The sequence below is a fragment of the Saccharicrinis sp. 156 genome (assembly GCF_050589685.1).
Taxonomy (GTDB): domain Bacteria; phylum Bacteroidota; class Bacteroidia; order Bacteroidales; family Marinilabiliaceae; genus Saccharicrinis.
In genome coordinates, this window is sequence record NZ_JBNGOS010000014.1 from 1 (window position 1) to 115343 (window position 115343).

Sequence of the window (115343 nt, forward strand, 5' to 3'; positions counted from 1 at the left end):
AACAAACGCATCCAGAAATAATTAATTTAATTTTTAATGGCTAAAGTTAACGGCTATGGAAAGTAATCGGGACAAGTGATGCCTCGTTTGGGTAATGCCTTGTTTTATTGTACTTGCCATGCGCATGACGAACCTCCAATACATAATCCGGGTTAAAGTGATGGTTGGGGCTACTTCCTGTGATATTAAATTGGAATCTATTTTTATGGTGAAATCGTTGTTAAAGGGTCACGAAAATTGTACTGGTCGACACAATCATAATGTATTGTTGTCGCCGTTTGGTGTATTATATCAAACGGAAATTGAAAAACAACGCTTAAGGATAATAAACTGCACGGTTAAAAGAAGAACAAAGTTTTATTTATTTTTATAGAGTTACTAAATTTGGTGTGCGCAGAATAAATGTAAAATTTACAAATATATTCATGAAGAAGTTACTTCCTATTTGTTAATCATCTAAGCAGGAAATAATTTTTCACTTTATAAATAACGGAAAAATGACTAAGATTTTTTATGTGTTAATAACATGCCTGTTGGTTTTATCGTCATGTGATAATGAACTTAAGGAACATGTTAATTCAGAAAAGGACTATATGATTATACCAAAGCCAGAATTGGTAAAGGTTTTAAATGGTCGATTTAAAATCAACCATAAAACCCAAGTGTACGGTGGGGAAGTTTTGGCAGCCGAAGGTAATTACCTTGCAAAAATGCTTAGTGAAGCAAGTGGGGAAAGTATTTCGTTTGCAAACCAGGGTAATATTCAGTTAAAGCTGGATGCATCAATGTCTGGTGAAGAAGAGTATGTTTTATCGGTTCAATACAATAAAATTGAGATCTTGGCTAAAACAGCAAAAGGCATTTTCTACGGAATTCAGACCTTACGACAATTACTGCCCTCCCAAATAGAAGCGAAAACATCAGTTCAAGAATTAACTATTCCTGCTACTTTAATAAAGGATGCCCCGAGATTTTCGTATAGAGGGATGCACCTGGATGTATGTCGTCACTTTTATTCCGTAGAATTTATAAAGCGGTATTTAGATGTATTGGCATTGCACAAAATGAATACCTTTCATTGGCACCTGACAGAGGATCAAGGATGGCGTATTGAAATTAAAAAATATCCAAAATTAACGGAAATAGGAGCGTGGAGAAATGGTACAATTGTAGGTAATTATCCGGGAACTGAAAACGATAACAAGAAATACGGTGGCTTTTATACTCAGGAGGAGATTAAAGAGGTAATAGCATATGCTGCCCAAAAACATATCACTGTTATTCCTGAAATAGAACTTCCCGGTCATAGTAGTGCTGCTATTGCAGCGTATACCAATTTAAGCTGCTTTCCGAAAGAGCAAAGTATCGTTCCCAATAGCCTTATTTCAGAGGGTTCTAAAAAGGCACAGAAAAATGGTAATCCTAAAGTTGTACAGGAATCGTGGGGTGTTTATGATGATGTTTATTGTGCAGGGAAAGAAGAAACCTTTGCTTTTTTAGAAGACGTACTGGCCGAAGTGATGGATTTATTTCCTTCGAAATACGTACATATTGGAGGGGATGAATGTCCTAAAGGGAATTGGGAAAGATGTCCGCATTGCCAAAAAAGAATGGCAGCACATGACTTAAAAGATGAGCATGAATTGCAAAGCTACTTTATTACACGAATAGAGAAGTTTGTAAACAGCAAGGGGAAACAGATTATTGGTTGGGACGAGATATTGGAAGGTGGACTGGCACCCAATGCCACCGTAATGTCTTGGAGAGGAAACGCAGGAGGAATTGCTGCCGCAAAATCCGGACATGATGTGATTATGAGTCCAAATTCTCATTGTTACTTCGACCACTACCAATCGGAAGACAAGGAGAAAGAACCGATTGCCATTGGAGGATTCTTACCTGTGGAAAAAGTATATGCTTTTGACCCTGTTCCGGATGAATTAAATACGGAAGAACAGAAGTATATTTTGGGTGGTCAGGCTAATTTATGGACAGAGTATATAGGCACCGAAGAATATGCCGAATATATGCTATTGCCCAGATTAACCGCATTGTCGGAAGCGGTATGGACAAAAAAAGAATTAAAAGAATGGGAAGATTTTACATCCCGATTAAATCATTTTAAAAACAGGTACGATGCCATGGGGCTCAACTATGCAACACATGTGTTTGATGATCATAAATAACGGAAGCGTTATTTAACTCCTATTCCATATCAATCTTATGAAAAAATATATTTTACTGTTACTGGTGGTGTGCTTAGGTTTTAAGGCCCAAGCAAAAGATTACCCCAAAAGAGAGATGCGTGCTGTGTGGATAGCTTCCGTGGCTAATATTGATTGGCCCTCCAAGTCTGGTCTTTCGGTTGAAATGCAAAAAGATGAAATGATTGAACTACTGGATCTGGCCAAAGCATATAAGATGAATACGGTGGTGTTTCAAATTCGTCCGGCTTCAGATGCGTTTTATCCATCTGCATTAGAACCTTGGTCGCAATGGTTAATCGGAGAGCAAGGTCAAGCACCTGAGCCGTTTTACGACCCCCTTCAATTTACCATCGAGGAGTGCAAGATGCGAGGATTAGATATACAGGTATGGCTAAACCCTTACAGAGCTGTGTTTGATACAGCGCGAAGCTCTATTTCGGAAAATCATCCTACCCGGTTGCATCCGGAGTGGTTCGTGTCATATGGAAAAAAGAGCTACTTCAATCCTGGATTGCCGGAAACACGTAATCATGTGGCTTCTGTTGTTGCCGATATTGTCAGGAGGTATGCCGTGGACGGTATCCATTTCGACGACTATTTTTACCCTTACCGAATTGCAGGAAAAGATTTTCAGGACCAGGAGGCGTTTGAAATGTATCCAAGAGGATTTGAACCCGGCGATAAAGAAGATTGGCGCAGGGACAATGTTGATTTAATCATTAAGCAATTGCACGATACCATTGAAAAGATAAATCCACATATCGAGTTTGGAATCTCGCCTTTCGGTGTTTGGCGAAACCAGTCAAAAGATCCCAGAGGTTCTGCTACAAGTGCTGGTCAAACCAATTACGACGATTTATACGCTGATGTATTAAAGTGGGATAAGGAAGGGTGGATTGACTATGTAACTCCCCAAATTTATTGGCATATTGGAAAAGAGGTGGCAGATTATGCCATAATAGCCGATTGGTGGAGCAAGAATGCCTTTGGTTGTCGTTTATACACCGGCCAGGGATTATATAGGATAGATAAAAAATCAAAAGATAAAGCCTGGCATTCCTCAAAAGAAATAATCAGGCAAATTAAACTGAACAGATCGATTCCTAATATTGACGGGAGTATGTTTTTTAGTGCTAAATACCTAAAAAGAAATCCGTTAAATTTAAAGGAGAAGATGGCTAAGCATATGTATAGATATGAAGCGCTGCCTCCGGTAAACATGCGGGTGGAGCAGATTCCGGCCCAAGCACCTAAAAATGCAAGAATCGAAGTAGTGGGCAATACGATAAATCTGAACTGGGAGTCAGGTGAAAACAATGATTATTTTGTTATCTATAAATTTAAAAAGGGAAAGCCAGCAAATACGGAAAGCAGCGAAAACATTGTAAGGATTACTGGAGCAAATAGTGTGAATGGAACGGTTAACAAATTTACAGATCCGGATAGATACTACTACGTGGTAACCGGAATCAGTAAAACAAACATGGAATCAACCTGTATATTTTTTAAATAGTTATCGCGAAAAATACTGAGATTGGATAGTTGCTTTTTCCAATATTAATATATCATTCATAAAATGTTAGCAATGTAACGCTGACTTGTTCTGCCTGTAAAGAGTGTTATTTTTATTTTGCTTTTTAATGGCTTGGAAGATGTGAAGGGGATTTTACCTCATTTAATTAAGTGTGCGTCTTATGCTAGAATTAACTACATTATTAAAAGCCATGCCAATTATCCTTTTGGTCGTTATCATGTTTATGATATCCAATAGAGAAAACAAAAATAAAATTAAACGGACGCAAGCTAAAATATGGTTGAAAACAGGCGACCTTAGTAAGTTGAAAGGGTGGATCAGCGAAGTAAAAAAAAAGAATTCCCCCTCATCCAGCGCATGGCAGATGGCAGATTCTATGGAACAAGAGGCCCTACGTATGGAACAAGACTTTAGCTTAATGGAAGATGTGGTGATGAGTCAGTTGAAAGAAAAAATAAGGAACTATAATCAGACAGATAAAATTAGTTGGGAAAGGAGTGGTTTGTTGCAATATAAAGTAATCGATGGAGAAAAACGGTATATTAAAAATGGATTGAGCAATATGAATATATCGTTACTCATAGGAAACAAAGCCCTTGCCGCCTTAACAAAAAACAATTTAAAACAAGATAAAGGTGTTGCTAATTAGCAAATCTTTAACCGTTGTAGCAAGCGCCAAGCATGTTTGAGTGAACAACGGCACACAAACATTTCAGCGACAAACATTCCAAATACGTATCGTTCATAATTCGTTTTAATATCTTACCATAGTCAAATATACTGCCCGTTGGTTCCTTTTTATTTACCCATTAATTTTTACCTTTGTAACTTTATTTTTGTGCAAGAATTATAGTTTTAATTTAAATTGTTGATACAGTGCCGGATACAAGATATATTTTTGTAACAGGAGGGGTAGCCTCGTCGCTAGGTAAAGGAATTATTTCAGCTTCGTTGGCCAAGCTGTTACAATCGAGAGGATATAAAGTTACTATTCAAAAGTTAGATCCATATTTGAACGTGGATCCGGGAACGTTGAATCCGTACGAGCACGGAGAGTGTTATGTAACAGAGGATGGTGCGGAAACCGATTTGGATTTGGGGCACTACGAACGTTTTTTGAATGTGCCTACTTCTCAGGCCAATAATGTAACTACGGGAAGAATATATCAAAACGTTATTAATAAAGAGCGTAAAGGGGACTATTTAGGTAAAACGGTTCAGATTATTCCTCATATTACCGATGAAATAAAACGCAACATTAAGCTTTTGGGCACCAAGCACAAATTTGATGTGGTGATAACCGAAATTGGCGGTACCGTAGGTGATATTGAATCATTACCCTATGTTGAAGCCGTTCGTCAGTTAAAATGGGAATTAGGAAACAGGGCCCTGGTTATTCATTTGACTTTGGTTCCTTACCTGAACGCTTCCGGTGAGTTAAAGACCAAGCCTACGCAACACTCCGTGAAAACATTGCTTGAGGCCGGGGTTCAACCGGATGTCTTGGTGTTACGCACCGAACACGACTTAGGAGCCGATATCCGCAAAAAAGTAGCCTTGTTCTGTAACGTAAACCCACGCGCGGTTATTCAATCTATTGATGTATCCACTATTTACGAAGTGCCTGTTAAAATGCAGGAAGAAGGGTTGGACGAAATTTGCCTGGAAAAACTGGAATTGCCCGTCAACAAAAAACCTGACTTAAAAAAATGGAAAAATTATTTGGCCAAGATGAAAGGGGCCGAAAAAAAGGTAACGATTGGATTGGTAGGGAAATATGTTGAGTTGGCCGATGCCTATAAATCAATTATTGAAGCTTTAATTCACGCATGTACTTATAATGACAGAAAAGCGGAGATTAAACTGATTCACTCCGAAAGTATCAACGAAGAAAACGTGGCGGAGAAGTTAGCAGGTCTGGATGCTGTTTTGGTAGCACCAGGGTTCGGGAACCGCGGAATTGAAGGAAAGCTGGAAACCGTAAAATATACGCGTGAAAACAACATAGTGTTTTTGGGTATCTGCCTGGGAATGCAATGTGCAGTTATAGAATATGCACGTAATGTGATTAAACTGGATAAGGCGAACTCTACGGAAATGGACCACCTTTCTCCATACCCGGTAATTGATTTGATGGAAGATCAAAAGAATGTGACCGACATGGGGGGTACTATGCGATTGGGTGCATACGAGTGTGCCCTAAAAGAAGGTAGCAAAGCTTATGAGGCTTACGGTTTAAAGACGACACATGAAAGACATAGGCACAGATATGAGTTTAACAGCGATTATCTGGCACAATTTGAAGAAAACGGTATGATAGCCAGTGGATACAACCCTGAAACCGGATTGGCAGAAATTGTTGAGGTGCCAGGATTGAAGTGGTTTGTTGGTGTTCAGTTTCACCCGGAATATAGTAGTACCGTGTTAAAACCGCATCCTATATTTATGTCGTTCGTACAAGCTGCCATCAGTAAATAAGAACTACTAAAAATTTAAATCAAGAAACAAAGTAAAAATGGATAAGAATTCCGTTACGGGCATGATTCTGATAGCCGCTATATTAGGGCTGTTTTGGTGGATCAATAAACCCAGTGAAGAAGAAATAGAAGCACAAAAAAGATATCAGGATTCGATAGCGAAAGTTGAGGCTTCTGCCACAAAAGAAGCCGCTAGAGAGCAAAGTAATGTGGTGGTTGAAACAAAGGTAGAATCAACAACCGTTGCCGATAGTTCAGCCCAAAAACAATTGGCCGATAAATTTGGTCTTTTCGCAAGCGCTGTTGAAGGGGAGAATAAGTTTTATACCTTGGAAAATGAACGGATTAAAGTTAAGTTTTCCAGCCGGGGCGCAAAAGTATATTCGGTAGAGCTTAAGGAATATACCAATTTCGAAGAAAAACCTTTGGTGCTTTTTGATGGAGATGTAAACCAATTTGGATTTAACTTCTTTCATAACAACCGTATTCTTAACACGAATAACCTCTACTTCAGTATAGATGAAGCAGCAAGTAACGATTCTATCCTAAAGTTTAAACTAAACTTGGGCGATGATCAGTTTATGTCTTTTGATTACAAGCTGACTGCCAAGGCTTATTTGTTAGATTTTAACATCATTCAGAATAATATCGAAGATATCATCCAGGCTAACCGCGGTGGCTTTGACCTGGATTGGAAAATGGATGTGATAGCCCAGGAAAAAGGACGTAAATTCGAAATTCAATACTCCGGCGTATATTTTAAATACGATCAAGATGTGGTGGACGACATCTCAGGTAAGTCGGGTGATGAAGATTTTAGAACACCGGTAAAATGGATGGCTTTCAAAGATCAGTTCTTTTCATCAATCTTGATTGCCAAAGATAAATTTGCCGGGGGTAGGGTGGATGTGAATGTATATGCGGAGGAAGATAATTCACCTATATTGAGCACCAATACCGCATCCTTGGTTATACCCCACAAAGGTGGAAGACTAAACGAGAAGTCGTTCCAGTTTTACTTTGGGCCTAACAAATATAAAACGTTGAAAAAATTTAAAGACCTTGATCTTCAGGAGATTGTTCCTTTAGGATGGGGTATTTTTGGTTGGATCAACAAATACGCTATTATTCCAATATTTAACTGGTTAGAAGGAGGTATTGCAAGTTACGGTTTAATCATCTTGTTATTAACTTTAATTATTAAGCTGGTATTGTTCCCGTTGACCTACAAATCCTATATGTCAACGGCTAAAATGCGGGTGCTAAAGCCGCAGATCGACCAGATTAATGAGAAGATCCCTGCGGATAAAGCAATGGAGCGTCAAAAGGCTACTATGGCCTTGTATAGCAAAGCCGGGGTGAGTCCGTTAGGTGGGTGTTTGCCCATGTTGTTGCAGATGCCGATCCTGTTTGCCATGTTCCGTTTCTTCCCGGCTTCAATCGAGTTAAGACACGAAAGCTTTTTATGGGCATCTGACTTGTCGAGCTACGATTCCATTTGGGACTTGCCGTTTACCATCCCGTTTTATGGCGACCATGTTAGTTTGTTCTGTTTGTTGATGTCGATCACCAACATTGTTTATACCAAGATGAACCAGGAAATGACGCAATCAACCAGTCAGATGCCGGGAATGAAAGGTATGATGTATATGATGCCGGTGATGTTTTTGGTGTTCTTTAATAACTATGCTTCCGGTTTAAGTTATTATTACTTCGTGTCCACTTTGATTACAATATTACAAACTATTTTGATTAGAAGGTTTGTAGACGAAGAAGCCATTTTGGCCAAGTTAAATGCTAACCAAAAGAAACCTAAAAAGAAGTCCGGGTTCCAGGCCAGATTGGAAGAAATGCAGAAACAACAGCATTTACAGCAGCAAAAAAAGAAAAAAAGAAAATAGCCTTTATTGATAAGGTGGTAAGTTACAAGTTGGAAGTGATCCTGTTATCGCTTCCAACTTTTTTTATCCTTTTCTTAAGTTTTCGGCAACTTCAAATTCCAAATGTTATCCAGGTTTAATGTATCCTGTATATTCGGGATGATTTCCTTTATAGGGTCCAGTATGGAGTTCTCGATCAAGTGATCCGGCGGAACAATAATCTTCAAGGATAAAGGTTTTATTTCTATGATGGCTTTCTTTCCCAACAAAACAGGTTCGCCATCGACGTGCGCTTTAAGCTCGCTGGGGTGTTCTATCTCAATCCTTTTCGCTCTCACCACCTCGTCGTTGTCGTTTTTGTTGATGGATTTGTCCAGGAGGCTGAAAATCATGGCGGGAGCATCAAACATTGGGAAGTCTCGAATGATGCTTACATCTATCAATCCATCATCGATTTGAGCGTTGGGGGCAATATGTATATTGTTGCCGTACTGTGATGAGTTGGCAAAACTAATCAGAAATGCTTTCCTGTTATAAACTTTTCCGTCGATCTTCAGCTGGTAGGTGTCCGACTGGTAGCCGGCAAATTCAGTGGTAATAAGTTGCAGATAGCCTAACGGGCCCCTTAACTTTTTCCCTTCAAAATTATGGCTGATATGTGCGTCAAAACCAATTCCGGCCACATTTACGGAGCAATACTGGTTGACCTTCATGGTATCTATTTTTTTCTCGTGAAAATAATTCAGACTTTGAATGGCCTTGTTAATGCGCATGGGTATCTGCATAAAACGTGCTAATCCGTTACCCGAACCGGTTGGGACTATAGCCAAAGCCGTATCGGTGCCCACCAGCTTTGAGGCCACTTCGTTCACGGTTCCGTCACCTCCCACAGCTACAACTGCGTCGTATTGACCAACTGCTTTCCCGGCAAGTTCGCGGGCATGAGCTCTGAATTCGGTATAGTCTATGTCCACGGAGAGTTTGTTGCAATCCAGTTCCGACTCGATATATCGCTCAATTGTCCTTTGTTTTCCAACTCCCGATACCGGATTAATAAGAAAAAGAATCCTTTTTGTCATTTTTACGTATGGTATTTAGCTATACAAAATTACAAAACAATGCCGAATTACCGGATTGTCTTTAATTAATATCAAAAAAGAATTAGATTTAGGAACGAAAAACGGATATTTCCTATGGAAACACTATTGCAGCTAGACAGTAACTTGCTATTATTATTGAATTATTACCATACTGAATTTTGGGACCTCGTGTTTTGGTTAACTTCGAGTACGCTTGTTTGGGTTCCCTTTTATGTTATGGTTATTTATGCCATGGTCAAAGGGCAACAGTGGCAAAGTTGGACCACTATTCTAGCTGTTATTATTTTGGTTGTACTTTGTGATAGAATCTCCACGGACATATTCAAGTATGGTTTTGAACGATTAAGGCCAACACACAATGCTGACTTGAAGGACCTGGTAAAAACCGTGTTTGGTTACCGGGGAGGGAAGTTTGGTTTTGTATCGTCACATGCCACCAACACCATGGGTATTGCTGTATTTACTTCACTCTTGTTCAGGAACAGGCTTTATTCATTATTTATTCTCGTATGGTCCGTGTTCGTTGGTTATTCCAGAATCTATCTAGGGGTCCACTTCCCGGGAGATGTTCTGGGAGGATTTGTGTTGGGGGCTTCACTCGGTTATGTAGTATATAAAATTTACGGGGCACTTTTGCCTAAGTTTGTTCGCTTAACTTTTTTCAATAACAAAGGTTTAGCCCGTGGTATAGCCGAGCAGTTTAAACACCCTCAAGTGATGCAGGTCTTATTCACAGGAATATTAACTTTTATTCTGGTGCTTATTGCAGCTAAGGTAATGTTGCATTGACGGAATGATATACCGTGTAGGCACCGAGGTACAATCGGTGGTTAATCCTGTTTTACCATTACTTTTTTACATTAAAAATATTAAGAATAATATTGTATTCTTCAGGTATGTATATTTAAATAATCGCTTACAAAAAAAGTGTACGAATAATATACTTTTTTTGTGCCAGGACAAACCGCCTAAAATCAAGGCTTCTTACAAAATTCTCGCTTCAAGCCTTTTACTTTAAAGTTAAATGTGTTTTAATTTTAAAATTTAATGTCTATATTTAAAGAACTTCGAATTTAAAATGATATGGCTTATGAGCACTACAATCACTTTCAATCAGCTAAGAAAGCTTAAAGACAGTTTGCCAAACGGCAGCATGAGAACAATCGCAGAAGAATTAGACTTAAATGTAGAGACCGTTCGGAATTATTTTGGAGGAAAAAATTACGATAGGGGCAGAAGCGTTGGTATTCATATTGAACCAGGGCCTGATGGAGGAGTTGTAGAACTAGATGACACAACAATATTAGAATTCGCAAAAGACATCTTGGAAGGAAAAAAAGATGTCCACGCTATTAATTAATAGGTGAAACCAAGATAATCAAAAAAAGGTGCTGAATAAGCACCTTTTTTTATGGGTATTTATACCACATAACCCATACTAAACTCAAAATATGAAGGTGTTGTGGGCAAGTCCCAACGCAGGAAAGCTTCATTTTGGCATTTCCCAGTTTATATAATTGATTATTTCACCTTTTCGCCTCGGTTCCTCATTGTTTCGTCTCTTTTTAAAGAGTACTTCAATATATAGAACCCAGCCACACCGGCAACTATGGATCCCAGGAAGATTCCGATTTTAGCTTGATTCAAGATCTCAGCCGAATTGGTATAGGCTAAACTGGCAATAAATATCGACATGGTAAATCCGATACCTCCCAGGAGACCTAAACCGGCAAACGACAACCAGGAAGATCCCTTGGGCTTAATCGAAAACCCTAGTCGCACGGCCAACCACGAAAAGAAGGTAATACCAATCACTTTACCAAAAACCAGACTGATAGCGATGGCGAAAGAAACCATGGTTAAAACTTCTGCCCCATCATGCCCGGCGCTCAAGACTACCCCTGCATTGGCCAGGGCAAATACCGGAAGCACAAACACGCTGATAAAACCATGGAACTGGTGTTCGATATACTGCAATGGGCTTCTTACTTTTTGAACCGCATATTCAATTTCGTCTACAGCATGCAGTTGTTCGTCGGTTAATACAATTTCGTGTTCGTTTTTGGCGATACTGCCAAAATGTTCGAGCCCATGATTTACCCGGGGTAAGAATTTATCGATATGTACCTTGGGTCTGGCCGGGATAGTAAATGCAATAAGCACACCAGCAATGGTAGCATGTAATCCGGAACCCGGTCCTTCAACACCCGACACAATGAACAAATACCAAATAATAAAACCTAAGAATGTATATAAGCGTAAATCCTGAATGTTGCGCAAGTTGGCAATGGCCAAAATACCTAATAGAACAGCTGCTATTATCAAATAAGTCCATTGAAGTTCACCTCCATAAAACAAAGCAATCACCAAAACGGCGCCCAAATCATCCACGATGGCCAATGCGGTTAAAAATACCTTTAAACCAAGCGGAACACGCTTCCCTAGCATACCCAGGATACCTAAGGAAAAAGCAATGTCGGTAGCCATCGGAATCCCCCAGCCGTTGTTTGCCTCTCCTTCCAGTCCGAAGGCGAAGAAAAAGATAATAGGAACAACCATACCGCCAACAGCGGCAAAGATAGGTAAGGATGCTTGCTTAAAAGAACTTAACTCCCCGGCCAGGAATTCCCGTTTTATCTCCAATCCTACCACAAAAAAGAAAATAGCCATTAGTCCGTCATTAATCCAGTGGTGCCAGCTCATTTTTAAATGAAACTTGTTGACATCAATGGTCAGCACATCGTGCCAGGTGTGTTCGTAAATTTCATGATCTACATTGGCCCAAACAACGGCTGCAAATGTGGCTATCATTAAAAGTGCGCTTCCTCCTGTAATACCTTTGAAGAATCGCTGAAAGTAAGTCAAGTCTTTTTGATTTTCAGTCTTTGTCATCTTATAATAATTGTTAGTCTAATGTTTTCTGATTTAAATACTTGTTGGCTAACTCTAATTTTTCCGGTGTGCCAATGTCAAACCAGTATTCATCCCAATCTTTCCATCCAAAGATGGCGTTTTCTGCAGAAAGATCAAGATATCCATTGGTTATGGAAAACTTGCGTATGTTGCCCAATTGGGGTATTAATGTTGGGTTAATAATGTGGATTCCGGAAAAAGCCAATGATTCGTAAGCGTTTTGTTTGCGGGTGATGCGTCGTGCACCAGTGGAAATGTTTTCCCATCCGGAGAGTCTATGGTCTTTATCGAATAAAAAGTACCTGGTTGTAGGCCTTTTTTTTACCATCAAAGTGGCTATGCCACCATTGTTTTGGTGATAGGCCACCATCTTGTTGAGATCCGCACCGGTTAACACATCAGCATTGTATAGAACAATGTTTTTATCGGGAACGAATAATGGAGCTGCTTTGAGCAATCCGCCACCGGTTTCCAATAGTTCCGCACTCTCGTCGGATATAAAAAGCTCAGTATTGGGATAGTTTAATGTAGATATGAAATCTTTAACCGCACCTGAATAATGATGTACATTGATAATTATGCGCGTTACACCAATACCAACCAGCTTTTCAATGGCATGCTGTAACATGGGTTTCCCCGCTACCTCAACCAATGCTTTGGGCTTGTTTTTAGTGATGTGTGACAGGCGTGTTCCCAGGCCTGCGGCAAAAATAAGTGCGTTCATCAATTATCTTTTGTACTCGTGTTAATTTTTACAATAATAAGAAATTTAATGATATAGCGTATATTGAAAAGGGGACGGGACGTTAATTTAATAGAAAAAAATGCCAATGACAAGCTAGAATTTACAGTGATTGTATTGAACCGATACATATTGTAGAAAACAATTAATGCCGTAACCTTTTTCGATCACCTAACGATAGTTTTTGCGAGGGAATTTTAGTTTTTAATCGGTTTACAAAGCTTTTTTTCCTTGTTTGCAGTCAGGTCACACTTCTTGCATTTATACTTATGTTTCTTTTGTTTTTCGGAATCCAAATCTTTTTTATTTGAATCCTTACATTTTTTGCTTCCCATGACTTTACCCTTTTTTGATTTCCTGTTCTATATGTCTAAGCTTAACAGTTACAGGATAATTTTCCCGAATATATTTGGCCATTCTTTCAGCACTATATACCGATCGATGCTGACCTCCTGTACAACCAAAATTTACCATCAAATGTTTAAAGTTTCTGGAAATATATTTCTCAACCGATTTTGATATCAAGGGAAATACGCTTCCCAGGAATTCTTCCATCTCAGGCTCATTTTCAAAAAACTTAATAACGGATTCGTCTTTCCCGGTTACGTGCTGGTATGCTGCATATCTTCCCGGGTTATGGATGGCCCGGCAATCAAATACAAAACCCCCTCCGTTACCACTCATATCGTAGGGGATTCCTCTTTTGTACGAAAAACTATTGATTGTAACCGTCAGTGCATTGATTCTTAATAGTTTTTCGTTATGGGTCAATGCATCCAGTACCGTGTTGAGTTCCGGCATATTTATGGGCAAAGGATGGTTGGTCAACAGATAGGTAATGTTTTTAAGTGCAAACGGAATACTTTTTAAAAAATGTTCCTTTTTCTCGTAAAACCCTCTAAATCCATAGGCTCCCATAGCTTGCATAATCCGGATGTACACATAACCTAAAAAGTGATTCTTAAAAGATGCTTCATCTACTTCCTTGTGTTTTTTTAATGTCTGGATATAATGGTTGTATAACATTTCGCGCAAGTCGACAGGAATATCGGCTTTGCCGTCATACAAAAGAGATGCTAAGTCGTATTGCAGCGCACCTTTACGACCTCCCTGATAATCAATAAACCAGGGTTCGCCACTTTTTACCATGATATTACGGGACTGAAAATCGCGGTATAAAAAATAGTGATGTTCTGCTTCCAGTAAGAAATCCATCAGACACTGGAAGTCTTCCTCTAATTTTTGCTCGTCGAACGGCACCTGGGCCAGCTTCAAAAAGTAATATTTAAAGTAGTGTAAATCCCATTGCATCGACTGCCGGTCAAAGGCTTTTCGAGGGTAACACAATTCAAAATCCAGTCCTTCGGTTCCTTTGAGCTGAAACAAGACCAGTTCTTCAATGGTCTTTTTATATATTTCTATGAGCGCTTCCGAGAATTCGTCCTCGGTTCTGTTTCTCTGCAGAAAATCAAACAAGGTGGTATCGCCCAGGTCTTCCAACAGGTACACATTATTTTCTGCATCGTTTTCAAATATTTTTGGAACATTTAATCCTTTGGCATGAAAGTGTTCCGAGAATCCGACAAAAGCAATGTTTTCCTTTTTATCGGAGTTGTAAGCGCCTAATGCGGATTTACCACCACCTTTAAAACGAACATACTCCCGGTACGATCCCGATACGGGTAGCATATTCATAGATTCCACTTGCTCACCGGTGTTGCGCGTGAACATTTTCATTAAAAGCTGCAATTTATCTTGTTCCATTGATGATGGTGTTTATGGTCTGTTTATTCTGTGTTCAAAGCTAATGAAAAAAGTCCACAGTTCTTTTACAACAGGCTATGGCCACTGGGAATGGCCTTTAACCCGTAATATGCATCAGAAATCCTGTTACGCAATTCAACTACTTCAAAACAAGGGGTTTCACTGCTTTGCTGCGACTCAACAGGGCTGTGCTCCCGAAAGTAATCGGGACAAGTTATGCCTCGTTTCAGTAACGCTTTGTTGTATGTATTTTAAATGCCCATTACGTATCTCTAATACATCATCAGGGTTAATACCAGTGGTATATCAAAATGATGGATAAAGCATCCGGTTTATAATACCATTTTGACCTTGAAGTAAGCCTTATTATGTGTCGGTATAATTACAGATTACTGTTGATACCGAATCAAAGAGTGATTTTTATCAATGATATTTATTTTTCGGAATTGCTTTTTATGCGCCAAGGTATTCAGGATCTTTTAATGACTAGAACATAATCAAAGAATAGTCAAAAAAATAAAAATATTTACATATTTTTACAATTGTAAGAAAATTTTAATACTTTTGAGATCACATTTTCTAGTTGTTCACTTTTAAAGATCATTCATTATGAGCATTATTTATGTTGTTGCAGTAACTTTAGCAATCGTAATTGTACATAGGGAGAGAATTAAATTGATTAAACAATTGAACGCACTTTAAAATAGGTGATTGCTGGGTTACTAAAATAATTCAGTAAGTTATTAGGTAACCAAAAAGAATTTGAAAAACAAAGGCATCCTGACCGATTGACAGGATGCTTTTGTTTTTGGCAATATTTCTAATCGATGTTTTTTTTAATCTACCGTGGTATATAATCCCACTTTCTGGGAGGTTTACAGGTAAATGTACTACGTTGTGACTTTTGTCAGCAAGGTCTCTGAATGTATGGGTGTTAGAGTTTGGTTTTGTGGAGATGAATTCCTAACAATCGGACCGCAACTGAATTTAAAATATCATACCTGGCTGTAATATGATACACCCCATGATAAATGGTTCATGCGCCTTCCGGTTCCGATTCCATTTCAAAGCAAGTTGATTCAGCAGTAACGATTCGGGATGGTCATCTCTTCATCCACTAAAAAAAGACTGCCCTTTCGGGCAGCCTTCCCTTCAAAATATAAAAAAACGCATCAGCGATTACGAAACCTCATTTTTTGTTACCAGCTAATATAGGCTATTTGTTAAACTACTCCTGCTCAACTATGGTTTTTCCTTTTCTTAGGTCAACGATTACCCTGGCAGCTTTGTAAGTATTATAAACCTTTAGGTTTTTGTTTTGAATAAGAAGCATTAGCTTATCGATTTTATCCGTAAGCAGGTTGGTGCAATCTTTTATCAGTTTGTCCAGTTCGGTGGTGGCTTGCGAGCGGGTTACTATGGCAGCACGGGGGGCACTGACGATATTGACAAAATCATCAATTTCCTTTTTAAGCGCAGTTATGTCCTCAGGCCCTTTCCCGTAGTCGGTTAAGTTACCGTTTAGTTTTTCAGCTTCCCGGTAGATGTTGAGGCAGGCAGCTTGAAGCATCTCGTCGGGCATTTTTTCGAGTTGAGAAGGTGTTACGGCACACTTGGCTTGTAAATCCGGCATGCTGTTAATCTGTGCATATACAAAAAGCGCAGCAGCCATTTCAACGGTGGCCTCAATCAATTCCGCTTCCTCTTTTACTTTTAAAGCGCTGTTGCTATTTGAAAGCCCCTGTTGGATTTGATAGACCTCTTGTATTTTTCCGGAAGTTGCATAGAATAGGTTTACTTGTTCCCCAAGTGCCGGAATGGAGTTTATTTCTGTGTTAAAGGTGTTGAACACCTTGTCGACAGCCTTGAACATAGCTACTTTGTTACGTTGTCTGGCATTCATGGTAAATATAATTTAGTTAATGAATAAAAGGCTATTTAATGGTTTCTTAATTTAATATTAAGATTAGCAATAAGATATTCAAATTATTCGTTCGTTTATTCATGTATGTGATGAAAGTCTGGTTATAGATGATAAGACTTTGGATTGTGTTGATAAATGGGATTAGTGGAACTGGAGTATGATGTTTTAGTATTTTTAAATTTAACGGTATATGATTTTAGAAAATAATTCTTGAACTAGTTCGTAGGGTGCCATACATAATTTCGGAGTTATTGATTGTTAAACAACTCCCGGTATTATACAGGTCTCTTTTCGTGAAATCCATATGGGTTCGGGCGGTTGACTGTTGTCTTTTCGTCGCTGCTACCTGCCGATTCTTGACTGTAAGATGTCATTTCTTGACTGTAAGATGCCATTTCTTTACTGTCAGAGTTCATTTCTAAAGCGTCAGATTGAATTTCGCAACAGTCACCTATCTTTTCTTGTTTGTCACCTTTTTATTCTTTACTTACAGGGATCATTACCCTAATGTAGGCTTCCGCTTCTTGGGTGTTAATGTCCATTTCCACGCCGTCAGATAATGTTTCGGGACTGTTATTGGATTGCCGACCATGTTATGGAGATGGCGCATCCATGTGCCAGTAGTATAAGGATTGATACTTGTATTTTTATTGGGTTGATCATGGCCCGGATTTATAATTTAAACTGACCGAACCAAAGTACCCGCCTCATTGTTCAGCTACTACCACATAAAATTATGACATATGCAACTAGGTACATTTTCTATCAGTCTTGCCGTAAAGGATATTCATGCATCCAAGGCATTTTACGAAAAACTTGGTTTTGCCGTTTTTGGAGGCGATATCAACCAAAACTGGTTGATCATGCAAAACGGGAGTGCAACGGTTGGGCTTTTCCAGGGCATGTTCGATCAAAACATACTGACCTTCAATCCGGGATGGGACAAAAACGCGCAAGAGGTCAACCCTTTTACCGATGTGCGCGAAATTCAAAAACAACTCAAAGACAAGGGGATTGAATTTCAATCGGAAGCCGATGAAACAACAACAGGGCCGGCAAGTTTTGTAATACTGGATCCAGATGGAAACCCCATTTTGGTGGATCAGCATCGTTAATTGTATGGTTTACCCGCCATATGCATTAGAAATCGCGTTACGCAATTAAACTACTTCGAAACAAGGCATTTCACAAAGTTTCTTCAACTCACCGGAGTGGTGCCCCCGAAAGTAATCGGAACAGGTTATGCCTCGTTTCAGCAACCGCTTGTTTCATGGTATTTTAAATCCACGTTACGTACCTTTAATACATATCCGGGTTTAAACAAAATGGTCCTAGTGCACGAATAACACAAACCTTAGGATTAGCCTCGGTTTCTTATCCCTAATCTAAATTATATCTGAACAGATGAAAAAAATTGTATTTGTAGTCATATTTCTGATTTCGTTTTCGCTGAAAGCACAACAAAGGGGCAGAAACTCTGATCCCACTAAGTCCATCAAAGGCATTGTAAAGGAGGTACTGAACATTATATCAGGAGAGGAAGGTAAAGAAAGAAATTGGGACGCGTTCAGGAACTTGTTTTTACCCACTGCACGTATGACGGTTGTATATCACGATGAAGACCATCCTATCCCGATAGAAACGGTTAGCGTGGACGAATTTATAGCACACCTATCTGACGAATATTACAAAAAGGGGTTTACTGAATATGAATTGGGAAAAGCGGTGGATGAATATAACGGCATAGCGCATGTGTTTCAAAGTTTTTATGCCAAAGATTCGGAATCAAAAGAAGAACGTGGGATTAACAGTTACCAGCTTGTATACCATAGCGAGAGGTGGTGGATAGCAAACCTGGTTTGGACAGGAGACTCTAACGGTGTTAAAATTCCTAAAAAGTATTTGAGAAAACGGTGAACTTAATAAAACTTAGTCTGTTATAGAAATATAAGGAACAGATTAAACATATCCCTGTACACTATTGAACATTCAGTTAACTTTAATCAATGATAGTATGAGAATTTTTATTGAATTTTGGAAGGCCAAAGATGCATGGTACGATTTATCAAAGCGTAAGCGTGAGGACTTTGTGGTACAAATTGGGCCCGCAATGGCCGATTTAATTTCGGAAGGGGTAATTGTGGATGCGTGGGGCACAAATGATGATTCCTCACCTTACAAAGCGGATTACGATTTCTTTGCGATCACTAAATTCCCGTCAGGTGATCTGTTGGAGAAGTTTCAGGAAATTGTGGAAACTTCCGGGTGGTACAATTACTTTGAACAGATTAATGTATCAGGGCAGGACTTGGGCACTGAGACGGTCATTGGTCGGATGATTGATTTGAAGAAGGAACAAGTTATGATTGAAAAAAACATATAACTTTCTTTAAAGATAGCGTGTTAATATTGCCGACTAACGAGGACAAGCCAAAAACCAAACAGGTTTTTGGCTTGTCCTCGTTAAGGTAGATGATTTTGATGGGATATGACAAAATGCCCGAAAAATAAAGCACGGGACAGAATTCACTCCCCGGCTTAACAAAACCCGGGAGCGGAACGGTTTGCCCTCAGGAATCCGGAAGGATAGGATTTGTTAATTTCATTGTGATTTCTTATCGGATTTAAAGGTTTTGACTTGAATAATTGCTACATTATACATGGTTTAAGGATTCGATAACAAAACCTTTGCATTAAATGGGCAATCATAAAAATAAAATAGGAATAATTTCCTTGCTAATCTCCATCTTTGGGTTGATAACCGTACAATTACTTCTCTCATTTGAATATTTGGTGAATCCCTACTGGCATATTTTATTGTCCGGTTTTGAGGCGGCAACCATCGGTGGTTTTGCCGATTGGTTTGCGGTAAGCGCACTGTTCCATGAAATACCGATCCCGGTGGTTAAAAAACACACCAATATAATTGTTCGTAATCGTATGAAACTAACCGAAGGTGTGGTAGACCTGGTTACCAACAAATGGCTGGCACCGGACATTATCAGGGAAAAAATTGCCGAATTCTCCATTGTTAAAAATGTCATTGAGGCTTTGCACCTACCTCAGAATAAAAGACGGGTGGTCGGTTTTTTAAAGGATACTTTTGGTAGACTAACCGAAGAGCTGGACACCCCTGAGGTGGCCGGGTTTATCCAATCTGTCTTAAGGGAGCAAATAAAAGATCTGAATGTATCCGCTCCACTTGGTAACTGGATTAAAAGATCGATCAGGGAAGGCGAACACGAGCAGTTATGGATGATGGTTCTTGATTCGGCGCAAAAAACCATTTACGATAATTCTACCCGCTTAGCCTTGCTTCACCTGGTAGAGAGGCAATTGGACGAATACAAGAGCGAAGGCTTGTTTAAAGGTATTTTTTTGGGTATTGCGGGTGGCCTGGGAGTTATGGACAGTGAGGTAATAACCGATAAAATTCTGATTTCGATGAACGAGTTCATCGAAGAGGCCAAGAATGATCCCCGGCATCAAATACGTGTTAAAGTTGAAGATAACATCTTGCATTTCTCGAACAAACTGATCTCAGGCGACCAGGAAGCCACACAAATGGTCGACGGCTGGAAAGAGAAACTGATTCATAATGCCGATGCGAAACATATGATTCAAAGTCTTTTGTCCAATTTAAGGCAGTCTCTAAGTCAGCAATTAAATGAAAAGGAATCTGTAATTTCAGGTTTTATTGAAAATAATGTGGATAAGCTGCTGCTAGAACTGGAAGGAGACAAAAACAGCCAGGATAAAATAGATAGATGGTTACGCTTAAACATCAGTGAACTGATTAGTAAATACCATCACGAAATAGGCGAGATGGTGCGTCTGAGTTTGTCAAAGCTGGATGATACCGAGTTGGTTGGCCAGATAGAAGAAAAAGTGGGGAACGATCTTCAGTTTATCAGGTTAAACGGCGCTGTAGTTGGCGGTTTGGTAGGGGTGTTCATTGCATCCATGAGGTTAATTTTGAATATTATTTAAAATTAGTAAGCACAAAATATACGCTAATCGCTTTCGCTTTGGTCTGGATGAATGCTTGATAAAGTGGAATTAAAGTCGCGAAGATTTCGTGATTTTAATCAAGTTTTGCAAATTCCTTATTACATTTATGGCCTTTTTAAAAATCAAACATTACTTATCGTGACAAAATTATCATACGAAAGCGGTGCTTCAGATAAACCGTTATTGGGCGTTACTATCGCAGAAAAGCTAAAAGAAACAGTTGAAAGATTTCCGGAATGCGAAGCGTTGTCAGTGCCCTATCAAAATTACAGGGCTACCTATAAAGAGTTTTGGCAAGATGTGGAAGAAGTAGCCAAAGGTATTTTGAGCTATGGTGTTAAAAAAGGTGACCGGGTAGGTATTTGGTCGGCAAACCGATTTGAGTGGGTGTTGGTTCAATTTGCTACTGCCCGCATTGGGGCAGTTATGGTAAATATCAACCCGGCTTATAAAGCGTCTGAACTGAAGTATGCCCTGAAACAGTCCGGGGTTAGTCTGTTGATCATGTCCAAAGGGTTCAGAAAGACCAATTATATTGAAATCCTGAATGAAGTACGTGCCGAATGTATCTACCTGAAACATATCGTGGTTATTGACCATGATTGGCAAACTATGTTGGGGGCGGGTAAAAAAATCACAACTGAAGAGTTGAACTCTATTGAAGATGAACTTCAGTTCGATGATCCCATCAATATTCAATATACTTCGGGTACAACGGGATTCCCCAAGGGAGCTACCTTATCGCATCATAATATTTTGAACAATGGTTATTTTATTGGTGAGCGATTAAAATACACAGAAACGGACAAAGTCTGTATTCCGGTTCCTCTCTATCACTGTTTCGGTATGGTACTGGCCAATCTGGCCTGTATTACACATGGATCATGTATGGTGTTGACAGGTGAAGCATTTGATGCCGAGGTGGTAATGCAAACGGTTCAGGACGAAAAATGTACCTCGCTGTACGGGGTTCCGTTGATGTTTATTGCCGAGTTGAACCACCCACGATTCAAGGAATTTGACTTTTCGATGTTGCGTACAGGAATCATGGCCGGGGCATCATGTCCTGAATCCACCATGAGGGCCGTCCGCGAACAAATGAACATGAAGGAGGTAGGGATCTGTTACGGTATGACCGAAACATCGCCGGTAAGCACGCAAACCTTCGTCGACGACAATGAGTACAGAAGGTGTGCTACTGTTGGTAAGGTACATCCCCATATAGAGTTAAAAATCATAGACCCGGAAACAGGGAAAATTGCACCAAGGGGAACGCGGGGAGAATTATGTACACGCGGCTATTCGGTGATGTTAAAATATTGGAACAATCCGGAAGCAACTGCCTCCGTTATTGATGAAGGACGCTGGATGCATACGGGTGACCTTGCCGAAATGGATGAAGATGGATATGTGAAAATTGTTGGTCGTATCAAGGATATGATCATTAGGGGAGGGGAAAATATTTCACCATTCGAGGTTGAAGAGTTCTTGCATAATCATGATGCCATTAAAGAGGTTCAGGTGATCGGTGTTCCTGACTTTAAATATGGCGAAGAGGTGATGGCCTGGGTGATTTTAAAAAACGGTACTCAAATAGCAGAAGAAGAATTAAAAGCCTATTGCAAAGGTCAGATTGCTACTTTTAAAATTCCTAAATATTGGAAGTTTGTAAACGAGTTCCCAACCACGGTAACCGGCAAAGTCCGAAAAGTGGAAATGCGCGAGATATCTGCCGAAGAGTTGGGTTTGTCGCATCGATAGAAAGCGTTTGGCTTTAACTCAGTGATATTTAATTATCTTTACATCCATACATTGGGGCAAGTAAAGCTATACAAAAACAGATAAATATCTGAGATTTCTGTTTGGATCGTTATCGGTTTACTATTATGGTGTATTCATTATTTCATTGTGAGGTTTGTAAATAAATTGGGCATGTAATGCTGAGTTTTCGAATATTGTTAGGTATAAATATAGTATTTTTATTCACGGGCATTCTGAGCGATGGATTATTCGCTCAAGGTGCCTGTTCTATTGTTGGTGAATTGGTAAATTCAGAGACAAATCAACCAGTACCTTATTGCGCCATACAGATAGAGGACGGTATTTCGGGGAGCATGAGTAACGAAAGTGGTATGTTTAAAATTACAGCCCCTTGTGCGAAACATGTTAAATTAGTATTCAGTAGTCTCTCGTTTGAGGAATTGGATACCATTATTTTTGTTAATCGGGAGGAAAGGATATTTATTAAACTTAAACCCACAAGTCTTTCGTTGCCCGATATAAAAGTCATTGCAAACGTAAACTCTGATTTGTATTCTTCTTATAAAATCAAGCAAACCGCCATTCAGCATATTCAGCCATCGGGTTTAAGTGACCTACTGCAACTACTTCCCGGTAACTTAATTGAAGAGCCAGATTTATCACAACCCAATTACATTAGCATAAGGCAAGTAGATTCGGATAATAATACAGCTATCGGAACAAGTATAGTTATTGATGGTATTCCAATTTCGGATGATGGGAATATGCAGCAACCTTACGGTACCGATATTAGTATTTCCCAAAACACTTCAACTGCTAACGGTTTAGACTTGAGGCAGTTTAGTACCGATGAAATAGAGAGTGTTGAAGTGATTACAGGTATACCTTCGGCGAAGTATGGAGACCTTACCTCCGGAGTAGTCGTAATACAACGTAAAGAAGGAGTAAGTCCGTTGGAAGTTAGGGCAAAAACGGATATAAATAATAAACTACTGGCCATTGGAAAAGGGATCGCATTACCTAAAAAAGGGGGCGTGTTAAATATAGGTTTTGATTATTTGAATTATGTATCCGATCCCAGGAATTCATTAAATAATTATCAAAGAATAACCTCGTCCTTGCGACATAAAAGGAAATTTATTATTGATAATAAAACACTTACCACAAAAATAGGTGTGAGTTTAATAAATACATTGGACAAAGAAAAAGAGGATCCGGAAATTAATTCCGGGGTAAATGATTTGTTTAATAGTGACTATAAGAAGATAAGCGCCAGCTTACAGGCAGCATATTATGCCAACAGCAAATGGCTGGATAAGTTGGCTTTTAATTTTTCTGCCTCACAAACGCAGGATAAAATTGTCAGAGATAAATTTATTGCCTTAAATGGTCCCACTCCCCAACCAATTTCCACCACAGAAGGAGTTTCAAAAGGGATTTATTTGCCAAGCCAGTACCAAGCCGATTTGCAAATTGAGGGTAAACCGGTGGATGTATTTGTTAATATTGAATTTAGTAAGAAATTATATACAAAAGGAATGTCCCATTTGCTCAACCTCGGGGGGAGTTATACTTCGGTTAAAAACAATGGGAAAGGGGAAACTTACGATTCTTCACGGCCACCGTTCGTCGGAACATTAACCGGTAGGCCCAGAGATTTTAGATCTATTCCGGCTCTCCAAAAAATGTTTTATTATGCCGAGGATAAAATAATGTTAGCATTAGGAAATTGGGAGTTTACTAACCAAATAGGTGTTCGGAGCAATCAACTCATTAATTTAAGCGAAGACTATTCCATAAAAGGAAAAATTTATATAGATCCGCGTTTAAATTTAAACATTAAATTACCTGAGATCAAATGGATAAATAATGGTTTGAACATATGGGTAGGTGCAGGATACGGAAATCACACAAAACTTCCGATGAGTTATCTGATGTACACCTATCCTGTTTATATTGATATTATAGAGTTAAACTATTTTTCGCAAAATCCCGATTTGAGGACACTTTACACTCGTACCTATATTATGGATAGAACAAACTATGCATTAAAACCTTCCCGAAACAAAAAGAAAGAATTGTCATTAAGGATTGAATGGAACAATTTTAAACTAAAGTCAACTGTTTTTCATGAGCGTAGCACAAGCGGTTATTCAAGCAATGATAATTATTATGCACTAATTTATAATAAGTATGATGCATCTTCTGTTTCCTCTGAGGGGCTGACAGAACCACCTGGTTTAAATGAATTTACTTTTGAAAAAGATACTGGGTTTTATTATATTGACATTGACAATAATGCGGCGTTAGTGGATAAAAAAGGTGTAGAATATAGTATTGAGTTCCCAAAGATAAATCCTTTAAAAACAAATATAAGTATTAACGGAGCCTGGTTTAAAACGGAGTATGGCACATCAGAATTGGTGCAGTCCCGTCCTTCGGTTATCTTGAATAATGAAGAATACCCATATGTAGGGGTTTATAATATCGGAGGATTGAAAAAGGGACAATTTAATAGTAATGTGAGATTTGATACGCATATACCCTTGTTAAGGTTGATTTACACGATTAATGCACAGTTAATCTGGTATTCAGATTATGAAAGGACCTATAGGTTGGAACATCCGGTATTTTATTTTGATAAAAAGGGCCAGCAATATCCATATCTCGAAGGAGATGAACAGGATTATGTTTTAAGGCATCTTAATAGAAGTTACTCAAGCATATTTTATCAAAAACAAACCATTCCCTTTTCAATGGATTTGCATATGAAGATGACTAAAGAAATAGGTGATAGGATTAAAATTGCGTTTTATGTAAATCGATTTTTGGGTTATTATACGCCATATACATCCAATAATGGTAAATACTATCAAAGAAGTACTAATTCCGCATTCGGACCCCAAAGCCCTTATTTTGGAGCAGAAATTAAATATAAAATAAAATAAAATAAAATTATGAATAAGTTGAGATGTGTAGGTTTTGTACTGATGTCGGTTTTATTATTCTTTTCTTGTAAGGACCAAGAAACGCCTGTTACTATGCTAAGCGTTGAGGTTTCTTTCCCAGACGAATTAGGTGGTGTAAATAAGGATGGAGTATCGTTGAGTCTAATAAATCAAAACTCAGGTAAAGTTTATGATGGATTAACAGGTACAGAGGGAGAATGGGAGATTGAAATACCCGAAGGCGTATATAATGTTTCTGCTTTCGCAGAAAAAGAATACACAACCATTGCTGGTAGCGAATCATTTACAACTACAGCAAACCTGGTAGGTACACAAGAGAATTTAAGTATAGTCGGAAAATCTCAATCGCTCTCTCTAGAATTGTCTGTGAGTATTAATAGCAACACATGGGTTTTTAAGGAATTATATTTTACCGGTTCGCGAACGCCGGAGGACAAGTCTTATCGAAGCGACAAATATTTTTCTATAGTCAACAATTCCGATGAAGTGTTATATGCCGATGGAATATCGCTCAGTGAGTCACATGTGCTTACTTCTTCGGATGTTTATGATTGGGAATCAATTGTTAGCAGGGATGAAGCATTTGTGGTAAACCATATCTACACTATTCCGGGAGATGGAACCACATACCCCGTGCAACCAGGCGAAACCATTATATTGGCTGATTTAGGAATTGATCACACGACAGAAAATCCTAATTCATTTGATTTGACGATGGCCGATTTTGAATGGTGGGATGATCATAGTTTAGATTCGGATGTGCCTGAAGTGGAAAATTTGATTAAGAGTTACTCTTCTTCTAAAACCATTTGGACACCGCATAACAGAGGTTTAAAATCGTATATTATTTTTAAACAGGAGGGTGCAATGGACGATTTTTTAACCAATAATGTCATTGAAGGCCAAACAGCTATCGGTAAACCTTTGATTCGTTATAAAGTTCCCAACGATGTAATTATAGATGCGGTTGAAATGAGTACGCCTAGTAGCTTTAGTTTAAAGGTCATTTCTCCGGCACTTGATGCAAGTTATACGCATTGCGGCGATGAGGGAGACGAACGCTATGGCAAATGCGTGCGCAGAAAGGTGGCCAGGGAAGTAAACGGAAGAAAAGTATATATGGATACAAACAATTCCGCAGTGGATTTTGAAACTACAGTAACTCCTATGCCGGGTTTATAACATGCCTAAAAATATTGCTTATATCATTCGCGCTATTCTTGGAATAGTCTGTATTTCTATACAGGGTCAGCAGGTAAAGGATTTGGCTTATGTTTCGTTTTGGAACAAGGCAATGGATTCAACACAGTTCGCTAACCCCGCCTTAATGGATGGATTGCATCAAGTAAACGTTAAAACCATGGGGGGCAGCTATTACTATAATGAGGATGGAAAATTATATAACGTACAAAAAGGAAATAAAACAAATAAATATCGCTTGGCAATACATAGTTACACTAAAAAGGAAAGCTTTACATTTTATAGTGAGGTATATTATCAAAACGGATCAAAAGATAATGTAACTTGGAACAATATTAATTATTCCGGGAGAATTGGGCCTTATCTAATTGCCGATTCTACAGGAGGAACAAGTTATCATGAAGAATATTTTTTTAAAGGAGGGATCGAACGGAAGTATGATATTTTCTCGTGGGGCATTGAAGGATCCTACCTGGCTAGAATACATTATAGGAAAAATGATCCCCGACCTAAAACCAATACCTCAATTATAAGTATTAAACCTGGCGTTTCGTTCCGTGTAAAAAAGTACAGGTTGGGACTTCATGTGGGAGTTGACCGTTATGAGCAAAATTTGAACATGCGAATTTACGGCGGTGATAACGAAAAAGATTATTTCTATTTTCTGGAAGGACTCGGGTTTTACGATAATGTCTTTTCCGGCACAAACGCCTACCTTGAAACGGATTATTCCTCAAATGCGATTGAGGCCGGTGTCCAATTCGTTCCGGTTAAAAAGGAAGGACTTTTTTATACTCTTAAGTGGCTCAATAGTAATACGGAACAGTATTTTGCGCATACGTACCCCAGTATTTATAAGCAACATTTTTTAATCGGGAAGTTAGGTTGGACAAAACAATATGAGAATTTGTTTTTGCAGTTTGATGGATTGGCCCATTTTACCAATGGAGTTGGAACGGAACGTGTATATGAAAGCATCATAGTTAATGAAGAAACGGATACAAGCGATAAGCGCCTTCTGACGGAGAGTGATAACTATTCGCTCAATAGGCTAAACCTGCACTTATCTGCTTTTTTATCTTCAAATATAAGTGATCAGATCATGGTATTTGGACGAGCGCACATCGAAAAACAAAAGTTTAAAGAGGAATACCTAAGCAGTAGCGAAATGCGTTGGCAAAGGACCGGCTGGAAAGTTCAACCTTCGATTCAAGTTTTGTTTGGACATTCGTATCTGGAGTGCTCTTTGGGATATGCCTCGTATTTATTTGGTAATAAAGAAATTATAGGTATACCGGACGGACAGGGGAATTCCGATATAAGACAATCGACCATAAAAGAATCACTAATATTACCCAATTGGAAATATAAAACAGCCGATTATTCAAACTATTTTATATCGATAAAGTATACAACTAATATTGCAGAAAAGAAAGCGTTAAATTTATCCGCAGAATATTCTAATCAAAATTCAGACCTTATTCAGTTTAATAGTTGTCAGCTTAATGTGGGCATTAATTTCTAAACTATGAACAACATTATCGAATGCAATAACCTGACGCATTTTTATGGTTCGCGCTGTATATACGAAAACCTTAATTTTAACGTTCCGGAGGGAAGAATCGTAGGATTACTAGGGAAAAATGGAACGGGTAAAACAACTACCATCAACATATTAAACGGATATCTAAAACCCCGGAGCGGGGAATGTTTGATGTTTGGTGAGAATTCTTCCAGGCTGTCTCCAGGAACCAAGCAAAAGGTGGGGTTGTTGATTGAAGGGCATGTTCAATATTCTTTTATGACCATTAGGGAAATTGAGAAGTTCTACTCTGCCTTTTATCCTAAGTGGAAAAAAGACAGATATTATGAATTGATGAACCTACTTACCATCAATGTAAAACAAAAGCTTTCGCAGATGTCGTGTGGACAAAGATCGCAAGTGGCACTGGGGCTTATCCTGGCGCAAGACCCGGAACTGCTGATTTTGGACGATTTCTCCATGGGACTCGATCCAGGGTATCGTATGTTATTTGTTGATTACCTTAGCGAATATGCCCGTTCCGAAAATAAAACAGTTTTTGTTACCTCGCATATTATCCAGGATATGGAGCGGCTGATTGACGATTGTTTAATCATGGACTATGGAAAAATTATTCTGCAAATGCCTGTGCGCGAACTGTTGTCAAAGTTTCGTCGCTTTCGTTTTGCTTGCGATAAACCCTTTATGTTAAACGGGTTTCCCGAATTGTTACATCCTGTTACCATAAAAGGCAGAACTGAAGTTTATACCATGCTTGGGCAGAACGAACTTAGAAAAATAACGGAGGAACGTAATTTAAATATAAAAGAAATAAAAGAAGAATGGCTTACTTTGGAGGAAGCCTTTATCGGCCTAACCGGAAAATATTAAACTATGGAAAAAGCACTGCTATATAAGGAATGGAAGAAAACCGAGCTTTTCGTTTGGGGCATTTTTGGGGTTGGAATTATTTTATTGACTTATACCTTCTTGAAACTGGGACGTTCCTTTCGGTTTGTCGGAATGGAACACCTGATAGATGTGATAGTTAATCGTAAGCAGTTTGCGTATACCGATATGAAATATTATCCGCTGGCGGCAGGATTGTGTCTAGGTCTTGCGCAGTATATACCTGAAATGATTCAAAAGCGTATTAAACTTACATTGCATTTGCCGCTGAACGAAAATCGAATCATAGCCTTAATGTATAGTTATGGATTGGGGGTGTTGTTGTTCATTTTTACGGTTGATAACATAGGAATAATCGTTTTTACACGAATAAACTTTCCCTTAGAAATAATGGTCAATTATATTGTAACGTCTATACCATGGTATATTGCAGGGTTGGTTGCTTATTCATTTGTGGCCATGATTTGTTTGGAACCTACCTGGTCCAGAAGGGTTTTTAATGTGCTGATAGGAGCAGGCACCGTGAAGTTGAGTTTTATTTCAAGCTTACCGGCTGCACAAGAACCTGTTATTGGGTTGCTCCTGGTATTAACAGTGATTGTAATTCCGTTTGGTTTTTTGTCGGTTTACCGCTTTAAGCAGGGCAAACATAATTAATGTATCGGGAGATTTAGGAATGAAAATAATAAAATATACGATTATAATTCTGTCCACTCTGCTTTTGGCATGGATAATACCGGGGATCTATCATCTGATGACAGACAAAAGTATGGATCTTCCGTTTGCATGTTATAGTTCTGTTGAGAAAGCCTTTTGCACTATTGATGTTAGAGGGAAGCATAATACTGTCCGTAAGAATGTCAATACAGGTATGATATATACACAATCGGAGTTCGATAGTATTTTACCCATGTTTTATATCAAGCAACTTCTATCCGACACAAGGTTTCCCGAAAGTATTAACGGGAAGGCAGTTAATGGAAAAGAGGCAAGAAAGAAAATATTTTATTTAAGCTATAATCCAACGGAAAAAAGAAGCCCTGGTATTCCTCTTTATTCTTTGCTGGAGTCTTCTTCTGGAAGGGTAAAGTTGAAGATGCCTGGAGATGTATTCCGTATAAATAGTAAAATCGAGTTTATTGACCCTGAAACCAATATGGTGATCCGCAAAAAAAGCGATTTATTTATGAAAGCTTTTGTGCATAGTGATTTTGTATTTCCGGCCAGAGAAGTGTATGGGAGCAGTTTTACCCGAAAAGCCTATGATGAAGGTTATTTAATTCTGGATAATATAGGCCAGGTCTTTCATTTAAAAATGGTACGTGGCAAACCGATGCTCAAGAATATAGGATTGCCCAAAGATATGAAGGTGGCATATATAGTGAGAATGGAACCTGAAGATAAAAGTTTTTACGCCTTTATGTTCGACGATCAAAACAGAATGTACCTTATCACCACGGATGGTTATAGGATTCAGGAGCTTAAAACCCCAAAATTCGATTTAGATACGGATCGTTTAACGGTTATGGCTAATCCTTTGTTTTGGACAGTGAGTGTAATTTCATCGTTGGGCAAGGAGTCCTATGCTTTAGAAGCTCAAAGTAAGCAGCTGGTTGACAGCATTTCTCTGATGCTTCCACCTTCGACGGATTATGTTTTATCATATGGTTTACCGTTCGAAATATCTTTTACGTCCCCGAATTCGAAGTATGTAAGTCCTATTATACATTTCGCAAAAGTTGGGGTTCTCGTCACAAATGTGCTTTTTACAATTCTTTATTGCTTCTTGATGTATTATCGGCAAAAACCTTATGGAATTTATTCATTGATTTGGATCATGTTGACCGGTTTTTTCGGTTTTATTCCCGCTTTAATTATAACAGATTAGGATAGGATTTGCGGCATTTGCCGTTGGTATCTTCGGTTATATTTCAAAAGATAGTTTCTGTGTTAACTCAATACCTGCTGGACTTACTTCTGCTATATATGGAAATATCTCAACACCATGTTCATATGCCTCTTTTAAGGCCAAAGCATAGTCGGGATCTATTTCCTTTGCCGCTCCGAAGGAGTCGATATCTTGTCTTTGAATCACATAAAACATAATAGCTCTTATCCCGGCCTTTTTTACTTCGATCAGTGTCTTCAGGTGCTTTTGTCCTCTGGTAGTTACCGCATCCGGAAACAGGGCTTTGTTACCAACCTTCATGGTCACGTTCTTGACTTCGATAAAACATTTTTCCGTTTCATTTTCGGCATAAACATCAAAACGGCTATCTCCGAACTGAACTTCCCTTTTTACGTTTGAATATTGGTCGATACCGGTAATTGTATGGTCTCTGATGGCTTCAAAAACAAGTTGGTTTGGGATACTTGTATTGATGCCAATCCAATGGTTGTTGATAAAAATCATTTCCCAGGTAAATTTGGTTTTTCGTTTAGGATCTGCGGCGCGGGAAAGATAAACGGGAGCTCCTTCCTCAATGCATGTCTTCATGCTTCCCGAATTGGTGCAATGCGCCACTACCACCGACCCATCTTCCAATTGTACATCCGTTAAAAATCGCTTGTATCTCTTTATCAATTTGCCAGGGACCAGTTTTGTTTCGAATTTCATGGTTGATGATTTTGTTCAGGAGCAAATATACTATTGTTCTCTTAGCGTTACTCATCTGTTTATGGCGACCGTTCGAAAAACTTTGCAAAATACATTTTGGCCAAATACCATTTCTAATATTTTTTAAGATGGTATGATATTGTTGTCAAAATAAATTAATATATTTTTGCGGTCAAAAATTATGGATTGTAGAGTAGGATGTGCGGCCTGTTGCATAGCTCCTTCAATATCATCGCCTTTGCCTAAAATGCCAGACGGGAAACCAGCGGGAGTGGCTTGTGCGCATTTAACTCATGATTTCAAATGCGAATTGTTTGGCAAAAAGGAACGACCTGATGTTTGCGGTGGATTCAAAGCGGAGCCTGAGTTTTGTGGTAATCATAGGGGCGAGGCCATTAAAATTTTAAGTGAACTAGAATAATTTAAGTGTAAAGTAACGAAAAATGAGTAAGGGAGATTTTGAAAGGCCTCTATACTTGATCCTTACATCTTAATACTTATTTGAACATGAATGCTATCGGAAACTTCTTCTACCAGGTTTATAAGTGGATTATTTTTATCCCTGTATTTGCGATTGCAAGTATTGTTTTTTCGATTGGGGCCGGTTTGCTTGCGGTACTTATTTCACCCGGGGCAGGAAGCTTAAGTGGTGTGATGTGGGCTAAAACTGTTGCGTTTTTTACACCGATGCGTGTAAAAGTGGAGGGTAAAGAAAATATTAAGAAGGAACAGTCGTATGTAATTGTAGCTAACCATCAGAGTGCCTATGATATTTTTGCGCTTTACGGGTTTCTGGGTATCGATTTCCGATGGGTGATGAAAAAAGAACTTCGCCATGCTTTCTTTATAGGGCCGGCCAGTGCTAAAGTGGGGCATATTTTCATCGACCGGTCTTCACCCAAAGCTGCCTTCGAGTCCATAAAGGAAGCCAAAAATAAACTGGTAAACGGAACTTCGGTGGTTATTTTTCCTGAAGGAACCCGGAGCGGGAGTAACAGCGTTAGGCCTTTTAAAACCGGAGCCTTTAAAATGGCCGAAGCACTTGAGCTACCTATTCTTCCGGTAACGATAAAAGATACCCATAAAGTATACGGAGGGGGGACTTTTAATGTACTGCCCGGGAAAGTGAATCTTACTATAAATCCCTGCATAGACACTTCAAAATACAAAGGTGATATTCGGGCTTTAATGGATGTTACCAAAGAGGTGTTAATTGGGCCTATCAAAGAGTTTAATTAGCAATTCTATTATTTACATCTGTTTTCAAATAAGGACAAGATATTAAATTGTGGTAAAGCAACGTATACCAGGTTGCAAAACACTATCAACGTGCAGGCAAAGCAATAAGGATACTCCTATATATCAAACAACGAAGTTAACAATTTGCGTTTCGTAAATTATACCAATAAAAAATATGATATTTCAAGAGCTGTATGGCAAAGGATGAACAACTGAATTAATACTTGAAATAACATCGTAAACTGTCAGTGTTTTCATGTTAATGCGACCAATTATTTTTAAAACAACATACTATGAAAGCTTTTACCTTTTTTACTGTTTTGTTAATAGTGCTTTCAATAGCACCGGTTGTAGGTCAGTCTGCTGCCACTTATGATGTTACCTTTACAAGTGTTTGGAACGAAACGCACCATACCAGTGTGCCTGGAAACGCACATTGGTCGAAGCTGGTGGGGGCCACACACAAATCAGCCAACACCTTTGTGGGAATAGGAAGTGTAGCGTCGCCAGGGCTAAAAGGCGTGGCCGAACTAGGGAATAATACTGTATTTAATGGTGAAGTAAATACTGCCATATCAAGTGGCGAGGCGGATCAATATATCGACGGGCCTAATTTAGAGAGCGCAACCGGAGATATGATGATTTCCATGTTAGAGGTAAGTGAGGATTTTCCTTTGCTGACCTTGGTTTCCATGATTGCACCAAGTCCGGACTGGTTTATAGCATTGAACAGCTTTAACTTGTTGGACGCTGAGGGAGCGTGGAAAGAATCAGTTACCATGGACATATTTGCCTACGATGCAGGTACTGACAGCGGAACAGATTACACTTCTGGCGATATGGTTACGAATCCTTTTCAGAATATATTAATGATTAATGGGCCGCCTATCAATGGAAATAAAATGGGGACTATTACTGTTACTTTATTGACTTCAACAGAGGTAGTCGGTACTGATGTGCTTGAAAATATCAGAATCTTTCCAAATCCCGTTACTCACGGTAAGGTTTCTATTAGCGGAGGATTGAAATCCTTTAAGAAGGTTGATATTTTCGATTCTTTGGGATCGCAGGTTAAATCGATAGTTGGAAATCAACAACAGTCTCTTTGGGATTTAAACGTTGAAGGTTTATCGGAAGGAATCTATATTTTAAGACTGACAACCAATGCTAATAAAACGGTTACGCGTAAATTGATTATCAAGTAGCACCCATTTAGTGGTATTTGATACGATGAGGAGTTTAAAAATCCGCATCCGCTTTTATTTTAATTTTTTCGTTGGTTACAGGGTGGCTAAACTCCAGGTATTCCGCATGTAAATATAACCGGTTGCTTTTTATACCATATAAATCGTCCCCAACAATAGGCATATTTAATCCTTGGGGATGTGCCGCATGAACCCTGAGTTGGTGTGTTCGGCCAGTGATAGGAAAAAAATGAACTTTTGTTTTTCCATCCTTCCTTTCGATTACCTTGAATTTGGTGATGGCACGTTTGCCATATTCGTAACAGACTAATTGTCGGGGACGGTCGTCTAAATCGACCCGTAAAGGCAGTTTGATAAGACCTTGATCTTGTTCTATAATTCCATCTAACAACGCAACATATCTTTTCTGAACGGTTCTGTCCAAGAATTGTTTTTGCAATATTTTATGCGCTTCCTTGTTTTTGGCCACTAAAATCAATCCCGAAGTTGACATATCTAAACGGTGAACCAATAATGGCCCTGTTGCTTCAGGATATTTTTGCTGTATTCTATAAAAAACGGAGTCTCCCGTTTCTTTGCCTGGCACCGATAAAAACTCGGCCGGTTTGTTAACGACCAATACATCCTTATCCTCAAAAACAATTTCCAGTTCATCCTCATGGATGGTTGGTGATTGTATGGGATTTTCGTCCATAGGTATCCCTTTAAGCATATGCCCCAAAATCGGTTCACATTTTCCTCGGCACGAAGGATAAAAGTTTTTGTGTTTCCTGATTTCTGATTTGGGACTCTGACCCCACCAGAATTCGGCCATCGCTATGGGCTTTAGTTTATGCTGAAAAGCAAATTGAAACAACTTTGGAGCAGCGCAGTCCCCGGCACCAGCCGGAGGAACATTTAGCGAAGTATTGGCAAATATTTCACTAACACCCATTGTTTCGCCATCTTTGTTTAGAAATTGGTACTGGTCAAACAGTTTTTGCTGCAGGGCAGCCGAACGTTCCTTTCTTTCTTCTTTAAGAGAATCAATTTTGTCGGTAAATATTCGAAGCTTATTTTGGTTTTGGGTAATTCTTTCCTGCCATTGTTTTTTGAGTTGCTTGTAATCGTACTGTTGTTTTAGGCTTTCTTGTTTCAGCTCTTCCGCCAGCTTATCAAATTCTGTTTGGCTCAGCTCATGTTTTCCAATGTTTCTTCGGTCCTTACGGGCATTTTTGGCATTTTTCATGAATTGCCGGAATTCTTGCAATTCTTTTTCGGATTTTTCTATTTCGTTGATGTTAATTTTTTCGCACTCGAGGTATGCAGCATCATTTTCCAGTGCTTCAATTTTATGATTGATCTTACTTATTTGATCTTCCTCAATCTTAAAAAAACCATCCTTATCCAGTAAGTCATATATCGGAGGTACAAAACCCGGGAGATGGTTTGTTTCAGCCAGCTTACCGCTAAACGCAGATAGAAAACCTAGTTGTCCATCTTTTTTTTGAACCACCAAAACACCAAACATTTTACCGATATTGCTTCCCTCAACAAAATGATCCAGGCCAAAATCGTGATGCCATTTTTTTTGGGTGAGGAGGAGGTGTTGTAGTTGATTGGCTGCCTTAACACACAATGCGTGCGGTTCATAGTAAAATGGATACGTGAATTTATCTGGTAATTTTATGTGACTTATATCTTCGATAAATTTAGTGAAACAGCTACCTGTGGTATATTCTTTTTGCATTCGTTACGGGTAAAATATTGGCAAAAATACAAAGGAATAGGATCAATTCGCTAATTTATCGTAAAAAGTTAGATAGACTCCATCGCATTGCTTTTGCATATATCAAATAAATAACATACCTTAAAAATGAACTAGAGGAATTTTATTTTTACTTAACTATAAAAATTATTGGGAGATGAAAAAGGTCATATATGGACATAGGGTTGATATTGCAATTTACAAAGATCTTTTGGTAGATGCAGGAATTGAGTGTTTAGTTAAAAACGAATTTGAAGAGGCTGCGAGTGCAGGTTTTGGTTCCGGTTTGCCGGGCAATGCCGATTTATTTGTGGATGAGGCCGATTTTGAGAAAGCGGAGGGAATTATAAATTCGTATAAAGAAACCAATCCATAGGTGCGTTAATGAAGAAAATAGTTCTGTTGATCGGTGCATCTTATGGTCTGCTATCGGTTGTTTTAGGTGCATTTGGGGCACATGCCTTAAAAAAAGTATTGGGTATAGAAGCCTTAAAAAGTTTTGAAACCGGTGTCAAATATCAAATGTACCACGCCGTGGTGCTGTTACTGGTCGGTTTTTATTTTTCGTTTTCTACTAAAATGGAAAACATGATGGCGTGGTCCTTTATAATGGGTACTTTCTTGTTTTCGGTGAGCATTTATTTTTTAGCCATGAGTAAGGCTTGGAATGTTTCATTGAGCTGGTTGGGCCCCGTTACTCCATTGGGCGGGCTGTTGCTGATTGTGGGCTGGGCTCTTTTACTGGTTAATATTTACAACAAGTTTTAAGTCAATGACCAATGGCTAATTTTCTGCAGGCGGTCGACTAATCTTTTTGCTCCTTCTCCATCTCCTTCAGTTCTTTTTTGAGTTCTTTTTTCCTTTGTGTCATTTCCTTTTTTAGCTCTTCCATTTCCTTTTTGAGCTGTTCTTTTTCTCTTACAATATCTTCTCTTTCCCGGCGTAATTCCTCTCCTTCAATTTCCCGTTCGGCAGCTTTCAGTTCCATTTCTATCTCTGCTTCAATCAAGGAGTCTAGGTTCATGTTTTTGATTTGTCGACCTGCCAACTCAATGGCTACATTGGCCGCTTCCAACGAGGTTTCAACAATCGCTTCAATATCCATATTTTTCAGCACTTCAGCTGCTATTTTCAAACCCGATTCTGCAGCTTCCAATGATAGCTCGGTGATGGCTTCGACATCTTCCATATCTTGTATTTCCTTCATGGTCTTTTTGTTTTCCTTTATAGCCTGTCTTATTTCTTCCCTGGCTACTTTGAGGCCTGCTCGTATTTCTTTTTGGATAGAATCGGAATTTATTTCGCTGATGGCTGCATCAATTTCTATTCGCGCATCCTTGAGCTCAGCCTGAATATGTTCGAAGTTGATTTCTTGTAATGCGAGATTAATTTCTTGCATTATCTCGGAGGAAAGTGATTGATCTTTTTCCGAAAGTGCTATCTCGATGGCTCGTTCTATTTCCTCCGACAACTCTTCTTTTTCCCTGGCCAATTCCACGTTTTTTTCAACTTCTTGCAAAATACTATCTTTTAGTGCTTTTGCTTTTTGGGGAGGCAATGGTGTTGCAGGTGGATTGGGTGTAACCGCTTCCTTTACGGCTTCTTTATTTTGGTTTACAGGATAAATACTCTCGTTATACTGATTCCCAACTGAAAACGAAACCAACAGTATACTGCTGATGATAATACAGGCCGCTATAAGACCTTCTGAAATATTTGTTTTCATAACTCTTCGCTTTTGAATACGTTTAATTCTTTCTAACAAACTTCCTTTTTTCTTACTGAAGGCCATTGAAAGATTCTCTTGCTGATAACTGAAAATATGAGCTTGGGTAAGCGCTTTGGCATAGGTAACCTGGTCGCCCGTAATAATAATGGCGATATCGTCGCATGCATGCTCCCTCTCTGCTCTTATATGTTTCGAAATAGCCCAGACGGCGGGATGATAAAAGAATAAGATCTCAATGACCGATTGAATAATGTTGAACAAGTAATCGTTACGTACGATATGAGCCAGTTCATGTGCAATAATGGCTTCTATTTCTTTATCGGTTAAACCGGAGAATGCCCTAACCGGAAATAGAATGATAGGTTTTAAAAATCCAAGTGTAAGTGGAGTAGTGGTATGAGGCGATTTATACGCTTCGACCTCTCTTGAAATATTTAAAATAGTAGCAAATCCTTTTAATTTTTCCATCCATTTTTCTTCAAAAGGAAGGAGTTGAAGGGTTCGTAACCGCCTGTTATAGGCCAATCCTCCAAGCAGCCTGACCGTGAATAGTCCTATTCCAATAAGCCAAATGCTTAAGAATAAGGGAAAGTTTCGCTGGAACCAGGCTCTTACCTTCACTAATTTAATGTTGTAGTTTGAGGTCATTACAGATGCTGTTGTTTCCTGACCCATGTTTTGATTTGCATTTTTAAAATAATTTGGGTTGCTTAATAACTCGCTTTTAAGCATTTGCTTTTCCTGCGCATAACTGTAAGCGTGTACAAACGTAGAGACTGACCAGCCCAAAAATATAACCAATGCGGTAAACGAGATAAAATATCTTACCTGGGCACTGTGTCTGTTTAATAAGGCCAATAGAATAAGTAAACCGATTAAAATAATAAATCCTTGCCACAACGCATGAATAATTGTCCATCCAAGGGCTTCAGTTATGGCTGGTGAAAATATGCTTTGCATTGAATTCATGACAAATCAGGTTAAGTTGAAATGAGTAAAGTGTAAGTTCGTGTTTTTTTAGGCGAACGAAATGAATTATTTATCGTTCTATTTCAAAGATGATTTATTTTCCATTTGTTCAATAATTTGTTTTATCTCATCCAATTCTTCTTTCGAAGTCTTTTTATTACCCAATAACTGCATTACCAATGAACTGGCAGACCCTCCAAACGCGGAATCCACAAAACGATCCAGCAAACGTCCTCTGGTTTCTTCCTTTTCGTAATTGCTAAAGTACAGGTGGCTTTTTCCATTGGGTTCCCTTCTCAACAGTCCTTTTGCAGTCATTTTTTGCATGATCTTTAATGTGGTGGTATAACCAACATCTTTAGTTTTGCATATTAACTTGTGAATCTCCTTTACGGTTAATGGTTCTGTCTTCCATAGGATATTTAAAACTTCCAATTCCGCTGCTGTAGGTGCTATCTTTTCCATCTTCTTTATTTGTTACGACTCTTGTCGTACAAATATATACGACATTTGTCGTAATTGCAAATTTTCTTTTGATTTCTTGTTTGTTGCATTCGGAACATATTCGACCGATTGGACGGTTTTTGGGGTTGTAAGTATTGTATTAATATATCAGGAAGGTAATTGAAAGGTGTTGGTAATTAAAAAGTTTAGAGGATATTTTTTTTTCGATTAAAAACAGTTTCACGTAAATTCATAAGGCCATCTTAAGGTATTATGTTGTTATTGTTGTAATTTTGTAGTGCTAAATTAATGATTATGATGATACTGTTACATAATATATTATCAGCCAAAAGAAGTCTGTTCAAGTGGATGTCCACTTCTTTTCTGTTATGTTTTTACATCACCTCGGTTATTGCAAATTCGGACCCACAGGATGCTAATACTTTGGGAAAGGATAAAACCTTGGATGTGGTTACCTGGAATCTGCAATGGTTTGGAGCTCCTTATAAATCAAGTAATGCGAGAACCTTTGAGGAACAGTTAACTTATGTTAGTGACAAGATTTTAGCCATGAATGCGGATGTGTATGCCCTTCAGGAAGTGGTTTCCGACAAAGTAAACGGATATTTCTTAACCGAGCTGATCGAACAATTAAACACCGAATCATCGGAAAACAAATATTGGGGCATTGTTTCCGACAGGTACAGCTTTTCGTGGAATACGCCCTCTAATGATTTTCCTTCGCAATGTGTGTGTTATATTTTTAATACAAACACAGTGGGAGTGATAAATAGGTTCGCCATGTTTGGTGATGTTTATCAGGATAATTCTACGCAATCCATTGAAGGGTACGATGGAACTGCAAGCACGTTTTGGAGTAGTGGTAGGTTACCCTATTTTATGGAAGCCATTGTTTCCGTGGATGGCAAGAGTGAGGTGGTCAATTTTATTAATATTCATGCTAAAGCCTATTCGGAAGATTGGAAAAGGAGAGAGGATGATGGCGATTACTTATATAATGCCTTGATCAGCCATTATGGTGATGATAATTTGATTATGCTGGGTGATTATAATGATGAAACCAGTTCAACGAACAGTCCATACAACATATGGTACGCAAACGATAATCTTCATTTTCTCGATGTTGCCGGAGATGGGATAGATCATATCAGTGTATCCAACGAATTATATCCTGAATTTAATAGTTTACTAAATAATGAATATTCGGAAGAAGTTACCATATCCGATCATGATCCGGTGATGATAAGACTTTTGTTGGATTCTGAAAAAGAACTACAATCAGTAACTTTAAGTTCAGTGGCAGAACAGCAGTATGGTAATAAAATTCAGTTGTCAGGCGCTTCAAGTTCAGGTTTACCCGTGGAATATGTGGTGATTTCCGATAATGCTGCCATTGATGGCGATATGCTGGAAGTAACAGGTTATGGAACAATCGTTGTTCAGGCGGTTCAGAAAGGAGATGCGCAATATGCACCTGCTTTTTCAGATGCCGTTTATATAAGTGTGACTAAGGAGGATCAAACGATAACATTCGATCCAATTACAACCAAAACAATTGGTGATGATCCATTTTACATTAGTGCCACGGCAACATCAGGGTTGTCGGTAAGTTTCGAAGTGGTATCGGGAGGTGTAACTTTAAGTGGTAAAAAAGTGACTTTGGAAGAGGTTGGCGAAGTAGTTATTAAAGCGATGCAAGAAGGTAATGACCAATATAATGCAGCACCCGAAGTAACGCAAACCTTTATGGTGGAAGAAGAAAACGGGATAGAGGAAGAGTATGCCCGTCAGGTTGGTATTTTCCCAAACCCAACTACAGGACAAATTACAATATCGGCCCCTGACGTAACGGATAAAACAATCCGCTTTTTTGATTTATCAGGAAAAAAGGTGACGGAATTTAATTTTTTTGGTAACGAAAAGAAGTTTGATTTGAGTGCTTTACCCAATGGATTGTTCTTTGTTCAAATAACATCCGGAAGTATTACGATCACTAAAAAAATACAGGTACGTCACTAAAATTTGGCTAAAAAGAAGCGTATAAAGCTTCCGGAAAATATAAGCCGAAATGGAGAAAAAGGCGCCGATTCGGCATTTTTTCGTTACTTGCCTAATGTTTTTTCAAAAAAAATGGCATTTATCGCAAACGGTTGAAATAAGATGATCCAGTTGTAAGTGTATGTATTGTAGTAGTGTAGCGGTTTTGAGAGCAGTCGGATATTGTTACCTTTGAATAAATAAAATCAAAAAAAAACCGATGACTACAAGAAATCTACTTATTGGGCTAGCTATCTTATTATTGAGTAGTTGTGCGCAAAAACAACAACAAGTGCAAGAAGCTCCTTTTGTATGGGAGAATGCCAACGTTTACTTTTTATTGACTGACCGCTTCAATAATGGAGACACAACCAATGATGTCAATTTTGAAAGAGATGAAGAAACAGGCGTTTTGCGAGGTTTTATGGGCGGTGATTTTAGAGGGATTATCAATAAAATAAATGAAGGGTATTTCAACGATTTGGGGGTGAACGCCCTTTGGTTTTCTCCTATTGCCGAACAAGTCCATGGCAGTGTTGACGAGGGTACCGGAAATACTTATGGTTATCATGGTTACTGGGCCAAGGACTGGACCCGTATAGATCCTAACTGGGGTACCGAAGAGGATTTTGCCGAGTTGGTGGATGTGGCCCATAAAAGAGGAATAAGGATAGTGATGGACGTGGTGATCAACCATACCGGACCTGTGACAGACAAAGATCCTGTGTATGGAGATAGCTGGGTTCGAACCAAACCACAATGTAAGTACAAAACTTATGAATCTACCGTAACATGTACTTTGGTGGAAAACCTACCCGATGTAAAAACAGAAAGTGACAAAGAGGTTAATCTGCCCGACGTTTTAATTGATAAGTGGACAAAGGAAGGGCGTCTGGAAGAAGAAATGGAGGAACTAAATGCCTTTTTTGCAGAGACGGGTTATCCTCGCGCACCACGATTTTATATCATGAAATGGTTGACTGATTTTGTGCGTAAATATGGCGTTGATGGATATAGGATTGATACAGCCAAGCACACCGAAGAATCCATTTGGGGAGAGTTGTACGAGGTGGCCAAGAAGGCATTTGTCGACTGGAAAGCTGCACATCCCGATCAGGTGTTAGATGACAATGAGTTTTATACGGTAGGTGAGGTGTATAACTATGGTGCCTCAACCGGAAGAATGTTTGATAATGGAGGGGTTCCGGTTGATTATTTTGCCAATGGTATGGATGCGTTAATCAATTTTGAACTAAAAGGCGATGCTTTAAAAGAGTATGAATTTATATTCTCGAAGTATTCCAAAATATTGAATAATGAGTTGAAAGGTAAATCATTATTGCACTACCTGGCTTCGCATGATGACAGTCATTCGTTCGATAAGGAAAGAAAAATGTCCTATAAAGGAGCTAACAGTTTACTACTTTGCCCGGGAGCTTCACAAATATACTATGGCGATGAAACCAATCGCTCATTAATTATAGAAGGAACGGTTGGCGATGCGACCTTACGTTCTTTTATGAATTGGAATGATATTTTGGCCAACACGGTTGTAAACGGGGTTGGTGCCTATGATTTACTTACGCATTATCAAAAGCTTGGGAAATTCAGGGCTGCCAATCCCTCGGTTGGAGCGGGTGTTCATACGCAAATTTCGGAGGAGCCATATGTTTTTAAAAGAGAATATAACAATGGTGCATATATCAATAAGGTTGTGGTCGGACTCGAATTACCGCTTGGGAAAAAGGAAATTTCGGTTAGTGATGTTTTTGAAAACGGTACAGTTGTAAAGGATAATTATTCGGGTGCGACCGCTAAAGTTAAAGATAACAAAGTAACTATAGAAACTGAATTTGACATAGTGCTGCTGTCTCTATAAAATTGAACAAGGACAATATGATAGGGCATCCATAAACTTGGGTGCCCTCTTCTGATTGACATTGGAAATGATACTAAATTACATGGAGCTCAAAATAATTCTGATTAATTAATGACCTTAGCGTAAAACATTATATTTTAGTTACCGAATTTAACTATTTGGTATATGGGCAAGTTTCTACTGGGGTTGTTATTATTATTTGTGGTGATGCAAGATGTGCATACACAGAGCAAAAGCAAAAATGGAAATTATTATTATAAGTTGAAGACTTACGATAGGGCTATCAAAGGTTTTGAGAGGGAACTAAAGAAAAATCCCGATGATGAGAACTTGCTGGCAAAGTTAGCCGATTCCTATTTAAAATCAAACCTGAACAGGGCGCTTGCCTTGCCCTATGCTACTGAATTGGTCAAGAAAGATCCATCGGTACCAGATGTACTGATGTACGGGAAAGCACTTTTTTACTCCGATAAATATCGATTAGCGTTAGAACAGTTTGAGGAAGTTAAAAAGAAGACAAAATCCGACTCGGAAGAATTCAAGGAGGCTCAACAGTATTCTGAGTGGTTAATCAATGCTCAGGCCTACAAAAACAAGCCTGTAGATGTTAGTTTTATCAATGTTGGAAAAAAAATAAATACTGATAAGGACGAGCTGAATCCCATGGTTGCTGGAAATGATAAACTTTTAATGTACTCCAACAACAAGCGTTACCATTCAAAAATTGGCATTTATTATTATAATATTTGTGTTTCCGAGAATCATAATTTAGAATGGAGCAAAGCCAAAACCATCGGTAGTTCCATTAATTCAGGTTACGATGAAATTGTTTCCGGATTAACAAAAGATGGTAAAACCCTTTTTATTCACCATAATAGGGATTGGATAGAACAAATAGGGTACGCCAGCTATCTTGGGAACAATAAATTTTCAAGAATGGAACCTTTTGATGACCGGTGGAGCCGAAAGAAAGGCGCTTTTGGTGTTTGGCAATCTTCATCAACGGACACGTTATTGTTTGTAGGCGAAACAGAAACCGGTAACACGGATATTTTTTATGTGTTAAAATTACCTAATGGAGCGTATGGAGCAGCAAGAGCAGTTCCAGGAAGAATTAATACCCCGGCAAACGAAGATTTTCCGGTATTGACCGAAAATGGAAAGCGCTTGTATTTTTCTTCCAACGGAAGTGCTTCAATGGGAGGGTATGATTTATTTTATTCCGATTGGGATGAAGATAAAAACGAATGGGGCGAACCGATAAACCTGGGATATCCTGTCAATGATGCTTATGACAATTATACCATTACGCACACCAATGGCGCAAGGTATGCCTACGTAGCGGCAATACGGCCAGAAGGATACGGGGAAAGAGATATTTATAAGTTGGTTTTTAACGAGCATAGTGCGCCGAATATGATTTTGCGTTGTAAGGCTAGTCTACAAACTGATTCCGGAAACATAGTACCCCCATATAGTTTAAGGGCAGCGTTACATGATTCTATCAGCGGTGATTTGGTCGGCCGATACGCCTCATCTGCAGATTCAGCTAAATTTGCGATTGCTCTAGAGCCAGGAAAGTATTTGCTAAATTTTTATAACAAAGACTCGTTGTTGCTTTCAACTCCCTTAAATATCCCGGAAGCATGGTTTGATAATATACCGCAGGATAAAGAATTTATTTTGCCAAAGAAAAAGTCGAAATCGGAAAAAGAAAGCAAGTGAACCTGAACTATTCATATATCTACTTTCACAAGAATCAAGTTCAGTTTAACCCTGACCTAGGTGAAGTGAAACTTTAAAAAAAAGTTTTTACTGAGGCTTAGCCGCTGTCGGAGACAGAAATAATTCTTGAATTATTGGGGGAAAAGTTGTATACAACTACATTTCCTTTATTTTTGTGCTTAATCCTACTTGTTTGCTGTCGGGATTACCGTACATGAAATTCATATATCAGATAATTTATGAATCAGGCAGTTTATATTTATTGGAAGTGTCAGGTATAAAGAGATGTAATAGTATTGCGGCTTAATACTTGGTACTTAATTTTTTTAATTGTAAGAATGAAGCTTAATTTAAAGAATCCCATAGTATTCCTGGATTTAGAAACTACCGGAATAAACGTATCTACTGATAGAATTGTAGAATTGGCCGCCATAAAAATCAATCTGGATGGTTCGGAAGAAACACAACGGTATGTGATTAATCCCGAGATGCATATCCCCAAAAAAACATCTGAGATTCACGGTTTTTATGATGAGGACGTAAAAGATTGTCCTACTTTTAAAGAAGTGGCAAAAAAAGTGGCTAAGTTTATTGAGGGATGTGATTTGGGAGGATACAACTCCAATAAATTTGATATTCCATTGTTGGCCGAAGAATTTATCAGGGCCGGTGTAGATATAGAAATGAAAAAAAGGAAATTTGTGGATGTGCAAACCATTTTTCACAAAAAGGAAAAGAGGACTTTAGAAGCCGCATACAAGTTTTACTGCGCAAAAGAATTGGAGGACGCACACAGTGCCGAGGCAGACACGCGTGCTACCTATGAAGTGCTTAAGGCTCAGTTGGACAGGTATCCCGATTTGAAAAATGATATTGATTATTTGGCCGAGTTCTCTTCCTACAACAAGCATGCAGATTTTGCGGGTAGATTGGTGTTTGATGAGGACGGAGACGAATGTATTAACTTTGGAAAGCACAAAGGCAGGAAAGTTAAAGATGTTTTAGATACGGACCCCGGGTATTACGGTTGGATAATGCAAGGTGACTTTCCGCTTTACACCAAAAAAGTATTTACCAATATTAAATTAAGAGCGTTTAATAGGTAATTGGTTGGTTCTTTATGTTTCAAATTAAATGAGTATTGGTAATTTGAGTGTGACTAATGTGAATTAGCCTTGTAGACATATCTGTCATATCTTATCTAAAAATCTAGTGATCAAATATTGTAATGAAGATTATTTGTATTGGACGCAATTATGTCAATCATGCCAGAGAACTTGGAAACGAAGTTCCTGAAGAGCCGGTTATTTTTTTAAAGCCGGATACTGCATTGCTGCGAAACAACGAACCTTTCTTTGTGCCCGACTTTGCGGAAGAGTTTCATTACGAAACAGAGATGGTGGTTAAAATAAATCGTCTGGGTAAGAATATTGCTGCCCGGTTTGCACACAGATATTATGAGGAAATTGGCATGGGCATTGATTTTACCGCACGCGATTTACAAAGTAAATTAAAAACCAAGGGATTGCCGTGGGAGCGGGCCAAAGCATTTGACCGGTCGGCTGGTATCTCTAAAAACTTTATATCGAAGCATCGCTTTAAAGATATTCAAAACCTGAATTTTAAGTTGCTGGTGAACGGGGAAGAACGGCAAAAAGGATATACCGGGGATATGTTGTTTAAGGTGGATGACATTATTGCCTATGTTTCCAAATTCTTTACCCTTAAGATTGGGGATTTGCTTTATACCGGCACTCCTGCTGGTGTTGGAAAAGTAAATATAGGTGAGCGCTTCGAAGTTTTCCTCGAAAATGAAAAAATGATGGATTTCTTGATTAAATGATAATAGTAATATCTTGTCTGTTGCAATTTAATGACAATCATGGATTGACATTGTTGTTTTTTCGATTTTCTAATATAATGCTTTTACCTCCTCGTGTCTTTTGCAGTTGATAATGTGATCGTTGACCATGCCGGCAGCTTGCATAAAGGCATAAATAATGGTGGGGCCCACAAACTTAAAACCTCTTTTTTTAAGATCCTTGCTCATGACTTCCGCTTCAGGGCTAACGGCAGGGATATCGCTCATGGTTTTAAACTGGTTAACAATGGGTTTGTTACCAACAAAACGCCAGATATATGCATCAAAGGAACCATGCTCTTCAATTACTTTCATAAAAGCTTGGGCATTGGTTATGGCCGCTTTTACTTTGAGTTTGTTACGTATAATCCCACTGTCCTGAAGCAGTTCTGCTTCCTTACTTTCCGAATAAAGAGCTATCTTTTTCCAATCAAAATGATCGAAAGCTTTCCTGAAGTTTTCCCGTTTATTTAAAATTGTACTCCAAGATAGGCCGGCTTGAAAAGCATCGAGTATTAAATACTCGAATAGTTTACGATCGTCATGTACGGGCACACCCCATTCCGTATTGTGATATTGTAGCATTATTTCGGATGTGGTACCCCATTGACACGTTTCGTGTTTGTCCATAGCAATTAATTTACAGCAAGTCCTGCTTGGTTTTGGCTTGGCCAAGTTAGGGCTTGCTGTTCCGCATCAGTTTATACAATGAATATTATTTGGAGACAAACCAGCTCCTGCTAATACTCATCGTCTTCGTCCTCTATTTCAAAATCTTGATCGAAATCAAAGTCTACTTTGTCATAATCAAGATTTTCAAGATCGTTTTCATCAAAATCATCATCCAAATCGTCGTAAATAGAAATTTTCTTGCTGATTTTTCCTGATTTAGATTTAACCGGTTTTAATCCGATTTTGTCATCAAATTCATTATTAGCGGAGCGCTTACCACTCTTCTTATTAAAATTCTGTTTTGATTTCATAATAATTAAGCCACTAAATTTCACTAATCACCCTTTATATATTGGGGCCGGGTGAGGCCGATTTATAAAATACAATTCTAAAGTGTTATTTGAAGTAACCAAATCAGCATAATATGCTCGGTTCAAAATAATAATTTTCGGGTTAAAAGTATAAGAATAAAAATAATTTGGAATGTTAAATAAATTGAGTCGGGTGTGCCAAAGTTCACAATGGCGGGTATATTTAGCCTTAAGACCAATATGGGATAAGAGTCTTTTTAAGCCGGTTGAAATCTTCATCCGGTATCTTGTTAAAATGGTCAGTTTCATGACTTACAGAAAGCATTTTAGGGTAAACCTTCTGCTTTTTGATGTGATCATCTGTTAATACAAATCCTCTTCATCAAAGTAATAGTCATCATCCAAACCATGAAAACCTTCCCCGAGAACTTCTCCGAAGTCATCGGCTAACTCTTCCTGGATTTTCGTAGTCTTGTTTCTGTTAACAGGACTAGGACGATTTCCTTTTTTTTCTTCAAAATCCTCATATGAAGAAACGTTAGGTTTTCTTGTTTCAACTTTTCTCGATTTCATAACAAATCCTCCTATACTTTATGTTGTACGTGTATTATATTACGATTCTCAAATTAGTCAATTTTCTATATAAATATTACTCGAATCTACATTAAAAAGTTTTGTTTTTAAATTTTTTTTTCAATATTTTTTATCAACCCCAAACAATTTTTTGTTAAAGCTGTTTTTTTAAACGTCCCTGACAACATATAATTGACCGGACGCATATTTTATAACTTTGACTCTTTCTCCTTTATCTATCATCCCGATCTCCGCAACAGCATCGTATACTTCATTGTCCAGTTCTATCTTTCCCGAAGGGCGCAATGTAGTTTGAGCAATTCCGACTGAGCCAACATGGTTTTGAGGTTCCTCATCTACGCTGATATAACCCAGATCCATATCCTGGGTGGTCTGTAAGGCAACCTTAGCCAATGGTCCGGTAGTGAATAGTCTTTGACTCAATGGGATGCCCACAATAAAGGCAAGAAACGTTCCGGCGGATACAATGATGAGTGACATAAACAACTCTTTTGCAGGTACATTAGAAAAATCAAACACTACATTGTCTACTAAGCTTAAGGTAAGACCTGTAAACACAAGGATTATTCCTGAAACACCTGCAATCCCAAATCCGGGAATCACAAATATTTCCAGTGCAATCAGGACCACACCAATGATAAACAGGATAATCTCCCAATTGGCAGCCAGGCCATCTATATACAGAGGTGCAAAATAAAGTACGGCTGCAATGGCCGATGCAAGCAACGGAAAACCTACACCCGGAGATTGAAGCTCAAAATATAATCCTCCAATAATCACCAATATTAAAATACCATGAAAAATAGGATTGGTCAGAAATCCTTTCAGGCCGCTGTAAAACGTAGGTTTGTAGGTGATAATCTGGAATTCACGATATCCGAGTTTTTCAATTACATCATTTATACTTTCGGCCGTGCCGTCACAAAAACCATGTTTAATAGCTTCAAGGGTGGTGAATGTCAGTATTTTACCTGTGTCTATTATTCCTGCGATATAGATGCTTTCGTCCACCATGGCTTCTGCAATATGCGGATCTCTTCGCCAAACATAAGTGGTATCTGTTCCCGTAACGATAGTGTCTTTACCATGTGCTTCCGCTGTGGCTCTGATGGTGGAGCGCATGTAACTCTGGTATTTGTCGGGCATTTTTTCACCTGACTGATTGACTACGGTTGCCGCTCCAATATTTGCGCCGGGACGCATAAAGATTCTATCGCAAGCAATGGAAATAAGTGCTCCGGCCGAGGCCGCATTGTTATCTATAAAAACGTGAACCGGAATTTTACTGTTCAATATTTTTGTTCGGATGGAATCGGCAAAGACTACCTGGCCTCCGTAGGTATTCAAATGGAGAAGAATCATGTCCGCGCCTATATCATTGGCTTCTTCAAAGGCATATTGGGTATGAATCCATGATGTGCTTCCGATCTCGCGCTTGATATCAAACTTGTACACAATGGCTTGATTCGGAATAGTATCATTCTGGGAAAAAGTTACCGTCGCAACAAGAAAAAGTGCAATAATATATGTGAGTCGTTTCATTTTAATTCTATTAAGTTTCTTCAATTAAAAGTAATTATTTTAAGAACAATGAAAGAATAATAATCACTTTTTATTTATGAAGCGTTTAAATCTTTGTTGATCATCGATTCGGTTATGGAAATAGTGGCTGCTGTTACACTAACGATTGACACGAAACTGGAAATGAGTACTCCAATAAATGGGATTAACAATACCAGCGAAAAAATCGTTCCATTACCGATTACCAGGCCCTTATTCTTTTGCACAAAGGCAACACTCTCGGTGATATCCATTCTTTTTCGTTCCAAAGAAAAGTCGATAAAAGAAAAGCCATAGAAATACGCGGAGATAAAAAACAAAGTTAATCCGGTAAAAAATCCTACAATAGGAACAAAGCTTAGTGTAAATAATGCCACTGTTAAAAGCAGCTCTACCCCCAAATTTCGAAGCGCCAATCGTACGCCCCGCCATATATCTTTTATCAATTGATTAAAGTTGAAGGGAAAATCTTCCCCTGTTAAAATGCTTTCCACTTTTTCGGAGAGAAATGCAAATACGGGTGAGAGGAGTATGATAACAATGTATCCGCCAATAAAGGCAAACATTAAAAAGAACATGATCCGAATCACGATAAACATAACGAATTCGATGGTGGAACTTAAAAAGCCCGATCCCCAGAATTCCCAACTATCCATCTTGATCCAATCGGTAACATAAACGAACCATCTGGTGCTTAAATTCATAGTGGAAGTATATCCCAAAATAAATAATACAATATTAAGCAATAGAGGAAACAGAAAATACCAGGTCAACCTATTTTTTTTAAGAAAATTAAACGCCCGTGAATAGCTATTTATCCCTAATGCGAATCCCTTTTTAAAAGTCATTTTAGCGGTTTTAGTTCCCTACAAAATTATTAAAGAATATGATTTGGCAAAACGTAGCTACAAGAAAGAAAACTGACCCGGAAGGCGGAATAAAAAATTGAATTTTAAAACCTTTTTAAACTTCATCATAAAGTTCTAATTTTCCGTTACCCAAATTTTGCTAATTTTGCAGCTTAAAATATAAATATTGATGATGGACATACAGTTATTAACGGCAATTTCTCCGGTCGACGGAAGATATAGAAGTAAAGTGGATGGGTTGGCACTTTATTTTTCGGAATATGCATTAATCAGATACCGTGTATTGGTTGAGATAGAATACTTTATAACACTTTGTGAGCAACCATTGCCGCAGTTGTCTGAATTTGACAAAAAGCTTTATAATGATTTAAGGAAAATTTATAAGGAATTTCAATTGGAAGATGCGGAACGGATCAAGGAAATTGAAAGTGTCACCAATCATGATGTTAAGGCTGTTGAGTATTTTATCAAGGAAAAGTTTGATGTTCTAAAACTAGAGAAGTACAAAGAGTTTATTCACTTTGGCTTAACATCCCAGGATATTAACAACACGGCTATACCTTATTCGTTGAAAGATGCCGTTAACGATATTTATTATCCGTTGCTGGAAGAGTTAATCGATCAATTGGCAGAATTGGCCGAGGAATGGAAAGAAATTTCAATGTTAGCCAAAACACATGGTCAGCCTGCTTCGCCAACGCGTTTAGGTAAGGAGATGATGGTTTTTGTGGATCGTTTAAAAACACAATTGTCATTGTTGAAAGGCATTCCTTGTTCGGCCAAGTTTGGCGGTGCAACAGGAAACTTTAATGCGCATAAAGTGGCTTACCCGGAGATAAACTGGATTGATTTCGGAAACCATTTTGTGAACGATATTTTAAAATTAGATAGGGAGCAATATACCACGCAGATTTCGAATTACGATAATTTAGGAGCTATCTTTGATAATTTAAAACGCCTGAATACCATTATGCTGGACCTTTCCAGAGATTTCTGGACTTACATCATGATGGAGTACTTTAAGCAAAAGATTAAAAAAGGAGAGGTGGGATCCAGTGCTATGCCACATAAAGTAAACCCTATCGACTTTGAAAATGCAGAAGGTAACCTGGGTATTGCCAATGCAATATACGAACACCTGTCGGCTAAATTACCGGTTTCCAGGTTGCAACGTGATTTAACGGATTCAACAGTGCTACGAAACATTGGGGTGCCTATTGCCCACACCGTAATTGCTATCAAATCGTTACAAAAAGGTTTGGGTAAACTATTGTTGAATAAAGTTGCCATACAGCAAGATTTGGAAGACAATTGGGCTGTGGTTGCGGAGGCTATTCAGACTATTTTACGTCGCGAGGCCTATCCAAACCCATACGAGGCATTAAAAGCATTAACCCGCACCAACGAAGGAATAAATGCTAAAACCATTGCCGAGTTCATTAATACGTTAGACGTTTCGGAGGATATCAAGGACGAACTTCGTTCTATCTCTCCTCAATCTTATACCGGAATGTAAGCGTTTCGGAACAATTTTCTTTGAAGTCAGCTGTGTTAAAGTTACTTTAGCAGCTGACTTTTTTTAATGCATAAATTCAAGAATGAAGGATTTTTTTAAAGTTTTACAAAGATTTATCCCTCCCTATAAACACCATCTGGTGTTGACATTAATATTTAACGTGTTGCATTCCATTTTTGGGAGTGTGGCCATGTTGTTTTCAATCCCCATTTTTCAGGTTCTTTTTGATAAAACCAAAGAGGTGAGTGATTTGGTTGCCTGGGAACTTACTCAGGATGCGTTGGTGAATAACTTTTATTACTACGTTACCGAATTTAAGAACGAGTATGGTATGATGTCGGTAATGCCTTTTGTTGGTGCCTTGTTACTTTTTGCCACCCTGTTAAAAGTTGGCTTTGCTTATTTGGCTTCGCACCAGACGGTTTCTATTCGAAACGGTGTTGTGAAAGATATCCGTATGCAGATTTTTACAAAACTGATTGCATTGCCACTAGGGTTTTATTCCGATGAAAAAAAGGGCGATGTAATGGCACGTGCAACGGGTGATGTTACCGAGGTGGAGAATTCAATCATGTCGTCGCTGGATATGTTTATAAAGAATCCGATTATCATTATTGTATCCATTGGTTTTATGCTTAGCATTAGTTACCAGCTAACTCTTTTTGTGTTCGTAATGTTGCCAATAGCAGGCTGGATTATCGGAAAAACGGGCAAGTCGTTAAAATCTAAGTCCAGGGTTTCGCAGTCGTTGATGGGGAGCATATTAGGAACCATTGAGGAAACCGTTGGGGGTTTGCGCATTGTTAAGGCTTTTAATGCGGAAAAAAAAATGATACAACGTTTCGAGGAAGAAGCGGAAGACTATAGAAAGATTATGGACAAGGTGCGTCGCAGATATGTGATGGCACATCCGCTAAGCGAGTTTCTGGGTACTATTGTGGTTGTAATACTAGTATGGTTTGGCTCGTATATCGCCACTGGTGAAAACGCTACTTTCGATGGGGCCGCATTTATTGCGTATTTAGGTATATTCTATCAAATCATTAATCCCGCAAAGCAGTTTTCCACGGCATTTTTTAATATCCAAAAGGGATTGGCTGCCATGGAACGTATCGATAAAATTTTATTGGCCGACAATAAAATAATGGAGCAAGATGGGGCCGAAGAGGTAAAAGCCTTCCATAAAAAAATAGAGTATAAAAACGTAAGTTTTGGCTACAACGAGCACCAGGTGCTTAAGAGTGTTTCGTTGACCATTGAAAAAGGTAAGATGGTGGCCTTGGTTGGTCAGTCGGGATCGGGTAAAACTACGTTTGTGGACTTATTGCCACGTTTTCACGATATCCAGGAAGGCAGCATAACCATTGATGGTGTTGACATTAGAAATATGAAGGTGCACGATTTACGCGGGTTGATGGGAAATGTAAACCAGGAAGCTATTCTGTTCAATGATACCTTTTATAACAATATTGCTTTTGGAGTAGAAAATGCGACACAGGAACAGGTGGAAAAGGCTGCCAAAGTGGCCAATGCACACGATTTTATCTCGGCTACCGAAAATGGTTATCAAACGTTGGTGGGAGATAGGGGTGGTAAACTTTCCGGCGGTCAACGGCAGCGAATCAGCATTGCCCGTGCCGTGTTAAAAAACCCGGATATCCTGATTTTAGATGAAGCTACTTCTGCCTTAGATACAGAATCTGAAAAACTGGTGCAGGAGGCATTGGAGAACCTGATGAGCTCACGAACCTCCATTGTGATTGCGCACAGGCTTTCAACTGTTAGAAATGCAGACCTGATTTGTGTATTTAACGAAGGTGAGATTGTGGAAAAAGGAACGCACGAAGAACTGTTGCAAAATGGAGGTACGTATAGTAAACTGCATCAGTTGCAGGTAAGGTAATGGCCATGTTTGTCTTTTTATTAATCTGAGTTTGAAATCTAAAGCCATTAAAACCATTTGAGTTAGGATGAAAACCCTTTTTGTAATATTCGTACTTCTATGCACTGCAAATATGGTTTGGGCGCAGGATGACGAATATTTCGTGGATCTAATTAAAAAAGGTGAATATAGAACCAACACCATCGATGTTAATAGGGATAATACCCAACTGTTGATTGGCGCAGAAAATAAATTGGTTGCAGTGTATGACTTGGCGAGCAAAAAGACAGTTTTCGAAGTCCAGGCACATTATCAACCAGTGATCAGCGTAAAATTTTCTGCGGTAGAGAATACTTTTTATTCCGTTGGAGATAGAAGCATCAAATTATGGAAAATAGGAGGGGAGAAGCCGGAAAAAATATACACCGGAACGCATACCAACATTACATCTTGCGATTATACGCCCGGGGAGTTTTTTTTTGTGGCATCTTCGTACGATAAAAAATATCGTTATTGGGATGCTTCTCAGCTTAAAGCCATAAAAACGGTAGAAACAGGCCACAAAAAAAGCATTATAGCCGTTGCAATAAGCAATGACAACAAGTTAGTGGCTACTGGGGCACTGGATAGCTCAATTGAAATATGGCATACGGATTCTGCGGTAAGAAAACATTTGATGTTGGCACACTCTCGCCCCATCTCGTGCCTCGAATTTGTAAACAAAAACAATCATATTATCTCGGCCTCGCATGATGGGAATGCCAGGCTTTGGGACGCAGAAACCGGTGAACCAATCAAAATGTACCTGGGACACACCGAACCTATTAGTTCCATAGAAGTGCGTCCAGATGGAAAATACCTGCTAATGGCGTCATTTGATCATACCATCGGACTGTTTAATATTGCAACCGGAGAAAAAATACATACATATGTGTACCATGAATTTCCTGTGCTGGATGTAGCATGGAATACCAAAGGAGATGGGTTTTACTCGTGCGATAAGGAAGGAAATATTATTGAATGGTCTGTCCCCGATAAAGTATTTGTGGATTTTTATTTTGGGAAAGAGATTGGCACCGAAATTACAGCAAGTAAATTGGTTTTGCCCAGAAAGAAGGGTGAACCGAAAGATGGCTTTAAAGCCAGAAAGGCCAGGGCCGAAAAACTGAAATCTCAATTACGGGATAAATATTACCTAAAGTATCTTGAACTGCAGAAAACGTTTGTAATTGGTAATTGAGGGTTCTGCTGGGGACAATATTTTTTGGTGGTGTATAATGATAGTAAAGGCAAACTAAAGAGACCATCTTTTAACAAAAAAAATGGTCTCTTTAAATCTTACAACTTCCATGTAATCAATATTGCATCAGCCTGGCCATACCAAGGACTGATAAACTCCTGTTTTTTATCGAATTTAGTCTCTTGTGAATACTCCCCTGTTAAAGTATTAAACCACTTAAAGTATACTGGCTTTTTATCCTTAAACATATATTCTTTTCGATATTGGTAGGTTTCTTTGGGTACATAGTTTAAATATTCCTCTTTATCCTTGTGTTTTAAACAGTAACCTGCCTGATTATGCCAGGGTACAGGATTGTACGCGCCAAATGGGTAATCCGTAAACAACTGAGTCATGTGTTTAAAATACTCGAATTTTGGCTTATAGAAACTATCTTCCTGCTCAAAAGGATTATATATTATTGCATTCCACGATGTTCCTTGCCAATAGTAGGTAGAATAAACCCCTGCAAAAGCACATTGATAATTACGCTTTAAACATTGCTCGGCACTGATGTAACTGCCAGGGAAAACCACATAAGGAGATTCTTCATAGCCGCCATGCTCAATATTGAAAACAGGTTTGTCTTTGTATTTGTTAAAATCATTAAGCATGTTAGTGTACAAAGCATAAGTCCAATCCTGGCGTGAAATATAGTCCACAGATTCAGGATGGCGCTTGCAGAAACCATAATCATGAACTGTTACCAGACGTTTAAAGTAGTTGGCGTTTCTCAGTCGCTCAATTCGTTCCAATATATATTTGTCATCAGCCCTACCGTAGAACAAGGCCTCTTTTGAAACATCCCACATGATATTGGGGAAGGCTCCATAACGTTTCACCACATAATCGAAATACATATTATCAGCTTCGGAATTCATTTCCGGCCAGGCTACCAGCTTGTTCCAAACGTAAATCATCAGGTGAGATATGATTCCTTTTTGGTTCATTAGATCGATTGTACGGTCAAATTTTTTAAAGAAGTCCACATTTAACGAGGAATAGTCAGGGTTTTTGTTATCCCCCAAGAATGGGAAGATATTTTTGGGGCCACCAAATTCGTGCTCGGGATGTTTCAACAATAATTCATCTTTTTTCCAACTTACGTCGAACGAAAAAACGTTCATCACTACCTGGTTTAATCCATTTTGTTGAAGCAGATTTAAAAGATGGTTGGTCTTAGGTAACCCCTCTTCGTTATGGTAATCCAAAGCATAGAGCCAATCGCATTCAAAAGCCATCAAAAAATAAGGAGAACCATCTTCGTAGTAAAAATGACGCATATCCTTTTCGGGGATTACAATGCCTCCTTTTGCACCATCTGCAGTTTTGTCAAGAATGGTTATATTTCCTTTTTTACCGTTTAATGATTTCACCTGCGATGTGGTGATATAACTCCAGGTTCCAGTTTCGGAACCAGAGAAACGAAGCAACCACTCGTTACCTCCATTGTAAAAGCCGGGTGCTTTTTGTTTTTTACCTGAAGGGGAAGTGAAAGTGGCGTAAAAATCGGTTACAAAAGGTGTTTTGGATTTGCCTTTGAAAGCGATGTCGATAACTTCCCATTTTTTAATGGAGGTCATCTTTCTCGAAGAATAGTTGGTTTTTAAAATTTCAGCTTTTGATGGGTGTAATAGCACTCCAAAAGAAATTATTAGGAATATTATTGTTTTTCTCATATACGTATAAAATTTTAAAAGTCATTGGTTATTGCCTGCGCTCAATGGTGAATTTACTTTTAACAATGACTGATTAACTATTGACTAATGTCTGATGACCATTCGGATAGTTCAAAGGCATTTAACCAAACCCCTTTGTTGCTTTGGGCATCTTTAAACACAACTGCTACCGGGTTTGTTCCATCTGAAACAATAATGGTTTCAGCTGTTGCAGCAGGAACAAATTGCATGTCTTTACCTTCTGTCGTTTTAGCTTTAACAAGTTCAGAGGAGCCCCCCGTCTCAATGCTGATTTCTTTGCCATACGGCAATTTATGGATTTGTAGCTTTTTGAGTTTATCTACATTGGTATCCATAAGGTCGCTGTTTGTGCGCGGGGCATGATGCCAGGTGGTCAGTTTATAAGTTCCTTTGGGTAATTGAGCAAACTCAAGAGTTATACCTTCTTTGTCGATGCCGATTACACCCTCACCATACGCAAAACCGTATTTCCCAATCACGTTCATCTCGCCCAACCAGCGAAGTACTCCATTGGACGAATTTGTTTTAATACTGGCATCAATGCCTCCGAAGGCATCCAATTGAATAGAAGATGGTTTGTTGTCTTCAGCATTCCAAGGTATCCAGCCAAATTGAATCAACTGGTCTTTAGCGCCCATATCAACCCTTATTCTTTCGAAATCGTATATGGGTTTAGCGTTGGCAAGTATCATATCGTTCTCTTTAGCAACGGAATAGAATGTGGCTGTAGCTGATTTTAAACCTTTGCTTTTGGCTGTTAGCTTTATTTCACCGGGGGTTGTTCCCGCTTGAATTAACACTGGTGCTTCTCCTGTTTCAATAAACATAGGGTTGGCATTTATGTCGGCATCATCACCATAAATTGCAGCAGGACCCGCAATGGAGAATTTTACCTCTCCAATGGAATCCTTTACCCAGGTTCCGTTTTTATCCAACACCCTGGCATAAGCCACTAAAATATCTGAACCATCCGCTTCGAATTTGCGGCCAACCGTATCAATAATTAGCTGAAGGCTTCTGGCTTTTTCAGGTGTGCGTATTGTTTTTGAAACATACTCTTTGCCATCTTTATATCCAACTCCTTTTAATTCTCCATCTTCATAATTGGATATTGTGAAATGAAAAGGAGGATGATCTAACCCGAAATAAACAGAATCGCGTGAAGGCTTTTGTTTCATAAACGGTTTTCCATTTATGAATAATTCTACTTCATCCGCATTCGAAAAAACGTCTAGTTGCTTGGTTCCACTTTTCCAATCCTGTTCAATATGCAAATAAGGTTCTTTTCTCATTTCCGATGGATACCAAAGCAGTCCTTTTTTAGGTTGACGGAAAATAGTCATCGCCCCACTTCTGGTTCTGTCCTTCATGCTTTTGTATTTGGCATGAGTAGGATGGAAGGTATAATATGCATGGGCTGTCCATGAGATGATTCCAGTCATTTTAGGATCGCGTTTGTGAATGGCTACTTCCTTTGGCCCAGAATGACCTTCCATAGCAAGCATGGTTTCCGACCTGTCCCAAACAAACGGACCGTAAAGCATATTGGCATTGATATCCGTTAAACCTGATGCTTGCCAGCCTGTCCAGCGGGCACTTTGCGATGCGGTCAAGCGGTTTGGATCTTCTTGTTTGATGGCGTAGTGTACCTGGGGGACATAACCTCGATGGTTGATACCTGCACCCCAAATTACAACGGAAGGGTGATTGCGGTGATTACGAACCATTATGCGGGCAGCTGTCTCCAGGTTCTGGAACCAGAGTTTGGTGTTGTTCATAGTAATCCAGGTAGGTGCTTCTTCGTAAACCAATATGCCCAATTCATCACAGGCTTCCATAATAGCATTATCGTGCGGGTAGTGAGCGGTACGCATTACGTTAAAGCCTAACTGTTTAAATTGAAGCATGTCCTTATAATGCAAAGAATTGGGCACAGCATCGCCGAGGTATCCATAATGTTGATGACGGTTAAAACCAATCAAATCAATCGGCTTTCCGTTAAGCATGAAGCCCAATTCGTTATCCAACCTAAAAGTCCTGATGCCTAGTTTGTTTTCAACACAATCTGCGCTGTTGCCATCCACGCTTACTTCGGTGTTAACACGATATAAGTAAGGATTTTCCGTATCCCATAATTGCAGGTTGTCTTCGATCCCGCCAATCTGGTTGAATTCAACATCAGCACCTGCTTCTACTCTTTGTTCCGAAACCAACTTGAGTACCACGATGCCTTTATCATCAATCACCCTGTTAATGACTTCACACTTTTTTGCGGTGTTATTCTCGTTGCGAACAAATGTTTTTATGTTGATGGTCGCATTCATGTTGACCGGGTCAACACTGGGGGTAGTTATGGTAATACCCGCATTGGCTTTTTCCCAGTTGTAAGTGATATGTACCGGATCTGTTTCTACCAGATAAACATCACGATACAAACCACTAAACTTGACATAATCGAACGGGCCGGCATCGGGAGGTATATTCTCGTTTCTTCGGTTATCCACCAATAAGGTAACCTGGTTGGCTTTTCCTCTTACTACAAATTCAGAGATATCGAAGTGAAATGGGGAATAACCGGTAACCGCAAACTGACCCACATGTTTTCCATTTACCCATAAATCGGTAACTTGGTGGGCTCCTTCGAATTCAAGATATACTTTTTTATCTGCACCGGAAGTTATCAGAATATCTCTTCGGTACCAACTAACGGTTCTATGGAAAGTTGGTTGATCTTTTGCATCGTTGCAAAAATCCAAGGTTAACGAGGTTGGTTTCAACGTATGGGGTATGCTGATGTTTTCCCATTTTGAATCATCGGTTTCTTCAGCGTAAAAACTGGCTCCGGGATCTCCTAAATGAAATTTCCAACCCGTGTTGATACATTCTTTTTTTCGGTTTGAATCCGGGTAACCATATGGTAGTTGCTTATTCTGCGTAAATACGGATGTTACCAAAACAAGCAAAGCAAAAAGTAGATTTGTTTTAAACATTATTTTGAATTAAGATTATTTTATGAGTTCAAGTTATGGCTATTTCAAAAATCTTGGGGTTAAAAATTAATTACAAATAAGGGGAGGATTACTTTGCAAAGGAGGTTAAGCACATCAATAATCGTTTAATATAACTGTAAAATATTTTAAAAGCCACCTTTATAAAAGAGTGGCTTTTAACTAAAATCTAACGTTATATGAGAAACATACTTGAATTATTTAATCATTAACTTTCCAACATAAATTTTGCTGTTGCCTAAAATTCTGATCATATAAACACCTTTTATCAAATTTAAATCTGAAAAATAAACTCCTTCGTTATTCAGCTCGTACGCATCTGAAATCACTTTGTTGTACATTGGCTTTCCGTTTATCGCATACACCGTAATTTGGGCATTTCCGGTGACAACCTCTTCTACAACAATTCTAAAATCGTGGTGTGCAGGATTAGGGAATATTTTTAAAGTTCCATGGTTGGAGGTAAGATTAAAAATACCACTATCAGGATCTTGGTCATCCTTTTCAACAACTTCTCTTGCCCAATCGGCCCCTGCAATCCATCTATCCTGGCCATATTCATATGCGCCAATATCCGGTTTTGAGCCATTAAATCCATCTGTGATCCCAGCAACTTCGGTGCCCGCATCAATCAAGTATGAATCTGCAGAGGGAACAAAGTTAGTATCCTCTACAGAAACAAATGGTTGGTTGCCATTGATAATATTTGACCCAATATTGGTTCCGATCCACTCCGCACCGTCGGAGCTGGTGTCAGAATAGTTGTTGTAAACCTTGATTCTTTCCATGTTATAACCGTTGGCCCATCGCCCCATACCATGACCGGCTTTCCATATTGTATTGTTGTAAAAGTTGATGTCGGTATTGTACCAGTTTATCATTAGCCCGTTCCAGGTAATATTCCATACTACATTGTGATGCACATCGTAACCTTTACTGTTGTTATCCAGGTAAATTCCTGCTGCCCTGCCATCAGCATAATCAGGCCCATAAGAATCGTGAAACCAATTATGGTGGATTACTGTGTTTTTTAAATCGGTATTGCCTACTGTGTAAAATACACCACCATCATTATTTATTTTCATGCAATCGAATACATCGTTGTAAGCCACGGTTGAATTTGCACCACTGGTATAAATGCCATCCCTTCCGCAGGAATAAATGGTATTATTGGTAATCGTAGCACCCGGGCAATTGGAACGTATTGGATTGGCATGAACTCCTATTGTATTAAAATGTCGAACCACATTGTTATGGATGGTATAGTTTTTACTTCCTTTCCAGGCTGTTAACATTGAAATTCCATTGCCCGAACCATATTCAATAAGGTTATTCTCTACAGTAATATTGCTCCCTTCAAGCTTTATGGCAGCATTACCAATTTGTGCATCAGTATTATCCAGTTCATCTAACGATTGCAAGCAGTTTTGGAATTTTCCGTTTTTGATAACACAATAATTCCCCTTAACCTCCACTGTTCCTCCAAAACAGGATAGACCATCAACATGTATGTAATCTTTGTTAATTTGCATGGTGTAAAGCCTAGCACCTGCTTTTAACGTCACATCTTCTGGGTTCGCTCTACCGGGTAACATGCAATATACCGTTTGATCTTGACCATCGTAAAACCATTCACCCGGATAGTCAAGAGCATCTAATTTTCCGAATAAATAAAACCTACCTCTGTTTTCGTTTCTGTATACGGTAGGATTGTGCGGATTAAAAGGCCATTTGCTAATATCTACCCCTGTAAAGCTAAACTGACCACTTCCAGATGAAGTGATCTCCCTGGTCCAGCTCATCCCCGAATGGGCCCCCAAATAACAAACATAACCGTCGGTCCAGTCAACAGAAGGCAGTCCATTGGCTGTAATATGTGAACCAGAGCCTCCTGTTGCTTCGTGTCCATCGAATGATAACCTGTCGTTATCCTCATTATTTGGCCATCTGGCAATATCTAAGATACTATCATTACAGAATAAAACGTTGTATTCTACCCCTAAATTCAGGGTAGTATTGGCTTTGTAGATATCTCCTGAATGGTTCGTCCAGTTATCGAGTATTTCAGTGGCATCTATTACTACATTATCCTGTTCAAAAGTGGTATATGTAATTGGGTTCCCCTCAGTACCTGAATTGGTTGGACTAAGTATTTCTCGGTATACTCCTTCCTTAATGTAACAAATGTCTCCGGCAACCATGATAGACGCTGCTTTTGAAATTGTTAAAAAAGGTTGGTCTAATGTTCCTGGATTACTGTCATCCCCTGTTTTTGCAACATAGTAATCTGTAGCGTTTATGTTGACAGACAAACATAACAATAAAGCCCCTACTAGTATATTTAGCTTCATATTTTAACTTTTTGTGATAGGTTATAAAGTTAAGCTATCAGGGACAAGGGGAGGTTGAAATATTGTATAAATTAAACGGGGCATTTTCATACAAGGATCAACAATCCCCTGGATTACCTTCTTTTATCACAAACCTATCCGTTTACTTAGTTTCTACTCTTCTTTTTTTTATGGAAAATTCCCACCTGTATCAAATGGTAACCTTCCTTCTATTTCAGGAATACGTTTTTTTCAGTACGATGAAGATGGCGAAGAATATTAGCGTCCACCTTTTCTAATTCTTGGCAATTCAACGCCGGTAGCAGGAACCATTTTTGTGATATATCAAACCATAGTTAACTAACCCTATGGCTATATCACAATGTTTATCAATAGCTATCGCGTTCCCGTGAATTGAGTTTGTGTTTTTAAAAGACTTTGGGTAAAAATGCCATCAATATTATACCAACGATATTTATTATTTAGTTTGGATGCTATTTCATTTGTTGACAAAAGGCATTGTTTAGTTAGATAAACCTGCCGTATGCATTAAAAATCCTGTTTCGCAATTCAACTACTTCAAAACAAGACGTTTCACGGAGTTGCTTCAACGTAACTGAGCCGAACTATTCTTGGTTCAGCAATCCCTTGTTTTAAGGTATTTTAAATGCTCATTACGAACCTCTAATAAATAATCCGGGATAATTTATAATAAAAACAGGCAATTGTAACGTGGTCGCAACTAACACTTGAAACGACCTGCTTCATATCTTTTCCATTGACCATTTCAGTCATGGTTTTGATATTGTTTTCATCATCCCTCTTCATTGAGATATTCCCATTTTCTGTATTTTGGTCGCTATCAAGCGATATGGCTGCTGCCGCATATCCTGCTGGTAAATATATTCGGCATGTGTAGTCTGAAATCCGGTTACAAAGAATGGTTTTGCATGTTCGCAGTTCTATTTCCTGTTATTTCCCTGCCGTTCGTGGTAACTAACTAGGTGGTGAAAGTCAACAGTGGGGTTTGGTAGAGGAAAGTCGAAACCGAAACTAATCCCGTTTCTCCTATCCGATTTAACAGTTGATGTCCGTCAAGTATAAATCCAGTGAATTATTTAATATGTTGCAATATTACCCCTGTAAACGCCATAAAATGTATCCAGCTTATCAGCGCATTTTCCTCAATTTTAACGGATAAATCGTTAGGCTTGTTAATTAGTCAATTTTCACATGGAAAATATTAAATATAAAAAAAGAATATTTCTTTTGATGCTGGGTGCTGTTGTATCATTTCAATCATCGTTATGTACTGCGCAATTTTGGGATCAATTAAAAAATGAACGTGTCGAGTCTGGTAATACCATTATTTGGGAACAGGTATCTCCCGGGAATTCAGGTTTTGCCAACTTGCTGCGTTATCATCCGACAATACCTAACAAGGTAGCTTTTTGTCAGGATATGTGGAATCACTACCAAAGTGATGATAATGGTAAACGCTGGTATAGTACCGTGGACCCGGATGGAGATGGCGGTTTTGGACGTATGCTCGATATTGAGTATTCTGTCAGCAATCCTAAACTGGCTATTGCTATAGCTACTTCGGAGTTGTGGATGTCCACGGATACAGGCCGCACCTTTTCTGTAGTGCCAAACTGTGCCTGGTACGACAAGGATACAGATGGAACTGACAAGTCGGCCTGGAAAAAAAAGGTGGCTGCTGTCGCCATTGATCCCAACGATGCCGATGTTTGGTTTGTGGCCGGAGGGTCCAACGTACGTGGACAGGATTGGATGTCATGTTATCAGGATGTAACCAAAGATAACCCTCGAGGCAAAACAGCGATACACGAGGGAGAACTGTATCGAACAACAGATGCCGGGACAAGCTGGACTTTGGTTAACTCAGGGCTGGATCCCAAAGCTCAAATTGGACGCATCGTTGTAAACCCTAAAAACTCACAGCAGGTTTTTGCTTCGTCTAATTATGGCGTGTACAAATCGGAAAACGGAGGAACAAGCTGGGCGCAAGTTTCGAGTGGCAAATTGGACAATGATATCATCATGGATATGGATTTTTACTATAACGAATCTTCGGGTAAATTTACGCTATATGTGATAGATCAGGTACATTACCTTCCGGACGGAACAACTACAAAATGTACAGGCGGTATTTTCTTTTCTGATGATGGAGGAGCAACCTGGACCAAGATAAACGGTGATTTGGGTTTAGATATCAATCGATTAACTGGTGGAGTTCCAGGTAATTACTACAAATATATTGCTAAGTGGCTAGGGATAACCGAATCAGTAGCAAAGTCGACGTATCCTTCGCTTCCAACAAGCGCGTTGCAGTATTTTAATATGTTGAGTACCGACCCAAGTAGGGAAGGGGCTTTGTATATAGGTTTTGCAGACCCTCAGGTAGCCAACTCAATTATGCCGGGAAGATTATGGACCACAAGTAATAATGGCGAAAAGTGGATTAACACAGCCCGTTTGTACGAGGATAGCTGGGAGGCCGATAAAGCATATTGGGAAGAGAGAGGTAACCCATGGCACGAAAATATGGAAGTAGGTCATGCTTCTCCACACATGCGATTTGGTACTGATTATGCTTTGCGTTCGATGAGGGGGGTGGATGTAGGTGTGAATGGTAGTGTAATGATTATTTCGGATCACAGTACTATGTTAAGCACTGACCACGGAGCTACCTGGAAACAAGTGGATGAAGATTATACTTCTTCAGGAGCCATTGTTGGCCATGGAAATAGTAATCTGCCTGGCCTAACCATTGCGCAGGACAGGCGTTATGAATCAACACTTCTAGGTTCCGGGGAACATAATCTTTGGATTCCTACTGATGATAGTCCCGATGAAAGACAAGCAATCAAGTTTGTCGACAGTACACAGCCAAGTGTTAATTGTTTGGCCTATGATCCTTATGATGCGAAGATAGTTTATGCTACTTCAAGCCGGCAAGAAAACAAACAGAACATTTTTAGGAGTACGGACGGGGGAGAGACCTGGGAAAATTATGGAGTTGCTACTCCTGCCACAAATGCATGGTTGGATGATTTTTATACCAACGGACTTATTATTGATCCAATCAATAATAAATACATGTACCATGGAATTACCAGAATTGTTGATCCGTCAAAAGGAACACAAGGGGGATTCTTTTATTCCGATGATTATGGCAAAACCTTCAGGCAAAGCAATAGTGGCTTGCCTTCACCGGCAAGGATAAACGATATTAAGTTCGACCCGAGAGATAATTCCATGGCTTCTTTGTTTGCTGCTGCTGAAAATTATGAATTCTCCTATGAACCGCCTCAGGCTTCAGGAGGATTATATCATTCAACCAATAGGGGAGCAAGCTGGACTAAAGTGAATACCCCTTCAGAGGTAAAAGGGGTTCAGTTTATTGAAATTGACCATACCAATCGTATATATATTACAACCGGGTATAGGGGAGCTGGTGCCGGAGTTTGGTATACCGATGATTTTGGTGACAACTGGACCCAGATATTTGAATACCAGGGAACAGAATGTATCGATATTTCTCCTTTCGACCACAACCTTATGGTGGTTACCTGTAAGTTCATGTCAAAGAATCCGGGTGTCTTTGTGAGTCGCGACCGTGGTATTACCTGGGCTAAAAGCAATAAAAACATTGTAATTTCCCAAGAAATTGAGGATATCAAATTCGATATTTTAGATGCCGGAAAAATGTGGCTGGCAACTAAGGGTACCGGGTTTTATCGAGGTACCATTGAAAACGGAGACCAGGTGCAGGTGGTAGAAGTAACACCTCATGTTGTTGAAGCAAACAATGAAGCTTCTGTTCAATTAGGTGCTTCAATTGTAAATTCTGATTTTACCGGAGAGACGATCATTTGGAAATCAGAAAATACGGATATTGCTACCGTTGATGGAAACGGGATGGTAACTCCCGTTAAAGGAGGCCATACGAAAATTTGGGCTACAACCGCAGATGGAAGGTATTCTGATTATGCGGTGATTACGGTTGCAAATGATGTAGCTGTTAGGCCATTTAAAGCAGATGAACCTTACCTGTTTCCCAATCCTGTAATATCAACATTATCCATAAAAAACCTAGATGTATTTGCCTATGCAGAGGTGATAAATATTTCCGGCCAGACAGTAAAAATGTACGGAGATAAGGATGTTCTAAATGTTTCTGACCTTTTGCCGGGAGTGTATATGTTGCGCGTGAATAGTAATTCTGACGTTAAATCATTTAGGTTTTTAAAAAAATAAGTGGTAAAAAAAGCCATTAGAAGTTCCTTTTTTAACAAATGAGCCTTGGGGTTTTACCAAAGCTTCCTTTGAACTTTTCCTGGCAACTCGGTTTAACCCGGATTATGCACTGGGGGTTCGTCATGCGCATTGCAAGTACAATAAAACAAGTCAACCCAAACGAGGCATCACTTGTCCCGATTACTTTCGGGAGCATCGTTCTGGTGAGTTGAAGTGATGCAACGAAGTGTCTTGTTTCAAAGTAATTTCAATGTGTAATAGAATTTCTAATGCATATTGCGGGTTTAATTAAGGCGCTAATGTGCGTGCTCGTGATTCATCGTTTCATGATATATTTTTAAATCCTAACCATCTTTAGTTTACCTAATTCATATGGAAGAACACTTAATATTTATAACTTAGAGAAATGACGACAAAATTGATAAACCCCAAAACATAGATCGTGAACTGGAAAAAGATTACAATCACAACAGTAAGGATAGCTATTGGTTGGCATTTCTTGTACGAAGGTATCTCAAAAATAGTAATTCAAGACTGGAGCGCTGCTTCCTACTTAATGGGGGCCACTGGCCCTTTTTCAGACTTTTACCATGGGTTAGGTGAATCCGAAACCTTGTTAAAAGTAGTTGATCTTGCAAACATGTATGGATTAGTTCTTATCGGATTTAGTCTTTTTCTGGGGGTAGCCATTCGTATTTCTTCTATTTCAGCTATTCTACTGTTAACCCTTTATTATTTTGCCTATCCTCCATTTGGAGGAACTTTGTTTGGAGCTACAGAAGGAAACCTTTATATCGTGAACCGAATATTTTTAGAGGCTTCAATATTAGCTGTATTACTGAGTATAAAAGAAAAGGGCTATGGGATATTTGCTTTATCGTCTGTGTTATTTTCGCATAAAAGTAATATGGAAAAAGTAAGTAATGATGAAAGGGACAGTTCCAGGCGTGAAGCGCTTAGAAACCTGATAACTGTTCCTGTTTTAGGTGTATTTGGCGTTGGTGCTATACACGAAAACAATAAATATGGAGTTGATACACTTTCGGGAGCCACCATTAAAATTGGTAAAGCGGATATAAGTGAGTTAAAGGGAGAACTGCCCAAAGGGAAAATTGGAGCGCACGAAATCAGTAGATTGGTGATGGGCGGAAACCTGATAGGAGGGTGGTCGCATTCGCGCGACCTGATTTATGTTTCGAGCTTGTTCAGAGCTTATAATACCGAAGCCAAGATATTTGAAACACTTCAACTGGCTGAGGAGGCTGGGATAAATACCATCAATATTGGTTATCCTACAAATGCAACCATGCAGAAATATAAAAGAGTTACCGGAAGTAAAATCAAGGTTATCTCGCAGGTTGGGCACAATAAGGATAACCCGTTTGTATACATCAATAAAGCCATTGATTATGGTGTAGATATTATTCAGATCATTGGAAATTCAACCGATGTGCTGGTTCGGGACGGTAAAATTACCATGGTAGATAAAATGGTGGATGAAATCAGACGTCAAGGATATACTGCAGGAATAGGTGCTCATGCTTTGGAAGCCCTGGTTGAGTGTGAGAATGCAGGTATCATTCCAGATTATTGGATGAAAACCATGCACCACGATCAATATTGGTCGGCACACCCAAAGGAAAACCGATCTTCGTTTGAAGTGATGGGAGGAAGGAACAAAGAACACGATATGTATCATGATAACCTTTTCTGTTCTTATCCCGAAAAAACAATCGATTTCGTAAATAATGCCAAGGTTCCTGTCATGGGGTTTAAAGTATTGGCAGCAGGAGCCATAAAACCTGAGGATGGTTTCAACTGGGCCTTTGAAAATGGAGCTGATTTTATTTGTGTGGGTATGTTCGATTTCCAGGTGGTTAACAATGTAAATACAACAATCGATGTTTTGAATAACTTAAATGGTCGTAGAAGACGTTGGTATGGGTAGAGAGCCCCAATACATGTCCGGATTGAGCGGGAGGTGTGCAGTAATTAGCCTAGGGTGCAAGCCCTAGGGGAATAGGAGATAATATTGTTGCGCCACAGGCGTGAAGTCTGTATCGATGAGAGAAGCCATTAATCCCATACATCTCGATCATCAAACTCCACATTATATTTTTTCAGATACGCTTTAAATTCATCCTTAAATGCTAACAGAAAACACTTTTCATTTTTTATCCATGGGTATACTTCTAGGTCTTTCGGCGGGTTTATCGCCAGGACCGCTGCTAACCTTGGTATTGACACAGACGATAAAGTATAATAAATCAGAAGGCATTAAAGTTGCGCTATCTCCGTTAATAACTGATCTGCCCATTATACTGATTACCCTTTTTATATTCAAGGAACTTTCACAATTCGATCTTGTTTTGGGCATGATTTCATTTGTTGGCGGTGCATTTGTGGCATACCTGGGATATGAATCTATAAAAACCAAGAAACTTAACTTGAAAATAGTAGATGAAAAATCGCAGTCCATACAAAAAGGAATTATTACCAATTCCTTAAGTCCGCACCCATATCTCTTTTGGGCTACAGTGGGTATTCCGTTGTTGTTTAAGGCTTATGAAATAAGTTTGCAGAACGCCATCATATTTATGAGCTCTTTTTATGTGATGTTGGTTGGTTCAAAGGTGACTATAGCTATTATTGTTTCTCGTACCAAAGTATTTATGGGGCAGAAGGCTTATGGTTGGATTATGAAGGTATTAGGTGCGGCCTTGTTAGTTTTTTCATTAATGTTTATTTATGAAGGAATAAAATATCTGAAATAGCATAATCAGAAATGCACCCCATTAAACCTCCAAAAACTAGCTTTAGGCTTTCTCAAAATTTAAAACCTGGGTAATTTAACTACTTTAGCAATTTGTTGAACCACTCCCTTAGCTTAACAGTTGATTCCCTATCATCCAAAAACATAGCACACGCATGAGCTCCCAGACCTGAGTTTTCGAAAACAACATCAATTCCATTGTCTTGAAACATCCGTTTAGGTTGCTGATTGTTATTGTCGGTATGAAATTGAGGAATATGTTTAGCCCTTTTTAACCTTTCTAATGCATCGTCCATTTTAGTTTTTCCCCATCCATCGCCATCAAAATGCTGACAGGCATGAATACCTTTCCAAAGGGAGGCAATAGAATCGTTTCTTAAACCAATAAAACCACAGGCTATAGCGCCACGAGAAAAACCGGTCAGTACAATTTTCTCTTCATCGGCATTAAATTCCTTGCATACTCGTTTTACCAGGCGATAAGCAAAATCAGCGGTATGCTCGGGATTTCCCCAACCACTTTCAGCAATCTCTACACCATTGTCTGCGACAAAAGGTAAACTAAGCCAAATCGCGTTTTCTCCTTTGCTCATTCCATAACCAATAGTGCATTGCTCCGGTCGTCCCGTTGAATAACAACCCGTGGTATAAAAAATATTACCCGGAAATTCGACGATTAAGGGATATGTCTTCTCAGGCGTCCAACTATTAGGTAGGTATAATAATCCGTATATTTTATCTTCATAGGGAAGCGAATACGTCACTCTTCTCCCTGCTTCAGGTTTGGCCATTTCCATATCCGGCACTTCTAATCTTCTTTTGGAGCTTGGAACGGCTTAGCTATACCTTTGGCTTTTAAACCACCTACCACTAATTTGGCATCCGCTTTTGCATTCACCAACATAAACTGAATTTTATCGATACAAGACGGGTTAATCTTCGGTGTACCATCGGGGAAAGCCTCCCACAAGTTACAAGATAAGGTCTGACTTTCTCCTGGAATTAAAGTCGCACTGGAGGCCACCGCATCCCATCCTTTATTGGCATGAACCCAAAACAAAAGCTCTATTTCTGAATCTCCAACATTGGTGAACTGAGCTTCAATAAATGCTGATTCGTTTAAATCCCATCCTTCTTCAGGTGAAATGATAGAACACCAATTATATTTACTTGTTTGGCTATTGGTCATATAAAGCGTCTTCTTATGAGTTTCTTTCACGAACTCAGCTTTTACTCCTTTTGAACCATCTAATTGGGATTCATATGGAAGGTGTTCCCATAAAGAACTTGAGGTATCGGAAGCTGAGCAAGCCATATTAAATAGACCTATAAATAAATAGAAGAATAATTGCTTATGTGTTATAATAGACATCCTGATTAAGGTAGAATTAATTTAGGTCTCCAAATTTAGAAAGAATTATAAATAAAACACCGGGTGAGTATTAGTCAATCATAAATAATCACCCGGCAAATTGTGTATTAATGGCCATTAGCTATTTAAACGACTTATTCAGGAGCTTTTGATACCAAAATTCCATCATTTCTTCATCACTAATCTTACCTGTATAACCTTCTTTGGCCATCGCTTTGGTAAACCAGGCTACCGATCCTTCTTTGGCTTTGGTGATGGTAGCTTCATCTTCTTCTACCATACCTTTTTCGAATTCTTTTAAAGCTGATATTAATTGGCATTTTAGCGCCTTCTCTTTCTTAGCATGTTTAAGACTTCCGCTTAAATTATTGAACTCCATAGGATCCTTTTTCAAATCATAGAATTCAAACTCAGGCCTTTCTTCTGCCATAAAATTTGTAAAAGGTGCTGCTAACTCTCCTTTTGAGTGAAGATACTTATAAACCGTAAATGCCGGATATTGCAATCGCTTGTAACTACTTAACTGCATGTAAGGAAGATCGGGTCTTCTGTTCCAAATTAATTTGTAGCGACCATCCGTAATACTTCTGATATTATCTGGTGCATCACCACATCGCTGGCGAAAACCATAAATGTATTCACGTTTTTCGGAATTCTCCCCCATAAATATCTTACCATGCATATGTTCAGGCACTTTAATTCCTGCCAAATCAAGTGAAGTAGTTGTCACATCGATAATACTAACCAACTTCGTACTTGCCTTATTTTTTTCAGGTTTAAATGGATTGTAAACGATTAACGGCACATGCAGTCCTGCTTCGTATAAAAACTGTTTATCGCGTAAATGAGGACGGCCATTATCTCCGAAGAAAAATATAATGGTATTTTCCCATACTCCTTCGTCTTTAAGGCGTTGGATGATGTTTCCGATTACATGATCTAAGTGCTGAATGCTTTCCAGGTACATGGCCCAATCTGCTTTAATAAGCTCATGGTCGGGATAACATGCTGGTAATGTTACTGTTTTGTAATCAATCGGATTATCCTTGTCATAATCGAAATCACGATGAGGATATTTAATATTTACCTGTGCATAAAATGGCTGGTCTTTATCTCTATCCTGCCAGTCAATGGCATCAAAAATGTTTTTGGTTAGAAAGTTGAAATCGGTTTTCCCCATCTTTTTAAAGGACTTATCCATGTTGGAGCAGAAATAACCTGCTTCTCTAAAGTATTCGGTTACCGGTTTTACATGTTCAGGAAGCTCCATTTTGTTGATCGTACGATGATCGAGAGAGTTAATAGCCGTTGGGTACATGCCTGTGATGATGGAAGAACGACTTGAAGAACAAACCGGGGCTGTGGTATAGGCTTTAGTATATCTTGTTCCTTGGGATGCCAACATATCAAGGTTAGGCGTTTTAACGTCAGGGTTACCATAACAGGAAAGTTCCAGGCTTATATCATCGGAATAAATCCAAAGGATGTTGGGTTTCTTTTGGGCCGAAATGTGAAGAACAGCCGCAAGTAGCATCATAAAAGAGATAATTGATTTTAGTTTCATAATTAATGGTTTTGTTGCAATTTAATATTTTAAGACCCCCATCCTCCGCCTGTAGCTGAGTATTTTCCCCGGTTTCAGCGCCAAGGGAAGAGCTGACTTACATGACGTTTTCGTTTATCTAGAGCGAGGATGCCTGGAAGCAATTCGCTTTTTATACTGAATTTTGTCTACTTCTTATATTCTTTCTTTATAATTAAAGGAATTTGCACGTTAAACGACTGACGTACATGATTCTCATCGTAGGTGTCTGCTGCACAAATTAAAGCAATGGGCTTACCATCTTCAACCAAAACCTGAGGTCGTTCCAGGTGGTCGAACTGTTGGGTAGTACCATCCTCCCAGGTGAAACTACGATCAGAAATTTCAAAGTTTTTCGCTTTCTGCCAATCGATTCCATCCATAGAATCGTAGTGTACCAAAGAGAAGATACGTTTTTTACCTTCGTGTTTGATGAATTTTACGATAGCACGATATTTACCATCTGCATACCATATATAAGGATCTTCTGCAGGGAAACGAACGCCTTCCTCTAAAAATACGGGATCCGGGAATTTTTTAAACGGACCGGTAGGAGAATCTGCGATAGCCACACAATGAACTACAGGACCTCCTTGGGGTAATGGAAATTTCTTTCCTACCGCCTTATAAACCATTAGTATTTTACCATCTGCCATTTGGCAAACTGAAGGATTCGAAGTCATCAAAGCATCGTGAGCCGTAGAGTCGTTATGCGTAATATCCAATACTGGTTTATCAAATCTTTTCCACGGACCATTAGGATCATCAGCAACCGCCACGCCAATACGCTGGTTGTTTCGGTGCATCCAGTTAATGCGTGCCTTTCCGGGAACACTCACAATCTTTTCGTCACCAATGTTTCCCATATAGTACAGGTAATATTTGCCATTGAATTTATGCACTGTTGGATTATGTGTGGCAGAACCATCCCAGTATTCAGTACCTCTATCCGGTAAAGCTACATCAACGTGTTTGTATGGCCCAAAAGGAGATTTAGAAGTGGCATGGGCAATTACCGAATAGTTCACCCATTCCCAGCCAATTTGTTTAGGCCAGCGTGAGTATAACATGTGGTATAATCCGTCTTGTCCTTTAACAACCGAGCCACCCCAATGACTAAGGGTATCACCACCGCTAAACACGGAATGTTTAGCTACCTTTCCGAATTCAATTTTATAATCAGGAATTTGTTCTGTTTTATCCTGACAAGAAATCAGGGCAAACATAATGAGTACAAATAGTACATTTTTCATTTTTATAACTTTTTAGAATTATTATTTTAATGGAATTTGAACATTCCAGGCATGTAACACACCATTTGAATCCATAGTATCCGCTGCACAAACTAAGGCAATCGGCTTACCGTTTTCTCTATATATTTGAGGACGTTCAAGGTGTTTTAATTTTATAAGTTCACCACTTGCCATGTTTATCTGTAACTTCGAAACCAATGGGTTGTCAGCCAGTTTCCAATCAAAACCATCTTCGGATTCAAACAGTACCAATGCCTGGCCAGCTTTGGTAAAAGCTCCATGCATGTCTTTTACGATGGCTCTGTATTTTCCATCCTGAAACCATATGGAAGGATCCTCCGCTGGAAAATCGTGTCCCTCGGCCGTAAATACCGGCAAATCATATTTTTTAAAAGGTCCAGTCGGACTATCCGATGTGGCCACACAATGTACTACCGGTCCTCCTGATATCCTTTTTTTCTTTTTGCCAACCGCTTTGTAAACCATCAGGTAACTACCATCGGGTCGTTGGGTAACCGATGGGTTGCTCACTAATAAAGCATCCATGGCAGTGCTATCGGGGCTAACATCAATCAATGGATCATCAGATCGTTTCCAAGGACCATTAGGATCATCAGCTACAGCAACACCAATTCGCTGATTATTGCGATGCATCCAGTTGTATTTTAATTTACCGGGAGAACAAGGATTTTTTCCATCTCCTGTATTTCCCATATAATACAGGTAATATTTACCATTGAATTTATGAACGGTTGGATTATGGGTGCATAAGCCATCCCAGTATTCTTCTCCCCGAACAGGTAAGGTTATATTTTTATGTTTAAATGGACCAAACGGAGACTCGGAGACAGCATGAGCAATTTCTGAATGCGTAACCCAGGCCCATCCCAAATCTTTCTTCCAACGCGAATAGAACATATGATAGAGGCCATCTTGACCTTTAACTAAAGATCCTCCCCAATGGGTTATTGAATCACCTCCGCTAAAAATGGAATGGTTGGCAACCTTACCCAATTTGATTTTGATGCTGGTTTGTTTTGGTTCCTGTTGACATGAAACCATTATCAGAATTGTGATTATTGTAATTAAATGTTTCATGTTTTTTTGTTTGATTTTTATCATCGGAATTTGTCTTTTCCCCAATTAGCAGGATTGTTATTAATATAATTTGCAATACGATGATGTTCAGCATTATCGCGAATAATGTGGTCGTAAAAACGTGTTTGCCATGCAAATTTGTACCCCAACCGATGTGCATGTTTGGTAACCGCCGATTTATATGAACCAATAACCGATGACACGGAATTTTTACCAATATTTTGAAAACGATTTTTACCAATGGTTTGATTGTCGGATGATGGCATTGATTGTTGTTGTGATTGTAGAGACAGGGCATGCCCTGTCTCTACGTTACGTTCGTCCACGTTACGTTCGTCCACGTTACGTCCATCCACGTCACTATCGTTTGTACAATCATTTAAAATTAAAATACCATGCACATGATTGGGCATTACCACAAATTCACCTAATTCAATATTATGGGAATGGTTTGTTATTTCTTGCCATAATATATCGGCAATTACACCTGTGGATGACAATTCCATTTTATTGTTCTGTATTTTTCCAAAATAATGTTCTCTGTCTTTGGTACAAATGGTTATAAAATAGGGTGCGTTCCATCGATAATCCCAATTCTGTAATCTTGTGGATTCAATTCTGTATTTATTTTGAAATTTATCGGTCATATTACAATTTACCATTAAACCTGGTATAATTCCTTATTTAACCTCAACCACCTCTGACCACACGCTCTCACCAGTTTCCGTTTCTCGCTTCATCTTAAAATAAACCTTTTCTTCTCCCTTTAAATCGATGGATACCATACCTCTTACATTTGAGGTAAATTCTTTATCTAACATATCCTTTGCAACACCATACCTTATGGTATAATTACCATCATTAAAATCACTGGAATAACCAATCACCAATTTATTATCGGTAATAAATGAATCCCAAATAATTGGGGGCAATGCATTTTGATTTGTTGTTGCTTTAACCATTTCTGACGGCTTACTAACTCCTTTGTCGTTAATAGCATACAGTTGGAACTCATATTTTTTACCTTCCTCAATTCCCATAACATCTATATAGCTATCCACAGTTTTGTAGGATTCTTTTACATCGACACCATTAGCCGAATACGTGACGAAATATTCCGTGGCATTAGGCACCTGATTAAACAGTATTCTCACTGCATTTTTACCTGGAATAATTTCTGATATTTCTGGTGTTATCGCCTGTTGAAATGAAATAGTTTTATCTAACCTTGAATAGTTGGTTGGTGTTACCAGGCTAACGGTAAAATCTATAATGTCGGATGGCAAATCTTTCCACGAAATTGAGCCTTTCCATTCTTTATCCGCTGGCTGTATTTCGGGTAAATCAATAGCGTTTTTAGAAACAACATCCCCTTTACTGTTTCTAAATTGATAAACTAATTTATAGTTGCGCATGGCGTGACTGGGATAATCACTGGCACTTCTTACGGGCATGCGCACGTCAGCCGTATTTTTCTCAAAATCGATATCTGTAACTTCAATATCCAAAACAGGGGCATGTTCCCTTTTAATGCGTGGAAACAACCTGCGTTTCTGTCTCCAGGAAGTAATGACTCCCCACACCCTGTTTTCTTCAGCGGTTGTTCCTGCATACCCGCTCCTGTAATCATTAAATGTCCACATGGATGTTCCAATCACAAATTCATTTTTATGTCTGAAATTATTCGTCCATTCCGAAAAAATTTCTTTATCCGAATCCAGTGCGGTTGAGGGGAACGGGTCGAAACCAAATTCAGAAATAAAAACTGGTTTATCGGGCCATTTTGTTCTTAATGTAGTTATTATTTCCTGCGGATCTCCCTGCCATCGGTACATGTTATGCATGATTAAATCTACATGCGTGTTTGCGTCGGTTTCTGGAGTGTATTCCTTTTTTTGTCCCGAATTACTTACACAGGTAACTAACCTGTATGGATCCAGTTCCTTCTTTACATATTCAATAGCCGCTTTACCATAATAAAAGTGATTATTTAGCTCATTACCTACACTCCAACCAATTATGCTGGGATGGTTGATGTCTCGTTCAATCATACCTTTCAACCAATATTTAGCCAAAAAATAGTTCTTTTCTTTAATCTCTATTCCATGCTTTTCGGTAAGCATAACGTAGGGCTCGTCAAGCATTAATATTTCTTCATCTTCACTATTAAGCTTAATCCCTTTTTCTTTCTCTAACTTAGAAACCGGGTAGTAGCTAGCTCTGAATTCATCATTATCTAAATCTCGCACATTGATTTCTTCGAAAAGTAAAATCCCTTTTCTATCACATAAATCAATCAGCTTTTTATTTTGAGTCCCGTGCATGATACGCATAAAATTTGCTCCTGCTTCTTTCATCAGGTCAACATCTTTCTCCAACAATTCTATAGGTTCAGAAGAACCCCAGAAACGGTGCTCACTCACTCTGTTAAAACCAGCCAAACGAACGGGTTCACCATTCAATAACATTTTAGATGCTGTCAATTCAACTTTTCGTATCCCGAAATTATCCAGTCTTTTATTTAATACCATTTTTCCTTCGGAGATGGTAGTTTCAATTTGATACAATTTAGGATTGTCAAAGTGCCATAATTCTACATTTTTAGATTTCAAAACCGTTTCTAAGTGTATATCCTTTACCTTATTGGGTTCAATTTCAACAGTACCTTTTAAAGCCCCAACTTTGGCTTTATCCATTATTTTGGAATTAACTTTAAGGATTCTTTTCTCACTAGAATTATTTTCAATTCTCACCTTTACTTTAAGGTTTGCGGAACCTGTTTTCAGATTGGGGTCTGCATGTATATATTGATAATTTATTCTAACATCATTGTTTTTGGTTAAAGTAACATCTCTTATGATACCTCCCCAGTTCCATGTTGCACCAACAATTGCACTATTATCGGCTTGAACAGCGATCACATTTTTTCCATTGAAATTTAAAACATCGGTCACATCAAATTCAAAAGGGGTAAATCCGCCCCTGTTTTTTCCAATAAACTTTCCGTTGAGATAAATTTTTGAAAGATGATAAACACCGCCAAATTTCAGGTAATATCTTTCATTTGAATTCTGTTTCCAGTTTGCAGGAAGATCAAGAATCTTACGATACCAGCCAATACCTGTATAGTTTGAATAATCATTGATCATACCCCAATGTCCCGGAACAGCCAAATTGCTCCAATCCGAATCGTCAAAATCACTTAAATAAACACGCGTGGGTTCTTCTTTGGCCTTTAGATACTTCTCTTTGGAAATTTCCCTAAACATGACTGCATCAGCTGCCACAGCGCCACTCACAATGGCCGTTAATTCTATATAGTTATTATCAGCTTTGTTAAATTCATAAATACCCAGGCTATTCCATTCTCCACAAAAAACCCTTTGACTCACAAATTTTGTTGAAACACCTTTAGCATGTTTTACATTGCACTGGGCCGTGAGGTGTGATGAAAAAGGATATTTTACAAAGGTCTCGTAGTATCCTGATTTTTTTAAGTTGGGAAAAAACCGAAAATACGAACTATCTGCTTTATCGCCTCCATTCAGGTCGGTTAAGGAAAAATAATGTTGCTTATAATCCTTTCCGTAAAACTTTGACTCTCTGGCTCCTGTTTTCAATGTCTTCCAATTACCCTGCATTTCAACACCTGGATCATTGTTGTCAATCACAATATCACTTTTCGTCTCTTGAATGTTCATGTAATTGGAACCTTCTCCATAAATAGCATAGAATTTCCAGTGACCATTAAGCGAAACTTTTTCTTCGCCTGTTTGTGCATTTATATTAGTGCAGAATATCATGCAGGCTAATAATATCAGTTTTGTAGCTTTTATCATAGTCGTATTTTTTATCTGTTTAAAGGAACCCTTAAATTACATGCGTGCCCGCGATGAACATTGTTAACAGTTATGCCCAAGGCTCCGAACAAAAAAGTGGGAACGCCATCTTCAACTAATAATTGAGGTCTTTCTAATTTATATTCTGTTCGGGTTCCATTATCCTTTAATACCCGGCTAGGCAGCACCAAAGGATGTTTTGCCTGATTCCAGTCGTACCCATTCCCCGATTCCATAAGCGCAAATGCCCCTTTATCACCTGTAAATATTCCTTTTATGTCGCATACAATGGCGTAGTATTTACCGTCCTGACTCCATACATAGGGGTCTTCAGCAATCATATGTTCGTCCTCTGAACCTGGCATCTCAAAAATAGTTTCGTCATGCTTTTTAAATGGGCCCAGCGGATTATCGGCAAAAGCCACCATATAACGCACACGACTACCTTTAGACACCTGGTAACTATCGTCGTTTTTCATATCCACAGGCTGCCATCCATTCTGCTTACCTACCACTTTATAAACGGCAAATATGCTCCCATCAGGGGCTATATTAATGGCAGGATTGGATGTCATCAATGCATCTGGTGCACTTGGATCTTCATCTACATCGATAACTGGCTTGTCCATTCTGTGCCAGGGTCCTGCCGGACCATTTGCCCACGCCACACCAATACGCTGATTGTTGCGGTAAATCCACCAGTCTTTATTTTTCATTGAGGTGGGTTGTTGGGCTTTAACAGGCGATGTAGTTCCCATGTAATACAAATAGTACTTACCATCCTTTTTAAAAACAGTAGGGTTGTGCGTTGTAGTCCCGTCCCAAAACTCCTTACCTCTTGCGGGTAAGGCTACATTAACATCATGGTAAGGCCCCTCTGCTTTTTCGGCTACAGCGTAAGCTATTTCCGAATCAGTTACCCAGCCCATATGTCCCAGCTCATATTTCCAACGGGAGTAATACATATGGTATTTCCCATCGAAACCCTTCAAAACTGAAGCGCCCCAGATATGATAATCCTGGCTGATGAGTTTGTGTTTTTCGCTAACTGGCTGCACCAAAGCACCAATATTCAAATCTTTAGTAGCCGGAGTCTTTTTAGGGGAACAACTCCAAAAGAGTAGAATAACCAGTATCGAATTAAAGATCATGTAATTTCGTATCATCTTTATTTATTCCAGCTTTTATATACCTCTTTTAACTGCTGATATGCTGCTTTTTTCTTTCTTTGCTCATCAACAATCCCCCATTCCCGGAATCCCGATTCAGGCGTTCCTTTATAATTACTTCTATAATCGTTATAACACCAGTAAGAGATGCCGATTAGGTAAGGGTATGTTTTCATTTCGTTCATATAACCCACTAAATCATCTTGCAATTTTGAGTTTGGTGCCGGGCCAATTTGACCTCTCCCTAGCTCAGATAAAAAAATAGGTTTACCAGGAAAGTTCTCATGTGTTGTTCGGACAGCCTTTGCTGAGTTACCATATGAATTCAAACAAATAAAATCTACCTTATCGATTGGTTCGTTGCTGAGGTTTACACCCTGGCTGTAGCAAGTAAGACTTACATACGTTTTTAAGCGTGTTGTGTCCAGTTCATCGATATAATCCAACATGGAGGCGATATAATCGTGCTGACGTGTGGTAAGAAGTTTCTTGCCCCAGTTAGGAACAGAATCCCGCAATTCATTACCCATACTCCAACCCACCACACAAGGGTGATTAAAATCACGCTCCACCAAGGTGCTTAACCATTTTTTAGTAAGTGGATTATCAGGAAATGATTGCGGATCGTCATTACCCCAAACAGGTATTTCTTCTATCACTAAAAACCCAATACTATCACATACCTCCAGCAAGTTTTTGGATAACGGAGCATGCATCAATCGGGCAAAATTACATCCCAATGATTTAATATCGAGCATATCCTGCTTTACCAAATGGTCGGGTTCTGTATTCCCAAACTTTGGATGGTCATGAACGCGATTGAGCCCGTTCATTCTAACAGCTGTGTTATTTAAGAACAATTGTTCACCACGAACCTCCAACTTGCGAATACCAAACTTATCGGTATCAGAATCGACCGCCTTCCCTTTAATTTCCAGTTTACTGGTTAAGGTATACAAATTTGGGTTATCGAAATCCCACAGTTGAAAATCGGTAAGTTCCTTTTCAAAAGTCACTTCCTCAACTTTAGTCTGATGACTATCCAAAGATATTTTAGTAATAATAGGGTTTGGTATATTCGATATTTCGGACATAATACGCCCTTTGTAGTTTCTGCACGAGTTATTCTCAACTTTATATTTAAGAATAAATTTTACCTGGTTCGCTTCAAAATCAGGAATAGCTGCAATATGCTGATAAACCATACGAACATCTTCATTGCATGCTAAAGTAACATCACGGCTAATTCCACCCCAGGCCCACCAGGCCCCACGTTTGTATGTATTATCAGCACGCACCAACACTTTATTGGGTTGATTATAATTTATATAGTTCGTAATATTATATTCAAAAGGTAAGTAGCCACCTACATGCTCGCCTAAGAAATGACCATTCACCCATACTTTTGAAGTTTGATACACAGCTCCAAACTGAACTCGTATCTGCTTACCTTTCCATGATGATGGAATATTAAACTCACGCTGATAATATCCTTTACCAACATACTCAGAATATCTCTCACGAGTATCCCAGTTTCCAGGAACAGATATAGTATCCCAGTCGATTTTGTAATTGGCGATAACCTCATATTCCGTTTTGGAGTTGGAAGCTAAAAAGTTCCATTGTCCGTTTAAGGATTGTTTTTGCGTTTGGGCATTCCCAAAGAATCCAATTCCAAATGCAATTATTAATGTGTAGATGAATTTCATAGTTAATTAATTTTTCACCGTTATCATATAACTAGGCACGGGATTTATCCCGTGCAATATATTCAGTTTAAAATGGCTTAAGCCTAAACATAAGGTTGAGTTGTTAGCCTGCTAAACAGATAGAAATCTATTGGCATATTATATTTGAACAACTAGTTTCCGGCGCAAAGCTGACTTGCATTATTTCACACCTTTGTGATGCGTCGGATTTACTTCTTTACTATACCCGGGGTTAAAACCCCGGGCTATTCATGTCTAACCCTGTTGGGGTTTATTACCTACAAACCACCTCAAAAACAGAAGCAGGTACATGGGCTGAAGGATGTTCAACTTCAATCACTAAACCTTTCGTTTTTAAAGCCGTATCAAGACTTATTTTATTAATCGTTTGATAATTCCCGGTTACTTCTCTTACCAACTCTCCGTCTAATGTTTTGATGACATAATTTTGAACACAGAACGGAATCACATCTTCAGGATGACCATATTGCACGGTTTCCATGGCATGGTCAAAATCAGTATCAAAAAACAAGGTGATTTCGGATATTTCTTTTTCTTCTTGCCATTCGATTTTCAATGCTGGTTTTTCATCATTTAAATCAGCAACCCAGGCATTGGCAGTAAGCCAGGGACGAACAAATCCGTTCCCTAAATTCTGAACGTTAAATGCTTCGATAGCTGGTGTAATTTCCATGGCCATATTTTTACCTTCCGGTCGACGATTAGGAATCCAAAACTCAAATTCATCCACGCCAATTCCTTTAGGTGGTCTTTGACTACCGTCATTTGATACTTTTTCGTTAACTCCGTTGAAGGCCGTCATCACACCTGTAATCAACTCTTTGCTTTCGCGTATGCTGATTTTATTGTTCTGCATAAAGGTGACAAAGGCATATAAATCTTCTTCAACAGTTGCATCAAAGCTGAATTCAATGACTTGTTCTCCTTGTTTTAATCCAATCGTTTTTGATTCCAGGATAATTTCCGGTGTGTAGTTAGTTGCCATTTCAGACCTACGTAATTGAACGTCAAGTTCCGTAGTCTCTTCTGCTTTAACAGTTACCTTAAACGAATATCTTTGACCTGCTTTCACGGGTAATAATTGAGCCGCAGAAACATTTAACTTTAACCAATCTCCATCGGCTGGTATTTGCGAAAGCTTTAAACTGGAAGATGCTGAAAGTTGACCAACATTTACCAGGTTACTGGCTGAATCGATAGGTACATTTAAAATACTTTGACCAGTCAGGTTTAATTCATTCTGTAGTTTTTTTATGTTTCCCTTCTCAAGTATTTGTGCCGGCAACAAGTTATCCTCTTTACATACGGCTGCTGCCATCCCTACCGCCTGAGCACCAAAGCCACACGTCACCATCACTCTGGTTGAACCAAAGGCCACATGCGACGAGCTGATGATTCTACCCGCCAGAAACAGATTATCAATATCCTTACTTACAAAGCTTCGATAAGGTATATCATATACCCCTTTGGAATGCCATTGGGTACATCCCGACAACTCACTGTATACACCATCAGCAGGATGTAGGTCAAGCGCCCAGCCACCATAAGCTATGGCATCGTCAAAGCTTTGCTGTCCGAGAACATCTTGCTGTTTCATCATATACAAACCTTCAAAACGACGACTCTCACGTTTACCCGGAACATTACCAACCCACTCCAGGGTCAGATTTTCAACGCCTTTAAACTCTCCTGAGTTTTTGATATAATCCCAAACGCCAAAAATAACTTTAGAAAGTTCCCATTTGATCTCCTCTGTTTCATGAATGGTATCCAGACGCCCACCATATTCAAACCACCAAAAATTACATCCTGTCATATCTTTGCGGATGATTTTGTGGCGAGGTATCTGGGTAATATCTTTTAAAGCATATGATGGTGCTACGTATTTAACCGGATGATCCACCTCTTTCGTGTAAAAGAACATGGAGTGTCCCAATAACTGTCCATAAGATTTATCCGGTGCGAATAATTCCCCAAATTCTTCTTTTGATTCTGCACCTATTCTAAAGCTGGCTCCAGCCTGAAAAGCCACGATGCCATCTCCCGACGCATCACAAAACAATGGAGCATTAATGGTATATTCGATAGAATTTTGACTATTAAAGGCAAACACACTTTTGATGTTTCTGTCATCCGACTTTTCAACACTTGAAACTGAAGTATTCAGCAGTAGGGTAATATTTTCCTCATTCACTACTTTCTCCAATAATACAGTGTCAAAAATCACTGGATTCCCTTCTTTGTTTCGATAAAGGTTCTCCACCATTATCTCGTCAATCACACCACCTTCACGACTCCATCGGTTATTATTTCCCATGTGTGAGGTTGCTCCCAAAGCCCACAGGCGCACCTCAGAAGAGGCATTTCCACCCAGCACAGGTCTGTCCTGTACCAATACTGTTTTTGTTCCTTTGCGGGCTGCTGTGATAGCTGCACAAACACCTGAAAGCCCACCTCCAATCACTACAAAATCAGCCTGAATTTGAATTTGCTTATTATGTCGTTTATCTATTGAATATTCCTCTTGTATCATATTTTTAGATTTTTTTATTTTACATCATGTAAATCAATTCTACTCTTTTCTGTGGTGAAAATTGATTTACAACACGTGTTTCTTATCCAGTAAGGGTTTTATTCTCAAAGCCCATCATCTATCAGCCTCCTCTTTACATTTTTCCTTCTTCTTATTACATATTGTCTTTTGGGGCGATAGTAAATTACTGTTAACAGATTCTTGTTAAACTGTTCACCCTCTATTTCTATAAATAATCACGGAGCCCAGCAATGCTACAACTATACCCATACCAGCAACCAGTCCAGCACCGTTTTCTGCCAGGAAAGACAGTATAAGAACAATGCCACCGGTGGCAGCAACTCCAATTCCAATTACACGGGCACCCCGTTTGTTCCCTTCGTCTGCTTCTGTTTCTTCAGAACCTTTGCTGGATAATATTTTTTGGTATTCATTGTATTGTGTTGTTTCAGCTTTTTTAATGATATAAATGATTTCGTAAATAGCCATTAGTACCACTGGTAATCCAACACCCAGTGCCATTTCCATGGCACGCCCCAATTCAATATTAAGTAAGGCTGGAGCCAAAAATTTAAAGAAAGCATTAATTAGTAATGAGATGATGGTTACCGTTAATGCAGATTTGCCTGTTTGGTTTTTTGAGAACAACGACCAGATAGGTGGCAAAAACATAGCTCCTCCAGTAAGTGCAGCCACGGTCATCACCACTTCAACAATGCCTCCAAAATAAGGTACCATCAGAGCAATGATGATGGTTAGGATACCAAGACCAACAGTAGACCACTTACCAACCATTACCAGTTTTTTATCGGTGGTGTTCGGATTAAAATGTTTGTATACATCGTTGGCCAAAACACCTGCTGAAATATTTAAGGTAGTATTTACAGAGCTGGATGTGGCGAATATCATTCCACCTAACATCAGACCTAACATGCCAACCGGCAATACTTCTTTACACATCAATAGGTATGCTCCTTCATCAGCCAAGCCACCCAAATCAGGATTTAATACACGGTATATCATTGGAGGTAACATCCATATTAAAGGACTAACTGCATACAAACCTCCAAACAACCAACCTACTTTTTTGGCGTCTTTAGGAGAGGCCACACTGGTGTATCGTTGTACATACGCCCAGTTACCAGCTATAAAAAAGAGGTTATATAAGCCAAATGCCACCAGGAAGGAAGGTGAATATTCTTCATTAACAAAATTGAAAAAGTTATCGGGAGCTTTCGCAATAAAATTATCTATCCCACCAATAGCGTCAAACGACAGAGGTACGACAATCAATACGGCTGCTGTTAATACCACAAACTGGAGTACATCGGTTACAATTACGGCCCATAGTCCTCCCACTGCAGTATAAATCAATATTAGCACCCCTAGAAAAACAATGCTGGCATAAATTGGAATACCTGTGGATACTTCTACAATTTTGGCTACCGGATATAAAAAAGCGCCGGTAGTAAAAATGGAAATAAAAAGAAACAGGTAAGTGTAAATCTTCTGTGTTCTATATCCAAATCTGTCTGTAATATATTCGGCGGCAGTAAGTGCTTTTGTTTTTTGCCATTTAGGAGCGATAACAAAACCAATGATGAGACCTGCAATACACATGGTCCATTGAATGGCAATAGCAACCCAACCGCTCTGATAGGCAATGGAGCCCCAAACGACAAATGTTCCTGCCGAAAAGAAACTCATAAAAAGCGATAGCCCGCTCATCCACCAGGGAAGTGCACCGCCGGCAGCAAAAAATGATTTCATATTTTTACCAGAACGAGAAAAACTCATTCCGCTGATAAAAACCAGTGCGGTAAAAACAAATATGGCTATGATATCTATATGTCCCATAAAATAATCTCGTTTTCTATTTATTCGCGTTTTTAATTCGTTTTATTTGCTTTTTGCTCAATCCATATTTGAAATACTCGTCCGGATTTCTTAAAAAATTATGATGTTTCATTTCCGGGTCGTGAATGTCACGACTTAAATCACAATCGAAACGGTATAATTCTGAATGCCATCTTTTCGCTTCCTTTCCTTTAAAGTTGATGAAGTGACCGATACCCCAGGTGATACCGCGTCCATCACCATTATCGGCAAAAGCATCAGGAATATAGGCATTAGGTCCCACAGGCATCATTTCAGTAATGGCCATAATTTCAAAATTGACCCAGTCTTTTGCATATTGAATGGTAAAGTGTTCGCTACCATCGCGGATAGTTAAAGAAGCCACTCCTTCTTTCCATGGGAAAAAGCAAATCTCATGTCCTGAGTTCTGAACAGGATTCAATGGATGTTTTTCAAATGGTCCCAGTGGGTCTTCAGCAATAGCCAAACCAATACCACTCCAGACTGTTTGTGGGCGGTTAAATGCCGCTTTATAATACACATATATCTTTCCATCATGTACTAACGGTGTTGGTGCTTGAATGGCAAACTGATCCCATTCTCCCTTTGTTCCGGTTGGAATAACTACCTCATTAACATGTGTCCACGGACCATTGATATTATCAGCGTAAGCTACACCTACAGGACAATAATCACCACGTACTCCACTAGGCTCCGTAAATGCCTGGTAGTATAAATAATACTTTCCTTTAAACTTTAGAATGTCCGGTGTTGCAACCGCCCTCCATCCTGGAATGGGGTATTCCGGACGTGTAACTGCCACCCCTTGTTCGTCCCAGTGGAATCCATCTTTGCTGGTTGCATACCAAACTTCACCTAAATCCCAATCTGTTGTTGCAATAGTATCGTTCCAGGTTATTTTATCTCCTTCCATTTCCATTACGGAGTAATCCTTTGAAAACCTTCCTACAGGAGGTATAGAAGTATGACGTTTGGTGTACCAAACATAGTACTTACCATTTTCAAACAGCACTTTAGAAGGATCGCGACGGGTTATGGTAGCATCTCCATCGTTATAATCAAGTCCAGTTAATTTGGTGTATTTAAATTGGCTATACAGCTCATTTTCAGCATTTACATACGACGGATATTGATTAAAACTACGATCTAAAGCAGCACTCAACTCATAATCACGAGAATATTCAGTTACCTGATAAGGGAAAGCTTTAGTACCCGGCTTAGGTGTTTTTAATGGAATTACCAATGAATACGAAATCTCACTATTCTTTGGCAGGATCGCGATAATCAGCGCTTTAGGTATTCCATTTTCCATGTAGAATTTAGGCATATCTGCAGTACGGGCTGTTTTGGTAACCGTACCATCTGTCCACTTTATTTCACCTGCCTTAAGCACTAAGAAGTTTTTAGCTGGATTCCATCTAAGGCCCATATCATCACCCTCAAACAACATAGTAGAGCCATCCGGATAATCACTCCAGGCTCCGCGAGAATCTTTGGCAATACAATAATAATTACCGTTGAATACCCATTCCACATGATCATCAATAGCAAAACTTGCTGTTGGGTGTGTGATAAATGGTATACCCGTATCCGCAAAAGGTCCCATTGGAGAACGTGATGTAGCGGTTACATGAACCACTTTTCCGTTTTTAAATTTCGGATGAGGTTCAACATACTTATAAGCCAATAAAAATATGCCATCGTTCCTGCGAGAAATAGTTGGAGTTGAGGTCATCATTCGGTTGCCGGTTACATCTATCAATGGTTTGTCAAAACGTTTCCATTCACCATTTAAATCATCGGCTACAGCTACACCAACGCGTTGATTGTTACGATTTACCCACCACTCAGCATCTTTATAAAGCGGCATCCTGTCATCAGGTGTATTGTCCCAGTAACCGCTTCCCCGGTTACCCATATGGTATAGGTAATATTTACCCTTATATTCCATTACGTGGGGATTGTGAGTACAGTCACCATCCCAAAAATCCCTTCCACGAGCAGGAAGAATTACGTTTTTAAATGTATAAGGACCTGTCAATTTATCCGAGACAGCATGAGCAATCTCGGAATGTGTTACCCAGCCATGGTGACCTCTTGACTTTAACCAACGCGAGTAAATAGCATGGTATTTTCCATCGTTTCCTTTTATAATATTCGTTCCCCACACATTGTAATCTTCTTCCTCAATGATATTTGCTTTATCAAACTTCTCGGGGAGTAGTTCCGCAAAATTGAAGTCGGTTTGAGCCTGAATAAGTATTGATAGGCAGCACACTATTGCCGTTATAAAATATCTAATTTTCATCATAAGAAGTTTTTACTTTTCCTTTTTGTACCTACCCTCAGGGTGAAAATAAAGCGATTCCATGCTCTGCTCAAAATATACTTCCGGCCTATGCCAAACACCCGTCTTTTTAAAACCAGATTCGTTAAAATCCAAACTTAAATCGCAATCAAAACGAGCCATGATAGAGTATGTACTTGTAGGCGTTCCTGCATTTACAAAGTGACACAATCCCCATTTGAATCCGCGGTTGCCTTTTCCTTCTGTAAAAAGATTGGGAATATACGGCGCTGCGGCAGTCGGTGCGAATGAGATACATGAAGCAATATTGAAATTTACACCGTCTTTTGAATATTGAATGGTCTCGCGCTCATTCCCATCCTTAATAGCCAAAGTAGCTACTCCATCTCTAAAAGGAAAATAAGTGGTTTCGTGACCTGAATTCATTACTGGATTTAGCGGATGCTTTTTAAATGGGCCTAAAGGATTTTCTGAAGTCACCAACCCGTGTGCTACTGCATAATTATCACGTTTATCCGGCCATTTATTGTAGGCAGCTTTATAGTAGATATGAATTTTTCCGTTGAAAATAATAGGATGTGGATCATGCGTTGCATTTTGGTCCCATTCACCTTCTTTTCCGAAAGGTATTACCGCATCGCCACCATGTGTCCATGGGCCATCAGGCGAATCGGCGTACGATACTGAAACCGGGCAAAGGTCACCCCGTAATCCACTTGGCTCATCAAATGCCTGGTAGTATAAATAGTATTTGCCTTTCCAAACCAGGATATCAGGTGTTGCCAATGAACGCCATCCTGATTTTGGTTTTTCAGGACGTTCTACCGCTGGTCCCTGTTCTTCCCAAGTGGTGCCGTCCTCACTCGTAGCGTACCAAATATCGGCCAAATCCCAATCAGTAGAAGGGATGACATCCGTAGCTTCCTTTGCTCTGCTAAAGCCTACCGGAGGAACCTCCGTATGGCGTTTGGTATACCAGATATAGTATTTACCATCAGCCAGGATAGGTCTGGAAGGATCGCGACGCGAGATAGTTCCATCACCACCATTATAATCAAAACCCTTCAAGCGAGTGTATTTGAATTGACTAAAAAGTTCATTATCCTGAACTCGTTTGGCATCGTATTTAAACATTCGTTCGGTAGATGAACTCATGGGAATATTGGGTTTTTCCTCAGGCATAGTAAATGGAAATACACCTTGGGATTCACTTACTTGCTCCTTTGATCCTTCTGAACATGAAGTAAATATTGCTGTTGCCAAAACAACATAAATAAGTTTCGCTTTAGTTTTTCTTATCATGATCTTTATGTTTTTTCCGACACCAATGGCTCTTTTATAGTGTTATGTATTAGTGATGCTCCGGTTTAATGTTTTATTATACATCTGGGATTACACTCCATACTAATGGAGCTTAACTACTTACCTTTGACTGCCGACTGTTGACTGCTCTATCCTCTGCTTCCTCATTCCTCCGAGACCTTGCTTAAAATAAACTTCTGGTCGATGCCATACACCGGTACTCTTAAACCATTTTTCATCCACATCGAGACTTAAATCGCAATCTACTCGAGCTATGATAGAGTGTTTCTTATCAGGAGAAGTAGCTGCGTTGATAAAATGACAAACGCCCCAGGTCACCCCTCTGCCATATTCTGTCCCTGTAAAAGCATCTGGTGTATAAAAGCCACAAGCTGTTGGAGTAAGTTCCACTGTTGCAGCAATATTAAAGTTTACACCATCCTCTGCATATTGCATGGTTTGTGCTTCGTTACCGTCTTTAATGGCTAAAGCAGCAATCCCTTCTTTAAATGGAAAGTAAGTGGTTTCGTGACCTGAGTTTAAAACCGGGTTTAAAGGGTGCTTTTCGAAAGGACCAAAAGGATTATCGGCAATGGCCAAACCATGGGCTACTGCATATTTATCTCTTACATCAGGCCACTTGTTATAGGCTGCTTTGTAGTAGCAATAGATTTTATTTTTGTAAACAATTAAATGTGGGTCTTGTGTTTGGTCCTGATCCCATTCTCCTTTTTTACCAAAAGGTACCAGCACTTTTCCTGTATGCGTCCAGGGTCCTTCAGGAGAATCGGCATAAGCCATGGATATAGGGCACCAGTCTCCTTTGGTTCCGCTAGGCTCGTTAAAAGCCTGAAAATACAAATAGTATTTTCCTTCCCATATTAATATATCGGGAGTAGCCACAGAGCGCCAGCCCAATGCCGGTTTTTCAGGACGGGCTACAGCCACCCCTTGTTCTTCCCAGGTAAAGCCATCTTTTGAGGTAGCATACCATAGGTCGCATAAATCCCAATCCGTAGAAGGTATCACATCGGTAGCTTCAGCGGCCCTGTTCCAGCCAATTGGTGGTACTTCTGTGTGTCGTTTAGTATACCACATATAGTATTTGCCATCAATCAAAACAGGGCGAGAAGGATCGCGACGAGAGATGGTTCCATCACCACCGTTATAATCAAATCCTTCCAGACGTGTATATTTAAACTGAGAAAACAGCTCATTGTCCTGAACCCGTGGAGTTGGGTAATCGAACATACGGTCAACTGCAGAGCTAATAGGGTAATCAGGTTTCTCTGTAGGCATTTTATGCGGGAACACCTGAGGTTCAAATGTACCCCTGGTTTGTTCTTGTTTTGTAGTACAAGAACTGAATATGCCAAATAATAGTGCTCCGATTATTGTAGATTTTATTTTCATAATAGATTGATTTATTAAGTAATTGACAGTTGCCTGTTTACTCCTTTTCTTTTTTCAATTTCTTGTTTTGCTCTTCAATTCGCTCTCTTTGTTCTTTATTTAATCCTTGTTTAAAATAGATGTCAATATCTTGCCATAGTCCTGTCCGTTTCATGTTTGGGTCATCAACTTCAAGACTTAAATCACAATCGAAGCGAGCCAAAATAGAATGCTGGTTCACACCGTATTTCCCTGCATTGATGAAGTGGCACATTCCCCAGGTAATCCCTTGTCCATATTTTGTGTTTGTAAAAGCATCAGGAACAAAAGGTCCGGTTGCGATAGGAACCATTTCGGTGATTGATGCTATTTCAAAGTTTACCCAGTCCTTGGCATATTGAACGGTAAAATGTTCGTTGCCATCCTTGGCAATAATAGCTGCAACTCCTTCTTTAAAAGGGAATAATGTTACCTCATGACCTGAATTCAAAACAGGGTTCAGTGGATGTTTTTTAAAGGGTCCTAGCGGGTGATCTGCAATGGCCAGACCACCACCTACCCAAACCGGTTCAGGGCGGTTAAATGCGCTTTTATAGTATAGGTAGATTTTACCATCATGTACCAAAGGATAAGGATCGTGAATAGCATATTGATCCCACGCACCTTCTGGTCCATTAGGGATGACGATTTCGTTGGTTGGCGTCCAGGGGCCATCTGGTGAATCAGCGTATGATACAGCCACAGGACAATAATCGCCTTTTAACCCACTGGCTTCCATAAAACCCTGGTAATACAAATAAAACTTCCCTTTAAACTTGAGTACATCGGTAGTTGTAACCGAACGCCATCCTACATGTGGTTTAGGTGGGCGCGGTACAGCTACTCCTTGCTCTTTCCAGGTAAAACCGTCTTCACTGGTCGCGTACCATATTTCTGATAAATCCCAATCGGTTGATGGTATGGTGTCGTTGGCTTTTTGGGCATTTTTTGCGCCTACCGGAATAACAGGGGTATCACGCTTGGTATACCAGACATAATATTTTCCATTTTCAAAAATTACCTTTGAAGGATCACGACGCGTAATGGTTCCATCATGATTGCTGTAATCCAATCCTTTAACCGGTGTATATTTAAATTGAGAATATAACTCATTGTTTCGAGGATGAATATGGCTGTAGTTTTGGAAACTACGTTTCATGGCAGCACTCATTCCCTCCCTGTTAGCTGTTTCTTCCGTGATGGTATAGGGAAAAGGTGTTTTGTTACTCTCGGTATTGCTTTTTTGATTTGTACAAGCAATAAAAATACATGCTGTTAAAAAATAAGTTAGTTTTTTCATTTTATATTCTTTTTACGGCAGTTGGCTTTCCTCCATACAAAGGAGGAGTATCTCAACGAAGAAGATGGCAGATGCTTTTAGTTTATGAAATGCTAAAACTTAGTTCTAAAAAAAAATATCTGATTCCCCGTGCCTTCACATCATTCCCCCTCCTTTATGAAGGGGAAACTGATCACCATGACTGATTAATAAATTATTGTGTTAATTTCATTCACCTCTTAATATGCTTTTCAATTCTTCCAGATGTTTTTCGTAAATACCTCTTGGATCGGTACCATATTTAACCGCCAGACTCGCTGCATAACCAACAACTTCCCCCATTAATCCAGTGGTACGCATCACTCGCGTTGAACCAAAACCAACGTGGGTGGTACTAATATCCCGACCCGCCATAAATAAGTTGCTGATATTTCGAGAATAGAGACAACGATATGGAACATGCGCCGGTTTTACCCTTTTATGCACTGCTTTTGAAAGAAATTCCTGACCCTTAAAATATGTACTATTCTCATCTTGTGGATAGTGCAAATCAATAGACCAGGTTGTAGGAATAAAGGCATCCGGCTGACGAGGATTAGTATGATCCCGATCCATCTCCGAGAAAATGTAATCGCCCATTAATCTTCTGGATTCTCGTTTACCTCCAATATATCCAACCCAATCCAGTTTATAATGACTGTATTTTTCTTTCAAATTATTTTTCAGGTACGACCAGTTTCCATAAACAGCCCTAAAGTTGTGGTCGCGAATTTCTTCCGCTTCAGAAAGTGCATCGAAATTATTAAAACCGGTTTCCCAAAACCATTCCGATGTAGGACCATCTAAAAAGTATTCATTGGAGAACTGCAGGGCCCATGGCGTTTCCGGGAATGAAGAAACATCATCGAATTTAGAAGCATGCCACATGTTTGACGTCCCCAGGCAGAAGGTGTCCGCTTTATCTCTCGCTAATGATTCGCCTGTTTCTTTTTTACTCTCCCTGCCATAACGATAATCAGCACCTGCAACGTAGCCAATGGTTCCATCACCGGTGCAGTCCACAAAAAAACTACCCTCAAATCTTAGCTCCTGGTTGGTTGAAATATGACGACCAATAACTGCTTTTATTATTGCCCCATCCATTTCTACTTCATAAGCATGCATATTTAAATACAGGTCGATGTTCTTTTCAAAGTTAACCACACTTTCTTTTCGTTTATCGCCATACTTTTTGCCATCAATATTGGCATTATGAGGATCACCATTATCCAACTCTCGCACTATTCTACCCAATGCCGGATAATCATTTTCCCTGTCGATATACCCCATCAGGTGAACACGTATTTCAGAGCTATTATTGCCACCTAATACAGGACGATTTTGAATCAATGCAACCTTTAATCCACTTCGTGATGCTGCAACAGCCGAACAAATACCGGCCATTCCGCCTCCAACAACCACTACATCGTATTTCCCTTTAGTTTCAGGAGTATCTGATAAACCTAAAAGCGCTTTGCGCCACGGATTCATGGTCTTTAAATCATTGGGTGGGACATCTCTTTTGCTTGAACTAAAGTAAATCGCATCACATCTTCCGGCAAAACCAGTTAAGTCCTTTAATACAATTTTAATACTGGAAGGATCATCTATTTGAACTGTACCCCCTTCATACCATTTCCATCCTTTTTCTCCAGAAGCGCCAAACTCTTTGGTATAATTCTTTCCTATTTTAAGCTGAAACTTACCCGGTCCAACAGGAAATGGCGCCCAATCTTTTGTTCGCACCCAAATATGATATTTTCCCTTTTTAGGCAGCACAATACTGGTTGAAGCATTTTTGACTGATTCGCCCATACCATGCGCCAATAAATATGACGATCCCATGATATCGAAATACTGTTGATCTACTTTCCAACCACCACGATTTTTGAAAGACTCTGCTTCTAATAAATACTTATGTTGTCCATGTATATTAAGAGTGCAAAGAAGTAATATGAATATTACTTTACTTAGTTTATTTAGAATTTTATCCATAACACTGATATAGATGTAGTGATTCCTATTAAGTTTCATAAACTGATTTCTACCTTAAAATTATGGATAACATCAGAAATTTTCACATATTAGCTTATTCTTTCCCGAAACAAAACAGTGAATAGGTTAAGTGTGTATAAATGAGTGTTTTGTATTTGGGGATTTATATGGAATCTCAAGAATGAACAAGGATATTACACGGCAAATTTTAAAACAGGTAGAGAAAAAGTTTAACCGCGGAAGGGGGGTGAATTGGAAAAATCGCGATTTTGAAGATCTCAGTTTTTCGGTCCATCAGCAGACCAAAGTCTTGATAAGCGTAGCTACACTAAAGCGAATATTTGGTAAGGTAAAGACAGATGCAAATTATTCGCCACAAGAAAGTACCCTGGAGGCTCTTGCTAACTATACTGAATTTGATTTTACTACTAATCCTAAAAAAAGTAGTGTAAAATACATATGGTATCTGGTTCCTTTGCTAATTATTGTTATTGGTTTTTTTTATACCATCAGTTTCGATAATAATAAAACTTTAATAAAAAATAGTCCTATTCAGGCCACTATTCAGTTGGTTAAAACAGAAGGCAATTGCCCAACAACAGCCTATTTCGATCTTGAAATACAAGAAACTCAGGATTCTGTTTTTATTGATTTTGGAGACAATTCAGAATTTCACCAGGTCAACCATCAAAAAGCGATCTCTCATTTTTATGCTTATCCCGGGCAGTTTGAGGCTAAACTGAGGAGTAGAGGCGAGGTTATTGCGCGGTCCGACAAAATATTGGTTAAAACTAATGGCTGGCAGGCTTTCACCTATTACTATTTTGGTGATTATAATGCAGAAACGCGAAAACGGTATTATCCGGTTCCGTTAGAAAAAGCAGTTAAAAGTAATGTTTTCCATGTCTCTCCCAAAACGATATCATCTTTAGGAATTGATACTACTGAAATCATTTCCGTACGCTTGGATAATTACAAAAAAACAGGAATTAATGGGGATTTATTTACTTATAAAGCCAGGTTAAAAACAAGTTCGTTTTGGCCTGCAGTTCGTTGTTATTCTACTTATGTTGTTGTGGTGGGGACTAGTGGAGAGATTAGTTTTAAATTTGTAGGCGAAGGTTGTAGCACTTATTCTTCTTATGGAATTAGTGAAATTAAAAGGACCGGATTAGAAGAGGACTTAAGTAGTCTTGTCGTTAATCGCAATGAGTGGTTTGATGTAGAAATCACGAACCAATCAAAAAATGTTCAGTTGTTGGTGAATAACAAAGAAGTTTTTGCAGGAGAGTATAAAAACTCTATTGGCGAAATCGTTGGGACTACCGTTGAATTTCACGGCAGTGGCTCTGTTGATCATGTAAAGTTATTTGTGGAAGAAGAGTGTGTTTTTGACAAAGATTTTTGATAGTTGGGATATTTCCTATTAAATTGTAGTGGTTTAATCAATAGGAACCTTCGCAAAATACATATTCTTACTGTAGCACTATGGGTAAATTAGCGTCTGTAAAAGATAATATTTTTGGTAATACAGACCAGATTGGCAATGAGGGATATTTTATCTCGGCAACCACCTTTGCATCCGCTCCTTTTCTTATTTTACTGTGTAATCTTCATTTACTTATGGAGCTAAAATTAACACCGTTGATTTTAGGAGGGAGTAGCGTTTTGGTATTGCTGTTTTAATATTATTTTGTGCAATTCGGTAATATTGTTTATATCTCAAAATTTATACTTGCCATTTGGGGATTGGTAATGTTAGATGTTACCTGGTATTACATGTAATTATCAAACGGTCCGCTGCTTTATTCTAGTTTATGGCGCACTTGTAATTTGGGTATGGGAGGTTAGAAGTTTAATGGTTTTATTTTGATTGGATGCGAAATGAATCATAAAACCAACGTGTTCCGGTTCTATGCTAAAGATACCGGTATCGGAATATGTAAATCAAAAAAGGCAGAAATATTCAAACATTTAAACTTTCTGAAAATGTTCCGAATAAGAATGTAACGGTCGCAACTAGTAATATAACGAAAGAAGCAAAATTGAAATATTCAAATGGCTAAAAAGAAGTTAAGCTGGATATGTAGTCCAAAAATGATTCCTTGAGGAATTGAAAATGCAAATAGTATATTCTCCTAATAAATAATGGTAACTCATGGTATTATTTTGAAGCAAACTCTATCCATATTAACCATCATCTTATTCTTGCTTCCAACCATTGGCAGGATTTGGATTGTCATCGACTTTAAAATACACCAGGATTATATTGCCAAGGTACTTTGCGTTAATAAAGATAAGCCTGATAACACTTGTAATGGTAAGTGCCATTTAAAAAAGCAATTAAAGAAAGCACAAGAAAACCCTCAAAGCGAAACGTCAAAAAATTTTAAGGAAAATTCCGTTTTAAATTTATTTCTGCCTGAATTTGATATATTATTAAAATCTAATTCATCGATTAAAGAAAAGCAAAAACAATACTTTAATACACCATTCAAAAGATCCGGTTATATAAATAAGTTTTTCCGACCTCCGAAATTCTTATTACAATTTACTTTATAAATCTCCCCATGTAACTATTGGAGAGTGCTTTTGGCGTGCGCAAATGTACAGTCCTTAAAGCGTTGTGTCTGGTATACAAAATTGGATCAACCTAAAATCATTTTATGAAATTTAAAAAAACTATCAAGCATGTGTTCATGATTTTGATGTTGTTACTCATGAACATGACCGGAATATATGCACAACAGCACATCAAGTTGCTGGATGAGGAGAGTTCGATGCCTATTCAAGGCACAACTTATGTGTATGGAAATCAAACAGGCGTTTCTGACGAAAACGGAACGATTAAATTTACTTGGAAAGAAGAAGTTAGCATGAAACTGTCCCATCTCAACTATGGAGAGTGGGAGTGGAGTGCAGATCAACTAGTACAGTTATTTAAACCCGGAATATACTATCGAAAAAGTGTCTCGGTAAGTCTTTACCCGGTAACGGTGTTAGCTGTTCGGCCAGGTCAAACACCATCATCCAGTTTGAAACTGGGATATCAGGACAGAATGGCGCACGATGGAGCGGACGTGCTAAATCAGACACCCATGCTAAACAGTATCCGCAAAAGTGGGAAGTATGGTTTTGACCCCGTTTTACGCGGATTTAAATACGACCAGCTCAATATCGTTTTAAATGGAGCCCAAAGCGCTACGGCTGCTTGTCCTAACAGGATGGATCCGCCTACAAGCCAGATGGCGCCCAACATGATTGATAAGATTGAGGTGCTTAAAGGCCCGCACGTTTTGCGATATGGGACAGGTTTTGGAGGAACAGTAAACTTTGTTCCTGCCAAGCTTAAGTTTACGGACAAAACTGATGTTTATGGCAGATTATCTTCAGGTTACGAAAGTAATGGATCGGCCTTAACTAGTGAGGCTCAATTAGGGTTTCGTGGCAAAAGCTATGACCTTAGTTTTTTTGGAGCCTGGGCACAAGGGGATGATTATAAGGCAGGAAATGATCAAACTGTTCAATCCGACTTTGAGAGGGGGAGTTTTGGAACTACTATCGGACTTAAGCTTACCTCTAAACAGCAACTGAGAGTTTCCGCCATTTACAATATGGCTCGCGATGTGGATTTTCCTGCACTGCCAATGGACTTGCGGGAAGATGATACCTGGATGATGAACGCCCGGCACGATATGAACATTAACAATGATCGGCTAAAATCCTGGAATACTACTTTTTTTGCCTCTTTTGTAGATCACTTAATGGATAATCTTCTGAAAAACCTGGATCCGCGAACCATGAATGCTGAAACTCCGGCAAAGACTCATAACTACGGGGGGCGTAGCGAAGGAGTATGGAAGTTTACGAAGGGAACCCTATTTGCAGGGGCAGACTGGCGCGTGGAAGGAGCGGAGGGAACCAGGGTTCGCGAATTTTTGATGGGGCCCAATGCAGGAAAAACAGTTGAGGATAATGCCTGGCAAGATAGTCGTATCGCTAAAGGGGGATTGTTTGGAGAGTACCATCTCGAAACAGAGAAATATCACTTTGTTTTTTCTGGTAGGATGGAGGTTAATAACTCTAAAGTTAACGATGGTAGTACGGAGTTTATGCAAGTGTACTCCCAAACAGACAAGACACAGATTAACCCGAGCATCAGTTTGGGAACCTCACTAAAATTGAATAAGACGGTTACATTAGGACTATGGCTAGGCAGAGCGCAACGTAGTGCAGGATTAACAGAACGTTTTATTAATTATTTTCCCGTAGGGCAAGATCCCTACGAGATGTTGGGTAATCCAAACTTAGATCCGGAGATCAACAACCAGGTGGATTTAACTTTTGAATGGGCCACGAAGAAATCAGTCATAGATTTTGATTTTTTTGCTTCGTTTATGCAGGACTTTATTTCATCGGTGATCGACACCAATTTGACCACAAGATTGCCCAACAGTCCCGGCGTACGCCAGTTTGTAAATATTGATAAGGCTTTTAAAACCGGTCTCGAGATTAATTGGACACAGGAACTATTTGCGGGGCTGCGGCATCAAATGGGTTTAGCGTACACCTATGCCGAAGATTTGGAAAGAGGAGAACCTCTGCCAGAAATAGCGCCGCTTGATTTTAGATATACATTGCGAGGGTCATTTTTGGGGGATAAGTTTCGGCCAGAGCTTAACTTCCGTCATGTAATGGAACAATCGCGCATTTCATCTGAATATGGAGAAACAAAAACACCATCATTTTCATTGTTGGATGTAAAACTATCGTATCAAATTTCCAATGCTGTTCAGATTGCCGCAGGTGTAAACAACCTATTCGACGAGAATTACTACGAACACTTAAGTCGTTCGGTGCGTGGAACAACAGATCCTATTTTTGCTCCGGGAAGGAATGTGTTTGGTTCGTTGAATATAAGTTTTTAATACTAAGTTTATAAAGCACAAAGCCAATAAAGTAAAAAGGTAATTTGATATCAATGTTAAACTGCTTATGCATTTTTTTCAGGTTCTATGATTTAATTTAATAAATACATGTGAATTTTATAGAGGGTGGTGATTTATCGTTGCCATCCTTTATTTTTAAACATCTTAGTTTGTAAATATGCATTAAAATATAAGTATATTGTATATTAGTCCGTAAATTAATGTAGAAATATTAATAGTTGCACCATATGTCGGAATTTACAAATACGAAGGATAAGAGATTAACAATATTATTAAAAGTTGCCAAAACCATATTGCAAACTGGCAGTGCTCGTGAATTTATTGTTGGGAATAAAGACTTTATTGAAACGGTAATACCTACAGACTTTATCACCCTTTTTGATGTACTGATAAAAGAAGGGTATCCGATGGATGATATTAAGGTGCTGACCAATAAAATTCTGAATGTTTTTCACCAACCTATTGAGAACTTTGAAAGGATAATACCAGCAATGGATTCTTTTTTGGGTGTACTTGAGCAAAACAACAGGGAAATGGAGTTGTTACTAAAACAGATAAAGCCTGTTTTTAAAGATTTTGTTTTAGATGTGGAGCACATTGAACGCAAAAAAAAGTTGCTCCAATTATTTCGGCAGTTGGAGGTATTTGTAGCACATTATACCATTAAAGAAAATGTGCTGTTTCCGGTGATTGAAAAAAACTGGTCCGATTACAGGTGTTTGCTAATTATGTGGTCATTTCATGACGATATCAGAAAGAATATAAAAACGGTGATCCATCAGCTATCGAATGATAGCGTTGAATTAAAAACGTTTAAGCGTTGTGTTGGCGATATCTTTTTTAATATGCTGGCCATTAAGTTTCGTGAAGAGCGTATTCTTTTTCCCTATATCCTGTCTACTATCAGCGAAGAACAGCTGGCCGCAATGAACCGTGAAGGTTTTGAGATGGGATATCCTTATGTTCAGCCTGCAAAAGTAGCAAAGAGCGATAAAAAAGAAGATTTCGAAGACGGAAAGGTAAATCTTGGAACAGGAGAGCTAAGTGTGGAGCAGCTCAAACTTATTTTTAATCATTTACCCGTTGATATCACTTACGTGGACGAGCACGACAAAGTGCGGTATTTTTCAACACCTCCTAAAAGAATATTCCCGCGGACCAAGGCCATAATAGGGCGCCAAGTAAACAACTGTCATCCGCCCGAAAGTGTGCATGTGGTAGAAAATATTGTTCGGTCATTTAGAAGTGGAGAAAAAAGCAGGGCCGATTTTTGGATTAAAATGAGGGGAGAATATATTCTTATCCAATATTTTGCGGTAAGAAACGAACAGGGTGAATACAAAGGGGTGATTGAAGTTTCACAGGAAATATCGGACATCAGGAAACTGGAAGGCGAAAAAAGATTGTTAGATTGGTAATATAAATAAAATGGTGGCGGTTTTACGAGGCATAAATGTTGGCGGTAAAAGAAAAATCCTCATGGCAGATTTAAAGCTGTTGTTTGCAGGTATAGGTTTTACAGACGTGGTTACCTATATCCAAAGCGGCAATGTAATTTTTAATGCTGACCAGCCATGGAGTAACCTAGAAATAGGGAATAAGATTGAACAGGCTATTGCAGATAAATATGGGTTTGAAGTACCTGTAATCGTTCGATCGGCTCAAGAATTGGAGCATATCGTTAATAATAACCCCTTTGATAAAGGTGAGATAGGTATAAACCAACTACATCTTACGTTTTTAAAAGATATACCTAGTTCAGACAACCGTTTAAAAGCAGAATCCTATAATTTTGAGCCAGATCAGTTTGTCATCGACAAGAATGATGTGTTTCTCTGCATCAAAGGAAAATATCATCAAACTAAGCTAAGCAACCACTTTTTCGAAAGTAAATTAAAAGTACCAGCAACTACCCGAAATTGGAAAACTGTTTTAAAGCTTCTTGAGTTGAGTGGATAAGCATGTTTTATATTGTCTAGAAAAACTGAAAAGTAAGTTTATTTAGTACAGACAAAAAGCACATATGATGAAAAACCAAAAGGAAACAGAAATGTTGAACCGGATGAGCAAGGATCCCGGAAATTGGCATGGACCATTTTATTTCAACAGGAAAGACCCACGATTAATAGTGCCCAAATTCAATCCCGCTTTAGGCCAAACTTTTAACTTCGCAAGCCCTTATGCCTATATAACTCTGGCAGGAATAATCCTAATTGTTGTCGTATTTAGGTTATTAGGGAAATGAGGCTAACCGAATTGGCAACTACCATGTTGGAAACAGGGTTATCCGGCCAGGTTTTAAGGATGTAATAATAATTGGGTTTATGATGGACATTACACCGGTAAAAAATAGGCCCGGTAATGTATAAGTGAAGATAGTTAGAGATTTTTAAAGTTTCGGTATCGGGAAGATAGTGAGCAATAGCTATGCATTGGGGCATAAAATGACGCTTAAAATGCATTCAATGGTGAAGCTAAAATAAATAACAGAAAATGTTGATAACTTTTTCGGTAAGAAAATAACAGCCAATGATGTATGGTGTGTAGTCTCTTTTCTTAGTATTGTCTTCTTTGATGATAAACAATCCCTTAGTGGAGGTTTTACTAGTTCCAGTATGGTGTAAATTCTTTTTTCACTCTAATTAAGAAATTCATTTGTCTCTGAGAAAACTTTTGTACTTTTAATATTTAGTATGGCTTTTAAAATATCGCAAATTTAATATGTTGAATATTAATAGATTAACAAAATAAACCATGCTTCTTTTTTCTTGCTATTCAACATTTTAAGTCATCTTGGAAACATAAGGATATCTGTTATATAATATGCAATTAATGGCTTGCTTTGGATGGGTACTTATTTGTTCAACAGGTATAAAGTTTAATCAATAAGCCGAATATCTCATGTGTTTTTGGTGAAGATATATCTAGTATGTGGTGTAAGGATGTTACACTTTATTTGGGGCACAGGTCTTCTATTAATGTAGTTATAAGAGGAGGAACAGGCGAAATACACGGGTTATAGAATCGGGAATATAAAATAAATCAGATGTGTAAGGTCAATATGATATGGGGAGTTTTTATTTTGTCGGTAACATTGAGTTGTGGACTCAATTCCTCCATAGAAAATCGCAAAAAAGATAAAGAATGGAAATATCTGTTTAACGGAAAAAACCTTGACGGGTGGGTGGTGAAATTAAATCATCATAAGTTAGGTGATAATTACGCCAATACGTTCAGGGTCGTTGACGGTAAAATTCAAGTTAACTACGACGGGTATAATCGGTTTGACGAACGTTTTGGACATTTGTTCTATTACCAGCCATTTTCTTCCTATCATTTAAAATTTGAATATCGTTTCACCGATCAGTGGTTAAATGACGCACCTGTATTTACCTTTCGCAATAGCGGTGTCATGTTTCATTCCCAAGATCCTAAGACCATTTTAAAAGAACAGAACTGGCCAATATCTGTAGAATATCAGCTGCTGGCGGAGGAAACAGAAGGTGAGCAAAGACCTACGGGAAATGTTTGTACGCCGGGAACAAATATTGTTTTTAATGGGAAAAAGGATTCCCGACATTGTATAAAATCAACCTCTTCGACGTATAAATGGGATCAGTGGATTAGCGTTGAGTTGATTGTAAAAGGAGGTTCAGTATTTCACATTGTTGAAGGGGATACTGTATTGCATTACAGTAATCCTTCGATAGGCGGCGGAGTTGTTAAAGGTTATGATCCAAGGGTAAAAATTGATGGTAAACCGTTGACCGATGGATATATTGGATTACAATCTGAAGGACAGGGGGTAGAGTTTAGTGAAATAAAGATAAAGGAATTATGACAGACAGAGGTCGAATTGTTGAGATATATTCAGGTTCGTTATGGGAGAGCGAAATGGTGAAAAGTATGCTGAAAGCCAATGGTATCAATTGTTTCTTAAAAAACAATACCTTGAATTCATATGTTTACGAACCTATTGTTGCAGAAGGGGTTAAGGTGATGGTTAATGAAGCAGATCAACAAATTGCACAAGTAATTGTGGAGGCCTATAAAAAATCGAAAAATTAGTCAATAGGGACAACCAAATAACCGGTTATATGTTATGTATCTGTTAACATTAATGCCGATAACCATGCAAATACAAGCAGATTCTCCCGCTGACTATATCAACCAACTTCCCGAAGATCGGCAAAGTGCCTTTAAAAAACTCAGAAATGTAATACTTGAAAATCTTCCTGAAGGATTTGAAGAAACCATGAGTTACGGCATGATTGGTTATGTGGTTCCGCATTCCTTGTACCCAGCCGGGTACCATTGTGATCCAAAACTACCATTGCCCTTTATGAGTATAGCATCGCAAAAGAATTTTGTTGCTTTATATCACTCAGGAATTTATGCCGATAAAAAATTGCACGATTGGTTTGTGGGAGAATACCCAAAACATGGTAAGTATAAATTGGATATGGGCAAGAGTTGCATTCGTTTTAAAAAATGGGATGATATTCCTTATGAACTTATTGGTGAACTGACTCGGAAAATGACATCTCAGGACTGGATCAATTTGTATGAGGAAAATGTGAAAAGGTGAAATGTCTAATAGGCTGCTATTGATTAATTAGTACTTCTTACAACTCGTAATTTTCACTGTTTTCCCCGTGTAATATTCTTTTGCAGGGTAAAATAATATATTTTTAAAGACAGCCTTGTGCTTTTGCGGATTGCCCCTTTAGGTCAATGTTTTATATGCGCTGAAAGTGCCTATTGTTTTACTTAATCCATGGAAATATCAGCATCCAGCGTGTTATTAAAGTGTAGAAGGACCTGCAAATGATATGGTTGTACAACCTATAAGCGCATGTTTAGTTAATCCGGATATGTATTAAAGACACATAATGAGTTTTTAAAATGCCATTAAACAAGACGTTGCTGAAACAAGGCAGCACCCTTTTGTGAGTTGAGGCAAGTTAGTGAAACACCTTGTGTTGAAGCAGTTTAATTGCGTAACAGAAATTCGAATGCATATGGCTGGTTTAATCATTTCCTTGGGGTCTCAGTGTCACCGTATTCTACTGCTCAAACTCCAGTGTAAACTCTAAAATTTCGGGTCTGTTCCCAATCCGTACCGGAGGACCCCAGGTTCCAAAGCCCGTGCTTACATAAAAATGAGAGTTGCCTTTTTGCTTATATCCTCTGCTCACTTCAAAAATCTTTTGTGTGATATAGCCAAAAGGCCAAAGTTGTCCATGGTGGGTATGTCCGCTAATCTGTAAGTCAATACCTGCTTTTTGGGCCATTTCCAGGTTGTAAGGCTGATGATCGAGCATTACAATGGTTTTTTGCCTGTCTAGAGGTCTAACAAGTTCCTCAACTGATTTTCGTGGCATACGCGTGAAGGATGTTCTATCTTTATCCTCCCTTCCCACAATATAAAAACAACTGTCAATGAAAACACTTTCGTCCCTTAGTATATGAATACCATGTTCTTCCAGATATTCAACAGCCCTGTCAACCCCACCAATGTATTCATGGTTCCCCGTTGAAGCGTAAACTCCCAGAGGGGCTTCAAGCTGAAGCAGGTTCTCACCCAGATTTTGTTCGATAACAGGTTTGACATCTTCATCAACCACATCGCCCGCAAACAATATGATGTCCGGGTTTAACGAATTGATGGTATTTACCAGTTTCCCTGTTTTTCGCGGCCCTATAATCGTTCCCAGATGAATATCCGAAGCCGCTACTATTTTAATGGACTTCCTATCTCCACCCGGTTTATTTATTTTGATGTTTTGTTTTACAATTTTGGGTGTCCAGGCATTGATGTGCCCAACTACAACCGTGAGAACCACAATTGCGGTTACAGCATAGGTTGTAATTAATTTGATTTGTGCATAATTGTCGTTTAGTTTGTCCGGCATAAAATGAAACAACATATTGCTCCATCTGACCAAATCAACCATAAAAATAACAAGCACAAAATAAAGCATTCCGGCAAACCAAAATGCACCACTCCAATGAACAAACGAAGAAATGGGAGAATACCAGATTTTTTCTAAAAAGCGACCCGCCGGATACGCCAAAACCAAGAACAACATTATTCCTCGCAGATAAGGAAGCAGTTGAGGCATAGCTTCAATCCCTTGAGCACCCCGCTTATAAATATATAAGTTCACCAAAAAGTGAATTCCCAAAATAATCCCAAAGAAAATTAAAAAACGCATATTTTTCATTGTGTGGTGTGTAATTTTTCCCTTGTCTTTTTTAACCAGGAGAGCCGGTTTTCTAACAAGAAACAAAAATAAAGGTTTAATTGGGTTTTAGGTGTAAAAAAAGTACTACTGGGAAATAACCAGTATTCAAATACCCGAATTGAGTAATGAAGTGATAAGAAAATATCCCCGGAAATGTTCCTGAGGATAAATACGAAGTTCTTTAATGTTATAAAAGTCAGCGCTTTTTTTTCGTATCTGTTTCTTATTTTTCACCTTTTTATTCTACCTATTTTAAATAGGTATCAAGCCATCTAAAAAATTCACGATGCCACAGAATACCATTCTGTGGTTGAAGTACCCAATGGTTTTCTTCGGGGAAGAATAAAAAACGGGCGGGTATGTCTCTTAATTTAGCCGTATTATAAGCACCCATGCCTTGAGTATAAGGTATTCTAAAATCCTTTTGTCCGTGAATAACTAAAATGGGGGTGTCCCAGTTGCCAACAAATTTATGAGGAGAATTGGCATAGGAGTTTTGAGCCAGCGTGTTGTCTTTGTCCCAATAGGCGCCTTTCAGGTCAAAGTTCACAAAAAACATCTCTTCTGTGGTGGAATACATCTGTTCCAAGTTGAAGATGCCGCAGTGTGAAACAAAGGCTTTAAAACGTTTGTTATGATTTCCGGCCAGCCAGTATACCGAAAAGCCACCATAGCTGGCACCAATTGCACCTAATTTATTCTCATTCACGTATGGCTCTTTTGCTAAAGCATCAATGGCGCTAAAATAATCTTTCATGTTCTGGCCGCCATAATCACCACTGATTTGCTCATTCCATTCTTGTCCGAACCCGGGTAGGCCATGCCTGTTTGGCGCAACAACAATATAACCGTTGGCAGCCATGAGCTGAAAGTTCCAGCGTAAACTCCAAAATTGACTGACGGTGCTTTGCGGGCCTCCCTGGCAATATAATAGTGTCGGGTATTTTTTATGGGGATCAAAGTTTGGCGGGTATATTACCCAAGTTTGCATTTCTTTGTGATCGGTAGTTGGGATCCATCGACTTTCCACTTTACCCATTTCTAATTGAGCCAATACGTCTTTGTTTACAAACGAAATTTCCTGGTCTTCACCAGTTTTGGTGTCTACCATATAAATTTCAGTGGGGTGGTTCATGGTAGTTTTTGTTGCTACCACTTGATCCACCAACGGAAATACCGAAGTGTAATTTTGCTGGCCTTTTGTTATTTGTTTTATGTCTCCCGAGCTAAGCTCTACATGGTAAATTTGGTATGGCCCAAGATGGTTACTGGTAAACCAAATCTTGTCACTTTTGTCTGACCATGCCAACGCTCCGGCATTTTGATCAAAACCTTCCGTTAAATCCCTTTTCTCCCCGGAAGTTAGATCCAATAAAAACAACCTGTTTTTATCCGCTTCGTATCCATCCCGCTCCATGCTTTCCCAAGCCATATATTTGCCATCCGGCGAAAAGATAGGATTAAGATCGTACCCGGCCATGCCTTTGGTAAGGTTGGTAGTGGATTTGTTTTCCAGGTCATACAAATAAATATCGGCATTTGTGGAAAGGGCATAAGCTTTACCTGATAGTTTTTTACAGGAGTAGGCGATTTTTTTAGAATCCATTGTCCAGTTGATTTGTTCTATACCACCAAAAGGATTTAATGGTGAATCGAACCTCTCATCTTTCATGATATCAATATAGTTATCGGTTACCTTACCATCAGCTATATTAGCCACAAAAACATGGCTATAGGAACCATCCTCCCAGCTATCCCAATGGCGATACATTAAATCGTTTTCAATTCTTGCATCGGCATGTGGAAGGTCAGGGTACAAATCATGAATATCTTCATCCATTTTAACTTGTGCGGTAAAAGCCAGGTGTTTCATGTCCGGCGAATATACATAACCTGTTATGCCTCCGTTGATATCTGTAACCTGTATTTTATCGGAGGCATCGGGATTCATTTCCCATAACTGTAATGAGCCGGATTCCGAAGATAGGTAGTTAATCTTACTTCCATCGGGACTGAATGTTACGCTTGATTTGCTAAGTCTGGAATTTGTAATCTGCCTTACTTCACCAGATTCGAGTGCAATCCTGTATATGTCGGTATACGATTTGTTCTCTTCTATATTTGTATAAGATACCGTATAGAGCAGCTGCTTGTTATCGGGCGATAAAGAAACATTGCCCACTCTTCCCAATTGCCATATAATTTCAGGGGTAAGTTTAGTACTGTTAAGCTTTATTCCTTTGTTCGTAAAACCAATAGTATTGTTAGTAGAAGGAGTATTACAGGAAAATAGAAATAAAAGCAGGATTAACGGTAAGTGTATTATTTTCATGTTTCTGTTTTAACGAATGGATAAATTATTTTAGCGCAATTTAAAACACGTTTTAGAGAGTTCCAAATATTCATTTGAAGATTCGGATGTATAATTATTTTAACCCGAATTATGCATTAGAACTTCGTCGTGAACATTGAAAGTGCAATAAAACAAGGCTTTACTGAAACGAGGCATCACTTGTCCAGATTACTTTCGAGAGCATCGTTATGGTGAGTTGAAGTGAAGCAGCGGAGTGTCTTGTTTTGAAACAATTTCAATGTAATAGATTTTCTAATGCATATTGCGGGTTTAAAGCAGACCTGGGATGTACCTATTTAAATGTTTTGCTGTTGTCGCAGTATAGGTTCTAAATTTCCCGGATGGTAAGCAATGAGTTGTAGCCGCAATAGATGACACTGGTCATAGTCCAGATGGAGAATCACACCAAAGTTGAGAAGGCTTACGTCCCAAAATGCTGCCTCATCAGATAAATTGGCCTCATGTTCAAAGGAATGGGCACGGTAGTCGAACCAGCTTCATGGTCTTGTTCACATCTTAAATTGAATAGGTAATTTGTTTCCGGTTGTTAAAGACCAGCTCATTATCATCCAGCGGATCGATCTCTTCCAGGATAGATCTGCCATTTGGGAAATGTTTACAAGTCCACTGCCAATCTTCAATAATCCTGATTTTGCCATTGGGCATTCTTTCCGGTGTGGAAGTGCAAATTCCGGTTATTAATTCGTTTTTTTCGTTGGTGTGGTAGTATTGCATCTGAAGGTTGCCGAATACATCAGCACTGGCTTCCACAAATCCTGATTTTATTGGCCCTCCTTTGTAGGTGGCTGTAACCTGATTTCCGGATTGTTTATAAGAATACACGGTTTCTTCGGTAGTATCTCCGTTTTCGGAGTTGCTGATAGTGACAAATGTTTTGTTGTTGTAGTTAATCATTGGTTAGGTTTGATAAGTGTTTGATTGGCAATTTATTAGTTTTTAATAGAAATAAAAAGAAAATGTAACAGATATTTAATTTTTTCTTTTTTCTACGATCAAAGCATATACATAAATAGCAATGGCTGACCAAATTATGGCAAAAGCAATAATATGGTTGCTTTCAAAAGGTTCGTTGTAAACAAAAATACCAATCAATAACATGATTGTGGGTGCAACATACTGGAAAAATCCGACGGTGGTCAGGTTTACTTTTCTTGCACCTTTGGTAAACCAGTATAAAGGCAGTATCGTTATAATTCCGGTTCCTATCAAAAGAAAAATAGATTGTAAATCTAAATGGTTTAATGAACTGTCGGCATTTGACCATAGAAAACCTTGGTATGCAATCGCAAGCGGCAACAGTAGGGTAGTTTCAAATGCTAAAGACGGTAAATTGTCTACCTTAATAGTTTTTTTAACCAGGCCATAAAAACCAAAAGAAAAAGCCAAAATAAATGATATGTAAGGAAATTCTCCAACTTTTAAAGTAAGAAATAGAATAGCTCCCGTAACCATGGTTAAAGCTAACGTCTTGGTTTTCGTTAGTTTTTCCTTTAAAATAGTGATGCCCAAAAACATGTTCACCAATGGGGTGATGTAATATCCCAGGCCAGCTTGAACAATCTTATCGGCATTTACCGCATAAATGAATACCCCCCAATTTATACCAATCAAAATTGAGGTACTTAAAAGGGCGTACCGGTTTTTCTTATTCCTCCAGATTTGTTTAAACTGGTTTTTTTGGGTAATACCTAAATAAATCGTCAGCATTATAAAGGACCAAATTACCCTATGTGACAAAAGTTCCCATTCACCGATGTGTTTCAACGATTTCCAATAAATAGCCAACACCCCCCACATTAAAAACGCCTGAAGCACGTATCGATATCCCTTGATGCTCTGTTTTTCTTTCATCCCCACACGAAAAAACCGGGCAACAAACCCGGCTCATTTAATTTTAAAGAATATGATCGTTATCGTAGCTCTTAGAACTTTATTCCAAAATAGTTCTGCCAACATCCAATGACAAATCCCTGTTGCCAATGGCCAATTTTTTAGAATAATGTTGACGATATGACACCCGCATCCCGGTTGCTGCGCAACCTTACTTCCCCCAGCATAACAGCTAAGGGAAGAATAAAAAGGTTTCTTATAAAAACATTATTTTAAGCGAGGCAAATTATTTTCCTCTTTGTAATGCAGGTTGCCGGCTGTTGGCAGTTGACTCAGTTCTTGGTACTTGCTTCTATAATCTTCTGCTCTAGCTCATCCATTAACTCAGGGTTGTCTTTGATAACGCCTTTAACGGCTTCCCTACCTTGTCCGAGTTTAGTTTCGCCATAGCTAAACCAGGAGCCACTTTTTTTAATGATTTCCAGGTCAACCCCTAAATCAAGAACTTCTCCAACCTTAGAGATTCCTTCGCCATACATAATGTCGAATTCTGCCTTTCTGAATGGAGGTGCCACCTTGTTTTTAACCACTTTTACTCTGGTATGATTGCCTATTATATCTTCACCATCTTTGATTTGAGAAGCTCTCCGGATATCTAGCCTTAACGATGCATAAAACTTTAATGCGTTTCCTCCCGTTGTTGTTTCCGGGTTACCGAACATTACCCCAATCTTTTCCCTCAGCTGGTTGATGAAGATACAGCAGGTGTTGGTTTTATTAATGGTTGAAGTCAGTTTCCTTAAGGCCTGCGACATTAGTCTTGCCTGAAGCCCCATTCTCGAGTCGCCCATTTCACCTTCAATCTCAGCTTTGGGTGTCAATGCGGCAACCGAGTCCACAACTATGATATCAATGGCGGAAGAGCGGATCAGTTGGTCTGCAATTTCTAAGGCCTGCTCACCATTGTCCGGCTGCGAAATCAACAAGTTTTCAATGTCCACACCTAGCTTTTCTGCATAGAATCGATCAAAGGCATGTTCTGCATCAATAAATGCAGCTATACCGCCAGCTTTCTGAGCTTCCGCAATGGCGTGGATAGCCAAAGTTGTTTTACCTGACGATTCGGGACCGTAGATCTCAATCACTCTTCCTTTTGGCAAACCGCCGACTCCCAGGGCCATATCCAACGACAATGAACCTGTTGATATAACCGGGATGTCTTCAATGGCATTCTCACCCATTTTCATGATTGTTCCCTTACCATAGGCCTTGTCAATTTTGTCCATGGTAAGCTGCAATGCTTTTAATTTTTCCTTGTTAACTTCTTGTTTATCTGCCATTTTAAAAATCTTAATTTAATTCTAACTCGCTGTATATTTGATTGGTGTGATCTTTGGTATTTACTTTTTTTATTATCTTTTCAATTATTCCTTCCTCATTGATGATAAAAGTAGATCTAAGAACGCCCATATATTCTTTCCCATACATTTTTTTTAAACCCCAGGCATTGTACATCTCAAGGATTTCTTTTTGGGTATCTGCAACAAGGTTAAATTGTAAGTTGTATTTTGCGATAAATTTTAAATGCGAGGCTGAACTGTCCGGGCTTACTCCTATCACTTCAAAACCTTTTTGTGTTAACTCGCTATAATTCTCATTTAAATTACACGATTCCGCCGTGCAACCAGGAGTGTTGTCTTTGGGGTAAAAATAGAGAATCACTTTTTTACCTGCGAAATCACTTAACGAAATTTTTTTGCCGTCTTGGTTTATACCCGTAAAAGCGGGAGCTTTATCTCCTTCCTTTAAAATATCCATGGTTTAAAATTTAAGGTTACAAATATATTTCTTAAAAACTATTAATATACGGTATGGTTCAAAAGAGTTATCAACAAGTCGTTAAGAAAGAATAAATATATGGAGATTGTCTTTAAAATAATAATTAATTTTAATGTTAGAATAGTTAGGTGGCTTGTGGCACCAATTATGTTGTGACAAATGGGATATTATGATTTGCCGGCTAGCGTGAACAAGTTAAAAAACTATTGGGTTTTGGCTTGACCAAGTTAGGTATTTGATCTTATATTTATAATTTTGAGGATGATTTCTATTGAAAAGTATTAAACGAAGTTATGATAAAATATTTATGTTCAATTTGTTTTTGGGTATTGATGATGGGTACTGGGGAGTATTCCCTTATGTTAGCGCAGGAGCCGGCATATACGCCTAAAAAAGGATTGGAATATATAAAAGCTGGAGATTTTGAAAATGCCGAATTGGTATATGCTCATCTGTTGAAAAAATATCCAAAAGATGCTGCCTATAATTATTATATGGGTATTTGTTTGTTAAATAACAGGGGAGATCTTTCACAGTCGGTCAAAATGTTGAATTATGCTCAAATAAAAAGAGTAAGCCGAAAGGTAAACTACTATTTGGGCAGGGCTCACCAGTTATCGTTCCAGTTCGATGAGGCTATAAGCAACTTCGAAAAATTCCTAAAAAGCAGATCGACAGATTTCGAAAAGGTGAGTAAAGCGAAGTTTTTTCTTACACAATGCCGCGACAGCAAAAGAATTTCTTCCAAAATATATGAACTAACCGTATTGGATAAGTCGAAAACGTTGAGGGACGATGTATTGGAGGTTTATGCCCCGGCTAAGGAGGTGGGTCGCCTGTATAAAAATGGGGATTTTTTTGAATCGGGCGTTGAACCGGATAATGTTATGTTTGAAACAGAACGCGGCGATGTGGTGTATTTTTCCATGGCAAGCAGCTCGGAAGATACGATGAGTATTTATAAAATGCAGAAATTACTAGACGGTTGGGGAGATAGCGAGCGTATTGGTGAGCCGGTGAATTCAGTTTATAATGATGCCTTCCCATTTATGGAAACCGACGGGTTAACATTTTACTTTTCTTCGGACAGACCAGGAGGCTTTGGAGGTTTTGATATATACAAGATATACTACGACAATGAAACGCAGGGTTTTTTAGATCCGATAAATATGGGTATCCCTTTTAATTCACCTGATGATGATTATCTGTTTGTATCAGATGAGTTTAACCAGGTAGCTTGGTTTGCTTCGAACCGGGAAACTAAAGGTGATACTGTAATGGTATACAAAGTGAAGTGGGACGGGAGCCAGGTACGTAACATGGTGGATGATCCCGTTCAAATTGTGGAATCTGCGAGTTTAAAATTGGGTGGGAAAAACGATAATAAATTAGGCGGAGGAAGCCATTCCCTAAGTCAACAGAACAATGGAAACAGTTCCGGGAAGCATGGTGAATTTAGCTTTAGTATCAATGATACCATTCAATATTCTAACTTCGACTACTTTATTAATACTGAAGCTTTGGAATTGTTCAAGACAGGATATCAAATGGAGCATCAAAGGGACAGTTTGGCTTTGTTAATGAAAAACAAAAGGTCTGAGTTTGAGCGTGTGGCTAACGAGGTGGACAGAAATAGGATTGTAAAAGATATTTTGAAGCTGGAAAGCAGCGTGTATAATTTGGATGATCAAATACGTGAAAAATACCTGTTGGCAAGGCAAAAAGAGTTACATGAGATTCAAGATAGAATTAAACAAGGAAATTATAATAGATCGATACGTGAAGATCAGGATGAATCCAAAGTTTTGAACTTCGACGGTGTTTTTGTTCCTGAAAAATATACCTTTCATATAAACGATGAGTTTGTTCGCCATTATTCAAAGCGAGCAGATATGTATAACAAGCTTTTTTCGGAAAATGATATTGCCACATTGCGCTATGCAGACTCGTTGTATGTTTGGGCTAATATTTTAAATTTGGAATCGGCACGTCTACTGGAACATTCCACGCAGGTGGAAGAAGTTGAACCGGTAAAGATTGCGCAGTTACTAAAAAGAGTGGATAGTTTAAAGGGTGATAAAGAGGAAGCTACATCTACCCAAATGATCAAAGAGTCAAAAGAGCTTAAAATTCTTTCTAATCGAATGTATCACAAGGCATTGAATAAAAAGTATCCGATTTATTACCTGAAACTAAAAGATGCTTCACGTAAGTTAAATGAATCCAACAGTAAGGATATCTTGTTACTGTCGCAGCAAGGAAATACGTATTTTAGGGAGGCGAAAGATATTTTAAACGGACCGGAAGGTTTAAACTTTGAGTCCTATGAAAAAGCAGGCACAATAAAAAAGGCAGGTATCGAAAAACAAGAAAAAGCACTACGTTTATATAGTAACCTGGATAATGATGAATGGAAAAGCGCAAAGGAGGAACATCAAGGAACTATACAACAACCTTATACTAAGATTCACAAGGGTGATGCAGATAAAGAAACTATCACTAAAGTAGATAAGGAACTTGAAACAGGCACAATAATCACAGAGAATAAGGATTCTTCGGATAAAGAAATTTATAAAATTCAGATCGGCGTCTTTAAGAATCCCCCCAAGCAGGAAGCTTTGGACAAAATACCGGAAGTTTCGAAAGTGGTTTTAGAAGGAAGGGGCCTAACCAAATACTTCTCGGGGAATTATAATTCTTTCGAGGAAGCCCAAAAAGTGATCCCTGAAATTATTGAAGCAGGTTTTACGGGAGCTTTTGTTGTTTGTTTTATAGGAGGTAAACAAAGTTCGTTGCCTAAAAAATAATATTTGTGATTAATTTTATTTAAAATGGCTTTTTAATTAAAAAGTGCTATTTTGTAACATAAAATTTTAGCAGATGGTAGCTTTTGGAAAAAAATGGAAAAAGGATGGCCTGAGCAAAAGTAATGGCAAACAAAAAATGCTCGTTTTGCACAATGACAGTGTTAATTCCTTCGATTACGTAATAGAAACATTATGCGAGGTTTGTGATCATGATGATATACAAGCGGAGCAATGTGCATTTCTAACCCACTTTAAAGGGCAGTGCGAGATTAAAGTAGGGGTGGTGGATGAATTAATTCCTCTAAAAGACAGGTTGTTAAATAAAAATCTCACCGTATCAATTCATTAAATAGTTTATGACCACCGTTGTTATAGTATTGCTTATTTTGTTGGGACTATTTCTTTTGGTTCTGGAATTTTTTGTGTTGCCCGGCGTAACTTTTGCGGGTATTGGGGGAGCGTTGTTTATTGGCGTTGGAATTTTCATGGCGTACAAGGAGTTTGGCTCTGTCGGAGGCAATGCTACTTTGATAACCACCTTGGCCGTAATGGTATTGGTTATTGTTTGGTCGTTACGATCTGGAAGCTGGAATAAGTTGATGCTCAATACTTCCGTTGATGGTCAGGTGGAAGTGAAAGAAGATAATGCCATTAAGGTAGGGGATGAGGCGGTAGCAATCACAAGATTAAACCCTGTGGGAAAAGCAAGTGTAAATAATATTATAGTTGAAGCGAGATGTCCCGGACATTTTGTGGACGAAAATACTATTTTGGAAGTTCAGAAAGTTTTTAAAACTTATATAATCGTTAAACCTAAAAGTTAATATTATGGTGGAAGGCTTAGGATTTTTTGGCCTATTAGCAGTCATTATTGTACTGTTTTTCTTATTTCTTTATTACGTACCTGTATTGTTATGGTTCTCGGCCTTAGTTTCAGGAGTGCGTATTTCATTAATTCAGTTAGTCTTAATGCGTGTTCGTAAGGTTCCGCCCTCGGTTATTGTGCGAGCGTTGATTGAGGCGAATAAAGCGGGATTAAAAAATATCAAGCGTGACGAGCTAGAAGCTCACTATTTGGCGGGAGGACATATTACGAGTGTGGTTCATGCATTGGTATCTGCGGCAAAAGCTAATATTGAACTTACATTCCAAATGGCCACAGCAATTGACCTGGCCGGTCGTGATGTATTTGAGGCGGTTCAAATGTCGGTTAACCCCAAAGTGATCGATACCCCTCCGGTTGCCGCCGTGGCAAAGGATGGTATTCAATTAATTGCCAAGGCAAGGGTTACCGTACGTGCCAGCATCAAACAATTAGTGGGGG

At 38.9% G+C, this 115343-nt stretch carries 87 protein-coding genes (1 of these 87 running past the window's edge); 48 read left to right on the forward strand and 39 right to left on the reverse strand.

Annotation, left to right across the window (positions count from 1 at the left end; genetic code table 11):
- Window positions 1-497 precede the first annotated feature (497 nt).
- The 5 genes from ACRD64_RS10515 to yidC all read left to right on the forward strand — a co-directional run bounded on the left by ACRD64_RS10515 (window position 498) and on the right by yidC (window position 8119).
- Complete coding sequence (locus ACRD64_RS10515; protein WP_430933299.1) at window positions 498-2186, forward strand: beta-N-acetylhexosaminidase; 1689 nt, start codon at window positions 498-500, stop codon at window positions 2184-2186.
- A 37-nt stretch (window positions 2187-2223) separates the two neighbouring features.
- Entirely contained in the window at window positions 2224-3720 is a 1497-nt protein-coding gene (locus ACRD64_RS10520; protein WP_430933300.1) for a glycoside hydrolase family 10 protein, read from the forward strand.
- 181 nt (window positions 3721-3901) lie between these two features.
- A complete protein-coding gene (locus ACRD64_RS10525) occupies window positions 3902-4390 on the forward strand; it encodes a hypothetical protein (protein WP_430933301.1) in 489 nt (162 codons plus the stop codon).
- A 227-nt stretch (window positions 4391-4617) separates the two neighbouring features.
- Complete coding sequence (locus ACRD64_RS10530; RefSeq protein ID WP_430933302.1) at window positions 4618-6219, forward strand: CTP synthase; 1602 nt, start codon at window positions 4618-4620, stop codon at window positions 6217-6219.
- A 37-nt stretch (window positions 6220-6256) separates the two neighbouring features.
- Complete coding sequence (gene yidC, locus ACRD64_RS10535; protein WP_430933303.1) at window positions 6257-8119, forward strand: membrane protein insertase YidC; 1863 nt, start codon at window positions 6257-6259, stop codon at window positions 8117-8119.
- Window positions 8120-8193: 74 nt separating this feature from the next.
- Here yidC and ACRD64_RS10540 read toward each other — a convergent pair whose 3' ends face one another.
- On the reverse strand, window positions 8194-9177 hold the full coding sequence (locus ACRD64_RS10540; RefSeq protein WP_430933304.1) for a diacylglycerol/lipid kinase family protein: 984 nt from the start codon (window positions 9175-9177) through the stop codon (window positions 8194-8196).
- A gap of 114 nt (window positions 9178-9291) precedes the next feature.
- Here ACRD64_RS10540 and ACRD64_RS10545 point away from each other — a divergent pair, with 114 nt between their 5' ends.
- Window positions 9292-9987, forward strand: coding sequence for a phosphatase PAP2 family protein (locus tag ACRD64_RS10545; RefSeq protein WP_430933305.1), 696 nt, complete (start codon window positions 9292-9294; stop codon window positions 9985-9987).
- Between the two features lie 301 nt (window positions 9988-10288).
- Window positions 10289-10558, forward strand: coding sequence for a DNA-binding protein (locus ACRD64_RS10550; RefSeq protein ID WP_430933306.1), 270 nt, complete (start codon window positions 10289-10291; stop codon window positions 10556-10558).
- Between the two features lie 161 nt (window positions 10559-10719).
- On the opposite strand, the gene nhaA is transcribed toward ACRD64_RS10550, so the two are convergent.
- The 4 genes from nhaA to ACRD64_RS10570 all read right to left on the reverse strand — a co-directional run bounded on the left by nhaA (window position 10720) and on the right by ACRD64_RS10570 (window position 16520).
- On the reverse strand, window positions 10720-12090 hold the full coding sequence (gene nhaA / locus ACRD64_RS10555; RefSeq protein WP_430933307.1) for a Na+/H+ antiporter NhaA: 1371 nt from the start codon (window positions 12088-12090) through the stop codon (window positions 10720-10722).
- A 13-nt stretch (window positions 12091-12103) separates the two neighbouring features.
- On the reverse strand, window positions 12104-12835 hold the full coding sequence (locus ACRD64_RS10560; protein WP_430933308.1) for a nucleotidyltransferase family protein: 732 nt from the start codon (window positions 12833-12835) through the stop codon (window positions 12104-12106).
- Window positions 12836-13192: 357 nt separating this feature from the next.
- Window positions 13193-14617: a RapZ C-terminal domain-containing protein gene (locus ACRD64_RS10565; RefSeq protein ID WP_430933309.1), complete on the reverse strand. Its 1425-nt coding sequence runs from the start codon at window positions 14615-14617 to the stop codon at window positions 13193-13195.
- Between the two features lie 1228 nt (window positions 14618-15845).
- Entirely contained in the window at window positions 15846-16520 is a 675-nt protein-coding gene (locus tag ACRD64_RS10570; RefSeq protein WP_430933310.1) for a hypothetical protein, read from the reverse strand.
- A gap of 764 nt (window positions 16521-17284) precedes the next feature.
- Between ACRD64_RS10570 and ACRD64_RS10575 the strand changes: the two genes are divergently transcribed.
- The 11 genes from ACRD64_RS10575 to ACRD64_RS10625 all read left to right on the forward strand — a co-directional run bounded on the left by ACRD64_RS10575 (window position 17285) and on the right by ACRD64_RS10625 (window position 30801).
- On the forward strand, window positions 17285-17656 hold the full coding sequence (locus tag ACRD64_RS10575) for a VOC family protein (RefSeq protein ID WP_430933311.1): 372 nt from the start codon (window positions 17285-17287) through the stop codon (window positions 17654-17656).
- Window positions 17657-17945: 289 nt separating this feature from the next.
- Window positions 17946-18458 carry a hypothetical protein gene (locus ACRD64_RS10580; protein ID WP_430933312.1) on the forward strand — a complete coding sequence of 171 codons (513 nt, stop codon included), beginning with the start codon at window positions 17946-17948 and terminating at the stop codon, window positions 18456-18458.
- A gap of 97 nt (window positions 18459-18555) precedes the next feature.
- The gene (locus tag ACRD64_RS10585) at window positions 18556-18924 is read left to right on the forward strand and encodes a DUF6616 family protein (protein ID WP_430933313.1); all 369 of its coding nucleotides are present in this window, start codon (window positions 18556-18558) and stop codon (window positions 18922-18924) included.
- Window positions 18925-19238: 314 nt separating this feature from the next.
- Window positions 19239-20531, forward strand: coding sequence for a DUF445 domain-containing protein (locus tag ACRD64_RS10590; RefSeq protein WP_430933314.1), 1293 nt, complete (start codon window positions 19239-19241; stop codon window positions 20529-20531).
- A 159-nt stretch (window positions 20532-20690) separates the two neighbouring features.
- Window positions 20691-22313, forward strand: coding sequence for an AMP-binding protein (locus ACRD64_RS10595; RefSeq protein ID WP_430933315.1), 1623 nt, complete (start codon window positions 20691-20693; stop codon window positions 22311-22313).
- 176 nt (window positions 22314-22489) lie between these two features.
- A complete protein-coding gene (locus ACRD64_RS10600; RefSeq protein WP_430933316.1) occupies window positions 22490-25261 on the forward strand; it encodes a TonB-dependent receptor in 2772 nt (923 codons plus the stop codon).
- Between the two features lie 9 nt (window positions 25262-25270).
- The gene (locus tag ACRD64_RS10605) at window positions 25271-26464 is read left to right on the forward strand and encodes a DUF4876 domain-containing protein (protein WP_430933317.1); all 1194 of its coding nucleotides are present in this window, start codon (window positions 25271-25273) and stop codon (window positions 26462-26464) included.
- Window position 26465: 1 nt separating this feature from the next.
- Window positions 26466-28007 (forward strand): DUF6850 family outer membrane beta-barrel protein, encoded by a 1542-nt coding sequence (locus ACRD64_RS10610; protein ID WP_430933318.1) that lies wholly within the window; start codon window positions 26466-26468, stop codon window positions 28005-28007.
- Window positions 28008-28010: 3 nt separating this feature from the next.
- Window positions 28011-28895 carry an ABC transporter ATP-binding protein gene (locus ACRD64_RS10615; RefSeq protein WP_430933319.1) on the forward strand — a complete coding sequence of 295 codons (885 nt, stop codon included), beginning with the start codon at window positions 28011-28013 and terminating at the stop codon, window positions 28893-28895.
- Window positions 28896-28898: 3 nt separating this feature from the next.
- Window positions 28899-29570 (forward strand): hypothetical protein, encoded by a 672-nt coding sequence (locus ACRD64_RS10620; RefSeq protein WP_430933321.1) that lies wholly within the window; start codon window positions 28899-28901, stop codon window positions 29568-29570.
- 19 nt (window positions 29571-29589) lie between these two features.
- Entirely contained in the window at window positions 29590-30801 is a 1212-nt protein-coding gene (locus ACRD64_RS10625) for a DUF4857 domain-containing protein (RefSeq protein ID WP_430933322.1), read from the forward strand.
- A 36-nt stretch (window positions 30802-30837) separates the two neighbouring features.
- Here the strand turns inward: ACRD64_RS10625 and sfsA are convergent, their stop codons facing one another.
- A complete protein-coding gene (gene sfsA / locus ACRD64_RS10630; protein ID WP_430933323.1) occupies window positions 30838-31530 on the reverse strand; it encodes a DNA/RNA nuclease SfsA in 693 nt (230 codons plus the stop codon).
- Between the two features lie 181 nt (window positions 31531-31711).
- Here sfsA and ACRD64_RS10635 point away from each other — a divergent pair, with 181 nt between their 5' ends.
- From ACRD64_RS10635 to ACRD64_RS10645, 3 genes are all read left to right on the forward strand, one after another.
- The gene (locus tag ACRD64_RS10635) at window positions 31712-31951 is read left to right on the forward strand and encodes a YkgJ family cysteine cluster protein (protein WP_430933324.1); all 240 of its coding nucleotides are present in this window, start codon (window positions 31712-31714) and stop codon (window positions 31949-31951) included.
- 86 nt (window positions 31952-32037) lie between these two features.
- Complete coding sequence (locus ACRD64_RS10640; RefSeq protein WP_430933325.1) at window positions 32038-32769, forward strand: lysophospholipid acyltransferase family protein; 732 nt, start codon at window positions 32038-32040, stop codon at window positions 32767-32769.
- 293 nt (window positions 32770-33062) lie between these two features.
- Entirely contained in the window at window positions 33063-33974 is a 912-nt protein-coding gene (locus ACRD64_RS10645) for a spondin domain-containing protein (RefSeq protein WP_430933326.1), read from the forward strand.
- Between the two features lie 34 nt (window positions 33975-34008).
- Here ACRD64_RS10645 and ACRD64_RS10650 read toward each other — a convergent pair whose 3' ends face one another.
- The gene (locus ACRD64_RS10650; protein ID WP_430933327.1) at window positions 34009-35703 is read right to left on the reverse strand and encodes a pseudouridine synthase; all 1695 of its coding nucleotides are present in this window, start codon (window positions 35701-35703) and stop codon (window positions 34009-34011) included.
- A gap of 175 nt (window positions 35704-35878) precedes the next feature.
- Here ACRD64_RS10650 and ACRD64_RS10655 point away from each other — a divergent pair, with 175 nt between their 5' ends.
- Together ACRD64_RS10655 and ACRD64_RS10660 are read left to right on the forward strand one after the other, a co-directional pair.
- Entirely contained in the window at window positions 35879-36097 is a 219-nt protein-coding gene (locus ACRD64_RS10655) for a DUF2007 domain-containing protein (protein ID WP_430933328.1), read from the forward strand.
- Window positions 36098-36105: 8 nt separating this feature from the next.
- Window positions 36106-36489 carry a DUF423 domain-containing protein gene (locus ACRD64_RS10660; RefSeq protein ID WP_430933329.1) on the forward strand — a complete coding sequence of 128 codons (384 nt, stop codon included), beginning with the start codon at window positions 36106-36108 and terminating at the stop codon, window positions 36487-36489.
- A gap of 37 nt (window positions 36490-36526) precedes the next feature.
- Here the strand turns inward: ACRD64_RS10660 and ACRD64_RS10665 are convergent, their stop codons facing one another.
- Together ACRD64_RS10665 and ACRD64_RS10670 are read right to left on the reverse strand one after the other, a co-directional pair.
- Complete coding sequence (locus ACRD64_RS10665) at window positions 36527-38419, reverse strand: M56 family metallopeptidase (protein ID WP_430933330.1); 1893 nt, start codon at window positions 38417-38419, stop codon at window positions 36527-36529.
- Window positions 38420-38497: 78 nt separating this feature from the next.
- Window positions 38498-38884, reverse strand: a complete 387-nt coding sequence (locus ACRD64_RS10670) for a BlaI/MecI/CopY family transcriptional regulator (protein ID WP_430933331.1) — start codon at window positions 38882-38884, stop codon at window positions 38498-38500.
- Window positions 38885-39178: 294 nt separating this feature from the next.
- On the opposite strand from ACRD64_RS10670, the gene ACRD64_RS10675 reads away from it, so the two are divergent.
- The 5 genes from ACRD64_RS10675 to ACRD64_RS10695 all read left to right on the forward strand — a co-directional run bounded on the left by ACRD64_RS10675 (window position 39179) and on the right by ACRD64_RS10695 (window position 46368).
- Window positions 39179-40903, forward strand: a complete 1725-nt coding sequence (locus ACRD64_RS10675) for a T9SS type A sorting domain-containing protein (RefSeq protein WP_430933332.1) — start codon at window positions 39179-39181, stop codon at window positions 40901-40903.
- A 238-nt stretch (window positions 40904-41141) separates the two neighbouring features.
- Window positions 41142-42800, forward strand: a complete 1659-nt coding sequence (locus ACRD64_RS10680; protein ID WP_430933333.1) for an alpha-amylase family glycosyl hydrolase — start codon at window positions 41142-41144, stop codon at window positions 42798-42800.
- Window positions 42801-42965: 165 nt separating this feature from the next.
- Window positions 42966-44525, forward strand: coding sequence for a hypothetical protein (locus ACRD64_RS10685; protein WP_430933334.1), 1560 nt, complete (start codon window positions 42966-42968; stop codon window positions 44523-44525).
- Between the two features lie 338 nt (window positions 44526-44863).
- On the forward strand, window positions 44864-45631 hold the full coding sequence (locus ACRD64_RS10690) for an exonuclease domain-containing protein (protein ID WP_430933335.1): 768 nt from the start codon (window positions 44864-44866) through the stop codon (window positions 45629-45631).
- A 122-nt stretch (window positions 45632-45753) separates the two neighbouring features.
- A complete protein-coding gene (locus ACRD64_RS10695) occupies window positions 45754-46368 on the forward strand; it encodes a fumarylacetoacetate hydrolase family protein (protein WP_430933336.1) in 615 nt (204 codons plus the stop codon).
- A gap of 69 nt (window positions 46369-46437) precedes the next feature.
- Here the strand turns inward: ACRD64_RS10695 and ACRD64_RS10700 are convergent, their stop codons facing one another.
- The 5 genes from ACRD64_RS10700 to ACRD64_RS10720 form a co-directional block, all read right to left on the reverse strand.
- Window positions 46438-47016, reverse strand: a complete 579-nt coding sequence (locus ACRD64_RS10700) for a DNA-3-methyladenine glycosylase I (RefSeq protein ID WP_430933337.1) — start codon at window positions 47014-47016, stop codon at window positions 46438-46440.
- 110 nt (window positions 47017-47126) lie between these two features.
- Window positions 47127-47369 (reverse strand): hypothetical protein, encoded by a 243-nt coding sequence (locus ACRD64_RS10705; RefSeq protein WP_430933338.1) that lies wholly within the window; start codon window positions 47367-47369, stop codon window positions 47127-47129.
- A 363-nt stretch (window positions 47370-47732) separates the two neighbouring features.
- On the reverse strand, window positions 47733-47942 hold the full coding sequence (locus ACRD64_RS10710; RefSeq protein ID WP_430933339.1) for a hypothetical protein: 210 nt from the start codon (window positions 47940-47942) through the stop codon (window positions 47733-47735).
- 168 nt (window positions 47943-48110) lie between these two features.
- On the reverse strand, window positions 48111-49505 hold the full coding sequence (locus ACRD64_RS10715; RefSeq protein ID WP_430933340.1) for an NfeD family protein: 1395 nt from the start codon (window positions 49503-49505) through the stop codon (window positions 48111-48113).
- 74 nt (window positions 49506-49579) lie between these two features.
- On the reverse strand, window positions 49580-50371 hold the full coding sequence (locus ACRD64_RS10720; RefSeq protein ID WP_430933342.1) for an EI24 domain-containing protein: 792 nt from the start codon (window positions 50369-50371) through the stop codon (window positions 49580-49582).
- 190 nt (window positions 50372-50561) lie between these two features.
- Here ACRD64_RS10720 and purB point away from each other — a divergent pair, with 190 nt between their 5' ends.
- The 3 genes from purB to ACRD64_RS10735 all read left to right on the forward strand — a co-directional run bounded on the left by purB (window position 50562) and on the right by ACRD64_RS10735 (window position 55030).
- Window positions 50562-51908, forward strand: coding sequence for an adenylosuccinate lyase (gene purB / locus ACRD64_RS10725; protein ID WP_430933343.1), 1347 nt, complete (start codon window positions 50562-50564; stop codon window positions 51906-51908).
- A gap of 82 nt (window positions 51909-51990) precedes the next feature.
- Entirely contained in the window at window positions 51991-53811 is a 1821-nt protein-coding gene (locus ACRD64_RS10730; RefSeq protein WP_430933344.1) for an ABC transporter ATP-binding protein, read from the forward strand.
- Window positions 53812-53878: 67 nt separating this feature from the next.
- Complete coding sequence (locus ACRD64_RS10735) at window positions 53879-55030, forward strand: WD40 repeat domain-containing protein (RefSeq protein ID WP_430933345.1); 1152 nt, start codon at window positions 53879-53881, stop codon at window positions 55028-55030.
- A 98-nt stretch (window positions 55031-55128) separates the two neighbouring features.
- On the opposite strand, the gene ACRD64_RS10740 is transcribed toward ACRD64_RS10735, so the two are convergent.
- From ACRD64_RS10740 to ACRD64_RS10750, 3 genes are all read right to left on the reverse strand, one after another.
- A complete protein-coding gene (locus ACRD64_RS10740) occupies window positions 55129-56748 on the reverse strand; it encodes a DUF4038 domain-containing protein (protein WP_430933346.1) in 1620 nt (539 codons plus the stop codon).
- Between the two features lie 77 nt (window positions 56749-56825).
- The gene (locus ACRD64_RS10745; protein ID WP_430933347.1) at window positions 56826-59759 is read right to left on the reverse strand and encodes a glycoside hydrolase family 2 protein; all 2934 of its coding nucleotides are present in this window, start codon (window positions 59757-59759) and stop codon (window positions 56826-56828) included.
- A gap of 215 nt (window positions 59760-59974) precedes the next feature.
- The gene (locus tag ACRD64_RS10750) at window positions 59975-62128 is read right to left on the reverse strand and encodes a T9SS type A sorting domain-containing protein (protein ID WP_430933348.1); all 2154 of its coding nucleotides are present in this window, start codon (window positions 62126-62128) and stop codon (window positions 59975-59977) included.
- A 1212-nt stretch (window positions 62129-63340) separates the two neighbouring features.
- Here ACRD64_RS10750 and ACRD64_RS10755 point away from each other — a divergent pair.
- The 3 genes from ACRD64_RS10755 (at window position 63341) to ACRD64_RS10765 (ending at window position 69165) form a co-directional block, all read left to right on the forward strand.
- Window positions 63341-66391, forward strand: coding sequence for a VPS10 domain-containing protein (locus tag ACRD64_RS10755; RefSeq protein WP_430933349.1), 3051 nt, complete (start codon window positions 63341-63343; stop codon window positions 66389-66391).
- A 442-nt stretch (window positions 66392-66833) separates the two neighbouring features.
- On the forward strand, window positions 66834-68339 hold the full coding sequence (locus tag ACRD64_RS10760; RefSeq protein WP_430933350.1) for a hypothetical protein: 1506 nt from the start codon (window positions 66834-66836) through the stop codon (window positions 68337-68339).
- Between the two features lie 199 nt (window positions 68340-68538).
- A complete protein-coding gene (locus ACRD64_RS10765; protein ID WP_430933351.1) occupies window positions 68539-69165 on the forward strand; it encodes a LysE family translocator in 627 nt (208 codons plus the stop codon).
- 79 nt (window positions 69166-69244) lie between these two features.
- Here ACRD64_RS10765 and ACRD64_RS10770 read toward each other — a convergent pair whose 3' ends face one another.
- The 16 genes from ACRD64_RS10770 to ACRD64_RS10845 all read right to left on the reverse strand — a co-directional run bounded on the left by ACRD64_RS10770 (window position 69245) and on the right by ACRD64_RS10845 (window position 93972).
- Window positions 69245-69961 (reverse strand): hypothetical protein, encoded by a 717-nt coding sequence (locus ACRD64_RS10770; RefSeq protein WP_430933352.1) that lies wholly within the window; start codon window positions 69959-69961, stop codon window positions 69245-69247.
- Window positions 69962-69972: 11 nt separating this feature from the next.
- Window positions 69973-70536 carry a hypothetical protein gene (locus tag ACRD64_RS10775; protein ID WP_430933353.1) on the reverse strand — a complete coding sequence of 188 codons (564 nt, stop codon included), beginning with the start codon at window positions 70534-70536 and terminating at the stop codon, window positions 69973-69975.
- Between the two features lie 121 nt (window positions 70537-70657).
- On the reverse strand, window positions 70658-72100 hold the full coding sequence (locus ACRD64_RS10780; RefSeq protein ID WP_430933354.1) for a sulfatase family protein: 1443 nt from the start codon (window positions 72098-72100) through the stop codon (window positions 70658-70660).
- A 167-nt stretch (window positions 72101-72267) separates the two neighbouring features.
- Window positions 72268-73371 (reverse strand): glycoside hydrolase family protein, encoded by a 1104-nt coding sequence (locus ACRD64_RS10785; protein ID WP_430933355.1) that lies wholly within the window; start codon window positions 73369-73371, stop codon window positions 72268-72270.
- Window positions 73372-73392: 21 nt separating this feature from the next.
- Window positions 73393-74469, reverse strand: a complete 1077-nt coding sequence (locus tag ACRD64_RS10790) for a glycoside hydrolase family protein (RefSeq protein ID WP_430933356.1) — start codon at window positions 74467-74469, stop codon at window positions 73393-73395.
- Window positions 74470-74489: 20 nt separating this feature from the next.
- On the reverse strand, window positions 74490-75116 hold the full coding sequence (locus ACRD64_RS10795) for a transposase (RefSeq protein ID WP_430933357.1): 627 nt from the start codon (window positions 75114-75116) through the stop codon (window positions 74490-74492).
- A gap of 33 nt (window positions 75117-75149) precedes the next feature.
- Entirely contained in the window at window positions 75150-78308 is a 3159-nt protein-coding gene (locus ACRD64_RS10800; protein WP_430933358.1) for a glycoside hydrolase family 2 TIM barrel-domain containing protein, read from the reverse strand.
- Between the two features lie 11 nt (window positions 78309-78319).
- A complete protein-coding gene (locus ACRD64_RS10805; RefSeq protein ID WP_430933359.1) occupies window positions 78320-79474 on the reverse strand; it encodes a glycoside hydrolase family protein in 1155 nt (384 codons plus the stop codon).
- 2 nt (window positions 79475-79476) lie between these two features.
- Window positions 79477-81186, reverse strand: a complete 1710-nt coding sequence (locus tag ACRD64_RS10810) for a glycoside hydrolase family 2 protein (protein WP_430933361.1) — start codon at window positions 81184-81186, stop codon at window positions 79477-79479.
- A gap of 274 nt (window positions 81187-81460) precedes the next feature.
- Entirely contained in the window at window positions 81461-83740 is a 2280-nt protein-coding gene (locus ACRD64_RS10815) for an FAD-dependent oxidoreductase (RefSeq protein WP_430933362.1), read from the reverse strand.
- Window positions 83741-83953: 213 nt separating this feature from the next.
- Complete coding sequence (locus ACRD64_RS10820; RefSeq protein WP_430933363.1) at window positions 83954-85597, reverse strand: sodium:solute symporter family protein; 1644 nt, start codon at window positions 85595-85597, stop codon at window positions 83954-83956.
- A gap of 16 nt (window positions 85598-85613) precedes the next feature.
- Entirely contained in the window at window positions 85614-87929 is a 2316-nt protein-coding gene (locus ACRD64_RS10825; RefSeq protein ID WP_430933364.1) for a family 43 glycosylhydrolase, read from the reverse strand.
- A gap of 9 nt (window positions 87930-87938) precedes the next feature.
- Window positions 87939-89228, reverse strand: coding sequence for a glycoside hydrolase family 117 protein (locus ACRD64_RS10830; RefSeq protein ID WP_430933365.1), 1290 nt, complete (start codon window positions 89226-89228; stop codon window positions 87939-87941).
- Between the two features lie 120 nt (window positions 89229-89348).
- A complete protein-coding gene (locus tag ACRD64_RS10835) occupies window positions 89349-90641 on the reverse strand; it encodes a glycoside hydrolase family 117 protein (protein ID WP_430933366.1) in 1293 nt (430 codons plus the stop codon).
- 37 nt (window positions 90642-90678) lie between these two features.
- On the reverse strand, window positions 90679-91959 hold the full coding sequence (locus ACRD64_RS10840; RefSeq protein WP_430933367.1) for a glycoside hydrolase family 117 protein: 1281 nt from the start codon (window positions 91957-91959) through the stop codon (window positions 90679-90681).
- Between the two features lie 207 nt (window positions 91960-92166).
- The gene (locus tag ACRD64_RS10845) at window positions 92167-93972 is read right to left on the reverse strand and encodes an FAD-dependent oxidoreductase (RefSeq protein WP_430933368.1); all 1806 of its coding nucleotides are present in this window, start codon (window positions 93970-93972) and stop codon (window positions 92167-92169) included.
- Window positions 93973-94153: 181 nt separating this feature from the next.
- Between ACRD64_RS10845 and ACRD64_RS10850 the strand changes: the two genes are divergently transcribed.
- The 10 genes from ACRD64_RS10850 (at window position 94154) to ACRD64_RS10895 (ending at window position 103509) form a co-directional block, all read left to right on the forward strand.
- Window positions 94154-95380, forward strand: coding sequence for a hypothetical protein (locus ACRD64_RS10850; protein WP_430933369.1), 1227 nt, complete (start codon window positions 94154-94156; stop codon window positions 95378-95380).
- Window positions 95381-95460: 80 nt separating this feature from the next.
- The gene (locus tag ACRD64_RS10855; RefSeq protein ID WP_430933370.1) at window positions 95461-95658 is read left to right on the forward strand and encodes a hypothetical protein; all 198 of its coding nucleotides are present in this window, start codon (window positions 95461-95463) and stop codon (window positions 95656-95658) included.
- Between the two features lie 462 nt (window positions 95659-96120).
- Entirely contained in the window at window positions 96121-96534 is a 414-nt protein-coding gene (locus ACRD64_RS10860) for a hypothetical protein (protein ID WP_430933371.1), read from the forward strand.
- 104 nt (window positions 96535-96638) lie between these two features.
- Window positions 96639-98900 carry a TonB-dependent receptor domain-containing protein gene (locus tag ACRD64_RS10865; protein ID WP_430933372.1) on the forward strand — a complete coding sequence of 754 codons (2262 nt, stop codon included), beginning with the start codon at window positions 96639-96641 and terminating at the stop codon, window positions 98898-98900.
- A 248-nt stretch (window positions 98901-99148) separates the two neighbouring features.
- Entirely contained in the window at window positions 99149-100339 is a 1191-nt protein-coding gene (locus ACRD64_RS10870) for a DUF438 domain-containing protein (protein WP_430933373.1), read from the forward strand.
- A gap of 10 nt (window positions 100340-100349) precedes the next feature.
- Window positions 100350-100880: a DUF1697 domain-containing protein gene (locus ACRD64_RS10875; RefSeq protein WP_430933374.1), complete on the forward strand. Its 531-nt coding sequence runs from the start codon at window positions 100350-100352 to the stop codon at window positions 100878-100880.
- A gap of 64 nt (window positions 100881-100944) precedes the next feature.
- Window positions 100945-101166 carry a hypothetical protein gene (locus ACRD64_RS10880; RefSeq protein ID WP_430933375.1) on the forward strand — a complete coding sequence of 74 codons (222 nt, stop codon included), beginning with the start codon at window positions 100945-100947 and terminating at the stop codon, window positions 101164-101166.
- An 801-nt stretch (window positions 101167-101967) separates the two neighbouring features.
- Entirely contained in the window at window positions 101968-102762 is a 795-nt protein-coding gene (locus ACRD64_RS10885; RefSeq protein WP_430933376.1) for a 3-keto-disaccharide hydrolase, read from the forward strand.
- Window positions 102759-102989 carry a DUF2007-related protein gene (locus ACRD64_RS10890; RefSeq protein ID WP_430933377.1) on the forward strand — a complete coding sequence of 77 codons (231 nt, stop codon included), beginning with the start codon at window positions 102759-102761 and terminating at the stop codon, window positions 102987-102989. The genes ACRD64_RS10885 and ACRD64_RS10890 overlap by 4 nt, the downstream gene beginning before the upstream one ends.
- A gap of 64 nt (window positions 102990-103053) precedes the next feature.
- Window positions 103054-103509 carry a DUF1801 domain-containing protein gene (locus tag ACRD64_RS10895; RefSeq protein WP_430933378.1) on the forward strand — a complete coding sequence of 152 codons (456 nt, stop codon included), beginning with the start codon at window positions 103054-103056 and terminating at the stop codon, window positions 103507-103509.
- A 478-nt stretch (window positions 103510-103987) separates the two neighbouring features.
- On the opposite strand, the gene ACRD64_RS10900 is transcribed toward ACRD64_RS10895, so the two are convergent.
- The 6 genes from ACRD64_RS10900 to bcp all read right to left on the reverse strand — a co-directional run bounded on the left by ACRD64_RS10900 (window position 103988) and on the right by bcp (window position 111191).
- Complete coding sequence (locus tag ACRD64_RS10900; RefSeq protein ID WP_430933380.1) at window positions 103988-105139, reverse strand: metallophosphoesterase; 1152 nt, start codon at window positions 105137-105139, stop codon at window positions 103988-103990.
- 277 nt (window positions 105140-105416) lie between these two features.
- The gene (locus ACRD64_RS10905; RefSeq protein WP_430933381.1) at window positions 105417-107501 is read right to left on the reverse strand and encodes an alpha/beta fold hydrolase; all 2085 of its coding nucleotides are present in this window, start codon (window positions 107499-107501) and stop codon (window positions 105417-105419) included.
- A gap of 537 nt (window positions 107502-108038) precedes the next feature.
- Complete coding sequence (locus ACRD64_RS10910) at window positions 108039-108437, reverse strand: n-acetylglutamate synthase (RefSeq protein ID WP_430933382.1); 399 nt, start codon at window positions 108435-108437, stop codon at window positions 108039-108041.
- Between the two features lie 75 nt (window positions 108438-108512).
- Window positions 108513-109394, reverse strand: coding sequence for an EamA family transporter RarD (rarD, locus tag ACRD64_RS10915; protein ID WP_430933383.1), 882 nt, complete (start codon window positions 109392-109394; stop codon window positions 108513-108515).
- Between the two features lie 311 nt (window positions 109395-109705).
- Window positions 109706-110713 (reverse strand): recombinase RecA, encoded by a 1008-nt coding sequence (recA, locus tag ACRD64_RS10920; RefSeq protein ID WP_430933384.1) that lies wholly within the window; start codon window positions 110711-110713, stop codon window positions 109706-109708.
- A gap of 10 nt (window positions 110714-110723) precedes the next feature.
- Window positions 110724-111191: a thioredoxin-dependent thiol peroxidase gene (gene bcp / locus ACRD64_RS10925; protein WP_430933385.1), complete on the reverse strand. Its 468-nt coding sequence runs from the start codon at window positions 111189-111191 to the stop codon at window positions 110724-110726.
- Between the two features lie 314 nt (window positions 111192-111505).
- Here bcp and ACRD64_RS10930 point away from each other — a divergent pair, with 314 nt between their 5' ends.
- From ACRD64_RS10930 to floA, 4 genes are all read left to right on the forward strand, one after another.
- Window positions 111506-114019 carry a hypothetical protein gene (locus tag ACRD64_RS10930; protein ID WP_430933386.1) on the forward strand — a complete coding sequence of 838 codons (2514 nt, stop codon included), beginning with the start codon at window positions 111506-111508 and terminating at the stop codon, window positions 114017-114019.
- 73 nt (window positions 114020-114092) lie between these two features.
- A complete protein-coding gene (locus ACRD64_RS10935) occupies window positions 114093-114368 on the forward strand; it encodes an ATP-dependent Clp protease adaptor ClpS (protein WP_430933387.1) in 276 nt (91 codons plus the stop codon).
- A gap of 7 nt (window positions 114369-114375) precedes the next feature.
- On the forward strand, window positions 114376-114843 hold the full coding sequence (locus ACRD64_RS10940) for an NfeD family protein (protein WP_430933388.1): 468 nt from the start codon (window positions 114376-114378) through the stop codon (window positions 114841-114843).
- A gap of 4 nt (window positions 114844-114847) precedes the next feature.
- A protein-coding gene (gene floA, locus ACRD64_RS10945; protein ID WP_430933389.1) for a flotillin-like protein FloA crosses the window boundary here: on the forward strand, window positions 114848-115343 show its 5' portion. The gene runs 491 nt beyond the window's last position; only the first 496 of its 987 coding nucleotides appear in the window; the start codon lies at window positions 114848-114850; its stop codon lies off the right edge, out of view.

Coding starts and splice junctions, on each gene's coding strand:
- ACRD64_RS10515 (WP_430933299.1), top strand. CDS start 498: ATGACTAAGATTTTTTATGTGTTAATAACATGCCTGTTGGTTTTATCG.
- ACRD64_RS10520 (WP_430933300.1), top strand. CDS start 2,224: ATGAAAAAATATATTTTACTGTTACTGGTGGTGTGCTTAGGTTTTAAG.
- ACRD64_RS10525 (WP_430933301.1), top strand. CDS start 3,902: ATGCTAGAATTAACTACATTATTAAAAGCCATGCCAATTATCCTTTTG.
- yidC (WP_430933303.1), top strand. CDS start 6,257: ATGGATAAGAATTCCGTTACGGGCATGATTCTGATAGCCGCTATATTA.
- ACRD64_RS10540 (WP_430933304.1), bottom strand. CDS start 9,177: ATGACAAAAAGGATTCTTTTTCTTATTAATCCGGTATCGGGAGTTGGA.
- ACRD64_RS10545 (WP_430933305.1), top strand. CDS start 9,292: ATGGAAACACTATTGCAGCTAGACAGTAACTTGCTATTATTATTGAAT.
- ACRD64_RS10550 (WP_430933306.1), top strand. CDS start 10,289: ATGAGCACTACAATCACTTTCAATCAGCTAAGAAAGCTTAAAGACAGT.
- nhaA (WP_430933307.1), bottom strand. CDS start 12,090: ATGACAAAGACTGAAAATCAAAAAGACTTGACTTACTTTCAGCGATTC.
- ACRD64_RS10560 (WP_430933308.1), bottom strand. CDS start 12,835: ATGAACGCACTTATTTTTGCCGCAGGCCTGGGAACACGCCTGTCACAC.
- ACRD64_RS10565 (WP_430933309.1), bottom strand. CDS start 14,617: ATGGAACAAGATAAATTGCAGCTTTTAATGAAAATGTTCACGCGCAAC.
- ACRD64_RS10570 (WP_430933310.1), bottom strand. CDS start 16,520: ATGAATGCCAGACAACGTAACAAAGTAGCTATGTTCAAGGCTGTCGAC.
- ACRD64_RS10575 (WP_430933311.1), top strand. CDS start 17,285: ATGCAACTAGGTACATTTTCTATCAGTCTTGCCGTAAAGGATATTCAT.
- ACRD64_RS10580 (WP_430933312.1), top strand. CDS start 17,946: ATGAAAAAAATTGTATTTGTAGTCATATTTCTGATTTCGTTTTCGCTG.
- ACRD64_RS10585 (WP_430933313.1), top strand. CDS start 18,556: ATGAGAATTTTTATTGAATTTTGGAAGGCCAAAGATGCATGGTACGAT.
- ACRD64_RS10590 (WP_430933314.1), top strand. CDS start 19,239: ATGGGCAATCATAAAAATAAAATAGGAATAATTTCCTTGCTAATCTCC.
- ACRD64_RS10600 (WP_430933316.1), top strand. CDS start 22,490: ATGCTGAGTTTTCGAATATTGTTAGGTATAAATATAGTATTTTTATTC.
- ACRD64_RS10605 (WP_430933317.1), top strand. CDS start 25,271: ATGAATAAGTTGAGATGTGTAGGTTTTGTACTGATGTCGGTTTTATTA.
- ACRD64_RS10610 (WP_430933318.1), top strand. CDS start 26,466: ATGCCTAAAAATATTGCTTATATCATTCGCGCTATTCTTGGAATAGTC.
- ACRD64_RS10615 (WP_430933319.1), top strand. CDS start 28,011: ATGAACAACATTATCGAATGCAATAACCTGACGCATTTTTATGGTTCG.
- ACRD64_RS10620 (WP_430933321.1), top strand. CDS start 28,899: ATGGAAAAAGCACTGCTATATAAGGAATGGAAGAAAACCGAGCTTTTC.
- ACRD64_RS10625 (WP_430933322.1), top strand. CDS start 29,590: ATGAAAATAATAAAATATACGATTATAATTCTGTCCACTCTGCTTTTG.
- sfsA (WP_430933323.1), bottom strand. CDS start 31,530: ATGAAATTCGAAACAAAACTGGTCCCTGGCAAATTGATAAAGAGATAC.
- ACRD64_RS10635 (WP_430933324.1), top strand. CDS start 31,712: ATGGATTGTAGAGTAGGATGTGCGGCCTGTTGCATAGCTCCTTCAATA.
- ACRD64_RS10640 (WP_430933325.1), top strand. CDS start 32,038: ATGAATGCTATCGGAAACTTCTTCTACCAGGTTTATAAGTGGATTATT.
- ACRD64_RS10645 (WP_430933326.1), top strand. CDS start 33,063: ATGAAAGCTTTTACCTTTTTTACTGTTTTGTTAATAGTGCTTTCAATA.
- ACRD64_RS10650 (WP_430933327.1), bottom strand. CDS start 35,703: ATGCAAAAAGAATATACCACAGGTAGCTGTTTCACTAAATTTATCGAA.
- ACRD64_RS10655 (WP_430933328.1), top strand. CDS start 35,879: ATGAAAAAGGTCATATATGGACATAGGGTTGATATTGCAATTTACAAA.
- ACRD64_RS10660 (WP_430933329.1), top strand. CDS start 36,106: ATGAAGAAAATAGTTCTGTTGATCGGTGCATCTTATGGTCTGCTATCG.
- ACRD64_RS10665 (WP_430933330.1), bottom strand. CDS start 38,419: ATGAATTCAATGCAAAGCATATTTTCACCAGCCATAACTGAAGCCCTT.
- ACRD64_RS10670 (WP_430933331.1), bottom strand. CDS start 38,884: ATGGAAAAGATAGCACCTACAGCAGCGGAATTGGAAGTTTTAAATATC.
- ACRD64_RS10675 (WP_430933332.1), top strand. CDS start 39,179: ATGATGATACTGTTACATAATATATTATCAGCCAAAAGAAGTCTGTTC.
- ACRD64_RS10680 (WP_430933333.1), top strand. CDS start 41,142: ATGACTACAAGAAATCTACTTATTGGGCTAGCTATCTTATTATTGAGT.
- ACRD64_RS10685 (WP_430933334.1), top strand. CDS start 42,966: ATGGGCAAGTTTCTACTGGGGTTGTTATTATTATTTGTGGTGATGCAA.
- ACRD64_RS10690 (WP_430933335.1), top strand. CDS start 44,864: ATGAAGCTTAATTTAAAGAATCCCATAGTATTCCTGGATTTAGAAACT.
- ACRD64_RS10695 (WP_430933336.1), top strand. CDS start 45,754: ATGAAGATTATTTGTATTGGACGCAATTATGTCAATCATGCCAGAGAA.
- ACRD64_RS10700 (WP_430933337.1), bottom strand. CDS start 47,016: ATGGACAAACACGAAACGTGTCAATGGGGTACCACATCCGAAATAATG.
- ACRD64_RS10705 (WP_430933338.1), bottom strand. CDS start 47,369: ATGAAATCAAAACAGAATTTTAATAAGAAGAGTGGTAAGCGCTCCGCT.
- ACRD64_RS10710 (WP_430933339.1), bottom strand. CDS start 47,942: ATGAAATCGAGAAAAGTTGAAACAAGAAAACCTAACGTTTCTTCATAT.
- ACRD64_RS10715 (WP_430933340.1), bottom strand. CDS start 49,505: ATGAAACGACTCACATATATTATTGCACTTTTTCTTGTTGCGACGGTA.
- ACRD64_RS10720 (WP_430933342.1), bottom strand. CDS start 50,371: ATGACTTTTAAAAAGGGATTCGCATTAGGGATAAATAGCTATTCACGG.
- purB (WP_430933343.1), top strand. CDS start 50,562: ATGATGGACATACAGTTATTAACGGCAATTTCTCCGGTCGACGGAAGA.
- ACRD64_RS10730 (WP_430933344.1), top strand. CDS start 51,991: ATGAAGGATTTTTTTAAAGTTTTACAAAGATTTATCCCTCCCTATAAA.
- ACRD64_RS10735 (WP_430933345.1), top strand. CDS start 53,879: ATGAAAACCCTTTTTGTAATATTCGTACTTCTATGCACTGCAAATATG.
- ACRD64_RS10740 (WP_430933346.1), bottom strand. CDS start 56,748: ATGAGAAAAACAATAATATTCCTAATAATTTCTTTTGGAGTGCTATTA.
- ACRD64_RS10745 (WP_430933347.1), bottom strand. CDS start 59,759: ATGTTTAAAACAAATCTACTTTTTGCTTTGCTTGTTTTGGTAACATCC.
- ACRD64_RS10750 (WP_430933348.1), bottom strand. CDS start 62,128: ATGAAGCTAAATATACTAGTAGGGGCTTTATTGTTATGTTTGTCTGTC.
- ACRD64_RS10755 (WP_430933349.1), top strand. CDS start 63,341: ATGGAAAATATTAAATATAAAAAAAGAATATTTCTTTTGATGCTGGGT.
- ACRD64_RS10765 (WP_430933351.1), top strand. CDS start 68,539: ATGCTAACAGAAAACACTTTTCATTTTTTATCCATGGGTATACTTCTA.
- ACRD64_RS10770 (WP_430933352.1), bottom strand. CDS start 69,961: ATGGAAATGGCCAAACCTGAAGCAGGGAGAAGAGTGACGTATTCGCTT.
- ACRD64_RS10775 (WP_430933353.1), bottom strand. CDS start 70,536: ATGTCTATTATAACACATAAGCAATTATTCTTCTATTTATTTATAGGT.
- ACRD64_RS10780 (WP_430933354.1), bottom strand. CDS start 72,100: ATGAAACTAAAATCAATTATCTCTTTTATGATGCTACTTGCGGCTGTT.
- ACRD64_RS10785 (WP_430933355.1), bottom strand. CDS start 73,371: ATGAAAAATGTACTATTTGTACTCATTATGTTTGCCCTGATTTCTTGT.
- ACRD64_RS10790 (WP_430933356.1), bottom strand. CDS start 74,469: ATGAAACATTTAATTACAATAATCACAATTCTGATAATGGTTTCATGT.
- ACRD64_RS10795 (WP_430933357.1), bottom strand. CDS start 75,116: ATGACCGATAAATTTCAAAATAAATACAGAATTGAATCCACAAGATTA.
- ACRD64_RS10800 (WP_430933358.1), bottom strand. CDS start 78,308: ATGATAAAAGCTACAAAACTGATATTATTAGCCTGCATGATATTCTGC.
- ACRD64_RS10805 (WP_430933359.1), bottom strand. CDS start 79,474: ATGATACGAAATTACATGATCTTTAATTCGATACTGGTTATTCTACTC.
- ACRD64_RS10810 (WP_430933361.1), bottom strand. CDS start 81,186: ATGAAATTCATCTACACATTAATAATTGCATTTGGAATTGGATTCTTT.
- ACRD64_RS10815 (WP_430933362.1), bottom strand. CDS start 83,740: ATGATACAAGAGGAATATTCAATAGATAAACGACATAATAAGCAAATT.
- ACRD64_RS10820 (WP_430933363.1), bottom strand. CDS start 85,597: ATGGGACATATAGATATCATAGCCATATTTGTTTTTACCGCACTGGTT.
- ACRD64_RS10825 (WP_430933364.1), bottom strand. CDS start 87,929: ATGATGAAAATTAGATATTTTATAACGGCAATAGTGTGCTGCCTATCA.
- ACRD64_RS10830 (WP_430933365.1), bottom strand. CDS start 89,228: ATGATAAGAAAAACTAAAGCGAAACTTATTTATGTTGTTTTGGCAACA.
- ACRD64_RS10835 (WP_430933366.1), bottom strand. CDS start 90,641: ATGAAAATAAAATCTACAATAATCGGAGCACTATTATTTGGCATATTC.
- ACRD64_RS10840 (WP_430933367.1), bottom strand. CDS start 91,959: ATGAAAAAACTAACTTATTTTTTAACAGCATGTATTTTTATTGCTTGT.
- ACRD64_RS10845 (WP_430933368.1), bottom strand. CDS start 93,972: ATGGATAAAATTCTAAATAAACTAAGTAAAGTAATATTCATATTACTT.
- ACRD64_RS10850 (WP_430933369.1), top strand. CDS start 94,154: ATGAACAAGGATATTACACGGCAAATTTTAAAACAGGTAGAGAAAAAG.
- ACRD64_RS10855 (WP_430933370.1), top strand. CDS start 95,461: ATGGGTAAATTAGCGTCTGTAAAAGATAATATTTTTGGTAATACAGAC.
- ACRD64_RS10860 (WP_430933371.1), top strand. CDS start 96,121: ATGGTAACTCATGGTATTATTTTGAAGCAAACTCTATCCATATTAACC.
- ACRD64_RS10865 (WP_430933372.1), top strand. CDS start 96,639: ATGAAATTTAAAAAAACTATCAAGCATGTGTTCATGATTTTGATGTTG.
- ACRD64_RS10870 (WP_430933373.1), top strand. CDS start 99,149: ATGTCGGAATTTACAAATACGAAGGATAAGAGATTAACAATATTATTA.
- ACRD64_RS10875 (WP_430933374.1), top strand. CDS start 100,350: ATGGTGGCGGTTTTACGAGGCATAAATGTTGGCGGTAAAAGAAAAATC.
- ACRD64_RS10880 (WP_430933375.1), top strand. CDS start 100,945: ATGATGAAAAACCAAAAGGAAACAGAAATGTTGAACCGGATGAGCAAG.
- ACRD64_RS10885 (WP_430933376.1), top strand. CDS start 101,968: ATGTGTAAGGTCAATATGATATGGGGAGTTTTTATTTTGTCGGTAACA.
- ACRD64_RS10890 (WP_430933377.1), top strand. CDS start 102,759: ATGACAGACAGAGGTCGAATTGTTGAGATATATTCAGGTTCGTTATGG.
- ACRD64_RS10895 (WP_430933378.1), top strand. CDS start 103,054: ATGCAAATACAAGCAGATTCTCCCGCTGACTATATCAACCAACTTCCC.
- ACRD64_RS10900 (WP_430933380.1), bottom strand. CDS start 105,139: ATGCGTTTTTTAATTTTCTTTGGGATTATTTTGGGAATTCACTTTTTG.
- ACRD64_RS10905 (WP_430933381.1), bottom strand. CDS start 107,501: ATGAAAATAATACACTTACCGTTAATCCTGCTTTTATTTCTATTTTCC.
- ACRD64_RS10910 (WP_430933382.1), bottom strand. CDS start 108,437: ATGATTAACTACAACAACAAAACATTTGTCACTATCAGCAACTCCGAA.
- rarD (WP_430933383.1), bottom strand. CDS start 109,394: ATGAAAGAAAAACAGAGCATCAAGGGATATCGATACGTGCTTCAGGCG.
- recA (WP_430933384.1), bottom strand. CDS start 110,713: ATGGCAGATAAACAAGAAGTTAACAAGGAAAAATTAAAAGCATTGCAG.
- bcp (WP_430933385.1), bottom strand. CDS start 111,191: ATGGATATTTTAAAGGAAGGAGATAAAGCTCCCGCTTTTACGGGTATA.
- ACRD64_RS10930 (WP_430933386.1), top strand. CDS start 111,506: ATGATAAAATATTTATGTTCAATTTGTTTTTGGGTATTGATGATGGGT.
- ACRD64_RS10935 (WP_430933387.1), top strand. CDS start 114,093: ATGGTAGCTTTTGGAAAAAAATGGAAAAAGGATGGCCTGAGCAAAAGT.
- ACRD64_RS10940 (WP_430933388.1), top strand. CDS start 114,376: ATGACCACCGTTGTTATAGTATTGCTTATTTTGTTGGGACTATTTCTT.